This window comes from Listeria grayi (assembly GCF_900638015.1).
Lineage (GTDB): Bacteria > Bacillota > Bacilli > Lactobacillales > Listeriaceae > Listeria > Listeria grayi.
Genome location: NZ_LR134483.1, coordinates 2,565,001 through 2,680,343, shown reverse-complemented (window position 1 = coordinate 2,680,343; position 115,343 = coordinate 2,565,001). Strand labels below are relative to the sequence as shown.

The window sequence follows — 115,343 nt, the reverse complement described above, 5'->3', positions numbered from 1 at the left end:
TTGCTTGGATAGCGGCTGTATCTTTTCTAAGTTTTGACAGTTTCTCCTTATCAAAAGACTTCAGATAAGCTATAATATAACTACCAAGACAATGAGGAGAGTGACAAATGGCATATCAAGCATTGTATCGCGTTTTTCGCCCGCAAGCCTTTCAGGACATTGTCGGTCAATCTCATGTCACGAAAACGCTTCAGAACGCCATTGTTCAAAATAAGATCTCGCATGCTTATTTGTTTTCCGGTCCGCGCGGGACGGGGAAAACAAGTGCTGCGAAAGTTTTTGCCAAGGCGATCAATTGTGAACGCAGTACAGATGGAGAACCTTGCAACGAATGTGACACATGTAAAGGGATCACAGATGGATCAAACCCAGATGTTCTAGAGATCGATGCAGCCAGCAATAACGGTGTAGAGGAAATTCGGGATATCCGCGAAAAAGTAAAATACGCGCCAACGAATTCTAAATATAAAGTATACATTATTGATGAAGTCCACATGCTTTCCACGGGAGCGTTCAATGCGCTGTTAAAAACCTTGGAAGAGCCGCCGAAGCATGTTATTTTTATCTTAGCCACTACCGAGCCACACAAACTGCCGCTAACGATCATTTCACGTGTACAACGGTTTGACTTCAAACGGATTACCACCCAAGACATCACTGCCCATATGGCATCTATTTTAGACAGCGAGTCGATCCAATATGAAGACAAGGCACTGCAGATCATCGGACGCGCCGCAGAAGGCGGACTCCGAGATGCGCTAAGTCTACTGGATCAAGTTATTTCTTTCGGTTCCGAAGCAGTTGGTGTGGAGGATGCGCTCGAGATCACCGGGTCTGTCGCGCAGAATTTGCTTACAGATCTCGTGGAAGCTGTGATGGATAAAGATCCAAAACAAGCGATCTCAACATTGTCTTCTTTGCTTGCGGAAGGAAAAGACCCAGTACGTCTGGTAGAAGACTTATTAGTGTTCTTCCGTGATATTTTACTATATCAAAAGGCTCCTGGTTTGGATGAAGCTTTAGAACGTGCACTAGTAGATGATAGCTTTGAAGCATTAGCTAAAAAAGCAGATGCAGCGGTCATCTATCATTGCGTAAAAGTATTAAACGATACGCAGCAGCAGATGCGCTTTTCTAACCACCCAGGCATTTACGTAGAAGTGGCAATGGTACAAATGACGCAATCTGGTCAGTCAGAAGTAACACAGACTGCAGGTCCAGCAGCAGATGATGAGCAATTGCAGGAATTGCAAGCAAGCATGCGTAAAATGCAGTCAGAACTAGATCAGCTAAAACGACAATTGGCAAATGGTACTGTGCAAACAGCACCTCAAGAAGAAAAATCTCGGTCAGCAACGAAGAAAAAGCAGGCTATGAACAATGGGAAAGCTTTCAAAGCGCCGGTCGGAAAGATCAATCATGTTTTAAATGAGGCCAAAAAAGACAATCTGCAATTGATCCGCAGCTGCTGGAAAGAACTTTTAAGCATGCTGATGGCTTCTCAAGCAGCTTTGTTAAATGATGCAGAGCCAGTAGCTGCATCGGAAGATACATTTGTGTTAAAATTTAAGCACGAGATCCACTGCCAAATGGCAATGGAAAATAGTACATTCGTTGATAATGTGACGAATGGGATCTCTAGACTAACCAAAGCAAACTATCAATTTATCGGTATACCGGAAGATCAATGGATCGAAGTAAGAGAATCATATGTCAGCACTCATGATCTAGCAGAAAGCGGACAAGAAGAAACGCAGACTGAAAAACCGAAAGAACAAAAAGCAGCAGATCCATTTTTAGAAGAAGCAGCTAAATTAGTCGGTGAGGATTTACTCGAAATAAAAGAATAAAAAATGAAAGAGGAGATTTTATAATGCGTGGAATGGGAAATATGCAAGGTATGATGAAACAAATGCAAAAAATGCAGAAGGAAATGGCAAAAGCACAAGCAGATTTAGAGGTACAAGAATTTACTGGTACTGCTGGTGGCGGAATGGTGACTGTCCGTGTAACTGGTAAACGCGTTGTCCAAGATGTAACGATCAAAGAAGAAGTCGTTGATCCGGAAGATATCGAAATGTTACAAGACCTTGTATTAGCTGCTACAAATGATGCGCTGAAACAAGTAGAAGATATGACGGCGAAAACAATGGGTCGCTTCACTCAAGGTATGAATTTGCCAGGAATGTAAGTGCAAAATAAAATTTGATTTTCAAAAGGGCTCTAGGGAATCTGTCTTTAGAGTCCTTATTGTTTCACGTGAAACAGTAATTTGAGGAAAATGAAGGAGAGTAACAAGATGCATTATCCAGAGCCGATAACAAAACTAATGGATAGTTTTATGAAATTGCCAGGGATTGGTCCTAAATCGGCAGCAAGATTAGCTTTTTATGTGTTAGATATGAAAGAGGATGACGTATTAGGGTTTGCAAAAGCATTAGTAGATGCAAAGAGAAACCTAAGCTTTTGTTCCGTTTGCGGTCATATCACGGAACAAGACCCTTGTTATATCTGTGCAGATACTACGAGGGATCAACATGTGGTATGTGTGGTAGAAGAACCAAGAGATGTTATCGCGATGGAAAAAATGCGTGACTATCACGGACTTTACCATGTCCTTCACGGCACGATCTCGCCAATGGACGGAATCGGACCGGAAGATATCAATATTCCTGACTTGATCAAGCGTCTCCAAGATGATACGATCCAAGAAGTGATTTTAGCGACGAATCCAAATGTAGAAGGAGAAGCCACAGCCATGTATATTTCGCGACTTATCAAGCCGAGTGGTATCAAAGTAACCAGAATCGCCCATGGCCTGCCTGTTGGCGGAGATCTGGAATATGCAGATGAAGTGACGCTGTCGAAAGCATTGGAAGGAAGACGCGAACTATAAATGGAGGTGCTCTAGGCATGGAATCAAGAAAATATAAACATAGTAGCAGCAAACGCAAGCATAAGGTCGGAAAACTTCATAAAGCCTATGATAACTATTTATTAGAATTGATCAATGTGACGCAAGAAGATTGGCATCGCCGAAAAGTAATGCTGCGGAAAAGCTTTGAATATAGTCCAGAACTGGAATATGATGAGAAAAAAGCAGAAGCCAGATATTTATATCTATTTAAAGAAGCGCGTCACCGGAAAGTGAAGAATGACCATCAGCCTAGATAGAATAAAGAACGAGAAGACCTATTAAATAGATCTTCTCGTTCTTTATTTATAAAGTAAAGTTATAAAAATAAGGCATAAATATGAATAAAATTACTTATTAGCAAGAATTCGTTGCACATTTATTTAAACTTTAACAGTAAATATGATGTATTCTTATAAAAAACAATAAAATGAATTTGGAGGAGCATGAAAAATGATAGATGAAATTGAAAATCGCAAAAAAAATATAGCTTTATTAATAACCACAATGATATTTATGCTGACATTCGCTCTATTTCCCATGCCTAACTTTGGGGTAATGCTTTATGGTGGAAAAGAAGTGGGAATGTTACCGGTTCCTATCGCTGTCTTTCAAGGATTTATGGCATTATTATTTTTCTTGATTGCACGTTATCTATTGAAAGTCATTTTTGGATTTTCATGGAAAAAAATGAAGTATTTTTTAATTTTTGGTTGGCCTGCGTTATTGATAGCAATCTATAATGTTATCTTTATTAGTGACCACACGTTATTTAACTATAGTATTGGAACTGGTTTAGGAGGTTTGACGCTAGCTTTTGTTAGCGCATTATTTATTGGTTTTTTTGAAGAACTTATATTTAGGGGAGGACTTTTAAATAGCTTTTTAGTGTTATTCAACAAACATAAGAATGGACCATTACTAGCTATTTTGGTCTCAAGTGTTCTTTTTGGTATAGTCCATCTCATGAATTTTGGCTGGCAAGGATATTGGGATACAATAAATCAAGTTATTTCGGCTGTTCCTGCGGGTATTTTTTTCGCAGTTATCTACTATAAGACTAAAAATTTACTGATTCCTGTACTTCTCCATGCTATTATTGATACCACAGATATTTTCTTTAAATTATACATTGATGCGAGTGTCGGAATAATGCATGGATTAGATTGGACAACGGTAGCTTTCTCCAGTATTTTTTTGGTTGTATCTTGGTGGATGTGGAAGAGAGAGGATGTTTGATTCCATATTGTAACTCAAAAATGAATCGCATACATGCCATATTTAAGAGTGGCATGTATGCGATTCTTTTATTTACTCCACTCGATCGAACGGTAACTTGTTGGTGGTCCGAATAAGTGAGTGGTATATCCTTTCAGTGTTGGTTTTTGCAACGCAGCCGTTCCAGATTGATAAATCGGAGCGATACCAGCATCGTCGAGCAGTACTTTTTCTGCTTTCAACATTGCATTCCAGCGTTCTTCTGGCTTAGTTGCCAATGTTGTCGATGCTTCTTTAAGCAGTTTATCGTATTCTTTGTTGGAGTAGCTAGCACGGTTGTAGTTGTTATCTGTGATTTGGTTAGCTAGGAAGGTCATTGGATCTTGATAGTCAGGTCCCCATCTTGTTAGTTCTAATTGATATTTTTGATCTTGGTCAAGTTGTAGTCTCGATTTATAAGGAACAATTTTGATTTTGATCTTGATTCCTTTCAATGTGCTTTCGATTTGGTTTTGTAGGTACTCGGTCATTTTTTTGGAAAACTCTTGGTCATCGCCTAGAAGTTCGATTTGGAAAGTAGACTTACCAAGCTCTTTTTTCGCTTTTTCAAAATAGCTTTGTGCTTCTTTTTTGTTGTAAACAAGATGATCGCCGCTTTCTTTGCGGAAGTCTTCTTTTGTCTTGGGATTGAAGGTAAATTTAGCTGGAACGAATCCGTTGATCGGTGTTGAACCATTTCCTAATACGGTTGAAACAATTTCTTTTTTATCGACGGAAAGGGCGATCGCTTTACGCAAGTTTTCGTTTTGGAAATCCGTTTTTTTGCCATCTAATTTCTGGTTGAATTTCAGATAGTAGACAAAAGCTTCTAAAGCGGTTTTGTAATCTTTATCGGAATGTTTTTGTTTCGCATAGTCGCCGGAGAGGTTAGCGCGATCCAGTTTTCCTGTGTTGTACAAGTTAACGGCAGCACCTGGTTCTTTTACGACTTGAAGATTGATTTTATCGACTTTGATATTCTTTTTATCCCAGTAATTCGGATTCTTTTCATAAGACCAGCTTTTACTCGTATTTGTCCAATCTTTCATGACAAATGGTCCGTTATAGAGCATGTTCTTGCTGGAAGTTGCATATTTTTCGCCTTGTTTTTCAACATATTTTTCTTTTTGCGGATAGAATGTCGGGAATGTCAGCAAGGAATAGAAGTATGGTGTCGGCTTTTCAAGGGTTACTTTTAATGTGTTTTTGTCGACTGCTTCTACACCAAGTTCTTCCGGTTTCTTTTTGCCGTTGATGATATCCGTGCCATTTAATAAAATGCCGTCGAACAGTACGGAATATTCTGCAGCTGTTTTTGGATCAGCGACTTTGCGCCATGCATAAACGAAATCATCTGCTGTTACTGCAGAGCCATCAGACCATTTAGCGTTGTCACGCAGTTTGATCGTATATACTTTTTTGTCTTTACTGATTTCCGGAGCGGATGCTGCGACACCTGGTTTAGGTTGATCGTTGTCGTCCAAGTAGTAAAGACCTTCAAATACTTCATTTTGTGCTGTAAAACTTACACCATCTGTCCCTTTTTTGGAGTCCATTGTAGGAATCTCCGCGTTTTCCATTAAGTTAACAACTTTAGATTTGCTTTTTCCATCGGAAGCTGCGCCGGATTTGTTAGTGCTCCCACAAGCACTTAAGCCAACAATGCTAATAATCAACAAGATCGGTAATAGTAATTTTATTTTCATAATTCTCCCCCTCTTTATTATTTATCAGTTTATACTAAGTTTTCAGAAAAATAAAGTGTTTTCTGTATATTTGCTAAAATCTTATTTTATTCTGTACAAAGAAAATATTTTTTATTAAAATTTATGTAAAGATAACTTTACAAGGAGAGGCTTATGAAAGTTAAAAATAATGTAAAAAAATTACGGGAAGAAAAAGAGTTGTCACAGGTAGAATTAGCGGCAGAAATGGGAGTTTCTAGACAAACGATCCATGCGATCGAAAAAGAAAAATACAGTCCGAGTTTGGAATTAGCATTCAAACTGTCTGCTTTTTTTGAAAAGACAATCGAAATGATTTTTTATTTGGAAGAGGGGAAGAAATGAAATAGATGCTTTCAAGAGAATCGTTGTAACGCTCACTGCGATGTCGTATGCCTTTTTTAAAAAGCAAAAGTCGGAGATATACCAATGGAGCACGAGAGCATTGTTGCTGGTTTTTACAGCTTTTTTGTTGTGTTCTATATATGCAAAAAAAATAGCCCGCCTGTTGCTAGGCGGAGCTATTTTTTGGCAGACTTTATGATTTAACAATATGTTTTTTCTTAGATCGGGTAAAGAAGAGCAGTAGGATCATAAGCGCGATAAAAAGTAGTGCTACACCATAGATATTTCCATAACCGCTGAAAGCAGGCAGGACACCGAATATAACACTGCCGAGCAGCATTCCCATGTCGAATGAATTATAATAGGCAAAATTAGCGACATGAGCCATGTTGTGTGGAAAGAGTTTATTAAACCAAGATTGAATAAGTGGTGTGCAAGAACCAAATCCGAGCCCAAAGAATGCTGCACCGACATAAACGAAGAACTGTGTTTCTGTTGTAGTAAGCTGAACGAGAAGCAGACCTAAAAATAACGAGCAGCCAGCGGGTATTAAAACGAATCGCAAACTCTTGGCATCACTTAATCGTCCAACGAATAATTGAACCACAAAACCGAAGATGGCATTGATAACAAAAAAGAAGCTAAGATCTCCTAGGTGACGAGCTTGTTGGAATAAAGTTAAAAATCCAGTCAGTCCAGAATAGGGGATCGTGACAAGTAAAATGGTAATGATGGGAACGAGTAATTTTTTCCAAGAAAGTCTTTGATTAAGTAGTGGTACTTGGGATGAAGCTGAAACTGTCGAATCGGGAGCAACTTCTTTTGTTGCTGATACGCTTAATAGAATCGAAATAAGGGCAAAAACTCCAGCTATCTGACTTAAAGTTTGAAAGCTGAATGTACTTGATAAATGTAGCGATAGAAATGGACCGATTGCAAGTGCGAGCGTTACTCCAAAGTTGAAATAGCCAAAGCCCTCGCCTTTTTTCTGTTGTGGAAGCGCCTTACCGACGTAGTTGCCATTTAAAGTCGTCAAGACACCCCAACTCAGCCCATGTAAAAAGCGTATAAGCATTAAACTAAGTGGATCATGGACAAGGGAATAGAGGACAAAGACGATAATAAGTAAAAGCTGAGCTAAGCGATAGAGCCAAGCGTGCATTCTCGGGTTCATTTTTTTTAAAAAGTAAAAGCGCATCACGATCGCGCTCAAACTAACAGCTGCAGCTACTAGACCAATAGTTATGCCAGCGCCACCTGTTTCTTTGGCATATTTGGGTACAATGGGTAGCAACATTTGAAAACTCATAAAGAGGGTAAAACTCGACAGAACTAACATGATAAAGCGTCCTGTCCAAATATTTTCTGATTGAGTGGACATAAAATCCTTCTTTCTTTAGCTAGATTAAGTTCGTTTCAATTGAGTTTCTAGAAGTTGTATCACAGTCCGGCTGAATGTTGAGAACGAACTTTGATAAAAGTCATCTTCATACGATATTTGTGCGAATAGCCAGCCGAAAAATGTGGACATAAAAATTTCGGCATAGACTTCTGGTTGATCGCTATAGGCAGCAAAAAAAATAGAAAGATTAGTCTGAAATGGTTGTGCTGTGGTAAGTTTTCCCCGGATTTCAGGAAATATATCTGGGGATCGCAAACCGATCAAAAGCCGGATGTAGTCTTCGCTGATATACTCACAAAAAGATTGTGCCAAACGTGTTAGTTGGACATCAAGTGGTTCTGCAGTATGCGTCGTATCAATAGCTGAAAATTCAGGGAACCAAAGATGATGCTCTAAAGCATAAAGCACGATGTCTTTTTTTTTCTTAAAAGCACGAAACAAACTCATTTCACTGATTTTCGCCTCTTGGGCGATTCTTTTTGTTGTCGTTGCAGTGTAGCCTCTGCGGATGATCGATTCTTTTGTTGCTTCTAAAATAGACAAGATGAGAGCGTCTTTCACTATATTTCCTCCCTTGTTAGTGGTCACTAACATTTTATATCGAAAGATTCCCATTGTCAACGTAGGTACAATTTTTATATGAAAATAAGCTGTCAGTGTATAAATTCTTCTACACTAACAGCCTAGCTATTATTTCACTTCAATTGTTTTTAGATTTTGCTCGATAATCTCTGGTTTTTCATCCATTTGGATCTGAACAGCTGTTGCATAAGCTCCTTCTAATATTGGAGCATTGAAAAGAATGATTTTCTTATCAGATACTTCTTCCACTGTTTCGATATTCATTTTGGCACTTCCTAGATCATAGAAAGCATAAACTGTATCGGCTGCATTTTGTTCAAAAGCCGCATTGACTTTATCGAAACTAGTGCCGATATCACCATCGTCTGTGCCGCCTGAATAGGTGATCGGTACATCTTGGGCGACTTGTGCCAATATCTCTGCGATTCCTTTGGCAACATCGGCAGAGTGGGAGATGATAACAACGCCATAAGCTTTAGTCATCTAATCGACCTCCGTTTCTAACATTGTGTGGAAAAGAAGCGCCGAAGAGTAAGCGCCGGGGTCTAAGTGGCCGATCGAACGCTCTCCTAAGTAGCTTGCTCGTCCTTTAGTCGCTTTTATATCTTTGGTCTTTTGCAGTGCAGCTTCCACTACATCATCGCTTAGTTCGTCTTGATGTAAACTGTTCACGACTGGTTCCCAAACATCGAGCATGGTTTTTTCACCAGCGTGGGATTTGCCGCGTTTCTCGATACCTTCTTGACCGGCTTCAATGACTTTCGCTAAATCTTCCGGACTGATCGTATCGCCTTCGATCGCTTTGCTGATACTGAGAAAAGCAGTACCGTATAAAGGACCTGCAGCGCCGCCGACTTTGCTGACGAGCGTCATTCCAGCTGTTTTGAAAACGTCTTTTAACGAGTCTGGTTCTTTCTCCGCCAAAACCTTTTTCAATTCTGTGGCGCCTCTGGCCATGTTGAAGCCATGGTCGCCGTCTCCGATCGCTTGATCCAGATCACTTAGTAATTGTTTGTTTTCATTGATCTGGTCACAAAATTGGTTGAGCCAATTAATGGCCCATGTTTTATCGTATGCCATACTTTCTTCCTCCTTTCATTACCATGCAATCGTTGCAACAGGTAGATGGATCATGTCCAACCATTTTTCGTCTTCTAATTTTAAGATCGTGAGTGAGATACCAGCCATATCAAGTGAAGTCATATAGTCTCCGACAAGTGTCTCGGCAACTTCGACATGTGCATCTGCAAGTAGTTCATGTACATCGTTTGCAAAGATATATTGCTCCATTAATGGCGTAGCGCCCATACCATTTACGAGGACAACAACTTTATCGTCCGCTTTTAATTGATGTTCTTTTTGTAATTGGAAGTAGAGCTGTTTGGCAAGCTCTTTAGATGGCATGACTTTTTCGCGTTTAAAGCCTGGTTCGCCGTGAATGCCGATTCCGAGTTCGATTTCGTCGTCTTTCAATTCAAAACCGGGATGTCCGACTTCTGGTACAGTACAAGGGGATAATGCCACACCAAGTGTTTTAATGGCAGAAACGAGTTTTTTACCTAATGCTTCGAGATCTTCTAAAGCAGCACCGGCTTCTGCAGCGGCACCTAAAATTTTATGCACCAAAACAGTACCGGCCACGCCGCGGCGCCCGGTTGTAAAAGTGCTGTCTTCTACAGCGATATCATCGTCTACGATCACTTGAGCGACTTTGATATCGTCTGCATCTGCTAAATCTGCTGCCATATCGAAATTCATGACATCGCCTGTATAATTTTTTACGATCAATAAGACGCCTTTTCCTTGATCACTGGCTTTGATTGCTTCGTAAATTTGGTCTGGTGTGGGGGAAGTGAAAACGTCACCGCAAACGGCAGCTGAAAGCATTCCTTTACCGACATATCCGGCGTGGGCGGGTTCATGACCAGAACCGCCGCCGCTGACAAGTCCGACTTTACCGGGACGAGCTTCGTTGCGAGCTAGTACGCGGGTTCCTTCTATGCGGTGAATCAAATCAGGATGAGATTTTGCGAGACCTTCAATCATTTGTTCTACGACTTCCTCTGTTCCGTTGATGATTTTTTTCATGGAATACGACCTCCTTTTTAGTCCTTTGATATTTTCCCTGTTTAGCACAAACAAAACGTGATATTGTGTGTGCTAGGCTGGAGGAAGATGATACAATAGGAGGGAGGTGATACGAGTGGCGAACCAAAAAAATATTCCGTTGATGGAGCTTTTGGAAAGGCACATCGGCAAGCGGACAAAATCCTTTCATGTACCAGGACATAAGAATGGGTTGCTGTATTCGGAATGCTCAGATTCATTGTTTGCCTATGACTTGACGGAAATAAGCGGCCTTGATGATCTGCATGAGCCGCGCGGAGCGATCCTAGAGGCAGAGAATCTGCTGGCGGAGGCTTATCATGCCGGGAAGAGTTACTGGCTGGTAGGCGGGACGACAAGCGGTAACTTAGCTATGCTGTCTGCTACACTGCAGCGCGGCGATCAAGTAATCGTGGTTCGCGATGCTCACAAATCCATCTTGCATGGAATCGAGCTGGCAGGAGCGGTTCCGATTTTCCTAACACCGAAAGTCGATGAGAAGCTAGGAGTAGCAAGTGGTGTTGATTTGACGCAGTTGGAAACCGCCTTGAAAAAATATCCATCCTGCCGGGCATGCGTATTTACATATCCGAGCTATTACGGAACGACGTTTGACATTGGCGTGGCGATTCGGCTCGTCCATAAATATGGCAAGCTTGCACTCGTTGATGAGGCACATGGCGCGCATTTAGCAGCTAGTTCGCTGTTTCCAGAAAGCGCACTGGACTTGGGCGCTGATGTTGTTGTCCAATCTGCGCACAAGACACTTCCAGCTCTCACCATGGGTGCGTTCTTACATATCCATACAAATGCCCTTGAGCTCCAAAACAAGCTCGCATACTATCTCCAGCTCTTTCAAACGAGCAGTCCATCATATCTGGTAATGGCTTCGCTCGATAGAGCACGGCATTACTTAGCAAATTACAATGAGAATGACAGCGCAGCTTTTATGGAAATGAAAGAGATTTGGGTGGAGTGGCTGACGAAACAAGGTGTTACCTGTGTATTTCCAGATGATCCGCTGAAACTGGTCGTCCGTAAAACAGGATATAGCGGTTTTGAATTACAGCAAGCACTCGAAGAAAAAGGATACTTCACGGAATTAGCAGATGAACAGCAGGTTTTACTGATTCTTCCACTTCTTAAAACAGGAATGCGATTTTTACCCGAGGAAGATCTGCTGCTAGAGGAGCGAGAATCCGATTTACCCGCAAAAAAAGCCAACATCGAGAATTCTATAACGGAGCTTGCGTTAGATTACGCAGCTATGCAAGACCGAGAGGAAGAATGGCTGGCATTAAAAAACAGCGTCGGCCGTATCTCTGCTGAAACGATCGCTGTATACCCGCCTGGTATTCCTGCGGTCATGCGAGGGGAACGTCTTACCTCGGAAATCGTTCACCAGCTAGAGAGGAGCAAGCAACTTCATCGGCATGGTGGAAAGGCACTTGCTGACAATAAGATAAGCGTTTTTTGCGAATAGATTTGTGCTATAATCTGAATAAAGACATGAGTGGAAAGGAAAAGATTATGAGTGGATTTTTTATAACGCTAGAGGGACCGGATGGCTCTGGCAAAACAACTGTGGGGAATAAAATAGCAGAAAAACTGACTGCGGAGAATATCGCCTATATCAAAACGCGCGAACCAGGCGGCAGCCCGATCTCAGAAAAACTGCGCGAAGTGATCCTCGGCATCGGGAATGAGGCGATGGATCCGCGCACGGAAGTATTGCTGATCGCGGCAGCCCGAAGACAGCATGTTGTCGAAACGATCCGTCCGGCGCTAGCGGAAAATTTAGTAGTCTTATGCGATCGTTTTTTAGACAGTTCGCTAGCCTATCAAGCAGGAGGACGCAACCTAGATATGGATGAGGTTCTTGCAATCAATCATTATGCGGTGGAGGACACCATGCCGGACAGAACATATTACTTAGATGTTCCTGCCGAAGTAGGTCTGGAACGAATCGCTGCAAATAAAGGCCGGGAGATCAATCGACTAGATCAGGAAGATATCGTTTACCACCAACGTGTAGGAAGAGCGTATGCGGAAGTGATGAATCGTTTTCCCGAACGGTTTAAACGAATCGATGCCATGCAGTCACCAGGCGCTATTGCTGACGCGATCATAGCAGATTTGCTGACATGCCTTGGAAGAAAATGATTTTCGATTGCCGTAAAATTTAGTATAATAAGGCAAATGCTTAGAAATTGTATTTTTGGGGAAATATTTACGAAAGAAGGGACGTGAAAACGATGAAATTAATCTTTGCTATTGTCCAAGATCAAGATAGTAATCGTCTATCTGATGCACTGACAAAAGAGAACTTTGGGGCAACAAAACTGGCGACTACAGGTGGCTTTTTGCGATCAGGAAATACCACTTTTCTGATTGGGGTAGAAGATGAGCGGGTCGAGACAGCACTGGATATTATCCGCGAAAACTGTAAATCACGCGAACAAATGACCACACCTTCTGCTTCTCTAGGGGTTACCGTTGATACGTATGTACCATACCCGATCGAAGTCCAAGTAGGCGGGGCGACAGTTTTCGTTATGCCAGTCGATGGTTTCCACCATTTCTAATAATTAATGGATTAGTTGATTCATATAGTATGTCTAAAGGAAAAGCGAGGAGGGTAGCCTGCTCGCTTTTTTGATTTTTAAAGATAAAAAGAGGCAGCCAGTAAATGCTGGCTGCCGTTCTTTTATTTTAGTTTCAATTTCTGTCCGATATAAATGGCAGAAGAATGAAGTTTATTTAATTTTGATAGTTTATCGACGGTCGTTTTATTTTTTTGCGCAATACTCCACAGAGTATCGCCTTTTTTAACTGTATAGGTCTTCGCGCTGCTTGAACTGCTACTGGAAGCAGTGCTTGCTTTACTTGCAGTAGAAGATGTCGCTTTAGAAACTTTCAATTTTTGGCCGACATAAATGGTATCGGATTTTAGACTGTTCCATGATTTCAAGTTGGCCACGGTCACTTTATATTTTTTTGCGATCTTCGATAAGTTATCGCCGCTCACGACAGTATACGTTTTCGTTGTGGAAGCAGCTGGAGCAGCAGGTTTCGATGCTGCTGGTTTGGAAGCCGGTGCAGAAGCTGCTTTAGAAACTTTCAATTTTTGCCCGACATAAATGGTATCGGATTTTAGACTGTTCCATGATTTCAAGTTGGCCACGGTCACTTTATATTTTTTCGCGATCTTCGATAAGTTATCGCCGCTCACGACGGTATACGTTTTCGCTGTGGAAGTGCTAGGAGCAGTAGGCTTCGGTGCCGACGGTTTTGGAGCCGGAGTAGAAGTTGCTTTAGAAACTTTCAATTTTTGCCCGACATAAATGGTGTCGGATTTTAGATTGTTCCACGATTTCAAGTTGGCCACAGTAACCTTATATTTCGCTGCGATCTTCGATAAGTTATCGCCGCTCACGACGGTATAAGTGGTTGTCGTCGTATTATTCGCAGGAGGAGTAGGTGTTGGAGCTGGAGTTACAGTGCCTGCAGAAACTTTTAATACTTGGCCGACATAGATAGTATCGGATTTCAGACTATTCCAAGCTTTTAAGTTTGCTACAGTCACTTTATATTTTGTTGCGATTTTTGATAAATTATCGCCACTTACCACTTTGTAAGTTTTCGCATTATTATTGACATCAGCTGGTCTAGAAGGTGAGCCGCCTGTGTCGTAAGCAGTTAAACCATATTGTTCGATGATACTGTTGACTTTTATATTGTATTTCGTATCCGTTGCATAAGTACCTGTCAGAGCAGCAGTAGCATCTGCATATGTGGGAGCGACACTTTTCCATGTACCTTGATAATAAAGTGGGGCCCAGCTCGTACCGTTATGCAGGATGTTTGCATAATCTTGCAACGACGCTGCGACCGAAGGATATTTACGGAAATTGGCAGAAATTGTAGACATATTTCCGTTACCATCATCTTCCTGCGTTTTGACAGTCACAGATTGGCCGTTATAAGCTCCTTTTATCCCAAATAGATTATAATTGGGGGCTTTGCTCAGTGTGCTTGTTCCGTAGCCGCTTTCCAATATCGCTTGACCGATCATGACAGAAGCATACAAATCGTTTTTTGCCGCAATGTCTTTTGCCGCCGGTGCAATGCTATCGATAAAACTATATATAGTCTGATCCGTAACAGCGGCATCTACATTGGTAGAAGCAATAAGACTAGGTGCTGAAATGGAAGCAGCAACTGCTGAGATTCCTGCTAATGCAATACTCGTCTTTGTCATTTTTTTCTTCTTCAAACCCTTTTCCGCTAACAACTTTTCCGCGATCCGTACTTTCCGTGGTTTAAGCAAAAAATCACTCCTCAAACTTTACTAATAATATTAATTATTACACATTTTATGTGAAAAATCCACAAATCTTACGTATTTATCTCTGCTTGAACTGCACAAAGGGTTTTGATATACTTGGATAAGTAAGTACTTGCTTTAGGAAGGAGAACAGAAATGATTACCAACGAAAGCATTATGGATGCGACCCTCAAAATGATTGCAACGCACGGTATAAAAGGTGCGACGACGCGCCAATTAGCCGAAGCAGCACATATAAATGAAGCGACGATCTTTAAGAAATTTAAAAATAAAGAAAATCTGATCCATCAAACGTTGGAATTGCAGATCGAAACGATGAAAGCAGAAATAGATACGTTTTTTGAGCAAGATTTTGCAAATTATGACGTGTTTCTGCAGGAAGCAAGCCGCTATATTTTGACATTGTATCAGCAATACCGGGATTTTATGATTATTTCGGTCAAAGAAATGGGAAGTAAGGATATGGCGTTTATCGATCCATCAGCAGTGGAATACTTATACCAAAAGGTGGATGAAAAGATTGAAGGGCTTTTAGATGTGCAGACGGCTAAGGAAGATGCCGAAGCAGTATCGCTTATTTTGAACAGTGTGATTTTATTAGTGATGGTAGAAAAAGTAAAGAGTGACGTCCATGACCGGCCGCCATTGATCGATATCAACGCGGAAACGTTAACGGAAGTGTTGCGCCGGATTGTAAAAAAAGCATAAAAAACAATAATGGAGGAGGAGACGATGGTGAAACGAACTTTAAAATATTTGGGCATCTTTGCACTGGCAGTTTTTATGGTCGCATTGACTGCATGTGGAAACGAATCGAAAGCTCCGCGGGATAAGCAACAAGCGGACAATCGCATGGAAAGTAAGAATGATTTGAGCAAACAGAATTTGCAAGTTTCTTTTAAAGATGCGGTACAAGAATTCCAAAAGAAACATCCGGATACACCGATCACACAGTTTAAACTTGAACATGATGATGGCCGGTATATTTATAATATTGAGGGTAAAAAAGCTAGAACGGAATACGAAATGGAGATCGATGCAAAAAGTAAAGAAATTCTCCAAGATAACCAAGAGAAAGCCGATAAAGATGACAATTCCCGCTATAGCAAGGTTATCGACTTTGAAAAAATCATTACACCAAAAGAAGCTATGGCTGCTGCAGTAAAAGAAAAGAAAGGTGACGTATCAAGCTATGAGATCGATACTTCTTACGGAAAACCGATCTATAAAATCAATCTTCAAAGCGGTAATCAGGAACATGAGATCACCGTACAAGGAACAGATGGGAAAGTAATTCAAGTAGAACGAGATTGATCAAGAGAAAGACAGGTTTCGATGAATTCGAAGCCTGTCTTTTTTAATGTAGAACAAATCATGTTTGATAATTCGCGAGCATTTTTTGTAGTTTTTGTTTCAGCCGTAATTGAACTGCTGTCGGAGCGATCACTTGAAGATGCGCTCCAAAAGAAAGTAAATAACTGTCCAGCCATTCGCCGTCGCTGATGGAACAGGTGACAAGATAATGATCGTCATCAGTGGGATAAATATCTTCTTTAGAAAATTCTTCGAAAATACGGTAACTTAGCTGCGTATCCACTTTCAAAATCAGATCTACTTTATTCGTCGTACTTTCAAATTGCTGCTGCTTCGGCACTAAAGTAGTGTTTGGAGAGGTGAAAGTGTCAATTGTGACATTGTGCATGCGTGTCAGCTTGAACAGACGCCAATCTTCTCTTTCTATGGAATATCCTTTTAAATACCAAGCTCGATCTTTAAAAACAACTTGATAAGGATATACTTCCCGGGCAAGTTGTTCATTCTTAGAATTGAGATAATCAAAAGTAAGCATCTGGGACTGGAAAATCGCTTGTTTGATTATTGCCAATGTAGATTTTTGTTCGCGGCTGTTGCTCCAAGTGGAAGGATCGATCTCGATCCAAGAGATCGGTTTCTTTTGGAAGACAGCGGATAGTTTGTCCAAAGTATCTTGATCGCTCTGCTCGATCGAGGCAAAACTTTGCAGTGATGCAAGAATATCATTTTGTTCTTTTTCCGAGACCAGAGCACTATTCATTCGGAACTGAGGCAGCAAAGAGATCCCGCCGTTTCTGCCTTGACTGGCATAAATCGGGATACCGGCTTCCGAGAGATTCTCCATATAACGATACACGCTTCGAACCGAAACCTCTAGCTTATCCGCCAACTCTTTCGCAGATAATTTATCATTGCTCATCAAGAGATAGACCATTTTAAATAACCGATTGGATTTCATCACTTGCACCTCGCTTTGTTGGAATCTTTGAAAGTATACCATGATTTTATCACTATAAAAAGCAGACGTGTGGGCTCGTTTATAAAATAAGTGGAAGGGTAGAGATTAACATTGATAGCTTTTTCACAAAATTAATCAAAGAAAGAAGTGGGGCGAAATGCGTTATACGAATGGGAACTATGAAGCATTTGCACGCAGCAGGAAACCGGCAGGAGTGGAAGAGAAATCGGCGTATATCGTCGGGGGTGGACTGGCAGGCTTAGCAGCCGCAGCATTTTTGATTCGTGATGGACATATGCCGGGAAACCAGATCCGGATATTAGAGGAACTTCCTGTTGCAGGAGGATCGCTTGACGGGAAAGTAGTGGAGCATGAAGGATTGGTCACACGAGGCGGGCGCGAGATGGAAGCTCATTTTGAATGTCTCTGGGATCTGTTCCGATCGATTCCTTCGCTTGAAGTCGAAGATGCCTCAGTATTAGATGAATTTTACTGGCTCGACCTAGATGATCCAAACTCCTCCAATTGCCGGATGATCCACAACCGCGGCGAACGCGTACCTGATGACGGGAAATTCACACTTTCTAAAGATGCCCAAAAGGAGATTATCTCGCTTGTTATGGCAACCGAAGAAAAATTAGAAGGAAAACGAATTGAAGATGTATTCGGTGAAGCGTTTTTTGCTTCTAACTTCTGGCTGTATTGGTGCTCGATGTTTGCATTCGAAAAATGGCATTCTGCAATCGAGATGCGCCGCTATTTATTACGCTTCATCCACCACATTGAGGGCCTTCCTGATTTTACAGCGTTGAAGTTTACACGATATAACCAATACGAATCTTTAGTAAAACCGCTTTTGGCTTATTTGAAAAATCACGGCGTCTCCTTCCAGTACGATGTCCAAGTAAATGATATTACTGTAGAAGTTGCCGCAGAATCGAAAACCGCTCGTCGTTTGCTGATCACCAGAAACGGTCAGGGCGAAGAGATCCCGCTGACTGAAAAGGACTTGATATTTGTGACCAATGGCTCGATCACAGAAAGTTCTACTCAAGGAAATCATCATACGCCGGCGCCTATCTCGCACGATCTCGGTGGTAGCTGGACATTATGGAAAAATCTGGCTAAACAGTCACCAGAGTTTGGTCATCCGGAAGTTTTTTACGAAAATTTGCCGGAAGAAAGCTGGTTCGTGTCTGCCACGATCACATGGGAAAATGATGCGATCGCACCTTACATCGAACGCTTGACACAACGGAAACTACGAACTGGGAAAATCGTCAGTGGCGGTATCATCACGATCAAAGATTCTAATTGGCTTATGAGCTTTGCAACGCATCGACAACCTCACTTTAAGGAACAAAAGGATAATCAAACGGTCACTTGGGTGTACGGTTTGTTATCGAACACGCCGGGAAACTATATCAAAAAACCAATCGAAGCATGTAGCGGGGAAGAGATCGTCCAAGAGCTTCTATACCATTTAGGCGTTCCAGAAGTAGAGATCTCTCACATGGCGAACGAAGATTCCTGCAAGGTCGTTCCAGTTTACATGCCGTTTATCACTTCATACTTTATGCTACGCAAACAAGGCGACAGACCATTAGTCGTGCCGCATGGTTCGAAAAACTTAGCATTTATCGGCAATTTTGCGGAGACAGAACGGGATACGGTGTTTACAACCGAATATTCTGTCCGGACAGCGATGGAAGCCGTCTACCAATTATTAAACGTGGAGCGCGGCGTTCCAGAAGTATTTGCTTCTTCTTATGATATCCGCAAACTCACTAATGCTGCTTATTTCTTATCTGATCAGAAAAAATTGGTAGATATGGATCTTCCGTTTATTGAACGAAAAGTGATCGAACGCATGGCTAAGAAAAACAAGGATACGTTTATTGGTGAGATACTCAGGGATGCTAAATTGATTTAACAATAAAAACCGGACTCCGAATTTTTGGAATAGGAGCCCGGTTTTTTTATGTTTTTAAAAAATATTACATTTATGTTAAAATGGACCTTCAATAGAAGGGGTGAGGCTTAGTATATGTTGAAAGTAATCTCAAAACAAAGGTGGATCATTTTTGTAGCAGTTGTTTCGCTATCGTTGCTTTTGTCGGGCTGCACAAGTTCTAATAATAAAAATACGAGAAAAACGACTCATACTAAATCAAGCGAGATAGATAAAACCAAAAAAATCAGAGCGAAAAAAATAGCGGCAGCCAAATTTTCTGCTGCTCAATATGATTATGATCGGGCGATTGCTACTCTTAAAGAGCAAGGAGATCGGGGCAAAGTACTTGCGGATAAATGGGGAAAGGAAAAGGAAAAACTGGTGCATTGGAAGAAGCCAGATCAATTTCCACATCTCTTTTTCCACAGTTTGATAATAGATAGCCAAAAAGCATTCCATTCACAGAAGGCCAAGGGTTATAAAGAATATATGGTCACAAAAACGGAATTTGAGAAGTCATTGAAACAGCTATATGAGCGCGGCTATGTCTTAGTTCGATTAGATGAGATCATAAAAACCGAAAATGGGAATCTCCATTTTAAAGGTGTGCGTTTGCCAAAGGGGAAAAAACCGTTGATACTTTCGCAAGATGATGTAAGTTATTATACCTATATGAAAGGAGACGGCTTTGCTGATCGGCTTATCCGCACCAAAAATCATCAGATCAAGAATGTTTATATGGATGATCGTAAAAAAAAGATTGGCGATTATGATTTGATACCGATCGTGGATTCTTTTGTGAAAAAACATCCCGATTTTTCCTATCATGGTCAAAAAGGAACGATTGCGTTAACGGGATATAATGGCGTTCTCGGCTATCGGACTTCGCTCTCTGAGTATGGGAACAATCGAAAAACAAAGACAGCGATCCATGAAGCAAAAAAAGTAGCTGCTGAATTGAAACGTGAAGGCTGGGGATTCGCATCTCACAGTTGGGGCCATCTTAATATGACAACTTCTTCTGTTGCTGCAATCAAGCAAGACAACGAGAGATGGCAGCGGGAAGTGAAGCCGATAATCGGAAAAACAAATGTACTGATCTATCCATTTGGGGCAGACATCAATGACTGGCAGCCATATACGACGAAAAATCCGAAGTTTAACTATTTGAAAAAACAAGGTTTCCAGATATTCTGCAATGTTGATGCTACCCATTTCTCCTGGGGGCAAAAAGGGAAAGATTTTTACCGCAATGCGCGTATCAATGTCGACGGAATTAGGATGGCTTCAGATTTAGCTGGGAAAAATAAAGTGTTAGACCCTTTTTTTGATGTACGCAAGGTCTATGACAAAAAAGAGCGCAAAGGCAAAGAACCCGCTTAAAGCAGCGGGTTCTTTTTTAGTTCGGGATAATAAGCAGTTGTTCGATTTTATCATCTGCCAGTTTGAAAAGTAATGGTCCTGTGCCGTTGTAACCGTCGCCGGATACTTTTAACGTAACTTTCCACTCGTCCGGCTTCTCTTTAGCGAAAGTCACCAGATCGAAGTGTGCGTTTACGCCCATATTATCTGTACGGTTCCAATCAGCAGCGCCGCTTGGACCGTGGAATTTTCTGCCCCAATCATCTATCAGCGCAGTTGCTGTGAATAGGGAAAGGAAGCCTTGCGTATCTCCGACGTTCGTTGTAGCGATAAACTGCTGGATCGCCATAGGCAAGTCGTTGTTTACCATGAAAAAAACCTCCAATCAGTTATCTTGAATTATTGTCTTTAAAAAATCCGCTAGACCGATTCGATTTAAAAAGTCGATCCTGTTTTGGTCGGCGATATCAGACACTGCTTTCGAGCCGTCATCAGTGGGGTCGACATGCACGCGATAAGGGCGTTCGCCGGCAGGAAGAGAAATGATGCGAACGATCTCTGCAGCTACAGAGGAAGGATCGGCATCAGCGGGTTCTATTTCTGCTAGCTTCTTACCGATGTTTTCCATCAAATCTGGATATTTCGCATCGTATTCAGCCTGGATCTTTGTGTCAGCAGGATGACCGGAATTAGCAAAGTGATTGGTGCCCTTAGTGAAGGCGCCTGGGACGATGATCGAGGTCTCGATGCCAAATTGAGCAAGCTCTCCTGCATAAGATACAGCCAGTGAGTCCATGCCTGCTTTAGCAGCAAAGTAAGGGCTGAGAAATGGTGGTGTCCCGCCCTTTACGCTTGAGCTGGATACCCATAATATGAGCCCAGCTTGGCGCTTACGCATTCCCGGAAGAGCAGCACGGTTGACACGCTGAGTCGATAGGACATTCACATCATAAAGCTGAGCCAGTTGTTCAGGTGTGAAGGCTTCGGCAGCCCCTGAGACCATATGTCCTGCATTGTGGATAATAATGTCGATCTGGCCTCGTTCTTTTTCTACTTGCGCTATTGCATTATCGACGGAAGTTTGCGAAAGAACATCCATTTCTAATGCGGATATCTTAACACCACTTGTTTCAGCAAACACTTCTAGTTCTTTTACTTTGACCGCATTCCGCCCAGTAGTCTCCCGCATTCCAGCATAGACGATATGTCCTGCATTTGCCAGAGCGCGAGCAGTCAATGCGCCAAAACCGCTCGATGCCCCTGTGATCACGATTACTTGTTCCATTTGAATTTCCTTCTTTCATCTAATAATGTGTTTAAGCCATACCGCCATTTGCGAAAACAACTTGACCATTTACCCAGCGACCTGGACCCGCAAGAAAAGCAGTTACTTCTGCGATGTCTTCCGGCGTACCTAATCGTGCCATTGGATTGGCATTAGCGATGTTAGCGATCGTTTCTTCATCTTTGCCATCTAAGAATAACGGTGTAGCAGTGGGGCCAGGGGCTACTGCATTAACAGTAATATTCTTGCCGCGTAACTCTTTAGATGAGATTCTCGTCAATGTTTCTACAGCTGCTTTACTTGCTGCATATGCTGCGTAAGTCGGGAAATTAGTACGTGTTACAGAAGTAGAGAAATGAATGACTGCTCCGCCTTCACGAACACGTTTTGAGGCGATTTTTGCAATGACAAAAGCTCCGCGTGTATTGGTACGGTGAACTTGATCAAAGATATCCCAATCTAATTCTGCGACAGGACTTAAACGCATGATACCTGCTGTGTTGATAACGACATCAATACCGCCAAAAGCATGTTCCACTTCGTCGAATAATGTTGTCATTGCTACTTCTTCTGCGACATCTCCACCGAAGCTGATTGCTTCACCGCCGTTTGCAACGATCGTATTCACTAAATCGTCTGCCTTTGCTTTGTTACCAGAATAATGTACCGCAACTGCAAAATCTTCTGCTGCGAGCTTTTCTGCAACTGCCTTCCCGATACCACCAGAACCTCCAGTTACAATCGCTACTCGTTTATTCGTTACATTTGCCATTTGTGATCACTCCTTCAAATTTAGTTACAATTTATTAAATTAGTAACTTTTAATAGTATTATACACCATTAAGTTACTTTGTCAACGTTTTGTAACTTTTTTCTTAAAAAGTATGGTAGAATAGATGTATTAATAAGATGAGAGGTAAAAGATAATGGCAAAATTAACAGAAGAAAAAATTTTTTCGATGACGGAAAAAATCGTGTATGAAAAAGGTATGGAGAAAACAACGCTTTATGATGTTGCGAGAAACTTGGGCGTAACGCATGCCGCGCTTTATAAGCATTATCGTAATAAAGAAGACCTGTTTCAGAAATTGGCTCTACATTGGCTAGAAGAAACGTCTAGAGAACTATTTGAGTGGATAAGCCCCGTTACGAGTACGGGGAAGCAAGCGCTCCATGACTGGCTTTGGATATTAGCAAATACGAAAAAGAAACTTTATCACACAGATAAACGGATGTTCTTTTTGTATACAGATTATATAGAAAAAAATGGCGAATTAGTGGAAGATCACTTGCAGCACCTTGCTGAAAAGGCAGAGGAAGTGAGTGGATGGAAGGGAGAAGGGCAAGCGATCATTACCGCATTTATTTATTTTCATAATCCCTATTTCGCTAATAGATGGAGCAATGAGGAATATGAAGCATTGTTTGAAAAAGTATGGCGGCTCGTTTCGGAGGATAAAAAATAAATATAAAAAGCGCCCTGATCTTCTCAGGACGCTTTTTATATTTATTTACTGCGATAAAGGTCAACGATCTCTTTCGCCAAGTCTTTGAACGTGATGGCGTTCATCAAGTGGTCTTGCGCGTGAACAAGAAGTAAAGATACTTCTGTACGTTCACCACGCGCCTCCCCTTGGATCAATTTTGTTTGGGAGTGATGAGCTTCCAATAAGGACGCTTCTGCTTGAGCGATTCCTGCATCTGCTTGTTCAAAGTCGCCTTTTTTAGCTGCTTCGATAGCAAGCATGGCATCGCTTTTTGCATTTCCGCCAAAAACAATCAGACTCATGATCGTTTGTTCTAATTCTGTATTCATTCCAGACACTTCCTTACAAAGTTAAATCAAATTTATTCCACAGTTTCCGCTTGTGCTTCTGCTAAAACAGCTTCTTTTTCGCGACGAATTTCTTGAAGTTCTGCTACTTTTGCAAATGGAATATAAATCAATGTTGCGACTACTAGGTTGACTGCAGCTAAGATACCGCCTGCCCAGCTTTGTGTAGCAAGTACGCCACCGATGATTGGCGGAGTTGTCCATGGAACAAGGATCGTTGCTACTGGAACTAAGTGGATCGCAGTGGCAACATATGCGATCGAAACGATCACAAGTGGAGCTAAGATGTAAGGAATGAACATGATCGGGTTCAATACGATCGGCAGACCGAACATCATTGGTTCGTTAATGTTGAAAATACCAGGTGCTGCACTCAAGTTGGATACAGTACGGTAAGCTTTGTGACGACGAGCTACGATGAAGATAGCTAAGATCAATCCAAGAGTAGCCCCAGTTCCGCCGATGTTTACGAAAGCATCGAAGAAAGGTTTGTTTACGATATAAGGTGCTTCTTTACCAGCTGCGATTGCTGCTGCATTGGCAGTGATCGCAGGAGCATTGATCGTTTGCATGAATGGATCGATGATGTTTGCTCCGTGAAGACCGAAGAACCATAAGAATGCAGAGATAAATGCTAATAGTAAAGCTGCTGGATATGTGTTTGCAAGTCCCATGAATGGTTCTTGAACTAATTTGTAGAATTCGCCAACAAGGTCAGTAATACCAGCTGCGAAGAAGAATGTTGTGATCAATGCGAAAATCGAAACAGTGATCATTGCAGGGAATAATGCTGCGAATGAACGAGCAACTGCTGGTGGAACACCGTCAGGCATTTTAATGATCAATTTAGGATTGCCACTTAAACGAGTAAAGATTTCTGTAGAAATAAGAGCGATAATAAGTGCTAAGAATAGACCGCTTGAACCTAGTCCAGCTGAGTTCATGAAACCATCTTTGTTTGGCACAAGAGCACCGATCGCAAAGAATGAAGAAACAGAAACGACAGCAGCAGACAATGGATCTTTGTCATACGATTTTGCTAAGTTATACGCTACTGTGAAAGCAACGAATAATGCTAAGATAGCAAAAGTTCCGTTCCAAAGATTCCCGCCGAAAGATTTCCAATTCGCTTCCCCAAATAAGTTGTTCATGAAATTTTGATAGAAAGTGATTGGCAGGTTATTAATAAGTGTAGCGAAAGACCCTAAAATCATTAGCGGCATTGTTGCGATGAAACCATCACGAACTGCTACTAAGTGGCGTTGACCACCGATTTTGGATGCATACGGAATAAAATATTTTTCCATAAATGCGATAAAACCATTCATTTATAAAACTCCTTTTTCCCAAGAGGTGAAATGAACGACATTCCCTTTTTAAAATGATTTCATTTGCCTCTAGTTATTATTTATACAGCAACTGCTGCTGGATTGGTGATCGCCCAACATCAAAGCGATATTGCGCTTTCATTATTAATATATGCAAGTACCGTGCCAACTCTAAATGGCTGTTTAAAGCGCTTTATATTTACACAAATCGGCGCCTTTACTGTGTATTTTATTACACTGATAGGGGAACAGGTGTAATAAAATAAAAACTGCCACCCCAATTAAGGAGTGGCAGTTACGATTTTTTAGACAGTATATGGTATTTGCGTATGATATTTTTCTTTTATCCGGTAGATCAAAGACTTCCCTTTAGTAGTAAGTAAATAATAATGGCTGTTTTCTTCATAGATTTCCCAGATATAACCGTATTTCTTCAATAATATTAGTGTTTCGTTCAAGATCTCTTCCGGATAGTGTAGTTGGGAACCTAAAGATGATACGTTAGTAGAAATATGAAGCAAGTCATCATTATTGAAGCAGATCAATAACTGGAACCATTCATTTTTCGATAACATTGTTCTCCCCCTTTGTAGAGTGATGATAGCTTTATCTTGTAGAAAAAAGTATAGCATATCAAAAATCGGAAAAAAGAGAAATATCGTGAAAGGTGGTTTTTTTGTCTTAAACGGTGTTTCAAGATAAAATAGTATACAATTTAACATTATAAATTGTTAAAAATATAGGCAAATTTGTATTCCCAGCTGCATCTAGTATAATAGAAAGAGAGTGCGCCAAAGATAGAGAGAAAGGATGTGTCCATGATGGAATGGCAAGAACTACTGAATGATAAACGAAGAAGAGAGTCTACCGTAACACGCTCAAAAACAACAGATATCCGTAATGCCTTTGAAAATGATTACCAAAGGATCGTAATGAGTGCTTCGTTTCGGAGGCTACAAGATAAAGCGCAAATTTTCCCACTGGAAAAAAGCGATTTCGTACGGACAAGACTGACACACTCCATGGAAGTGGCGACAATTGCGAAATCGATGGGGAACATGGTGGCGCATAAAATAAAAGAAGACGAACTAGATCCGGATTTCACGAAAGAACAAGGGGAAAAAATTGCTGATGTATTAGCGTGTGCCGGTTTGCTCCATGACATGGGGAATCCGCCATTCGGTCATTTCGGTGAAGAAAGTATCCGCGAATGGTTTAAAGACAATCTAGCTAATTTGGAATATAACGGCAAACCGCTAAGCGAGATGCTGACGCAACAAATGCAACAGGATTTTTATCATTTCGAAGGGAATGCCCAAGTTTTACGCGTGATCTCGAAACTACACTATCTATTTGATGAATATGGTTTGAATCTGACGCATGCAACTTTAAATGCGATCATCAAATACCCGGTTTCTTCTTTAAATATCGACAAGCGCCGGACAAAGAGCAAAAAGTTGGGTTATTTCTATGCGGACGAAAATATTTTCCAAGAAGTATCTAAGGCGACTGGTGCAGGAGATAACCGCCATCCGCTTACTTTCCTATTAGAAGTAGCCGACGATATCGCCTATTTGAATGCAGATCTGGAAGACGGTGTCAAAAAAGGGATTGTATCGATCAATCAGATCTTGCGCTCGTTTGAGGCGTTCCCGGAACATAATAAAGTCACGGCAGCGTGCTACAGTGAGTTGAAAAAGAAAAATGATCGCTATCAAGGACAAGAAGAAAGCTTTATCGTCGGACAATGGCTGGCGTCTAATGTTCGTGGCCAGTTGATCAATCGCTCATTAGAAGTCTTTTATGAAAATTACAAAGCAATCATGGCTGGCGATTTTAATGATTCACTGCTCGACAGTTCAGAGGCGCAGCAATTAGTGCAGGTCCTTCAAGCATTATCGATCAATTATATTTACCGCGACCAAGGTGTGGTCGAATCTGAATTAGCTGGAAATGCGATCATTACGTCATTATTAGATAATTTCGTTCCTGCTGTTTTATATTATGATAGTCCTGTGGCCCATCTTCAATCGGTGAAGAACAATCGATTATTATCATTGATATCCGATAATTACAAAGGCTGTTATCGAAAACACGCGAAAGGGCAAGATGAAAGAATGAAACTGTATCTTCGCTTATTGCTAGTGACCGATTTTATTTGCGGGATGACCGATAGTTACGCAAAGGCGGTCTATCAATCGATTAATGGACTTGATTAAAAGAAGTGAAAGAGGGAGCAAAAAATGGGGAAAAGTAGTAAGTGGGGAATAATCGTGCTTTCTTTAGTAATAATCAGCATGACATTTCATACAGAAGCCGTTTATTCCAAAAGTAACCAGCCAAAAGTAGTTTTCAAAGATCGTTTTAATGACGGGAAATTGGATAAGAAGAATTGGAGTTATCTAGAGTCGACCTATTACAATCATGAAAAAGCTTATTATTCACCTAAAAATGTGAAAGAGAAAGAGGGTCACTTGATTTTTACAGCAGAACGAAATAAAAACAATCCCGATAAAAAACCATTTATCAGTGGCGCTGTTCAAAGTAAAAAAGCTTTTCGATATGGTAGAGTCGTGGCAAGAATGAAACTTCCGGTAGGACAAGGTTACTGGCCAGCATTTTGGTTGTTGCCGAAAAAAGATACGTACGGCACTTGGCCAGCATCTGGTGAGATAGATATTATGGAAGCAAGAGGGCAAGATAATAACCTCATCACAGGCACGCTGCATTTTGGTAAACCAGATTTGGAGAGCGAGAATGCTTCCACGTTTGTAGAGGCTAACAAAAGATTGAAGACGACATTTGGGAAATGGCACACTTATAGCGTTGAATGGTCGCCAAAAGCAATCAAATGGTTAGTAGATGGTAAGGTCTACCACACACAAACCAAGTGGTACAGTGCAAAACCAAATGGCAAAAAATATCCATCACCGGCACCATTCGATCAAAAATTCTATGTGATCATGAATCTCACAGTCGGTGGGGATTACGTCGATGATCAACTGCCCACGAAAAAATCAGGACAAATGCTGATCGACTATGTAAAAGTAACTAGCACATATAAACAATAAAATTTCAGAAGGCGCCTTGACATTTTAATGCAGTGGTGTTACGATATTCAAGGTGCCTCTACTAAAAGAGGACGAAAAACAAAACATGTTGTAAGGACGCTATTTCTTACAGCAATTTTCTTTTTCTAAAAAATGAACCACCTGGATGTGTGGGACTACTAAATGAAGAGAGGAGGAAACTGACTAATGCCTACAATTAACCAATTAGTTCGCAAACCGCGTCAATCTAAAGGAAAAAAATCTACATCACCTGCATTGAACAGAGGCTTTAACAGCTTCAAAAAAGAATTGACTACTGTTAATTCTCCACAAAAACGTGGTGTATGTACTCGTGTAGGTACTATGACTCCTAAAAAACCGAACTCCGCATTACGTAAGTATGCTCGTGTTCGTTTGAGTAATGGTATCGAAGTAACAGCTTACATTCCTGGGATCGGACACAACTTGCAAGAACACAGTGTTGTTCTTATTCGTGGTGGACGTGTAAAAGATTTACCAGGGGTACGTTATCACATCGTTCGTGGTGCTCTTGATACAGCTGGTGTTGAAAATAGAGGACAAGGCCGTTCTAAATACGGTACTAAAAAACCAAAAAAATAATAATTATCTAATTAAAGAAAGGAGGATATCTAATGCCTCGTAAAGGTCCTGTTGCTAAACGTGACGTGTTACCAGATCCGATTTATAATTCCAAATTGGTAACTCGTTTGATCAATAAAATGATGGTAGACGGAAAACGTGGAAAATCACAAGCTATCTTGTATGCTGCGTTTGATATCATTAAAGAAGAAACTGGAAATGATCCAATGGAAGTGTATGAACAAGCGCTTAAAAACATCATGCCAGTTCTTGAAGTAAAAGCTCGTCGTGTTGGTGGTGCAAACTATCAAGTTCCGATCGAAGTTCGTGCGGATCGTCGTACTACACTTGGATTGCGTTGGTTAGTTAACTACTCTCGTCTTCGTGGTGAAAAAACAATGGAACTTCGCCTAGCTCGTGAGATCATGGATGCAGCTAACAATACTGGTGCTTCTGTGAAGAAACGCGAAGATACACACAAAATGGCAGAAGCGAACAAAGCATTCGCTCACTACCGCTGGTAAGATTATTCGTAAACAAGGGCAATTCGTTGCCTAATAAGTTTGATGGAAGGAGAAAGACAACATGGCTAGAGAGTTCTCCTTAGAAAAGACTCGTAATATTGGTATTATGGCGCACATCGATGCGGGTAAAACTACTACTACGGAACGTATCCTTTTCTATACAGGGCGTATTCACAAAATTGGTGAAACCCATGAAGGTGCTTCTCAAATGGACTGGATGGAGCAAGAGCAAGAACGTGGTATCACAATCACTTCTGCTGCGACAACAGCCCAATGGAAAGGGTACCGCGTAAATATCATCGATACTCCAGGACACGTAGACTTCACAGTTGAAGTAGAACGTTCCCTTCGTGTACTTGATGGTGCAGTCGCAGTACTTGATGCACAATCGGGCGTGGAACCACAAACAGAAACAGTTTGGCGCCAAGCTACTACTTACGGGGTTCCCCGCGTAGTATTTGTCAACAAAATGGACAAAATCGGTGCAGATTTCTTGTACTCTGTTAAAACATTGCATGACCGTCTTGATGCTAATGCGCATCCAATTCAATTGCCGATCGGTGCCGAAGATGATTTTCAAGGTATCATCGACTTAATCGAAATGAACGCATTATATTATGAAGATGATCTAGGTAATGATCCGCATATCAAAGAGATTCCTGAGGATCTTAAAGATCTTGCAGATGAATATCATGGTAAACTAATCGAGGCTGTTGCAGAACTTGATGAAGAACTAATGATGAAATATCTGGAAGGTGAAGAAATTACGAAAGATGAACTCAAAGCAGCGATCCGTAAAGGAACACTTGCAGTTGAATTCTATCCAGTAGTATGTGGTACAGCATTCAAAAACAAAGGTGTACAACCAATGCTTGATGCTGTTCTAGATTACCTTCCAGCACCAACTGACGTACCTTCGATCAAAGGTGTTTTACCTGATGGTGAAGAAGCAGCACGTCACGCTGACGATAGCGAACCATTCTCTTCGTTAGCATTTAAAGTTATGACTGACCCTTATGTTGGCCGTCTAACTTTCTTCCGCGTTTATTCCGGTACTTTGAACTCCGGTTCTTACGTACAAAACTCTACAAAAGGTAAACGCGAACGTGTCGGACGTATCCTACAAATGCATGCTAACCACCGTGAGGAAATCGATATTGTTTATTCCGGTGATATCGCTGCAGCTGTTGGCTTGAAAGACACAACTACTGGGGACACGCTTTGTGATGAAAAAGATCAAATCATCTTAGAATCCATGGAATTCCCAGAACCAGTTATCTCTGTTGCGATCGAACCAAAATCTAAAGCTGACCAAGATAAGATGAGCCAAGCGCTTGCTAAACTTGCAGAAGAAGATCCAACGTTCCGTACCGAAACAAACACAGAAACTGGACAAACTATCATTTCTGGTATGGGTGAACTTCACCTTGATATCTTGGTAGACCGTATGAAACGTGAATTCCGCGTAGAAGCTAATGTTGGTAACCCACAAGTTTCTTACCGTGAAACGTTCCGTAAATCTGCTCAAGTTGAAGGTAAATTCGTTCGTCAATCTGGTGGTCGTGGTCAATACGGTCACGTTTGGATTGAATTCAGCCCTAACGAAGAAGGTAAAGGTTTTGAATTTGAAAACGCGATTGTCGGTGGTGTTGTTCCACGTGAATACATCCCAGCAGTTCAAGCGGGCCTTGAAGGTGCATTGGATAACGGTGTGCTTGCAGGATTCCCACTTATTGACATCAAAGCAAAACTTTATGATGGTTCTTACCATGATGTCGACTCCAACGAAATGGCATTTAAAGTTGCTGCCAGCATGGCACTACGTAATGCTGCTAAAAAATGTGATCCAGTTCTATTAGAACCGATCATGACTGTTGAAGTCGTTATCCCAGAAGAATATCTAGGAGATATCATGGGTAACATCACTAGCCGTCGTGGACGCGTAGAAGGTATGGAAGCTCGCGGCAACGCTCAAGTTGTTCACGCTTTTGTTCCACTTGCAAACATGTTCGGTTATGCGACAGACTTACGTTCTTCTACACAAGGTCGAGGCACTTATACAATGCAATTTGACCACTATGAAGAAACACCTAAGTCTATCTCAGAAGAAATTATCAAAGCAAATGGCGGCGGAAATAAAGAAGATTAATTGCTTTTTTCCCCCAGATGCAGTATAACTACAATATAAAGGTCTTTCGGACAAGATTACTTGTTTGAAATATAATTATAAACCCTTAAGGAGGATTCATTTAAAATGGCAAAAGCAAAATATGACCGTTCTAAACCCCATGTTAACGTTGGTACAATCGGACACGTTGACCATGGTAAAACTACTTTAACAGCTGCAATCACAACTGTACTATCTAAGAAAGGTTTTGCAGAAGCTTCTGCATATGACCAAATCGATGGTGCTCCAGAAGAACGTGAACGTGGTATTACAATCTCTACAGCTCACGTTGAGTACGAAACTGAAAACCGTCACTACGCACACGTAGACTGCCCAGGACACGCTGACTATGTTAAAAACATGATCACTGGTGCTGCACAAATGGACGGAGCTATCTTAGTAGTATCTGCTGCTGATGGCCCAATGCCACAAACTCGTGAACACATCTTGCTTTCTCGTAACGTAGGTGTTCCATACATCGTTGTATTCTTAAACAAATGCGACATGGTGGATGACGAAGAATTACTTGAATTAGTTGAAATGGAAGTTCGTGACTTACTTTCTGAATACGAATTCCCTGGTGATGACATTCCTGTAGTTAAAGGTTCTGCACTTAAAGCTCTTGAAGGCGAAGCAGAATGGGAAGAAAAAATCAACGAATTGATGGACGCTGTTGATTCTTACATCCCAACTCCAGAACGTGACCACGACAAACCATTCATGATGCCAGTTGAGGATGTATTCTCAATCACTGGTCGTGGAACAGTTGCAACTGGTCGTGTTGAACGTGGAACAATCAAAGTTGGTGACGAAGTAGACGTTATCGGTATCTCTGAAGAAAGCAAAAAAGTTGTTGTAACTGGAGTAGAAATGTTCCGTAAGTTACTTGACTATGCTGAAGCAGGCGATAACATCGGTGCACTTTTACGTGGTGTTGCACGTGAAGACATCCAACGTGGACAAGTACTTGCTAAACCAGGTTCGATCACTCCACACACTACTTTCAAAGCTGAAACTTATGTTTTAACTAAAGAAGAAGGTGGACGTCACACTCCATTCTTCAACAACTATCGTCCACAATTCTATTTCCGTACAACTGACGTAACAGGTATTGTTACTTTGCCAGAAGGTACTGAAATGGTTATGCCTGGTGATAACATTGAATTAGCTGTTGAATTGATCGCTCCAATCGCTATCGAAGACGGTACTCGTTTCTCCATCCGTGAAGGTGGACGTACTGTAGGTTCAGGCGTTGTAACTACAATCGATAAATAATCTCTTAAATATAAAGACCGATGAGGCATTCCCTCATCGGTCTTTTTTAATTAGCATTTAGGCATCTATTTCCTTTATAATAGAGAAAACGTATTCGCAAAAGGAGCAGTGAGAATGACAGATTTTAATTCGCAAGAAATGCAGCTCGCAGAAAAATTGCGTGATAATTACGATACCTTGAACAAGGCGAAAGTAACTTTTGTAGATAAGCGTATCAGATATCTGATCGCGCGTTTATTTATGAAGGAAGAAGCCGAATTGGATGTAGAGAAATTCGTGGCGATGAACCGATACTTAAAAGAAGAAACCGGTGTATTTACGACCCTCACAACGAATATACGAGCATCTTTAGCCGGGTTGTTGGTTGCAAGTGGAGAAGGAAGTCCGATAGCTGCCCAACGCCTAGTAAGCTTTTACAAACAGCTCATCGATGCTAAGTTTCAACGCACAGAATATACCTATTTTGCGGCGTACTTATTGTTGGAAAACAAGGAAGAAACCAGAGCTGTTATATGTAGAGCTCGTGAAATATACCTAGCATTAAAAGCAGATCATCCATTTCTGACTGGTGCTGAAGATATCACTACCAGCGTCATGCTGGCCCAATTGGATACCGATATGACAGTTCAGGAAATTGCTGAAGTAACCGAATATTACTATCAGGCTTTCGCAGACCTGAAGCTGCGCAAGAGCAACGGCCTTCAGTTTCTGGCGGCGACGGGTACATTGCTTTATGGCGAGAAGCAAAAAGCATATATCGAACAAGTCAAAAAAGTATTGGCAGCATTAGATAAAGAGCGTATTAAGATCACAGAACTGCATTATTCTGGTGTTGGTATCATGGCTTTTGCATTAGGAGAACAAAAACTTGATGGCAAGTTTCTTGCCAAATTGATTGAAGCATTAAAGAAACTGCCTGTACTGAGATTCAATCGAAAGTTTCAAACAGCAATCGCAATTAGCCTTTATATAGAAAATGAGATTGGTCATATGGATCAGCAACAAGTCGAGGGACTAATGGTCAATATGAATCTGCTGATCGCGATCGAACAGGCTGCTTTAGCGAGCGCGGCAGCGGCGAGCTCATCCGCTGCTTCGAGTGGTGGGGATTAGTAAAAGATGCTAGGGCCATAAAAATAATGAGAAAATCGCATGAGAACCATTTTGAGATGGTGATTTCATGCGTTTTTTTTGGCTGCTATCTGTTATTTTAGGCGGAAGATAATTTTATGCCTCCTTTTCTTTTTTATTAATGCTACATAAAGTTGACTAACCTAACTTTAAGTCATCTTATCACTAAGAAAGAAATTTAACATGCCGTGCACCAAAATAGCGAATTCTATTTCCGGAAGTAAAACATAGGACGCTATCACAATAGATTCACTTTACCTTTGTAACAATGCTTATAAATTGTTGCTCCTTTTTCGCCCATGTTTGCATCAACATTTTAATAAAAAGTTGAATTTTTTTGTTTGTTGATCTAAACGGAGTGTAACTTGCTTGAAATTCCTTTTTTATTTAATGGGATATGAGAATATAGTTATGCAAGAAAGATATGAGAAATTTATTGTATAAGGATGGGGGAAAGAAGATGCGCAAATGTTTTTGTTTACTTGTAATAGTTATTATTATTTTATCCATGCATAGGCCAATTATTCAAGCTTCAGCAAATACAGAAATTGGTAATTCTAAGCCCGTGACTTCAGAAGTAACGAAAGAAAAGCTTCCTGAGAAATTGCCAGAAAAAAATCAGCTAGATGCAGACGAGGATAAATCAAATAATCAAAATAAAGAATCCACTTCCAATATAAAAAAAAGCTTACTAAAAGAGGATGCGGATGAAGGAATAACCGCTAAAGCTGTTTCTCAGCTGGTGCCGCTAGGGTTTCTTTATAAAGATATGAATTTAAAAACGTTCGTAAAAGAGGTAAAAGATAGCTCTGGTAATGAAATCAGCAGCAATGATTACACCGTTACATTTGTAAAATCAACTAACATCAACAGGCTAGAGTTAAACGACATTAAAAATACAGGCGTTACTACTGTTTTAGTAACTCAATTATCTACCGAGAAGACGATTACCGTTAATGTGCCAACTCGAGTGGTGTGGGGGGAGGCTATATCTGTAGGAGGGATTCAAGTAATTGATACTAGTGATGATCAATACCCCGTTCGAACAGCTATCACATATACACTTAATCAGCACGATGGCAAAAAGTATCTAATCAGTAATTATGGAAATACACACAATACACAGAATGTGGCGGCACACAGCAGATTTCCGAGCACCTATTCGACGTTTACACAGTATAGGGTCACTGAAAATACTGATAAATTATTATCCACTTATAATAAATACGCGTACAGTTTTAAAGGGACTGAGCTTGTAAAAAAAGTTGTTCCTAGTTTTGCAAATAATACTGGAGAGCTAGAAGTGGAGAGTGGGGATGTAATCAGCGTATGGAGTGCAGAAAATGGTTCGAAAAATAAAAAATGGAATACCAGAAAGATAGGTTATCCAACTAAATTATCTCCCGAACTTGGTTATTTTCAAAATCTGAATTTAAAGACAGTCTATTATCAAATCGTAGACAATAAAATTGAGTATCTACAATACAATAATTTAAAAGCCTTAAGCATCACAGCAGAGCAGTATGACTCCCAAACTAGAGTGAATGAATTGGCAAAAAATATAAATACGGGTCTTTCAAACGTGAAAGTGAAAAAAGTCCTGACCTATCCTAGTACTAATACAGCAGGAACGAAAACAGGAAATGTTTTGGTTAGTGAAACATTAGTTAACGGAAAAGAAGCAAATTTTGAAGTTGCACTAACTGTAAATGTTAAAAAGATTGGTATTGAAAATCCATTATCTCCTAATCCAAATAGCCCCCTAACCCCTATGGATTCAAACTCTTCTTTAGATAATATATTGGGAATTACTTATATTTCAAACTTCCACTTTGGAACCCAAAAAATTACTGCTTCAGATAAAATATATAATGCTGCGCTAGACCAGCTAAAAGACAGTTCTGGAAAAGTAATAGAAACACCGGGTTTTTTGCAAATTGTCGATAAAAGGGAGAATCAAAACGGCTGGAAATTACAAGCTATGCAAGTTTCTCCCTTTACCAATTCAGGTCATAAACTGGAAGGGACAGAAATTTCATTGGAAAACCCTGTGTTTAATACATCAGGAACAGGAAAAAGACCTTCTACCATAGAAAAAATAACATTAACACCTGGAATTACATCTGAAATTGCTGTTGCAAAATCAGGCGAAGGGAAAGGAATCTGGTCTCTTCGATTCGGAAACACCTTGACACAAGCTAAAGAAAGTATCTCCCTTCAAATTCCAGGCACATCTCCTAAAGAACCAGGCACCTATAACACTCAGATACAATGGTCACTCGTTGATGCACCGTAATTTATTAAGGAAAGGAAGCTCAAATTGAAAAAATTAATATTTGCATTGTTTGTTGCCTTAGTCAGCATAGCCTTCCTCCATTCTAACCCTACCAAAGCTGCTCCAATGAACTTTTCGGTTGAAACAATTATGCCGACAAATCAGATAGATAAGACAAAAACGTATTTTGACTTAAAAATGAAGCCAAATCAAAATCAAAATCTAAAAGTGAAATTAAGAAATAACAAAGCTATGGACATCACTGTACAAATAAAGACAAATCCTGCAACTACTAATATTAATGGGATTATTGATTATGGTGTAACTCCTAGAAAAGCAGATAACACATTGAAGTATAAGTTTAATGAGTTAATGTATGTACCACATGAAGTTAAATTAAAAGCACATGAAACAAAAACAATCTCATTAAGTTTAAAGATGCCTAAAGAAAAGTATAAAGGTATTATTTTAGGAGGAATTCATTTTCAAGAAGCACAAAATAAAAAAACAGCTAAGGATGACGGAAATGTTGAAATTACCAATTCTTATGCGTACATTGTTGGAGTATCTTTAAAAGAAACAAATGACCGAGTTCAACCTAAACTACAACTAACTTCTGTGAAAGCTGGACAAGTAAATTATAAAAATGCCTTTTTGGCGAATATTCAAAATCCAAAAGCAAAAATTATGAAGCACTTAAAAATAGAGGGATATGTCTATCGCGCTAATAATCTGAAAAAGCCTCTTTACTCTAGAAAAGCTGAAAACCTACGAATGGCACCTAACTCAAATTTTGATTTCGCTATTCCTTTAAATGATCGAAATTTTAAAAAAGGCACCTATGTTTTTAAAGGAAAAGCAACAAATGAATTAGGGACATGGTATTTCAATAAAGAATTCAAAATTAAAGGGGGTGTTGAAAAACTTAATAAGTCATCTGTCGATCAAGTAAAAGATTCTACTTTCAATTGGTTATGGGTAGTAATCATCGTATGTCTATTGATAATCTTATTCCTTATTTTTCTTCTTATCAGACGGAAGAAGGAAGAGGATCAAGTAAATCAAAATGAATAAGTTCGTTACGTGGGTTTATAGATATATCCCGACTGTAAAAAATCTAACTTTTATAATTGAAATGGTAAAAATAAGGAAATTTCACCCTATTTTAAATTCAAACAAACATAAAGGAGAAGATATTATGAAAAAGAAATTAATGGCATTATGTGCTTTGTCATCCCTATTAGTGGCAAGCACAGGACAGGCAGTTTTTGCAGCAGATGGAGGACAAGTACAAACGAAAGGAGATATTACTTTTGAACAAGATACTAGCCCGGTAGATCCCCTAAATCCGATTAAACCGGATCCAAATAATCCAGTCAAGCCGGTAGATCCAGATGCTCCTAGTGGTACAGAAGGTCCACTAAGTATTGATTATGTATCTAATTTCCACTTCGGTAAACAAAAAATCTCATCGGAAGATAAAACATATTATGCTAAATTGGATGTATTAAAAGATAGCAACGGAAATTCTATCGAAGTTCCCAATTTTATACAAGTTACAGATAAGAGGGGGACAAATGCTGGTTGGAAAGTACAAGTGCGACAAGAACAGCAATTGACCAATACAAATAATAAAGAGCTAAAAGGCGCGAGCATCAGCATTAAAAATGGGGTCGTTAAAACAGCAGCCTCCAACAAAGCAAAAGCACCTTCTCAAGTTAGTCAAGAAATTAATTTGGTTCCTGGGGAGAACGGAGGAACAGGACCTTCGCAAGATGTTGTAGTTGCGAAACAAGATGAAGGGATGTCCACTTGGATCAACTCTTTTGGTACAGAAAGTAACGCAGATAAAAGCATTGCGCTAAAAGTACCTGGGGTATCAGCAAAAGAAAAAGAATCGACGTATACAACTAATTTAACTTGGATTTTAACAGATACTCCGGACTAACCTAGAAAAACCAATAAAAACAGACTCATTGCGAATGGGAATGAGTCTGTTTTTATATTCGGTTTCTTATGATAAAGATATATAGAGCGTAGCACGGAAATTGTCATTAATGATGGAAAAACTATAATTAATATTATTATAACGATTACAAATTTTTTTCAGGTTAGATAATCCTAAACCTCGTCCGGGACCTTTTGAACTTTTATTAGGCAACATTATTGCTTTTAGATCAATATTGTTTTGACTTTCAGCCAACGTATTTTGTATGATTATTTCCAAATTGGAGTCGGATCTAGTTGTTATTTTTATACTGATTTTAGGAATGTAAGACAGGGAAGCAGCTTCAATTGCATTATCTATCAGGATACTCAGTATTCGAATAGCATCAATGATATTAATGCCGATATTTGAAACGGGTTTATCAATAACTATGTTAAATTCAATACCCAGCTTTTCCATCTTTTCTATTTCAGAAACAAATAGTCCTTTAAGAGGAGTGGAATAAATTTTTTCAATATTTTTATAGGATTGGAAGGAGAGAGTCTTTTCAAAAGCCTCAACCTCATCGATAAGTAGAATAGCCTCCTCTATTTTATTATTCTTTATTAAATATCTGATAGAGGCGATAATATTATTTAAATCATGTTTGAATCCCAGAGAGTCCTCCACGCCTTTCTCGATTTTAGAAAAATTCATTTCATGGTTCAGCAGTTGCTGGTTTTGAATTTGAATTTTATACATCATATAGACGCTAAACAAAGAAAAAGAGATACAAAGAAGTGTTAAGAATAAAACAATCTGAAATTTTCCTGAAAATACCGGAAAGAGGTTTAAACTTAAAATCTCGACCAGTTCAAAAAATATAAAATAAAAAACACCAGATTTTATATTTTTCTTTTGCGTTGAGAAAAGCAATTGAAAAAAGTTGTATTTTTTTTCAATTTTGATAATAAGTCGAAACACGAGATAAATCAAAATGCCGTTAACAACATTCAAAGTGATTAGAAATAATGCGTAATTGACTTGGCTAATGAGAAATGTTGTAACAGTAGATATTGTCCATAAAGTTAAAGGGAGATAATGAGCTAAGACAGCAATTATACTAGTAGTAAAAAAGTTTCCTACGCGATGATATCCTATTATAGCTACATAAAGATAAATAAACATGAGAAGTATAGTACTTCCCCATCCCCAGCTTTTATTGAGTGCTAAAAGAATAATAATGTAGGAGAAATAAGAAATAGCAATGAGATTGAGAATAATATATTCTCTCTTGCTGAACATATTTATTTCTTTTAAAAAAAGTAGCATACAAAAAAAATAAATTATATACATGAAAGTGAATGAACCAATATACATGAAATACTTTCCTCCAAAATAATAATAATTTAGATCAATGCCTATAATTGGAACAATTCCCATTAAATAGTTCTAAATGTAAAGTAATAGATTTTTTGGGCCATATGTTGTTTAGATATAATTAAGTTAGGTAAGGTTAATTTGAGGATGCTATAAAAGAGAGAAAAATAGCGGTGCTTTTAATTAGAATTTGGAAAAAATACTTCTGTAGAAAGGTTGGACACATTAATAATATTACAAAAAGTTTGCTCCATTCCTATTCTACATCTCATTTTATCTCATAACTTAAAGAACCGCCTTTCGATAAGCTGTTCATAGAAACCATTTTTTGCTTACTTTATTGGCATCTGACTTATATTTATTTTAATTTTGTCAATAGTTTTAGGATTGAAATATAATATATCACTATTGATAAATTTGACACTACCGTCTTTTCGAACTACTTCAGTAATTTTACTTAAGTTAATTATATAGGATTTCAGATTAGTTAAAAAATTATCGTATTCTTGAAGTAACGTTTTGAAATGCGTTAACTTTTTGTTAATTATAAGGACGCTTCCTTCTTTAACGATTTGTACGGAATTTCTGTTATTCGGTACGGATTCTATATAAAGGATGTCCTCTATTTGAATAATGAATTCTTGAGACTTCGTAGAGACTTGGATTATTTTCTCAAAGTGATTTTGATTAGAAATTTCTTGGAAGATAGCTTTTATCGTATTTAATATCTGGTCCTCCAAAGAATCAAAATCTTCTTCATTTTTAATAATATACCCATAAGGCAATATTTGATCATTTATAATATCTAACATTTTATCTGTAAAACTTGTGATGAAAACAATATAGCAATTTTTAAATTTTGATCGCAGCAATTTGGCAATATCAATCCCTGTTAAATACTGCTTTAGATCTATATCTAGGAAAAATATATATGTTTTCGAAAAGCTAAAGTTCTCCATTTTTTGAGAAAAGTTTACTGGATTTTCTACCTGTTCAATATCAAAAATAAGATGGTAATTTTCTTGAAATGTTTTTATCGTATTGTAAATCTTCTTTTGATAAGAAATAGAGTCTTCTAGAATAAAAATAGTTGTTTCTATCATACTTTTTTTCATTATATATCCACCCTTTAATAAGATAGTTATAAATATATAATCTATTTTTTGCTGTGGGAGCATGTAGAAATAAAGTTGGATGACGACTTCGGACATAATTTATAAAATTTTGAAACGGAATAGAAAAGGACAAGTAAAAAGAGGAAATGTGTTATTCATGAAATGGAAAATGAAATAAGAAGTTCTTATTCTATTGACGCTTACCTTCTCTTTTTGACGCGGAAAGTCAATGACATAATAAGTTTCATGAATTTTAAGTATATGGAAGCGGACCGAATGGTTTGCTTTTTATGATGTGCTTCTTTTTCTTGGAAAGCATAGCTGTTTCGCTCCTTTCCGTGTGTCCTTATAAACGAGTTTTTGCTAACTAATGGGGGTAATTCCTCTTTCTTTTATCTGTAGTTAAATTTTTTACAATTATGTCCATAAACCATCCTAACATCTACCTAAAAAAAAGACAATTTTTTTAAAATTCAATAAACTATAACAAGAAATAATTGTTACAAAAATATGTATTATGTGTTTGTTTTTTTTCATTTTGTGAAAATTACAATCTTTTTTCTTATAAATTTTTAAGCTATCATTATTTCAAGGGGGCACTAAATCATGAGATACTCAGAATTTCAACAACATATGCAGAAAGATAACTTTATTTATAAATATATAATGGATTTTTGCAAATCAAAAAGAATAAAGTTGGAGAGAAAGCAAAAATTAATTTTAGATCAGAATAAAATTTATTTTTGTACAAAAGGGGTTTTGGAACTAATGCTGAGACATAGTAAAAAATCATCTTCTATCGTCCAAGCCAATCAAATTATCCAAGGAATACCTAGAGAAGGATGTTGTTACGAAATACGAGCGTTGACAAAAGTAGAGGTAGCAGTATATGAATCTGATGAATTATACGATTTTTTGGAGAATAGAAATCTATTATCGCATTATCTTTACTCTCATATATACATGGAAGAACAACGGAAATGTTTTTTTAATGAGTTATCGGGTCTCAAAGTTAAAGAGAGAGTGGAGAGGGTTATCCAAGAATTCAGCGATGGGAATAAAATACCTGAATGGTTCAGCGTGGAGTTAGTATCTAAAATGTGTAATTGCTCTTATAACAGCGCTTTGAAATATTCGAGTAAAAGACATAGTAGTTAATAGATAGTAAGACTTGATAGCTAAGGAGAAAAAGTAAATGAAAAAAATTTATTTTTTAATAGTACTTATCTTAGTAGGCGCAGCATTACAAGGGTGTGCTAAGGAAACTAAAGAAGCAAATGGGAAGGTCATTCAAGTGAAGGAGTCAGATACAATTATTTCTTTAATGGAAAAGCAAGATAATAAACCTTATTTTATTTACTTTGGAAGGCCATCTTGTAAGTCTTGTCAAAAGGCTCTTCCTAAATTGCAACGAATAGTTGCAGATGAGAGAAAAGAAGTTTACTACTACAATACTGATTTTTTTCGGAACAAAGCGGGGTTTAGCGATGTTCTAGCTAAATTAAACGTTACAAACGTCCCATATCTTGTGAAAGTAGTTAATGGGAAACCCACTAATTCAACGCTACTATTCAGTAAAAATGCCCAAATAAAATCGGTGCTTCAATAATTGAATTACTTAAAGGAGGGGTCTAAATTGAAGCATTAAGGAAATAAAGCATTGAAGACTATTACGATAATCAAAGGAGAAGTAAAATGAGAAAAATCATTGTTTCACTTGTGTTTTCTTTACTATTCTCAGTACTTGCACCTAATTTGGTGCAAGCAGACACTAAATTAAAAGAGAGTAAAGCATCAATGTCCAAACCAGTAATACTATCCATTACTCCGTCAACTAAGGACAAGTATTATAAAGTAACTGGATATACGACACCCAATACCAAAGTGTATTTTGCAGTATATGTGATGTATTGGACTCAGGGGACTGAGTTTGCAACGTCCGACGAGAATGGATATTTTTCCGGGGAGGCTTATGAATACAAAGATACTAGGAATATTTGTATTTCTAATTCAGAAGCTATAAATAGTGATCTAAGTAATTCAACATGTTCTCCAGGAGGAAATATACCATTAGAAGTTAATACACCTGTGATGAAAGATATATCAAATACAGATACAGTGGTAACAGGTACTGGTACGCCATATTCTACTGTAGTGTTGACGACAAGTTCTGCTGGTCAAATAGGAAAGGGCGTAGTAGATGGAAACGGCTCTTTTAGCATCACCATTCCTGTTCAAAAGGCCGGAACAGTTGTAACTTCTCAAGCTAACATCGGAGACACGAAAAGCGGTACGAGTTCAAAAACAGTAATAGGAGAGGAAAGTAAGACCCCAAAACCTATCGTAGATAAATTGTATGATACAGATACATTTTTGATGGGAATAGCAACACGTGATAGTACTATCACTGTCAAAGTAAATGGACAAGTGATTGGCACAGGAACGGTATACGCTACTAACACCTTCAAAATCTCGATTTCTACCCAAGCAGTTGGGACGAAAGTTGCTGTTACAAGTAAACAAAAAGATAAAGCGGAAAGTGATCCAGCCTACGTAATAGTAGAAAAAAAAGCTAATGAAAAGCCAGTCATTTCAGCTGCTGACAGAATAATCCAAGTAGGCGATACATTTAATCCGTTAAGCGGAGTAACTGCGACTGATGCAGAAGACGGTGATTTGACAAGCAAAATCAAAGTAACGGAGAATACAGTAAATACAGCAGTAGCTGGGACGTATAGCGTGACTTATAGTGTTACCGATTCCGATGGAAACACGGTGACGAAAACGATTAGTGTTATTGTCGTGAAGCCGAGCAATCACAAGCCGATGATTAATGCAAACGACGTGACGTTAAAAGTTGGAGATAGCTTCAATCCATTAAGTGGAGTGACTGCAACGGATATAGAAGACGGTGATTTAACTAGCAAGATAAAGGTAGAGGCTAATACAGTAAACACAGCACAAGCAGGCACCTATGCTGTCACTTACAGCGTCACCGACTCTGATGGAAATAGGACAGTTAAATCCATTATTGTCGTTGTGAAAAATAATAGTCAACCCACAATCTATGCCAATGACGTGGTTTTAAAAGTAGGTGACACCTTCGACCCATTGAGCGGAGTTAGCGCAATGGATGAAGAAGACGGTGATTTGACAAGTAAGATTTTAGTTACTGCCAATACTGTAAATACAGCTAAAGCAGGAACTTATGCTGTTATTTACGAGGTCACAGATTCTGATGGTAACACAGCAACCAAAATAATAAGTGTCATCGTAAAAGCAAAAAGTCAGCCGATCATCAACGCCAATGATGTGATTCTAAAAGTCGGGGATAGTTTCAATCCACTCAGCGGAGTAACCGCAATGGATGCGGAAGATGGTGATTTGACAAGTAAGATAGTAGTTATTGCAAATACAGTAAATACAGCAAAACCAGGAAACTATAGTGTCGTTTACAGTGTTACGAATTCTGATGGCAATACTGCTACAAAAGCAATTACTGTTACAGTGAAGAATAATAGCCAACCTATTATTAATGCTAATGATAAGACAATCAAAGTAGGAGATACCTTCAATCCACTCAGCGGAGTAACCGCAACAGATGAAGAAGACGGAGATTTGACAAGCAAAATCAAAGTAATCGTAAACACAGTAAATACAGCAGTAGCAGGAACATATACGGTAACGTACAGTGTGACCGATTCCGATGGCAATACAGCGACGAAAACGATCACTGTTACTGTAAAAACAAATAGTCAACCAGTAATCAATGCGAAAGACGTAGCGCTTAAAGTGGGGGATACTTTCAATCCACTTAGCGGAGTAACCGCAATGGATTTAGAAGATGGGGACTTGACGAGTAAAATTATAGTAACAGCGAATACAGTCAACACAATGCAAAAAGGAACTTATAGTGTGACCTATACAGTAATGGATTCTGATGGAAATATTACTACAAAAACGATCACCGTTACAGTGAAGAATAATAGCCAACCTACTATTAATGCAAATGATAAGACAATCAAAGTAGGAGATACCTTCAATCCACTCAGTGGAGTAACCGCAACAGATGCAGAAGACGGAGATTTGACAAGCAAAGTCAAAGTAACTGCAAACACAGTAAATACAGCAGTAGCAGGAACATATACGGTAACGTACAGTGTGACCGATTCCGATGGCAATACAGCGACGAAAACGATCACCGTTACAGTGAAAAATAATAGCCAACCTACTATTAATGCAAATGATAAGACAATCAAAGTAGGAGATACCTTCAATCCACTCAGTGGAGTAACCGCAACAGATGCAGAAGACGGAGATTTGACAAGCAAAGTCAAAGTAACTGCAAACACAGTAAATACAGCAGTAGCAGGAACATATACGGTAACGTACAGTGTGACCGATTCCGATGGCAATACTACTACAAAAACGATCACCGTTACAGTGAAAAATAATAGCCAACCTACTATTAATGCAAATGATAAGACAATCAAAGTAGGAGATACCTTCAATCCACTCAGTGGAGTAACCGCAACAGATGCAGAAGACGGAGATTTGACAAGCAAAGTCAAAGTAACTGCAAACACAGTAAATACAGCAGTAGCAGGAACATATACGGTAACGTACAGTGTGACCGATTCCGATGGAAATACGGTGACGAAAACAATCACGGTAAGCGTAGAAGCTAAAGAAGATTATTCTATCTCTGCCAATAAATATAATATAGACTCCTCTTCCTATCTAACGGGGACCGTTGGAGAAAGTGTTGCAAAAATAAGAGTTTATGTGAATGGTAAATTAATCAATATAGTCACACCAACTAACAACTCTTTTAAAGCGTATGTTCGTTCTTATGTAACTCATGTAACGGATGTAGTGAAAGTGGTATCGCTAGATAAAGAAGGTGGGGAAAGAGAAGAAGCATTAGTAGCTTTAACATACAACGACATTCTTCTTACAGTTGATGAATATGTTATTGGTGAAAGTGAAAGTGTAACTGGAACTATTGATAGTCGAGCTACTTCTGCGACTTTATATGATGCAGATACAAATACCGCTCTACGAAAAGTAAACGTTTCAGGAGGAACATATAAAATATCAGCAGTAGATTTAATCACTTCTGCAGCTAAGAATTATGTGGTGGTCGCAAAAGAAGGAACCACCGAACTAAAACGCATCACAGTTAAAGTAACAGAAGCAGATCCAACAAACTATACGCTGACCGCAGATGATTACCAAATAGGGGATACCTATATCAGCGGAACGTATGATAAAGCAGCAACAAAAGTCGTGCTATATGTAGATGGAAAAGCGGTGAAGAACAGTACGCTTGACCCAGCAACAATGACATACCGACTTCAAGCCAAAGGCTTCGTTACAAGCGCAACCCAAAAAGTAGAAATGGTAATGTCCAAAGGGAGCACCGAACTAAAACGCGTCACAGTTAAAGTAACAGAAGCAGATCCAACAAACTATACGCTGACCGCAGATGATTACCAAATAGGGGATACCTATATCAGCGGAACGTATGATAAAGCAGCAACAAAAGTCGTGCTATATGTAGATGGAAAAGCGGTGAAGAACAGTACGCTTGACCCAGCAACGATGACATACCGACTTCAAGCCAAAGGCTTCGTCACAAGCGCGACCCAAAAAGTAGAAATGGTAATGTCCAAAGGAAGCACCGAACTAAAACGCATCACAGTTAAAGTAACAGAAGAAAATCCAACAAGCTATACGTTGACCGCAGATGATTACCAAATAGGGGATACCTATATCAGCGGAACGTATGATAAAGCAGCAACAAAAGTCGTGCTATATGTAGATGGAAAAGCGGTGAAGAACAGTACGCTTGACCCAGCAACGATGACATACCGGCTTCAAGCCAAAGGCTTCGTCACAAGTGCGAATCAAAAAGTAGAAATGGTAATGTCCAAAGGAACCACCGAACTAAAACGCATCACAGTTAAAGTAACAGAAGCAGATCCAACAAACTATACGCTGACCGCAGATGATTACCAAATAGGGGATACCTATATCAGCGGAACGTATGATAAAGCAGCAACAAAAGTCGTGCTATATGTAGATGGAAAAGCGGTGAAGAACAGTACGCTTGACCCAGCAACGATGACATACCGGCTTCAAGCCAAAGGCTTCGTTACAAGCGCGACCCAAAAAGTAGAAATGGTAATGTCCAAAGGAAGCACCGAACTAAAACGCATCACAGTTAAAGTAACAGAAGAAAATCCAACAAGCTATACGTTGACCGCAGATGATTACCAAATAGGGGATACCTATATCAGCGGAACGTATGATAAAGCAGCAACAAAAGTCGTGCTATATGTAGATGGAAAAGCGGTGAAGAACAGTACGCTTGACCCAGCAACGATGACATACCGACTTCAAGCCAAAGGCTTCGTCACAAGTGCGAATCAAAAAGTAGAAATGGTAATGTCCAAAGGAAGCACCGAACTAAAACGCATCACAGTTAAAGTAACAGAAGAAAATCCAACAAGCTATACGTTGACCGCAGATGATTACCAAATAGGGGATACCTATATCAGCGGAACGTATGATAAAGCAGCAACAAAAGTCGTGCTATATGTAGATGGAAAAGCGGTGAAGAACAGTACGCTTGACCCAGCAACGATGACATACCGACTTCAAGCCAAAGGCTTCGTCACAAGTGCGAATCAAAAAGTAGAAATGGTAATGTCCAAAGGAAGCACCGAACTAAAACGCATCACAGTTAAAGTAACAGAAGCAGATCCAACAAACTATACGCTGACCGCAGATGATTACCAAATAGGGGATACCTATATCAGCGGAACGTATGATGCAGAAGCAACAAAAGTCGTGCTATATGTAGATGGAAAAGCGGTGAAGAACAGTACGCTTGACCCAGCAACGATGACATACCGACTTCAAGCCAAAGGTTTCGTCACAAGTGCGAATCAAAAAGTAGAAATGGTAATGTCCAAAGGCACCACCGAACTAAAACGCGTCACCGTTAAAGTGAGTAAGCAATATACGCTATCAGCAAATCCATATAAAGTCGGGGATACTTATCTAACGGGCACATATGATGCAGAAGCAACAAAAGTCGTTCTGTATGTGAATGGGGAAGCTGTTAAAAATGGTGCGATTGATTCGGAAGGGTTAACATACACAATTGCAGCAAAAAACTTTATTAAAGATAGTAACCAAAAAGTAGAGGTTGTTGAGTCACAAGGAACAACCATTTTAAAACGAATAGCGGTAGACATCTTGGAATGATGATGAAATGGTAGAGCCTGTCACGAGGCAACGCTCTACCATTTTTTAAAGAAAGGAAAACTGTTGATGAAAAAAGGACTTTTAGCTTTTATTTGTATTTTTCTATTCCTTATTTTAACTGCGTGTCATCAACATGCAGCTGAAAAGACTAATAAAGCTACAAAAAGAAAAAAAATCACGATAAACAATGAATTAAATCAAGAGAAAAAAACAGATAAATTCAAAATAAAACTGACGTCTGCTAAGCTCGTCGAAAATCCATGGAATCCGGATAATGGGCGGATGACATTAGAACTTGGTGTTTACGCCAAAAATAAAAGTAAAAGCAAACAAAACATCGGTACAGGTGATTTTCAAATTTATGATAAAAAAGGTAAAAAATATACATTTACGGGAAGCGAGAATAATTTTGGCGGGGAAGTAAAACCTGCTAAAACGATAAAAGGCAAAGGTTATTATTCGGTCCCCATCAATATGAGAGAAGCCGTAGTCATATATAAACCATTTCAGTCAACGGAACAACAGAAATGGAATATCAAAGTCACGCCATTAAAATCTAATGAATAAATTAAAGCCTAATAAGATCATGATGTATAGTTCTGTACACTCTTGGAAAGACGCCCGAATTTTTTTCAAAGAAGCAAAGTCTTTAGCAAAGCGCTATGAAGTCGATTTTTACGCGGTTGGAGATGAGAAAGAAGCAACGGAGCATGAATCAAGAAATTTAAAAATCAAACTTTTGTCTGCGCGAAAAAGGATATGCAGACCTCTTTTATGGAAATTACTTTTTCGAGAAATAAGAAACAGCGATGCGCAATATTACCATTTCCATGATCCAGAGCTATTACTATTATTGCCTTTTTTGAAACACACAAAGAAAAATGGAATTTTTATTTATGACATGCATGAAAATTTCCCGGCGGCAATCCTATCAAAAACATGGATACCTAAGTTGTTCCGCAAAACAATAGCCCAACTCGTAACAAGGATAGAATTATACTGTTTCCGCCACTTAGACGGAATTATATTTGCAGAAAGTTCCTATAAAACAAGTTATTCAACTATTCCTCCCCACATTAAGCAGGCAGATATATATAATTATCCACTTCATGTAGCGAAAACCAATCCAATAATAAAAAATACCGAAGATGTCAAATTTATTTATATTGGGAGAATCGCTGAAATACGTGGAGTATGGACTATGATCAATCTAATCCAACTACTACTAGCGAAAGGGAAAAAAGTATCGTTGCAGTTGATAGGTCCGTGCGAAGAAATGCTGTTAAAACGAATTCAAAAGTATTTGGAGGAAAAAATTTTAGGAGAATATATCACATATATTCCTTATGTCAAACATGACGAGGTATGGAAATTCTACAAAGAGGCCCAAATCGGTCTATGTTTGTTAGAGCCGGTTCCTAATTATTTGAACTCTATGGCAACAAAAAATTTTGAATATATGGCTGCTTCTTTACCGATGATTGTCTCTGATTTTCCAAGCTGGAAACACCTTATGGAGAAAAACAAATGTGGATATGCAGTAAACCCATCTAATATGGAAGAATTACAAAAACGAGCAGCGGATTTGATTGAAAATAAAAATAAGCGAGAATTCTTTGGCAAAAACGGTAGAAAAAGTTTTGAAGAAAAATATAACTGGGATGTAGAAGAACGTAAATTACTGAAGTTCTATAAAAATTTAGAAGGTTAAATGAGAGGTAAAGAATGAACACTGATTTAAATATGAAAAGTATTTTTAAAAAAATAAGCAAACGTTGGTATGTGTTAATCCTATTTGCTGTTCTATTCATGTCCGTTGTGTTTATTAGTAAAACATTTTTTCAACCAAAAGAATATAAATCTAGCGTAGAAATGCTTATGTTACCGAAGAAGCAGAAGGGAAATGAGGCTACGGATGCCACTATACGTTTAAATATCCAACTAATGAATACGTATATGAATGTAATGAAAAGCAATACAGTGTTAAATAAAGTAATAAAAGAGCTGAAATTAAAAGAATCAACTAACGAAATTAATAATAAATTAAAGTTAGCTACGGATGAAAATTCGCTTTCTATAAGGCTGACGTATTACGGGACATCTCCCGGGAACTCGAAAATTGTAGCAAATAAAATTTCTGAAATAACTAAGCATGAAATAAAATCATTGTTTCCAGATAACCAACTCATCATTTTAAACAAAGCGACTGATGGAGAAGAAATGATCTCTAAAATAGCATATGTGGTTGCAGGAATTGTGGGTTTATGGGCGGGGCTCCTTATGATATTTATTGAATTGTTGGCTCAGCGAGTAGTAAAAGACGAAAGTGATCTTGCTCGATTAGGCTTTCCGACTCTAGGTACAATTGCCTGTATGAAAGGTGAAGAAAATGACTGAAATAACTCCGTGGACAAATAAGAGAAAATCCTTAAATCAAATTGATTATTTAAATGCCAATAATTTTAGAGATTTACGAACCAATATTGAATATAAGTTGCAACATAAAAAAGAAAAAATCTTTGTCATTACTTCTTCTAATCAAGGAGAAGGGAAAAGTTATTGCGCCTTAAATACAGCACTTGCTTTTGCAGAAGCTAAGAAAACAGTCTTACTAGTGGATATGGATTTGCATCGTCCGCGTTTATCGAAACAGTTAGGCTTTATAAATAAGGGAGTAACAACTATTTATGAAGACGATCTTAACTATCAAGATTGTCTTATCTCTGTGGCAGAACGGGTTTCTTTTTTGGGAAGCGGTAATATTCCATTAAATTCTGCCGAAATTCTCACATCGGATGCAGTACGGAAAGCTATTTATGAAGCAGCTAAGCGCTTTGACATCATTATAATTGATAGTCCGCCGGCACGTTTATCACCAGATACTAAATTAATTATTTCCGAATTTAAAAACGTTTTATTTGTTGTTCGCGCAAACAAAACAAGAGATAAAGAAATCGACGAAGCATTTGCTAAATTAAAACTTATCAACCCTACGATACTTGGAACGGTATTGAATATGAAAAGAATTTCGCATAAAGATCGTATCAAATATGAATACAACTAGAAGTATATTATACAAGAAATGGCTGTATTACTTAGTTGTAATAACCATCGGACTTTTGGGTACGGTTAATATGTTTTTCTATGCCCTCGTTCCAATTTGGTTCGTATTGCTGATAGTATTCCAACTTAAACTTTCCGAATTACAAAACTACCTTTGGTGGATTATCGTTATTTCCATTTTTTTTGGCGCTTATCTTTCGATTCCTGGTCATGAAAGTTTTTATCTGTTCCGTTTCGTTTTGCCGGTTTATTTGGTTATATTTTTTATGAATAACAAAACAGATATAAAACGCTTTTGGACATATAGTTATTATTTGTTTTTACTTAGTGGATATTTACTCGCCAGTATTTGTTCGGTTTTTCTAGCAGATTCGAAAGTATTGGGAGTCCGATATTGTTACTTTATCTTTGAGATTGTATGCATGTTTTTCATTTGCTTCTATAATTTAAAGTCAAAAAAAACCATTTATCAATTTGCCAGACTCGCCACCTATATTTTTGTTTTGAATATAGTGATCGGCTTGATAGAAGTTAAAACAGGAATGCATATGAAATTATCGGCAGCAAAAGTTTACGTGACGACTACGATTGCAAATCAGCCTACAGGGTTCTTATATAATCCGAATGATTTCGCCCTTTTTTTGAATATTCTGTATCCTATAGTGATCTTAAATCTATATAAATTAAAAAAAAGATGGTTTGTAATCAGTTATTTAGTTCTCACGAGTGCGACAGCATATGTAATAATATCCACTTATTCTAGAATTGGAATGTTGTGCTTTGCCATAAGCGTTTTAGTGACTAGTAGTTATATTTTTCGGGAAAAATTGATCTACTTCTCAGTTACACTATTTCCGATCTGCTTGTTTAGTGCTATGTACTCGCCCTTGGGGAAACACTTAACAGATATTGTTTACTCCTCGTTTACGGATAAAGATACTTCAACATCTGCGAGAGAAAATTTATACAAATTATTATGGAAAATATGTAAAGATAGTCACTTTCTAGGCGTTGGAGCAGGGAACGTTCCTCCAAAACTGAACGCTTTAATCCTAGGTTATACAAGTGATAGTGATGCCTATACAACAGGGCATAACTTTTGGTTGGAGACATTAGCAAATATCGGCATTGTAGGATTTGTTTTTTTTATCGGTATCCTAGCATTGCTTTTATATCAAATTATTAAAAGGATAAGTACTAATCCTCCCATATATGGAATCGTTGCTTTATTAATCTGGCTTTCTTTCGTTGGGTCTACCATTGCTCTTAGTACAATATTAGAAAAAAGATTTTTGTGGTTTGTTTTAGCAGTAAGCATCACCATGATTCAGATGGATGTATTTTCAAAGGAGGAAAAGAATATTGCAAGACGTAGATAAAGTTAGTAAGCCAAAACGTACATTGATAATAGGTGGCGGCGAAGCGGGAAGCCTTTTAATTTATCACTTAAAAAGGCAAAAAAATACTGATTTTGATGTAATAGGAATTCTTGATGATGACAAACATAAGCAGAAAACGAATATTTTTGGTAGCCCGATTATTTCTAAGCTGGAATCATTAGAAGAAGTTGTGGAAAGAGAGCATATTGAACATATTATTTTAGCAATTCCTTCTTTAGATGCAAAAAAACGAATCAGACTTTTAAATAGATGTGCAAAACTAAAAATACAAACAGAGATTCTTCCAGATATTGATGCGGTTATACGGGGAAAGGAAGAACCCGTTGCACTTAAAACAATTGATTATGCTGATTTATTAGATAGAGGAGAAAATAAAATCAACTACAAAAAAATAAAACCACTTTTTTATGAAAAACGGATATTAATCAGTGGCGCTGGTGGATCAATTGGTTCGGAAATTGCTCGACAATTAGTCAAGTGTGAGCCGAAAGAGATTATCTTGCTGGGACATGGGGAAAACAGCATTTATGAAATTCAGCAATGCTTGAATGAAATGCATTTTCTTAACACAATTCCTGTTATTGCAGATATTCAAGATGAAAAGCGAATGCAAGAAGTATTCCTAAAATTTAAGCCGGAGATTGTATATCATGCCGCAGCGCATAAGCATGTTCCGCTAATGGAAGGAAATGTAAAAGAAGCAATCAAAAATAATATAATAGGTACAAAAAATATGGTAAACATATCGGCAGAAGCTAACGTTGAAAGATTTATCATGATTTCTACAGATAAAACGGTGGCGCCAACCTCAGTAATGGGAGCAACGAAAAAAGTTGCAGAGTGGATTGTTCAAAGTAAAAACAGAGAAGCTATCCGGACAATATATACAGTAGTTCGGTTTGGAAACGTACTGGGGAGTAGAGGTAGTGCTATTCCATTATTCTGGAAGCAAATCAAGGCCGGAAAAGAAGTCACGATAACCCATCCAGATATGGAGCGATATTTCATGACCATACCAGAGGCTAGTCAACTTGTCATTGAAGCAGGATTTCTTGCAAAGGGTAAAGAAATATTTATTTTAAAAATGGGAACGCCCCAAAAAATTATTGATATCGTCAATAAATTGATTATCTTAGCAGGAAAAAAAGCAGAAGATATTCCTATTAAATTTACGGGATTACGAAGTGGAGAGAAGATTAGCGAGGATTTATTTGAAAATAAAGAAAAAATGATGATTCATGATATTCATCCTAAGTTTTATTGTGGTGTTGCACAGGTTCCGAAGAATATAGAATATTTAGAGGAATGGCTAGAGCAGCTACTTGAACTACCTGACGAGAGAGCAAAAATAGAACTTCTAAAATTAACTAAAAATAATTTGATGCGTCCAAAGGAGTATATATAGAATGTTAAAAATTCCTAATACAGAAATAACAAAAGAATTATTCGAAAAAATAACAACGAAAGAAATGAAGATAGGCATAATGGGGCTCGGCTATGTGGGTCTTCCACTAGCCATGGAGTTCGCAGAGAAAGATTATTCAGTTATCGGTATAGATATAGATGCCGCAAAAGTAGATGATTTGAATGAGGGGAAATCGCACATTATAGATGTCTCTTTGGAAACAGTTTCAAAAGCAATTAATACTGGTACTTTTAAAGCGACTACAGATTTTTCACTTATTTCAGAATTAGATGCTATCAGTATTTGCGTGCCTACTCCGTTAAACAAAAATCAAGAGCCGGATACTAGTTATATGGAATATGCGGTTAGTGAACTTTTAAAATATATAAATAAACCAATTCTGATTGTCTTAGAAAGCACCACTTACCCTGGAACAACAAGAGAACTGTTCGCAAAAAGGTTTCAGGCAGCTGGGAAGCAATTAGATAAGGACTATTTTTTGTGTTTCTCACCTGAACGTGTAGACCCAGGTAATCTTGTCTATCAAACCAAACAAATCCCAAAAGTAGTGGGCGGAATAACTACAGCGTCATCGGCTATAGCAAAAAAACTCTACAGTACTATTTTGGATAAAGTTGTTGTAGTCAGCTCTCCGGAAACAGCGGAAATGAGTAAACTAATTGAGAATACTTTCAGAAGCATCAATATTGCGTTTATGAATGAGATGGCGCTTATGTGTGAACGGATGGGTTTAAACATTTGGGAGGCTATTGATGCAGCAGCCACAAAGCCCTTTGGTTTTATGCCTTTTTACCCAGGCCCAGGAGTTGGAGGACATTGTATTCCATTAGATCCTATGTATTTACATTGGAAAGGGAAACAAAATAAATTTTTCAATAGGTTTATTGAGATGGCACAAGAAATTAATATGAATATGCCTTATAAAGTCGTAGATAAGGTACAAGAAGCGGTGAATTATGCTGGCAAATCTTTGAAAAATGCAAAAGTTCTTTTAGTCGGAGCCTCTTATAAGGCTAACATCAACGATGTTAGGGAATCACCTACATTGGAAGTTTATCGGATATTGCAAGAAAAAGACGCAATTGTCAGTGTCCAAGATCCATTTGTGCCTTCTTTTGTAGATAGCTATAACCAAAGCGTTTCCGTCATTCAAGCGGTTGAAATTGATTATAGTGTATATGATTGTGTAGTAATTTTAACAAAACATAATAACATTGACTACGACTTAGTTTTAAAGGATAGCGAATTAATAGTAGATATGCGCTATGTTTGGAAAAATAAGTTTTCAGAAAAAATCTTTACAATCGGCGGGGAAGTCAGAGGTGATGAAAAGCTATGAGTAAAAAGATATTCTTATCCCCTCCAGATATGGGGGGAGAAGAACAACTTTATATAAAAGAAGCGTTTGATAAAAATTGGATTGCACCTGTAGGTTTTCATATCGATAATTTTGAACAGGAAATCACTAAGTATGTAGGATCCCGTTACGCTGTTGCAGTGTCTTCTGGAACGGCTGGGTTACATCTTGCACTGCTTGCTTTGGGAGTAAGAGCTGGAGATATTGTGTTTTGTCCGAGTTTTACATTTGTGGCGTCTGCCAATCCAATTTTGTATCAACGGGCTATACCGGTTTTAATTGATTCCGAGAATGAAACATGGAATATGTCTCCAAATGCATTAAAGATAGCATTAAAACAAGCTAATAAAGGAAATAAACTTCCAAAAGCGGTAATAGTGACACATATTTATGGGCAAAGTGCCAAAATAGGAGAAATAAAAAAAATATGTGATAGCTACCAAGTGCCTATTATAGAAGATGCTTGTGAATCGCTGGGGACCATTTATCAGGGAAGAGAAACCGGTACGATAGGAGAAATAGGGGTTTATTCATTTAATGGAAATAAAATAATTACGGCATCAAGCGGTGGCATGATCGTTACAAATCATAAAGAGTTAGCGGAGCAAATAAAGTATCTTTCTACTCAAGCTAAAGCAAATAAAAATTATTATCATCATGAAGCGGTAGGCTATAACTATCGAATGAGTAATATTCTTGCTGGAATAGGGAGAGCCCAATTAAAAACATTACCTCAAAAAATAAAAAAACGGAGACAAGTATTTCAATTATACCAGGAAGAATTCGCGGAAAATCCGGAAGTAATCCTAATGCCTCAGGATGAGAAGGGCACTAATTCCAATCGTTGGCTATCGGTTATTTTACTAAAACATCAAAATCCCAATGACTTAGTAACTTTTTTGGCTAAACATAATGTTGAAAGCAGGCGAGTGTGGAAACCAATGCATCGACAACCAATTTTGCAGGGACATAAGTATGTTCAATCAGGAGATGCTAGCATCTCAGACGAGCTATTTAACAAAGGGGTCTGTCTGCCATCTGGAAGTAATTTAACGGTAGAAGAGCAAGCATTTGTAATTAGATTAGTAAATGAATTTCTGAATAATAGAAGTGAAGTGCGAAAACAATGAAAATTTTATACATCCATCAATATTTTGCCACACGGGAAAGTGCTACTGGAACCAGATCATACGAATTTTCAAAAATATTACATGAAAAGGGCCATGATATAACCATTTTGACTGGTGATTCTAAAATTAAACAGCTGACAAAAAATAGTAAAAAAAGGCTGGTGGAGTTAACATACGAAGGGTTGAAAATCAAAGCAATTAAAAATAATTATGACAATAAGTTCCATAGATATCGTAGAATTTATTCTTTTCTTTCTTTTTTAATACAAGCAAGTTTTTTTCCGATCAAGAATAAAGATTATGATGTTATTTTTGCAACTTCCACACCTTTAACTATTGCTGTCCCAGCGTTGATATTATCAAAACGGGCAAAGATCCCATTTGTTTTTGAAGTACGCGATCTATGGCCAGAAGCTCCTTGTCAGTTAGGATACATTAAAAGTAAAATGGTTCTTTTTATTATGCGTAAATTAGAAAAATACACATATGAGCAATCTGCTCATGTAGTAGCATTGTCGCAAGGCATGGCGGAGGGCGTGTTAAAACACATAAAGGATCCTCGTAAAGTAACGATTATACCCAATAGCTCAGACCTGGATTTATTTGCTACAGAAGATGTAGCTATGACAGAAATGATACGTAAGAAATATGATATAGCTGAAAAATTTGTCCTCATTCATGGAGGGTCAATGGGGGTAATCAATGGTTTAGATTTCTTAGTTGAAGTCGCAAAAGAATTAAAAGATCAGGAAATAAATGATGTTGCGATTTTACTTACGGGGGATGGCCAAAAAAAGGGGGCATTGGAAGCAAAAGCTCAATCCTACCAACTAGAAAATATTTATTTTACAGGGATAATACCTAGAAAAGAAATGCCTAATTATCTTGCCGTCTCGCACCTTACTATGACCTCTGTAAAAAACAATCCGGTACTTGAAATGGCATCTCCTAATAAATTTTTTGATTCTTTAGCAGCTTCGAAACCCATCATTATTAATTGTGAAGGTTGGATGAAAACATTGATTGAAGAAGAACAATGTGGTTTTTACGTTGACCCGACGGATCCAAAAAGCATGGTGGAGTTATTAAAAAAATTAAAAAATAATCTACCGGAAATCAATAAGCTAGGAGAGAATGCAAGAAAACTAGCAGAAAAACAATTTGATCGCAGAGAACTGGCGGAAAAATTAGAAAAGACACTTAAAGGAGCAATCTCCCATCTATAAAGCGACAGAAAGAAGTGCAAAAGTAACGTGAAAATTTTATTCGTAGTGTCCTCGTTTCCGGCACTATCAGAAACATTTATTTTAAATCAAATAACTGGATTCATAGACGCAGGGCACGATGTATCAATTTTAGCTTTAAAAAAAGTGAAAACTAAAGCGCACCCGGATGTAGCCAACTATCAATTAATGAAGAAAGTTACATTTATTTCTATTCCGCAAAGTAAACTAAAACGTAGTTTACGAGCCATACAGAGTTTTCTTAAAATAGGCCTGAAGATGCCTAGGCAAACCATTAATCTATTAAATTCAAAAAAATATGGAAAATTCGTTTTGAGTTTAAGACCTTTATTGCTAGCCCCTTTTTTTCAACATAAGAATTCTTTTGATGGAATTGTTTCTCATTATGGTTCAAATGGGTTGATGCTGGATATTTTAAAGAAAGAAAAATGGATTAAATCATCTACGCCTATTTTTTCGTTTTTTCACGGAAATGATGTGACTGGTTTTGTGAAACGTTTTGGTGTAGGAATATACAAGCCACTCAGAGACTCTAGTATCCACTGCTTGCCCATCAGCAAGCAGTGGGAGTATCGTTTGCAGGAACTTCAAATCCACAATGAAAAAACAAGCGTCCATCACATGGGGGTAGATATTCGGAAGTTCCTAAGGGTTGTAGTTCAGCCTCCTAAAGATAACATTGAGTTATTGATTATTGGCCGTTTAACTGAAAAAAAAGGTATCGATATTGCCATTAAAGCAGTATATATACTACGGAAAGTAGGGTTGAATTGTAAGTTAACAATTGTAGGAGATGGCGAGCTGAAACGAGAATTGCAGGAACTAGTTTCTGAATTGCGTTTGGGAGAGAGCGTGTTTTTTTCTGGCTGGTTAGATCAATCTCATATACAAGTTATTATTAGAGAGGCCGATATTATTATTCAGCCCAGTAAAACAGCAACTAATGGAGATCAAGAAGGTATACCGGTATCATTAATGGAAGCTTTAGCGAGTGGGAAATTAGTTATTTCCACTTGGCATAGCGGTATACCGGAATTAATACAAGATAATTATAATGGTTGGCTCGTGCAAGAGGGAGATGAAAAAGGACTTGCGCATATAATTCACAAAGTAATAACACTTCCGTTGGAGGAGAAGAAAAAAATCTCAAAAAATGCAAGGTTGACGATTGCAAGAGATTTTAATATCGACCTACTAAATCAACAGCTGATCAGGCGAATTGAGTGTGCTAATGAAAAGTAAAAGAGGGAAAAAGCTAATTTTTTTCTCACTGGGTCCCGTTGTCGGTGCCGCCGTTAGCTTTATAACCATTCCAATTACTACTTTTTTTATTTCGCCAGCTGAATACGGAAAAGCTAGCATGTTTTTGCTTGTTCAAACTATTATCACGACATTTTTATATTTTGGCTTGGATCAAGCATATACGCGTGAATATTATGAACAAAAGGATAGGAAAAATTTAATACAAAATGCAATGGTTCTGCCTTTTTTGTCAGCGACGATAGCTTCATTAGTTTTGCTGACTGAGGCACATCAAATCTCGAAATGGTTGCTTCATGACGAAAACGAAATATTGCCTGTTATGTTGCTCTGTATTAATACGTATTCCCTTATTTTTGAAAGATTTTTCTTATTATCAATACGCATGGAAGAAAAAGCACTATGCTATTCGATATATACGATTTTTATTCGATTAGCTGTCTTGATAGTGATACTCGTCATCATGCTTGCGGGTGTTCGGAACTATTTAGTAATTGTCAATGGAACGCTAATTGGTCAAATTTTGGCGGACCTTTTTATTATCATTGCATGTAGACAATTACTGAGTATTAAGAATTTCAGGTTAGATATAAACCTAATCAGAAAATTATGCGCGTTTGGATTACCGATATTTATCGCCTTTTTTATTGAAACAATTTTTAATATAACGGATCGATTTATGTTGAATGTTTTTTCTAACTACAAAGAAATCGGGTTGTATACGACGGCTCTGAAAATTGCGAGCTTGCTGAAAATCGTTCAGACTAGTTTTACGAGTTTTTGGATACCGACAGCATATCGTTGGCATAATGAAAATAGATCGATAAGCCAATTCCAATTAGTAAGCGATAGTATCACATTTTTGTTCTGTTTTTTATTTATTATCCTATTATTAATGAAAAATATATTTCGAGTTTTTTTTACAAACGACTATCAAGAAATAATCTATATTTTTCCATTTCTTTGTTTTCTACCCATGCTCTATACAATCAGTGAAACAACTACATTGGGAATAGTCTTTAGCAGAAAAACAAGTTTAAATATATATGTATCAGTAGCAGCATTATGTGTGAATTTCTTTTTAGCTTTCGTTCTCATTCCACAGTGGGGAGCAAGAGGTGCGTCAGTGGGGTTAGGCCTCTCTTATCTGGCATACTATCTCATGCGCACGTCATTATCGAACCGTTATTGGGAAGGATTAAAAGTGAAACATCAACTAATTATGATGAGTATCGTATTTGCGTTAGCTTTTTATAATACCTTTTTTAGCGCCTATAGTTTCCTGATCAATACAGTTGGCTTGCTTTTACTTTTCTTAGGCAATAGGGGTTTATTGAAAAAAATACAACCGTTTATAGAGAACTTCATTCATAAAAAAAGGAGAGGGTAACATGTTTTTTAATTTCACAAAAAGGGCTTTTGATATTTTTTTTGCGCTGGTGGCTCTGATTATATTGTCGATTCCTATGCTTATCATTAGCATACTGGTTTATAGAAAAATAGATAAGCAGATTTTATTTAGACAAATACGCGTAGGGAAGAATGAACGGAAATTTTTGATCTATAAATTTAAAACAATGAGCGATGAAAGGGATTATAATGGGAAATTGCTACCAGACGAAAAACGAATGCCTCGTTTTGGCAAATTAATCAGGAAGCTAAGCTTAGATGAATTACCACAACTAATTAATATTTTAAAAGGAGATATGAGTTTTATAGGTCCAAGACCGTTACTTGAGTGTTATTTGTTGCGTTATACAGAAGAACAAAGAATTAGACACGATGTGCTCCCAGGTTTAACTGGTTGGGCTCAAATAAATGGTAGAAATAATATTACATGGGAAGAAAAGTTCGCCCTCGATATTTATTATATTAAAAATAGATCGATGTATTTAGATATGAAAATTTTGGTTAGAACGATTTTCCAAGTATTGTTATGTAAAGATATTTCTCGATATGGGCACGCGACTACTACGGAGTTCTTAGGTGGAGAATCAAAATAATTTGGGGAAAGTAGTTAGTTATTTACCACTTTTGCCGGGTTTCCAAAAGCTTTCTGGTGGGATTCAATGTTCTTCGTCACAACGCTTCCCGCTCCGACAACTACATCATCTCCCACAACGATTTGAGGAATTAATACGCTAGATGCACCAATTAAAGTGGAGTAGCCGACTTTGCATCCTCCAGTAAGCGTAGAACTGGGAGCGATATGGACATAATCATTAATCACACAGTCATGCTCTATTACAGCATTGGTGTTTATAATGGTGTGTGCTCCAATATAAGCCCCATGTTGAATGATAGCGCCAGGCATGATGATGCAGCCTGGACTTAAATGTATACCTGGATCTATTACAGCAGTGGGATGTTTAAGTGTAGCAAATTTGTGAGGGTCACAGTTTAATTGTTCTACAATTTGTTTTCTTAAATGGTTATCTCCCACTGCAATAAAGAAATATGTAGTTTTATCAGTGAGCTGGGAGCTACTTCTATCAATATTTTTATAAAGAATATTGTTTTTTTGAAAAGGGGTTTTGTATTTCTGATCCCAAATTTCGGTAATTACATAATCAGAAAAGTTATTAACTATACTTTGAATTACCTTGCTATGTCCACCGTCAGCAATTAGTATTAAATTTTTCATAAAAACCCCCTGCTTTCTATAATCTAGATTGTAAATCCATATAATATAGTATCACGGATCCCATTATTTTTGAACCGCAATATAAATCAGCAACGTAAGTGAGGACGACTATCGTACTTTAGGTTAAAAAACGTATCACTCGTTTAGTTGTCAGATAAATGAAAGGAGTATGAAATATGAAAAAAATAATAAGTAGTATTTTGATTCTTATTGCTATCACAGTGGTAAATCTTAATTTGGTCTCAGCTTCTATGCAGGAAAAAGGAACTGTCACAACCGCCATTCCAAATGATACGAAAAATACTGTGACGAAGGTATCCAAAAATAGGGAGGTGCTATTTCAGAAGGCTAACGGGTTAAAAAATAAAACTTTAAAAAGCAATAGTTTTGATCTAGCTTTTTCATCAAAATACAACCAAATTATTTCAAGTGGGAATATTGACTTAACAATTAGTTTGGCTGCAGACTCCAATGTATTAACCGATTCCATGCTTCAGATTTCTATTCCAAAAGAAATCGTTGCAAATGTGGGACAGATACAACACCTAATCGATGACGGTAGTCAGATTTTTACATTTGCTAATCCAGCTTATAGTATTTCACTAGATGGATCGTCGTACATATTAAATATTAAGGTGGATACTTCTGTTAACAATGGAGCTGCATGGGGAGGAAGCTTTCATCTAAACTTTGATGCTCCTAAAATGAAAGCTTCAACTAATATCAATCCAGAGCAAACTTTTCGAGTTTCTTATCAAGGTAAAGAAAAAAGTATTATTTTACCAATAAAAACTGCTGAAACTGGAGAATCGGTGTTATTTGAAAAATGGTCGAAGTTCAGTATTGATAATTCTGACGGACTCTATCTATTAGATAGTAAACGCCCTCGTTATAATATCTATCATCTGGCAGTTAACATAAACAAGAATGCGCTCCTTCATCATGTAGTGGTAAGCGATGAACTGCCACAGGGATTGGAAATAAACGATAGCTCCTCTCCTACAGGTGGGATAAGCGGCACCGATACGGCAAGCATAGGCGGGGTAAGAATCATAAAATTATACGAAGATGGTACGCGAAAATACGTTACGGGACAGTATAAAAATAACATTGATGTTAGTTCAGATTTGAAGTCGTTCAATGTCTCCTTAGGAACGGTTAATCCATCCGATCAATTTCTCGTTGAATATAGTGTAGTAGTTACGGAGGAGCTCCCTATTTATGTCAATGTTTCTCATTTAGTTTCAGATGAAGTAAATAGAACTTCTCAGAATACTGCCAAGTTAAAAGAAGGTATTGGTTCGAATGAATATTTGACTAAAGAGGTTGACAAAACAATTATAGCAGCTGACGAAAAAAAACTAACGTATACCTTTCATCTGACTTCACCAAAAGTGGTGTTGAAAAAAGGAACAATTTTCAAAGATACATTGGATAGCCGACTCAGATTTTTAGCGGTACAAGCTGATGCAGATGGTCTCTTTAAAGTCAAAAATAATAACGGTAAGCTTACAATTACTTTGACAAAGGATTTTCAAAAGGGCGATTCCCAAGACCTCACTTTCACCGTATCTCCCAAAGGATTAGCAATTGGCGATACGGTGAACAATATTGGATTGCTGGAAATACTCGGGAATTTTTATACAACCAATAAAGTAACGACTAAAAAAATAGACGGAAGAATACGTATAAAAAAAGTTGATCCTGAGGGGAAAGTACTTGCAAATGCAAGTTTTGAGATTAAAAATGATTTTGGAGAAGTTGTTGCATCGATTAAAACCAACAAAAAAGGTGTTGGTTTGACGAAAGGCTTACTTCCTGGAAAGTATACAATCATTGAAACCAAAGCACCACCAGGATATCTACGAAATACAACTGCGCAAAACATTATCATCACTGAAAACAGCTTAAAGCCATTGGAAATAGTAATGATAAATAAACCAATTCTTGGTTCCGTTGAACTTATAAAAAAAGATGCCGCTGCCGCTTCAAAAAAATTGAAAGGAGCTGAATTCAAGCTCCTTTCTAAAGATGGAAAGACGTTAAAACCTCAGCTGCTTACCGATAAAGAAGGTAAAATAATCGTGCGAGATCTATTACCGGGTGAGTATATCTTTAAAGAAACCAAAGCGCCGAAGGGTTATTTATTATCAAAAGTGCCTCTTGCCTTTACAATCGAAAGCAATCAAACAAAAACTATAAAACTGATAGCACTAAATAAGAAAATTAAAAAAAAGGTTGATAAAGCGAAGCCAGATATACTATTACCCAAAAACAATCATGTCCCGCCTAAGAAACTTAAACAGACAAAAACAGAAAAGTCGGAAAATAAGAAGTCGCGAGCGCTTAATATAATTAAATTACCTAATACTGGAGATGGTTCTCATTGTATCTATGTGTTGTTAATAAGTGGTATTTGTTTAGTAACTCTAGGAGCATATATGCTTAAAAAAGCAGCCCAAAAACCTAAAAGTTAGAATACTAGGGATTGGAAAAAATTAGTGGAATATGTGTAGTGCATTTTTTGATCCCGAGAAAAAGGACCTAGCGTATCTTTAAGTAACACCAAAAAGCAAGTTTATTTTAAATACAACATAGAAATATGGTGATTTTTCGAACTTTTCTTTTAGGGGTGAAAAATAAATGAATTTAGTGTGCTTTTATCATTTAAGAGGTGATTCTTTTACGTATATGAGAATCAGACAAAAAGGGCTTATTATGAAAAAATAGTTATGTAATCGATAGTTAAGGATTTCTATTTTAGGAGTATGTCTTGCCGTTGCAACCTGTTGAGCCAAAAATCAAATCAACATATCAAGCGGATCCGCCAAGACTAAAAAAAATAACTAAGATCGTGATGCTGAAGCAAAAAGTAAAACAACAATCGGTTTTAAAAAAGCAGTATCCTTTGTCACTTTCAAATTCATTTGAATGCGACAAAGGATGCTTTTTAATTATGAAAAAGATATAGCCTAAATGAACATAGCTGATAATAAAGAATCGAGATTTTTCGCAGAAGCTGATTTTTATTCATTTGTCCCGCTTCAAAACGTTTGTTGTAATCGTAAGCATTTGTTTGCGATAAGTGCCAGGCGGTAATTTGTTGATTTCGTTGATAGCTTTTTTTGTGTACTTATCGGCTAGTTCAAACGCTTGTTCAATCCCGTTATATTGACGGATTAGCGTTGCTAGTTGTTCTAAATCAGCTTCCGTCATTGCCTCTTTTTTGATTAAGAGAGGTAAAAATACATCGCGGTGTTGCTGCAAAGCATAAATTAAAGGCAACGAGTAGTTTCCTTGCTTCACATCGCTTAATACTGGCTTTCCCAATCCGTCATTCGTGCTCGTATAATCCAAAATGTCATCAATGATTTGAAAGGCCATTCCAATAAAATGACCGGCATTTTTCGCATGGTAAAGTAGTTTTCGTGAAGCCTTGCTAGCAGCGGCGCCAGAGTAACAACTCAATGCAAATAATTGTGCCGTTTTACCGGAAATCCTTTTCAAGTAGTCCTTTAGGGTGACGTTAGTATGATAAAGATCTTTCATCTGATTCAGTTCGCCCATTAATATTTTTTCGATATTCTTGCTGTTAAAATCAATATTTTCAACAGAATCGGCATGTGCGGAGAGAATCTTGAAACAGACGCAGAATAGATAGTCGCCGGTATAAACAGCGTATTTCCGTCCGAATTTGGAATGGATCGTCGGCACACCGCGGCGCATGTCTGCATCATCGATCACATCATCGTGGATAAGCGTCGCCATGTGCAGGACCTCGAGGGCGCTTGCAACGGCAATCGATCGATCCGCATTATATTCTGGCCCGGCTTGAGCAGTCAGCAATACAAAGGCAGGGCGTAAAAGTTTTCCGCCGGAGTGGATCATAGCATTGATATTTTCAGCGACATTTTTATCGCGGATCTTGATATTTTTTTCGATCGTAACTAAAACTTCTTTTAAATCTTTCTGAAGTTCAGGATAGTTATTCCACATGGCATTGATTTGCATAGCGAAACTCCTTTGATTAGTGTTCTCTATTTTCTTTCGCAAGGAAAAAAACTTGCAATGTTTTTACGTTTTTTAATAAATAATTAGCAGCGATCCCAACAGCGATCCCAGAAAGAATGCCGATGAAAGACAAAACTGGTAAATAAAGCATCACATTCCAAGATTTGGCTAAAAAGCTGGCTACTAAAAGCTGCCCGACGTTATGAAGTATGCCCCCGGTTGTGCTGACACCAATAATACTGATGCGTTTTGGCCCCAATTGTTTCACGAGAAACATTCCGAGCAGACTGATGATTGCTCCACTGGCACTGTATAAGAATGTGGAGATCGTGCCGCCAAGCAAGGTTGCCAGTACTAATCGGATCGCCACTATGATAAATGTATCTTTGAAGGATAATGTGTATAAAGAAATGCAGGTGATAATATTCGATAACCCCAACTTCGCTCCAGGAGCAAAGGCAAAGGGGAAAGGAATTGCTCGTTCTAAGAGGCCGATAACCACCGCTTGAGCAGCTAGCAAGGCAATGTAAACGAGTCGTTTATTCTTCGTCATCTGTGATCCAACCCATCTTATTCGTTCATTTCCTTTATTGTAAATGATATTTCGCTAAATAGACAGTATTTAAGTAAAAAAAGGGAGCAGTCCCATTCGTTTATGAATAGACAAATGGACTGCTCCAGCTTTATTTGATAGGTTATTTATCTCGATAAATCGATTTAGGTTTACCGTACCACCATTTGCCGAGACCTTTTTGGATCCAAGGAACAACCCAGAAGTCAAAGCCGAATGTACGTCCGGCACCGTTCAACATTGCGATGGAAGCAGGTAATGCCCAGAATTTATCCCAGCCAAGCATTGCGCTGAAAGTAAACATTACTAGGAAGCCAGCACTTCCGATACTTGCTAACCATGTGAACAGGCCAGCTAAGATCGCAAGACCGATCGCAAGTTCGATGAATGGAACTACTTTTTGCATGAACAATGCAACGTCAAGGTTTGGCATCAATAATTGCATGATCCATTTAAACCAGCCAGGCATATGTTGTAAGATCGGAACAGTAACATTTTGAGCAGCTTCTCCGGCTTTATCACCGGCTGCTTGACTTGCACCAGAAGTAGCTGCAGTTTGCAACCAGTCAAATGGCATCTTAGAAGTTGTTGCTGTCAGCCAAGAATCCTTACCAATACCGTTGAAAAGACGTCCTAAGTGAGAGAAGTTGACTTTATCCCAAGTACTTTCACCATAAATTTTCGACAATGCTTCATCGATCCAGAACCAGCCAAGGTAAACACGTAGTGGTAATACCCAGATAACGTTTCCATAGCGAGAAGTCCAACCGCGGAAAATATTGCGGCCATCTTTGATGTGGAAGAATTCGTGCATGATGTATTGCCACATGTAGTAGCCGCTGCGAATGCCAAAGAAGTAATATAGATTGACCATGTGTTTCATGAAAATCGCGAACCAGCCAGATAAATGCATGCTGCCTAAGTGAGCAACACCATATTTAGCACCGATCGAGACCATAACACCATGATATTTACCATTGTAAGGTTCTTTTTCTGTTCCGCTGATTTCGGAAATGATGCTTTTCGCAGCAGTCATCCCAGTTTGTTCAGCAGCTTCAACGATTTGTGGAGTTGGTTTGCCTTCATTTTCTTCAAAGTAAGCTAAGTCACCAACTACATAAACGTCTTTCAAACCATCTGCTTCCATAAATTCGTTTACTTTCAAACGACCAGCACGAGCAGATTCCATGCCGTATTCTTCTGTATCGGAGTTAGCTTTTACGCCGGCAGTCCAAATCAATGTATGAGTTGGAAGCTCTTGTCCGGATTTCAAGATGATGCGGTCCGATTTAACTTCAACGATCGGAGCGCTTTTAAGAATTTTGATTCCTTTTTTGACCATGTAGCGTTCTGCTTTATCAGCATCACGACGGTCTAGCATGTTTAGGATCGTTGGTACAGCTTCGACAACAGACAATTCGATTTCGTTTGGATCGATCTTGTTATCTTTTGCTAAACGAGTTTTCCATTCCAGCAATTCGCCGACCATTTCGATTCCAGTAAAGCCGGAACCACAGACTACAAAGCTAAGCATTGCTTTTCGCTTAGCAACATCTTGGATGCGAGAAGCTGCAGTAACAGTATCTTCTATATGTTTGCGTAGTTTAACAGCGTCTTCCCAAGACCATAATGTAAAGCCGTGTTCTGCAACGCCGGGAGTACCAAAGTCATTTGGCTCGCCACCCATACCTAAAATAAGATAATCAAATGGATAAGTGCCGTGTTCGGTAGTGACGATTTTTTTGTCGTGATCGACATTAGTTACATTATCAGTAACTAAATTTACTTTTGTACGATTGAATAATCGGCGCAGGTCGTATTGAACTGCAGTTGGTTCCACCCGTGCAGCCGCTACTTCATGTAATTCGGTCATCATGGTGTGATAAGAATGTCTATCGATCAATGTGATCGTTACATCTTTATCTTTTTTGTATTTCTTTGCTAATTTCTTAGCTGCATGAACACCTGCATATCCCGCCCCTATTAAAACGATATTCTTTTCAGGCATATGCTCTCTCAACTCCTTGTATTTTTTTTCACAAAAGCTATTATGAAAAATATAAATAAGACTATTAATCTACCATAGTGTAACAGATTGAGAGCGCTTATGTCTAGTCAATTTGAGGGCAAATAGTGCATTTTATAAAAAAATAGTTCTTTGTATGAAAAGTGGCAAAATTCATAGACCAAAAGTATCAGTTTTTACTAAGTTATAAAGCTGTTTTTGTATCATTTTTAACATTTAACTACATATTTCCCGAAATACTATTCATTTTTTAGAAAATTTATTCAATTCCGTTTTTTGATTTAGTATAGACAAACCGCCTAAAGGGTGCTATTATTTGGTTGTGAAAGAGTGTTGGGTTCTAAAAATTAATGTGCATAACGTCACATAATAAAAAATTAAAGGTGGGAACTTTTATGAAAGTGAAAAAAATTGCAATGGGTGTAACTGCTGTGTTAGCTTCCAGTATGTTATTAGTAGCTTGTGGAAACAATGATAGCGGTAGCAAAGATAAAAGCAAGTCAGATTCAAAACAAACTGCAACAGTTAGCAAAGATGCTAAGAAAGACGGTACACTTACAGACGGCACTTATAAATTAGAAGAAAAAAATTATGATCATGATTATCGTGTTTCCTTCGATATTAAAGTAAAAGACGGTAAGATCACAGAATCCAACTACGATTACTTAAATAAAGATGGCAAGAAAAAATCCGAAGATGCTGGTTATGAAAAAGCAATGAAAGCTAAATCCGGTGTTGGTCCAAAAGAATATATCAAACAATTAAATGACTCTTTAGTAAAAGAACAAGCAGCAAGCAAAGTAGAAGCAGTAAGTGGAGCAACTCATTCTTCTGACGCTTTCGCTAATTATGCAAACCAATTGATCCAAGCAGCACAACGCGGCGATACTTCAACAATCGAAATCGACAATGGTGCTAAATTGAAAGACGGTAAATACAGCTTGGAAGAAAAAAATTACGCACATAACTATCGCGTAGTCTTCAACATCGAAGTAAAAGATGGCAAAATCGCAACTTCTGATTATAACTATGTAACAAAAGACGGCAAGAAAAAATCCGAAGATGCTGACTATGAAAAAGCAATGAAATCTAAAACAGGTGTGGGTCCGAAAGAATACATCCCTACTTTAAACAAAGAACTTGAAAAGAAACAATCTGCTGACGTAGATACTGTATCTGGTGCAACAGAATCTTCTAAAGCTTTCCAATTATATGCAGATCAATTGATCAATGCAGCTCAAAAAGGCGACACAAAGAAAATCGAAGTTTATAATTTCGTAGAAGCAGAATAAGAATTACCATTATTAGCAAGTAAGCGACTAATCCTGCATTGCAAGATTAGTCGCTATTTTTATGAGCAATTATAGGGTTATATGGTATAGTATTTCTAGTGAGGTCATATTGAAAGGTGCAATGATAATGAAAAAATGGACATGGCTGCTTGTTTTTATTCTGCTGATCGGCAGTTTAGCTGCATGCGGCGGACCAAAAAAAGAAGTTTCTAAAAAACAGGATCAAAAGGAAACGTTGCCGCTTAGCAAAAAAGATTTTCTTATGGGCACAGTAGTTTCTCTGAAGATCTATAATGCTGGAAAACAAGATGCGATGGATGCGTCTTACAAGAAAATTCGAGAATTAGCGGCGGAGATCACTACAAATGATGACGGTAAAAATTCTGAGATCGATAAAATCAATGCTAATTCCGGGAAAAAACCTGTCAAAGTAACAAAAAATATGTTCTTCTTGATTGAAAGAGCTATTTTCTACAGCAAGAATTCTGATGGCGGCTTTGATTTGGCGATCGGACCACTTACTAATTTGTGGCGGATCGGCTTTCCAGATGCACGCAAACCAAGCCAAGCAGAGATCGATAATCGTTTGCCATTGGTAAATTATAAAGATGTGCAGCTGAATGAAGCGAACCAAACCGTTTATTTGAAGCGAAAAGGTATGGCGCTTGATCTGGGAGCCATCGCTAAGGGGTATATCGCGGATGAAGTAGCGAAAGTGATGAAAGCTCACGGCGTCAATTCAGCGATCGTAGACCTCGGTGGTAATATTTTCGTTATCGGTCACAATCCTGACGGAAAAAAATGGAACGTCGGTATCCAAGATCCATTTTCGCCGCGTGGAAGTATTATCGGCAAGCTGGAGACGGAAGAAATGTCGATCGTTACTTCTGGTATCTATGAACGTCATTTAGAAGTGGATGGAAAAGACTACCATCATTTGTTAGATCCGAAAACGGGCTATCCGTTTGATAACAATATCGCCGGTGTTTCGATCATTTCGAAAAAATCGATCGATGGAGACGGCTTGTCCACCGCGACTTTTTCTAAAGGGATCCAAGGCGGATTAGAATATTTGAAACAATTCAAAGGAGTGGAAGCAGTCTTTGTCAGCCGCGACAAGAAGGTATACATCACTCCAGGATTGAAAGGTAAGTTTGAATTGGTCAATACAGACGATTTTAAAATGGGAAATTAAGAATGTAGGGGAGGAAAGGGCGTATGTCGTTATTAACGTTCCTTGATCTAGTTGAGATCAGAACTAAAATTGCCAGTGTGTTTCCTTTTATGATTGGGATATTGTATGTTGTCTTTCATTATCACGTCTTTGAGCCGCTGCAAACGATCACTTTTTTTGCGTCGATGTTCATTTTTGATTTAACAACGACCGCGATCAATAATTATATGGACTATCGAAAGGCTACCGACAAGCATGAGTTTGACTATCGGAAGTCGAAAAATGTGATCGGTCAAAGGGAAATTCCGGAAAAAACGGTTATTATTACCATTTTTGGCCTGTTTCTAACTGCAACTTTGTTGGGAGTTTGGCTTGTATTTCAAACAGATCTACTGGTATTACTGATTGGTTTTATTTGTTTTTGTATCGGGATCTTATACACATCTGGTCCTGTACCGCTTTCCAGAATGCCGCTTGGGGAAATTTTCTCCGGAGTAACGATGGGGTTCGGTATCTTTTTCTTAGCGATTTATGTCAATGCGAGCGATGCTGGAATCGCAAGTTTAGTGTGGCAAGGTGCTTGGGTGACGCTGGAGGTCAATCTGCTGGAAATCATCCGGATCGGCGTTGTATCGTTGCCGTTGATATTTACGATCGCAAATATCATGTTGGCGAATAATCTATGTGATTTAGAAGAAGATATCCGCAACAATCGCTTTACACTGCCGTATTATATAGGAAGAAAAGCAGGCGTGATTTTATTTAATACGTTATATTATGCTTCATTTGCTGCTATTATAGTAGGAGTATTGTTAAACTATTTACACCCAATCATGTTGCTAAGCATATTAGCGGCGTATCCTGTGTATCGAAACTTAAAATTGTTTAATAAGGAGCAAGTGAAAGCAAAAACATTTGCCATTTGTATCAAGAATTTTTTGGTGGTCAACATAACGATTACAGTGCTGATGCTTGCGAGTGTCATTATTCAAAGTTTTAATTGATGGAAAGGAAGTGGTCTCATGATCGATAAGCTGATTTTAGGAAGATATGTACCGGGGGATTCGTTTCTTCATCGACTCGACCCGCGTGCCAAGCTGGTAATGGGACTGCTTTATATTGGGATCTTGTTTTTGGTAGATAATTGGATCACGACTTTTTTGATTATCTTTTTCACTTTCTTGGTAGTTGTGTTGACACGAATAAAAGTCAACGTGTTTATTAAAGGGATACGTCCGCTGATTTGGCTGATCCTCTTCACGGTTGTGATGCAGCTACTGTTTACCGGTGGCGGTGAAGTCTATTTCCAATGGGGAGCCATTACGATCTCCTCGTTCGGGATCGCTAACGGAGCGCTAGTGTTTCTGCGTTTCACACTGCTGATCGTCATGTCGACGGTAGTGACGCTGACAACGAAACCGATGGACTTAGCGGATGCGATCTCTTACTTGTTGAAACCATTCTCCTATTTGCGTATGCCGGTGCAGGATATTGCGCTTATGCTTACGGTTTCGATGCGTTTTATCCCGACATTGATGGAGGAAACAGATAAGATCATGAAAGCTCAGCGTGCCCGTGGGGTGGATTTCGGGGAAGGAAACATCTTCGAGCAGATGAAAAAGATCGTGCCGGTGTTTATCCCGCTATTCGTTAGTTCATTCAACCGAGCCGAGGATCTTGCCAATGCTATGGAAGTAAGAGGTTATGAGGGCGATGCCAAGCGGACGCGGTTTAGATTGCTCCATTGGCATGGCATTGATGCGATCGCATTCTTGGTATTTATTGCGGTCACCGTATTTTTATGGCTATTGTGACAATCAAAAAACAGCTGATCCTTTATGGAGGACAGCTGTTTTTTTGACTATTAAGGGACTTGCAGTTGGATGTTATACTGGTAGCGATTGCCAGGATAGAAAAATTCGGTATATTCTATAAGGCGGTCTTCTTGATCTCGTGTAACACGCTGTACATGCAACAAGGGGCTGTTCTCATCTACATGCAGATGGGCTGCCAGTGTTTTGTCAGCGACCATTGATTCGATCGTTTCTTGTGCTTTTGTTACGATGTAGCCTTTTTCTTGAAAAAGTTTATACAAAGAAGCATCTGGAGCAGCTAACTCTTCTGCCGCTAAAGGCAGAAAAGAAGGACAGTAGACACGCTGGAAGCTGATGGGAACATCATCGATCCACCGCAGACGCTCATGGCGGCTTACTAATGCACCTTTCGGCAGGTCGAGCTTTGAACAAACCATTGTGTCTGCAGGCAGATCGTTGTCGAAGGAGAGCAGTGCAGAATGGAGCGAGCGGTTGTTGTTCTCTTCGGAAAAACTAAGCAGCGTCTGCAGTTGCAGAGATTCTTTTTGGCTAAGCACAATGGTTCCAACCCCATGGATACGCTTGATATAGCCTTCATCGACTAATAGCTGGAGAGAATGGCGGATCGTGATCCGACTGACGTTGTAGTGCTTTTGCAGATCAGGTTCAGCAGGAAATAACGATCCGACGGGATATTTGCCGGAAATGATATCTTGCTTGAGATGATTATAAACAGTTACGTATTTAATGTTGTTGCCCTTCATGTTTTTTCACCACATTTGCTAATGAATTTGCTAATTTTTCTATTTGAAAATCGTTGGCATGCTGAATCGTATCAAATAAAGCAATAAACGCTGAATCGTTTACATTTGTAAATGCGCCAACCATCGAGCCCACGATCGTTGCGATAGTATCTGTGTCATACCCGATGTTTACAGCATCGATAACGGCTTGGAGTGGGTTTTCTTTATTGAGTGCGATAATACCGAAGGCGCACGGAACGGCTTCAGAAATATGCAGACCGCTACCGACGATCTCGGCTAAGTTTTTCAGCTTTTCTTCTTTTGTGCCAACACCTGTAATGATAGTATACGCTAATTGTATGCGTTTCACAACACTGGGACCGGCAACTTCTCGAGAGAGCTTTTTCGCTTTTTCCTCACCGCGGATCGCGCCATAAAGTCCAGCACTCAGCGCCTGATCGACTGTAGAATTTTCTGCTAGTGAAGCGCTTGTAGCTGCTGCAACTGCACATGCTCCTGAAATAGCGAGTGAGTTATCATGGGTGACTTGTGTGATGAGAATAGCATCGTTGATGGCAGCTTCTATATCGTTTGGATGCAAAATTCCGGCGGGAGCAATTTTCATCGCGGCGCCATTCGTAGCTTTGGAAGCATAATCAACGGTCACAGCTCCAGGTAGCGGCTTCATTTTGGATTCTGGATCTTTATACATCGCCACAGCACTTCTCGTGGTTGGACCGGCAAACCGATCAAAATACCAAGAAACATTTGACCAATCCAAAATCGCTTGGATTACTGTCTCTGTATCGATCTTCCCATCATTTTTCAAAATCGCGTGCGAAAGGAAATAGATTTGAGAAAAATCATCAGTCACTTGTCCGGCATCGTTGCCTAAAGCAAAAGCTGTTTTCCCTGGTTTTTTTAAATCTGTCAAGGGTCCTCCAAAATGTGTGCGGATCTGGTCGAAAGATAAGTTCTCCGTGGCGGCTCCCATTGCATCCCCAATGGCAGCTAGTCCTAGTGTTCCTTTTATTTTTGTCTCTAAATTCATTTTCTTCATCCTTTCGTAATTCATTTATTGATTCATTTCTGCTTCTGGATCTTTGACTCCGAAAAGGAGAGTGAAAGCTAGCCCGCCGACAAACGAGATAACGAGGCCGACGATATATGCCCAAAGAGTCGGACCGGCAAAAGCAGGGATGGTGGTAAGTCCGCCAAATACGAAAGCGTTTCCAATGACGTGGAAAATACCCATAAATGCTCCACCGATAGCTGCACCTAAACATCCCGCCACAAGCGGGCTTTTAAATTTAACGCCTAAACCATAAATGGCTGGCTCCACGATTCCCGAAAGAAACACGGATGTGATGGCTGTTAGGGAAAAGTTTTTCAATTTCCGATTACGTGATTTAAGGAAAATCGCAAATGCGGCGCCGGCCATGCCAAAGTTAGCATTAGCTGCATACGCGATGAAGGCAGAGTGTCCGGTTTTAGCAACTTCGGGAATAACGACCATGGTATTTGGTGCCCAATGGACGCCGAATAGAATCAGGATATTCCAGATCCCGCCAACTACTGCTCCTGTGATAACTTGATTGATATTGGAAAGCCAGCCCACGCCATTCGCGATACCGATGCTTAGATAGTTGCCTAATGGTCCGAAAATGCCGGCTGCGACTGGTACAAGGACAAAGAGCAGGACGGTTGGAATGACGATCATATGCAAGCTGTTTGGTATTTTTTTCTTCATAAATAATTCCATTTTAGACTGTAGCCATGTAGTTAGAATCGCAGGGATTATTTGACTTGTATAATTAAAAACTGGGATCGCGATACCTAAAAACGTAATGGTATTGCCGCCGTCGCCTTTTACTAATCCAATAAAATCAGGCATGATCAAAGCCCCCATTATGGCCATTGCAATATAAGGACTGGTTGCAAAGCGCTTAGCAGAAGTAACTGCGATCAATAAAGGCAAGAAATAAAAGACCGATGTTGCGGCTAGCGTCAATAGCACATTTGTTGAGCTTTCAGTAGGTAGCCATCCGATCTCATTGGCTAAAATTGTAAAACCTCGTAGTAGACCGGCTCCAGCAAGTAAAGGGAGTAAAGGTGAAAATATACTTACTACTAATGCGACAAAACCGTTAAACCAGCTGCGCTTTTCACTTGGAACTTCCGATGTTTCTGTTTCTGCTTTTTGAGAAGTAGCATCATCTGCTTGCCACACTTTCATAAAAGCATCATACACTTCTCCCACATTAGTACCAATAATGATTTGCAGACCTGCTTCTTTATTCACGACACCTGTAACGCCATCTAAAGCATCGATTTCAGCTGTCTTGACTAACGCTCGGTCTTTTAAAACCGGTCGCAATCTGGTAGCGCAATGGGTAACAGAGATAATATTATCGGGTCCTCCCATCAAAACGAGTAATTGTCGAGATAGATTTTCTAATGAAGGCATCTAACATTCTCCTTTCTTAATTGGGTATGACATCAAGACGTCATAACGTCTTGATGAGTTCATTATAACGGACATATTCAAAAATGTAAACGGTAACATTTAAAAATTTTGTTTCTTAGGGAAAAGGATACATGTATGAAGCGAAAACAAGAGTGATCCAAACGCGAAAAAAACCCCTATCTGTCGAGACAAGATAGGGGTTTTCATTTTTTAATGTTCTAAAGATACGTGCAGATTTTTATCACTTTCTTCTATTAAGGTTGGCTCTTCTTCTGTGCTAGTTGTCTTGAAATGTTCGATTTCTTGTAGCAGATTTTCTGCTAAGGCAGAAAGGCTTTCAGCCGCTTGTGCAACTTCTTCTGTGGAAGCGACTTGCTCTTCAGCAGATTCAGCGATCTGCTTATTATGTTTTTGTGATTCTTCAGCTGCAGCTGTTATTTGCTGCATAATGCTGGATACATCAGAAGCATTATCGCTTACTTCTGTGATCAAGTTGTTCATACCGGTAAGGTCAGTAGCGATCAAATCAGAGGACTGCTGCAATTCTTTGAAGTTTTCGGCTGTTTTATTTACAGCACTGTAACCGTCAGATACGGAAACTTGGATATTTTGGAAAGTTTTCAGTGATTGCTCGATCTCTTTTACGATTTCTTTGATCAGCACTTCGATATTTTTAGAAGAGGCACTTGATTGTTCTGCTAATTTACGTACTTCTTCAGCAACAACACTGAATCCTTTACCAGATTCGCCAGCTCTAGCAGCTTCGATCGCTGCGTTTAAAGCAAGTAAATTCGTTTGATCGGAAATTTGGTTGATTGTCTGTAAGATGGTTTGGATCTCTTCGGATTTCGTAGCCAGCCCGTGAACGACGGCATCTGCTTCTTTTACGGAAACATCGATATTATTCATTTGCGAAACAGTACGTTCTACTAATACATTTCCTTCACGTGCTTTCTCATTAGATGTCTGTGAAGTGGCTAGGAGCATCGTAGAACTGTCAGAAGCCATTTTCAGCCAGCTGCTGACTTCGGCTAGACGATCGGCGTTTTCCTTGATGGATACAACGGCGGAGTTGGATTGGGAAGATAATCCTTCTAATGACTGAGTGATCTCTGTTGTGGCATTGCTTGTTTCTTCCGCGCTGGCCGTTAATTCCTCAGATGATGTGGAAATGGCTTGAGTCGATGTATTGATTGAGTGGATCAGTGTTTTCAAGGAAGATGTCATCGTATTGAAAGCTTGACCGAGAGCGCCGATCTCATCGTTACGACGAACGGTTACTTGTTCTGTCAAATCTCCTTCGCTGATCTTTTCAGCAGCATCAACAATCGTTTTTAAACGGCGGATGATCATTCGAGTAATGAACCAGATGATCACGCTACCGATAATAAGAGAAACTACGGCAACAAGTAATGTGCGCCATATAATAGGTAAAGTTTGATCGAGGATCTCTTTTTCGCTGAATGTACCGGCGATCTTCCAACCAGTTACTGGGTCTGTTTGGTAGAAGACGCGTTGTTTATCCGAACCGTTCCCGACAGTGAATTCACCATTTGCTTCTTTTTGATCCATGATCGCTTTGGTGATCTTGTTTTTGGAACCGGACTTCCAATTTTTGCTGGCAATCACACTGCCGTCTTTTGCTAGTGCAACAGCAGAACCATGTTGGCCGATTTTAACTTCTTTAACAGTATCGATCAGGCGGGATAAGTTGATGTCTAATCCTACGACACCTGATTCATCGCTGGCTTTTTGTGCGATCGTAAGAGTCATTTCGGTTGTAGAAGCAGAAATGTAAGGCGCAGTTAAAATAGGTTTGTCGCCGTTATCTGCAATAGCTTCTTTATACCAATCTCTGGTTGTTGGATCATATCCGTCTGGCATCTTTGTTTCCGGTTGTTGGATGAATTTACCGTTCTCTTTTCCATAATAGATATTTTGGATATCAGGAATAGTCAATGTATAATTGCTCAATACCGCATCTGTTTCGCTTTTCTTTGCATTTGCCGAAACGCTGGTTTGGTTTGCTAGATAATGTACTACATCGATTTTTTGGCTAATACTCTCATCTATTAGACTAGATAAACTATTTACATTAGATGTTGCACTATTGCTTACGTTATTTACCAGGTCTCGCTTGGCGCTTAGGAAGTTGATTACTCCTACAACAGCAAGTGCTATCGCTAAAACGATAATAAAAGAGGGTAATAAGATCTGTAATATCGATTTTCTCCGTTTTTTCATTAAAAATGCCTCCTGTTTTTTAGAAAAATAAAAAATATAAACCTGTCATCATCAGGTGTCCGAATATTACTTTACCATATTTTTTAAAAAAATAATATATTTAATTAAAAAATTATCCTAAAGACCTATTTCCAGTTTCTTCTATATATATAAAACAATTTGGGCAGTGATAAATAAATTTCAAAAAATTGGTTGTCATCGAAGGGGGAAGCGTGTATAATAGATAAAGTGCAAATGGACAGGTTTAGTCTGCCCATTTTGCCAAACCCGTTCCCCTATCATGTGGAAACGGGATGTGATGAAGTGGAAGGTTGCTGACACGCCCGGCCGCTTTGCCATGGCAAGGGCACTCAGGTAATTTCCATGGAGAATGTCTATTTTAAAAGTAGGCGAAAAGGAGGGAAAATAATGGCAAAACAAAAAATTCGTATTCGTTTAAAAGCATATGATCACCGTATCTTGGATCAATCTGCTGAGAAAATCGTAGAAACTGCGAAACGTTCTGGTGCTTCTGTATCTGGTCCGATCCCGCTTCCAACAGAGAAATCTGTTTATACGATCTTACGTGCGGTCCACAAATATAAAGATTCGCGTGAGCAGTTTGAAATGCGTACTCACAAACGTTTAATCGATATTGTTAACCCAACACCACAAACAGTTGATAGCCTAATGCGCTTAGACTTACCAAGCGGTGTAGATATCGAAATCAAATTATAATCTTAAAAAATTCAATTAATAGGAGGTGTCAACATGACCAAAGGAATCTTAGGTAGAAAAGTAGGGATGACACAAGTTTTCACAGAAAACGGCGAACTTATTCCAGTAACAGTGATCGAAGCTGCGGAAAACGTAGTACTTCAAAAGAAAACTGTCGATACAGACGGCTATGAAGCTGTTCAAATCGGTTTTGAGAATAAACGCGAAAAATTGTCTAACAAACCCGAAAAAGGTCATGTAGTAAAAGCCAATACTACTCCTAAGCGCTTCATTCGCGAAATTCGCGATGTTAACTTAGACGAGTATGAGATTGGTGCAGAAGTAAAAGTAGATGTATTCGCTGAAGGAGACATCGTTGACGCGACAGGAATTTCGAAAGGTAAAGGTTTCCAAGGTGTTATTAAACGCCACGGACAATCCCGCGGGCCTATGGCTCACGGTTCTCGTTACCATCGTCGTCCTGGTTCAATGGGTCCTGTAGCACCTAACCGTGTTTTCAAAAATAAACTTCTTCCAGGTCGTATGGGTGGAGAACAAGTTACTATCCAAAACCTTGAAATCGTAAAAGTAGACGTAGACAAGAACATCCTTTTAGTAAAAGGAAACGTTCCTGGTGCGAAAAAATCATTAGTTCAAATTAAAACTGCTGTAAAAGCAAAATAATTTATAAGAAAGGAGGACTAACGAATGCCAAAATTAAGTTTACTTAAACAAGATGGAACAAGTGCTGGCGAAATTACATTAAATGACGCAGTATTTGGTATCGAACCAAATGAAAAAGTGGTTGTTGATGTGATTTTGAGCCAACGTGCTTCTCTTCGTCAAGGGACGCATAAAGTAAAAAATCGTTCAGAAGTACGCGGTGGTGGACGTAAACCATGGCGTCAAAAAGGTACTGGACGTGCTCGTCAAGGGTCTATCCGCTCCCCGCAATGGCGTGGCGGTGGTGTTGTCTTCGGACCGACTCCACGTAGCTATGCTTACAAATTGCCTAGAAAAGTTCGTCGTTTAGCGATCAAATCTGCGCTTTCTTCTAAAGTAAAAGAAGAAAACCTATTGGTACTTGAAAACTTAGCTTTCGATGCACCAAAAACAAAAGATTTTGCAGCTTTTCTTAAAAACATTTCTGTAGATACAAAAGCACTTGTTGTAGTTGCTGGCGAAAGTGATAATGTTGAATTATCCGCACGTAACTTACAAGGCATTACAGTTATTCCGGCTGAAAGTATCTCGGTACTAGAAGTTGCTAGTCATGACAAATTGATCATTACTAAAGCAGCTGTCGAAAAAGTAGAGGAGGTGCTTGCATAATGGATGCACGCGACATCATTAAGCGCCCAGTTGTTACTGAGGAATCTACAAGTATTCTTGATGACAAGAAATACACATTTGAAGTAGATACTCGCGCAACAAAAACTCAAGTCAAATATGCCGTTGAAGAAATCTTCGACGTTAAAGTTTCTAAAGTAAACATTATGAACTATAAAGGTAAATTCAAACGTATGGGTCGTCATGCCGGCTACACAAACAAACGCCGTAAAGCAATTGTTTCTGTTACAGCTGACAGCAAAGAAATCCAATTTTTTGAAGTTTAATACCTTAAATAAAATCTAAAGAGGAGGGAAAACAATGGCGATCAAAAAATATAAACCTACCTCCAACGGACGTCGGCACATGACAAGTTCTGATTTCGCTGAGATTACTACAAGTACTCCAGAAAAATCATTACTTCGTCCCCTGCCAAAGAAAGCTGGACGTAATAACCAAGGTAAGTTAACTGTTCGTCATCACGGCGGTGGCCATAAACGCCAATACCGCGTGATTGATTTTAAACGTAATAAAGATGGTGTTCCAGGACGCGTTGCTACGATCGAATATGATCCAAACCGTTCTGCTAATATCGCTTTGATCAACTATGCAGATGGAGAAAAACGCTACATCATTGCAGCAAAAGGTTTGCAAGTTGGCCAAACAATCTATTCAGGAGCTGAAGCTGACATTAAAGTTGGTAATGCTTTAGAATTGAAAGATATTCCAGTGGGTACTGTTATCCACAATATCGAATTAAAACCTGGTAAAGGCGGACAACTAGTACGTTCTGCTGGAACAAGTGCTCAAGTACTTGGTAAAGAAGGCAAATATGTATTAATCCGTTTGAACTCTGGCGAAGTTCGCATGATCCTTGCTACTTGCCGCGCAACAATCGGTCAAGTTGGTAACGAACAACACGAACTGATCAACGTTGGTAAAGCTGGACGTTCCCGTTGGTTAGGCAAACGCCCAACTGTACGTGGTTCTGTTATGAACCCTAACGATCACCCACACGGTGGTGGTGAAGGTAAAGCTCCTATCGGACGTAAATCTCCAATGTCACCATGGGGCAAACCAACTCTTGGTTACAAAACTCGTAAGAAAAACAACAACACTGACAAATTTATCGTACGTCGTCGTAAGAATAAATAATCAGTTTTTGGAAGTAATAACAATGTTAGCAGGAAAGTGGGAACGATTCGTTCCTGTCTTCCTGACTATGCGAAGGGAGGCTCTCTCATGGGTCGTAGCTTGAAAAAAGGACCATTTGTCGATGACCACTTGATGAAAAAAGTGGAAGCAGCTAATGAAAGTGATAAAAAACAAGTAATTAAAACATGGTCTCGTCGTTCCACAATTTTCCCAGTATTTGTTGGTCAAACAATTGCTGTATATGATGGTCGTAAGCATGTACCAGTTTATGTACAAGAAGACATGGTAGGACATAAATTAGGTGAATTTGCGCCAACTCGTACTTATCGCGGTCACGCAGGTGACGATAAGAAAACAAGACGCTAATTTGAGAGGAGGATATCTTTAATGGCAAGTGAAGTTACAAGCGCAAAATCCGTTGCAAAAACGGTACGTATTGCTCCTCGTAAAGCTAGAATCGTTATCGATTTGATCCGAGGCAAGCAAATCGGCGAAGCAATTGCTATCTTGAAATATACACCAAGAGCAGCTTCTCCAATCATTGAAAAAGTTTTAAAATCCGCTATTGCTAACGCAGAGCATAATTATGATTTAGACGTTAACAGCTTAGTCGTGTCCGAAGCATTTGTAGACGAAGGTCCTACACTTAAACGCTTCCGCCCACGTGCTAAAGGTAGCGCTAGTCCAATTAACAAACGTACGAGCCACATCACAGTTGTGGTATCAGAAGTGAAGGAGGGGTAACGTTGGGTCAAAAAGTACATCCAATAGGTATGCGTATTGGTATTATCCGCGATTGGGATTCCAAATGGTACGCTGAAAAAGATTATGCAGATTTCCTGCATGAAGATCTACGTATTCGTGATCATATTACTAAACGCTTAGCTGATGCTTCTGTTTCTCGTGTTGAAATCGAACGTGCTGCTAACCGTGTAAATATTACAATTCATACTGCTAAACCAGGAATGGTTATTGGTAAAGGTGGATCTGAAGTCGAAGCACTTCGTAAAAACCTTAACGACTTAACTGGCAAACGCGTCCACATCAACATCGTTGAAATCAAACGTGCTGATCTTGATGCGAAATTAGTAGCAGAAAACATTGCAAGACAATTGGAAGGTCGTGTATCTTTCCGTCGTGCACAAAAACAAGCTATTCAACGTACAATGCGCGCTGGTGCTAAAGGTATCAAAACGCAAGTATCTGGTCGTCTTGGCGGAGCTGATATTGCTCGTGCTGAACATTATAGCGAAGGAACAGTTCCTCTTCATACATTGCGTGCCGACATCGATTACGCATGGGAAGAAGCTGACACAACTTATGGTAAACTAGGTGTTAAAGTCTGGATCTACCGTGGTGAAGTCCTTCCTACGAAGAAAAATAATGTGGAAGGAGGAAAATAATAATGTTAGTTCCTAAACGTGTAAAATACCGTCGTGAGTTCCGTGGAAACATGCGTGGACGTGCTAAAGGTGGTACTGAAGTAGCATTTGGTGAATATGGTCTTCAAGCAGTAGATGCTTCTTGGATCACTAACCGTCAAATCGAAGCTGCTCGTATCGCAATGACTCGTTACATGAAACGTGGCGGTAAAGTTTGGATTAAAATTTTCCCTCATAAATCTTACACATCTAAACCAATTGGTGTTCGGATGGGTAAAGGTAAAGGTGCCCCAGAAGGATGGGTAAGCCCAGTAAAACGTGGCAAGATTATGTTTGAAATTGCAGGTGTTCCTGAAGATGTAGCCCGCGAGGCACTTCGTTTAGCAGCACATAAACTGCCGGTCAAAACTAAGATCGTTAAACGTGAAGAAATTGGTGGTGAAGCAAATGAAAGCAACTGATATTCGTGAATTATCCACTACCGAAATCCAAGACCAAGAAAGAGCTTTGAAAGAAGAGCTTTTTAACTTGCGCTTTCAATTGGCTACAGGACAATTAGAGAACACTGCGAGGATTCGTGAAGTGAGAAAAGCAATTGCCCGTATGAAGACTATTGTAAGAGAAAGAGAACTTGCTTAAATAGAAAATCGTAAGGAGGTTTAATACATGGCTGAACGTAACCAACGTAAAGTGTATACAGGTCGTGTTGTTTCTGACAAGATGGATAAAACTATCACTGTTGTCGTTGAAACATACAAAAAGCATGGTTTGTACGGTAAACGTGTGAAATATTCTAAAAAATTCAAAGCACATGATGAGAACAACACTGCTAAAATCGGCGATATCGTTCGTATTTCTGAAACTCGTCCGTTATCTGCAACAAAACATTTCCGTCTATTGGAAGTAGTAGAAGAAGCAGTAGTTATCTAAGTTGAAATAAAAAATTGAAAATCATATAGAGATTTTCTACCTGTTATTCTGGAAGGAGGGTATTCCTAATGATCCAACAAGAAACTCGTATGAAAGTCGCTGACAACTCTGGCGCGCGTGAGGTACTAACTATTAAAGTACTAGGCGGTTCAGGTCGTAAAACAGCTAACATTGGTGATGTTGTTGTATGTACTGTTAAACAAGCAACACCAGGTGGCGTTGTCAAAAAAGGCGATGTTGTAAAAGCGGTTATCGTTCGTACTAAAAGTGGAGCGCGTCGCACAGATGGTTCTTACATCAAGTTTGATGAAAATGCTTGTGTCATTATCCGTGATGATAAAAGTCCTCGTGGAACACGTATTTTTGGACCTGTTGCTCGTGAGCTTCGTGAAAACAACTTTATGAAAATTGTTTCTTTAGCTCCAGAAGTTCTTTAATATCAAGTTCCAAAACTAAGGAGGTGCCAATACCGATGCATATTAAAAAAGGTGATAAAGTTCAAGTTATTACTGGTAAAGATAAAGGCAAATCCGGTGCAGTACTCGCTGCATTTCCAAAGAAAGACCGTGTAATTGTTGAAGGAATCAACATGATCAAAAAACATGCGAAACCTTCCAACGTGAATCCACAAGGTGGAATCTTAAACGTTGAAGCACCAATTCACGTTTCTAACGTAATGCTTATCGATCCTAAATCTGGAGAACCCACACGCGTGAGTTACCAAGTGAAGGATGACAAGAAAGTGCGAGTTGCTAAAAAATCCGGTGAAGTTTTAGATAAATAAAATAGTCTAGCGGAAGGAGGGAATATCACATGAATCGCCTTAAAGATAAATATCTTAAGGAAATTGTTCCTGAATTAATGAACAAATTTAACTACAACTCCGTAATGGAGGTTCCAAAAATCGAAAAAATCGTGATCAACACTGGTGTTGGTGACGCAACTGCAAACGCGAAAGTGCTTGATAGCGCAGTTGAAGAATTAGCTCTTATTACTGGTCAAAAACCAGTCGTAACGAAAGCAAAGAAATCCATCGCAGGATTCCGTCTACGTGAGGGAATGCCTATCGGCGCGAAAGTAACTCTTCGTGGTGAACGTATGTATGATTTCTTAGATAAATTAATTTCTGTATCACTTCCACGTGTACGTGACTTCCGTGGTGTTTCTAAAAAAGCATTTGACGGTCGCGGTAACTACACTCTAGGTGTTAGAGAACAACTAATTTTCCCTGAAATTGATTACGATCAAGTATCTAAAGTACGCGGCATGGACGTAGTAATCGTTACAACTGCCAACAGTGATGAAGAATCTCGTGAGTTATTGACTCATATCGGGATACCATTTCAAAAGTAATCTAATAATGAATTAGGGAGGCGAAAACGTGGCTAAAAAATCAATGGTTGCGAAACAAAAACGCACACCGAAGCATGCAGTTCAAGCATACACTCGTTGTGAACGCTGTGGTCGTCCACATTCCGTTATTCGCAAATTTAAATTATGCCGTATTTGTTTCCGTGAACTTGCCTATAAAGGACAAATTCCCGGCGTGAAAAAAGCAAGCTGGTAAACAATAAGAGTAAGGAAGGAGGATATTATACATGGTGATGACAGATCCAGTTGCAGATTTTCTAACTCGCATTCGTAATGCGAACATGGTTAAACATGATAGATTAGAACTTCCTGCATCCAAAATCAAAAAAGAAATCGCAGAAATCTTGAAACGTGAAGGTTTCGTACGCGATGTTGAATATGTAGAAGATGACAAGCAAGGAGTTATCCGTGTTTTCTTGAAATATGGAGCTTCTGGCGAACGTGTAATCACTGGTTTAAAGAGAATCAGCAAACCAGGACTACGTGTATACGCTAAATCAAGCGAGATTCCTAAAGTACTTAACGGCTTAGGTATTGCGATCGTATCTACTTCCCAAGGTGTTTTAACTGACAAAGAAGCCCGCGCTAAACAAGTCGGTGGCGAAGTACTAGCATACGTTTGGTAAGAAGAATTAAATCATAAGGAGGTGCAGACATGTCCCGTATTGGTAAAAAGACAATTGTCATTCCTGAAGGTGTAACAGTTACACTTGATGGTTCAACTGCTACAGTAAAAGGCCCTAAAGGTCAACTTGTAAAAGAATTTAACCCTGACATTAAAATTGATATCGAAGGCAATGAAATCAACGTTTCTCGCCCAAGTGATCATAAAACACATCGTTCTCTTCACGGAACGACTCGTGCGATCTTAAATAACATGGTCGTAGGTGTTTCCGAAGGTTACGAAAAAACATTAGAATTGATCGGTGTTGGTTACCGTGCTCAAAAACAAGGAAACAAACTTGTTCTTAACGTAGGTTACTCTCATCCAGTAGAATTTGAAGCTCCAGAAGGCGTTGAAATTGATGTTCCTGCAAATACGAAAGTAATTGTTAAAGGATACAACAAAGAACACGTTGGAGAACTAGCTGCTAATATTCGTGCTACTCGTCCTCCTGAACCTTATAAAGGTAAAGGGATCCGTTACGAAGGCGAATATGTACGCCGCAAAGAAGGTAAAACTGGTAAATAATGCCGCGTAGGCAATCTTGAGAAGAGGTGAGTTAAGTGATTACCAAAATCGACAAAAATAAAGTCCGTAAAAGAAGACATGCACGTGTCCGTTCTAAGATTACTGGAACAGAATCTCGTCCACGCTTGAACGTATTCCGTTCTAACAAAAACATTTACGCGCAAGTTATCGACGACGTAAATGGCGTGACACTTGCAAGTGCATCTAATCTAGATAAAGAATTTGGCTCTAGCGAATCGAAAGTTGACGCAGCTAGCAAAGTTGGCGCATTAGTTGCGAAACGTGCTGCTGATAAAGGCATTACTTCTGTTACTTTTGACCGTGGAGGCTATTTATATCATGGCCGAGTGAAAGCTTTGGCTGAAGCTGCTCGTGAAAATGGTTTAGAATTTTAATAAGAAGGAGGGACATTTTACATGCCTGAGCAAATTGATGGTAACAAATTAGATTTAGAAGAACGCGTAGTAACAATCAATCGTGTTGCTAAAGTAGTAAAAGGTGGACGTCGTTTCCGTTTTACAGCACTAGTTGTTGTTGGCGATAAAAACGGTCATGTAGGATTTGGTACTGGTAAAGCACAAGAAGTTCCAGATGCTATTCGTAAAGCAGTTGATGATGCTAAGAAAAACATGATTTTCGTTCCTACTGTAAACACTACTATTCCTCATACTGTAGTCGGCAATTTTGGTGGCGGAGAAATTCTTCTTAAACCTGCAAGCGCCGGTTCTGGAGTAACTGCTGGTGGTCCAGTACGTGCGGTCCTAGAACTTGCTGGTGTTGCTGATGTATCTTCCAAATCGCTTGGATCTAATACACCAATCAACATGGTACGTGCTACAATCGATGGAATCAAACAACTTAAAAATGCTGCTGACGTTGCAAAACTTCGCGGTAAAACAGTTGAAGAATTGTTAGGATAAGGAGGCAATATTAATGGCGAAATTAGAAATCACTCTAAAACGTAGCTTAATTGGACGCCCCGAATCCCAACGGAAAACTGTTCAGGCCCTAGGTCTTGGCAAAACTAATTCCGTAGTAGTGAAGGAAGATAATGCTGCAATTCGCGGTATGATCACAAAAGTCAGTCACTTAGTGGACGTCAAAGAAGTTTAAGCTATCGAATAAAGATAAAACAGGTAATTCATTTTGTAATAGGAGGAGGTGCTTGACATGAAACTACACGAACTTAAACCTTCTGAGGGATCTCGCAAGGAACGCAATCGTGTTGGTCGTGGTACAGGCTCTGGTAACGGTAAAACTTCCGGTCGCGGACATAAAGGGCAAAAAGCTCGTTCCGGCGGTGGTGTACGTTTAGGCTTTGAAGGTGGACAACTTCCACTTTTCCGTCGTCTTCCAAAACGTGGATTCACAAATATCAACCGCAAAGAATATGCAGTTGTTAATGTTGGGACTTTAAACCGTTTTGAAGATGGTACAGAAGTAACACCAGAATTGTTAATTGAAACTGGTGTGATCAGCAATGCAAAATCTGGTATCAAAGTATTATCAGAAGGAAAAATTGAGAAGAAATTAACTGTTAAGGCTAACAAATTCTCAGCAGCGGCTAAAGAAGCAATCGAAGCTGCTGGTGGACAAACTGAGGTGATCTAATGTTTCAAACGTTAGTGAATTTCTTCAGAGTAGCAGACATCAGAAAAAAAATCTTCTTCACTTTAGCAATGCTATTGATTTTTAGAATCGGAACATTCATCCCAGTTCCTGGGATCAATGCTTCGGCACTGCAACAACAAATGCAAGGCGGCATCCTAGGTTTCCTAAATACCTTTAATGGCGGGGCACTGAAAAACTTTTCTGTGCTTGCCATGGGTGTAATGCCCTACATTACCTCATCCATCATCGTGCAACTTTTGCAGATGGATGTTGTTCCAAAACTTGCAGAATGGGCGAAGCAAGGTGAAATGGGTCGTAAAAAACTCAATCAGCTTACTCGCTATCTAACGATCATTTTAGGACTAGTTGAAGCATTCGGTATGGCATTCGGCTTTAACCAATTTACAGGAGCAGGTCTGATCGAAAATCCGACTTTTGCTACTTATCTTGTTATCGCGGTAGTGCTTACTGCGGGCACCATGTTCCTAATGTGGTTAGGGGAACAGATCACAGTAAAAGGTATCGGTAATGGGGTTTCCATTATCATCTTCGCTGGTATCGTTTCTCGTATCCCTGACGGAGCTCGTCAATTGTTCGTTCAACGCATCGAAGGAGCAAATGATCAACTATTCTTACGTCTTTTAGAATTGGCAGGTATTGCGGTCGCAATCATTGCGATTGTTGTAGTCGTAATCTACTTCCAACAAGCTAACCGTAAGATCCCGATTCAATATTCTAAACGTGTAGCTGGCGCGAAACAAGGAGGAGCACAAGCAACTCACTTACCACTCAAGTTGAACTCTGCTGGTGTTATTCCAGTTATCTTTGCAAGTGCCTTTATTATTACGCCGCAAACGATCATCTCATTCTTTGCTGCTAATAATACAAGCAATACGATCAAGATATTGAAAGATGTTTTTGATTATACAAAACCAATCGGTATGATTCTTTATGTGGTCCTTATTGTGGCATTCACTTATTTCTATGCATTTATTCAAGTAAATCCGGAAAAAGTAGCAGATAACCTTAAAAAACAAGGTGGTTACATTCCAAGTAAACGTCCTGGCAGAGAAACACAAGCCTACTTGACTTCTGTTCTTTACAGATTGACATTTATTGGAGCTATTTTCTTAGCAGTTGTTGCTGTACTTCCTACGATCGGTTCGGTCGCTTTTGGTCTTCCACAAGCACTTGCCATCGGTGGTACAAGTCTTCTGATCGTTATCGGTGTAGCACTAGATACAACGAAACAATTAGAAGGACAATTAGTTAAACGGAATTATCGAGGATTCATCAAATAACTCGCATACTTGTTAGTCTTTGCTAGCAAGTATCGCGCGTAAATAAGGGGCGAGTCAGTTGAAGCTAGTATTGATGGGATTGCCCGGAGCAGGTAAGGGTACACAAGCGGAACAGATCGTAAGCAAATACAATATCCCGCATATTTCTACAGGAGATATGTTCCGTGCAGCAATAAAAAATGGTACAGCATTAGGACTTAAAGCGAAATCTTTTATGGATGAAGGTAATTTAGTTCCTGATGAAGTCACAAATGGTATCGTTCGTGAACGTCTAGCTGAACCAGACGCAAAAGATGGTTTCTTGCTTGACGGCTTTCCGCGCACAGTGGAGCAAGCTGAAGAACTTGAAGCGATCTTAAGCGAATTAGGTACTGAATTAGATGCGGTAATCAACATTGAAGTCGAAAAAGACGTTTTGATCAAACGGCTTACCGGCCGCTGGATCTGCCCGACTTGTGGCAGAACATACCACGAACTTTATAATCCGCCAAAAACGGCTGGAGTTTGTGATGATGACGGCAGTAAGTTGTATCAACGTGAAGATGATAAGAAAGAAACAGTTGAAAATCGCTTGAATGTTAATTTAAAACAAACACAACCGCTGCTTGATTTTTACACAGAAAAAGGTAAACTCGCAAGCGTAAATGGGGAACAAGAGATCCAATCTGTTTTCCAAGACGTAGATAAGATTCTTACTTCTTTCTAAGGAGAAGCGGTGTTGTTAGAAACTACCAAATTCCGTACGTGCAAATTTCAAAACTTTGTAGTATAATGGATAATTGGCAGTGGAATAAAGGCATCTAAGCAAATCATGATGAACGAGAGAACCATTTGATGATCATCCGAATGACTATGGTAATTACCTTAAACTGCTTTTAGGAGCAGGTTTTCGAATTTACGGATTTCACTTCACAGGTTGTCTATAAAAAACCGAAATTAAATACTCGCTAGGAGTATGTCTTTTGGTGTGTTTTACGTTTTTTCATGTAAGAGTATTATTACACTGAATTAATAAGGCCTGAAGAAACGAGTCCAAGTAAACTTACGAAGGAGGTAACAAACATATGGCTAAAGAGGATGTTATTGAAGTCGAAGGTGTTGTTCAAGAAACTCTGCCTAACGCGATGTTTCAAGTGGAACTCGAAAATGGTCACAAAGTACTAGCTACAGTCTCTGGTAAAATCAGAATGCATTACATTCGTATCTTGCCCGGGGATAAAGTGACAGTCGAGCTTTCTCCATACGATTTGACGCGCGGAAGAATTACCTATCGTTTTAAATAATTTGCACTCCGAAATTGAATTTATATACCGGTCTGGTTCGCCAGCTTGATTTATCGGTTTATAGAGACACTTTCTCTACTAAACAAGGAGGTATATTTTTATGAAAGTAAGACCATCAGTAAAACCGATCTGCGAAAAATGTAAAGTTATTCGCCGTAAAGGTAAAGTTATGGTAATTTGTGAAAACCCTAAACACAAACAAAAACAAGGATAATAAGAAGGAGGTGCTCTAACCAATGGCACGTATTGCAGGTGTGGACGTTCCACGTGAAAAACGTATCGTTATCTCTTTGACTTACATCTACGGTATCGGTAAAACTACTGCGGAAAAAGTTCTTGCAGAAGCAGGCGTTTCCCCAGAAACTCGTACTCGTGATCTAACTGAAGAGGAATTAGGTAAAATTCGTGAAATCTTAGACACTATCAAAGTAGAAGGTGACCTTCGTCGTGAAGTAAACCTAAACATCAAACGTCTAATGGAAATCGGTTCTTACCGCGGAATTCGTCACCGTCGCGGACTTCCCGTTCGTGGACAAAATACAAAAAACAATGCTCGTACTCGTAAAGGTCCTTCCAAAACGGTTGCAGGCAAGAAGAAATAATTAAGTAAAGGAGGTAGTAAGAATGGCTCGTAAAACGAATACTCGTAAACGTCGTGTGAAAAAGAATATCGAAGCAGGTATTGCTCACATCCGTTCTACATTTAACAATACGATCGTAATGATCACTGATGTACATGGTAATGCTTTGGCATGGTCTAGTGCAGGTGCTTTAGGATTTAAAGGTTCTAAAAAATCTACTCCTTTCGCAGCTCAAATGGCAGCTGAAAGTGCAGCTAAATCAGCTCAAGAACATGGCATTAAAACTCTTGAAGTAACAGTAAAAGGTCCTGGTGCAGGTCGCGAGGCTGCTATCCGTGCGCTTCAAGCTGCAGGTATCGAAGTTACTGCTATTAAAGATGTAACTCCTGTTCCTCACAATGGTTGTCGCCCTCCAAAACGTCGTCGTGTATAAAAACCAAAGTCGTATTGGATTGCAAAAGTTATACAAGGTTCGTAAAAAGAATCAAGAAAAAGACGTTTTGAAGGAGGTTAATTTGAATGATCGAAATTGAAAAACCAAAAATTGAAACGATTGAGATCAGCGATGATGCCAAGTACGGAAAATTTGTTGTAGAACCACTTGAGCGTGGATATGGTACAACTTTGGGTAACTCCTTACGTCGTATTCTATTATCTTCACTTCCCGGAGCTGCAGTTACCTCTATACAAATCGATGGAGCTCTTCATGAATTCTCCGTTATTGATGGTGTAGTGGAAGATGTAACAACGATGATTTTAAATATCAAGAAATTGGCACTTAAAATCTATTCTGATGATGAAAAAACATTGGAAATCGATGTTCAAGGCCCTGGCGTTGTAACTGCTGGTGATATTAATTACGACAGTGATGTTGAAATTTTAAATCCAGACTTACACATTGCAACATTAAGCGACAATGCAAAATTCCATGTTCGTCTTAATGCAACTCGTGGTCGTGGATATACCCCAGCTGATTTAAATAAACACGAAAACATGCCAATCGGTGTATTACCAGTTGACTCCATTTTCTCCCCAGTAATTCGCGTGAATTATCAAGTTGAAAATACTCGTGTTGGACAATCAACAAATTATGATAAATTAAGCTTTGATGTTTTGACTGATGGAAGTATCAGCCCAGAAGAAGCTGTTTCTCTAGGAGCAAAAATTCTTTCTGAGCATTTGAGTATCTTCGTCAACTTAACAGATGAAGCCCAAAAAGCAGAAATCATGATTGAAAAAGAAGAAAGCCATAAAGAAAAAGTACTGGAAATGACAATTGAAGAATTAGATCTTTCTGTTCGTTCTTACAATTGCTTGAAACGTGCTGGAATCAATACAGTTCAAGAACTAGCTGACAAATCCGAAGATGATATGATGAAAGTTCGTAACTTAGGACGTAAATCATTGGAAGAAGTAAAAGTGAAACTTGCTGATTTAGGCTTATCTCTTAGAAACGAAAACTAACTGAAGGAGGGAAATAGACAATGGGTTACAGAAAATTAGGCCGTACTAGCTCACAACGTAAAGCATTGCTACGTGATCTTGCAACGGATTTAATCGTACACGAACGCATCGAAACAACTGAAGCTCGTGCGAAAGAAGTACGTAAAGTTGTTGAAAAAATGATTACTTCTGGTAAAAAAGGTGACTTGCATTCTCGTCGTCAAGTTGAAGCTTTTATCCGTCACGAAGTAGTTGATGTTGTTCAAGTAGACGTGAAAGGTAAAGATGGTTCTACTGTGAAGAAAAACCGTCCAGTTTACGCACTACAAAAATTATTTGATGACGTAGCTCCTCGCTATGCAGAACGTCAAGGCGGATATACTCGTATCTTGAAAAAAGGACCTCGTCGCGGCGACGGTGCACCTGTAGTAATCATCGAATTAGTTAAATAAGCAATACCATGTTAAAGCAAGTGGAGTGTCATGATATGTGTTTCAACCGAAACGCACTGTCTAGCTCTGTGCGTCTCTCCCTCTCTTCCAGAGGGTGAGGGGCGCAGGCTTTTTTGTTTGGGCTCTTCGAAGCAAAGCAAGTTAGAGCCCAAATATATATACGAACAAAGTGAGTATATAATCCCCAAAAGGCTCTTCGGATCCCCCACAAGAAAAGCTGAAGAGGCTTTTTTAGTGTAGCGTGAAAAAATCATAAATGGACACAAAAAGCAAAGCAAGTTAGAGCCCAAATATATATACGAACAAAGTGAGTATATAATCCCCAAAAGGCTCTTCGGATCCCCCACAAGAAAAGCTGAAGAGGCTTTTTTTAGTGTAGCGTGAAAAAATCATAAATGGACACAAAAAGCAAAGCAAGTTAGAGCCCAAATATATATACGAACAAAGTGAGTATATAATCCCTAAAAGGCTCTTCGGATCCCCCGCAAGAAAAGCTGAAGAAACTTTTTAATGTAGCGTGAAAAAAATCATAAATGGACACAAAAAGCAAAGTGAGTATATAATCCCTAAAAGGCTCTTCGGATCCCCCACAAGAAAAGCTGAAGAAGCTTTTTAGTGTAGCGTGAAAAAATCATAAATGAACACAAAAAGCAAAGCGAGTTAGAGCCCAAATATATATACGAACAAAGTGAGTATATAATCCCCAAAAGGCTCTTCGGATCCACCACAAGAAAAACTGAAGAAACTTTTTAATGTAGCGTGAAAAAATCATAAATTGGACACAAAAAAGCAAAATGAGTATATAATCCCTCTCCGAAATAACCACAAAACAAATCTACCCAACCACTCCCCAACATATATCCACAAAAAAACACGCCTGCCCCGCAAGCGCGTTCTCACTCGATTTTTTCCAACACAACATCCTGTACATTTTGAATATAATGGATCAATTGATGCTCATCCATATTCATCTTCGCCTTGAGTGTCACTGAAGCTCGATAAAACCCCGTATTCTCGAAGTTCTCCTGCGTCACCTCATAAGATCCCAAATGATAACCGCTCAAATGAATATACTCCATAATATCCGTCAGTTTATCTTTTTTCGTCGTCGTATAAACTAACCGCATGGACCGAAAACCAATTGATTTAAATAAATATCCCAATCCTTCCAACCCAATAAGTGTCAAAACAGTTGCGCCGATCCCTAAAATATACATACCCGAACCAACGGCCAGTCCGATTCCTGCAGCAGCCCATAACCCAGCCGCGGTTGTCAAACCACGAACAAATTGCTTTTGGATAATGATCGTACCGGCGCCGATAAATCCAATTCCGCTTACGACTTGCGCGGCTACCCGGCTAGGATCAAATGCCACTTTTTCCATGGACATGATCTGTTGGAATCCATATTGGGAAACGATCATGATCAGGGCGCTTCCGAGCGAAACAAGGAAATGCGTCCGAAACCCAGCTTCCTTTGCTCGAATTTCCCGATCAAGTCCGATAACAGCTCCGAGTACTCCTGCAACAGTGATTCTAAGTAAAAAATCAAGCCACATCATCTTCGCTCCCTTTCAATTTCTTATCCTTGTCTTTTTCCCTCAAGCCACTGCTCTTAAACAGCTCTTTGATAATAAGCTTTTGCTAGAATCTGCGCTTTATACTATAATAAGCATTATGTAAGAAAGTATGGAAAGAAAGAGGTGCGCCTCCGTGTCAGAAGAATTTTTGCGTTTAGAGAACGTTTATTATAAATATGATGAAGAAGAAGCCTACGCGGTAGAAGATGTTTCTTTTTCTGTGGAAAAAGGAGAATGGCTGGCGCTAGTCGGACATAATGGTTCAGGGAAATCCAGTATCGCTAAGCTACTTAACGGACTGCTCTTTCCTGAAAAAGGACTGATCAAAGTCGGGAATTTCGTTTTGTCCGAAAATAACATCTGGAGCATCCGTAAACTGATCGGTATGGTATTCCAAAATCCCGATAACCAATTTGTCGGGGCTACGGTGCAAGATGATGTCGCTTTTGGGCTTGAAAACCAGGCTGTACCTCATGATGAAATGGTGGAACGGGTGAACAGTGCCTTGAACGAAGTCGGCATGCAGATGTATGCAACGCATGAACCGGCGCGTCTGTCTGGCGGGCAAAAGCAGCGTGTCGCAATTGCAGGTGTGATCGCACTTAGCCCCGCAGTTATTATCTTAGATGAAGCAACTTCGATGTTAGATCCGCAAGGGCGAGAAGAAGTCATGGAAACGATCCGACTGCTACGAGAACGCAATCAGATCACCGTTATTTCGATTACACACGATCTGGATGAGGTCTTGTTTGCGGATCGAGTGATCGTGATGAACGATGGACATATTCATCAAACCGGGACGCCAAAAGAAGTTTTCCAAGACACAGCGGAAATGAAAAAAATCGGGCTTGGTGTGCCATTTATTATCCAGCTGCAGGAAAAATTAGCGGCATTGGGAGTAGAAAAAGAAGAAGTCGTATTGTCAGAGGGAGAGTTGATGGAGCAGTTATGGAAATAAAACTAGAAGAATTAGGGTATTGCTACCAAAAAAACAGCCCTTTTGAAACAAGAGCGCTTCAAGACGTCAACGTTACATTTCCATCCGGCAGCTATGTGGCAGTAGTCGGCCATACCGGATCTGGGAAATCTACATTGCTACAACATCTGAATGCGCTATTGATGCCAACAGAAGGGCGGATCACGATCGGAGAACAAGTTATTGAAGCCGGCGGGAAGTATAAAAAGCTTCGTGATCTCAGGAAAAAAGTCGGGATCGTTTTCCAATTTCCGGAAGCACAGCTCTTTGAAGAAACAGTAGAGAAAGATATCTGCTTCGGCCCGGTCAATTTTGGTGTGCCGATAGAAGAAGCAAAGGTCCGTGCTCGCACGGCGATCAAAGAAGTAGGATTATCAGAATCGATCTTGGAACGCTCTCCGTTTGAACTCTCAGGCGGGCAAATGCGCCGCGTGGCGATTGCCGGGGTCCTTGCGATGGAACCGGAAGTGCTCGTTTTAGATGAACCGACAGCGGGGCTTGATCCCCAGGGACGCGAAGAGATCATGAACATGTTCTATCGGCTACACCAAGAAAAAGGGCTGACCACGATCCTAGTGACCCACAGCATGGAAGATGCAGCGCGTTATGCGGAAACCCTGGTTTTGATGAAAAACGGCACCGTAGAAAGAATTGGTTCAGCCAGAGAATTGTTTACGGAAGCGATGCAGAATCCTGAATTAGCGCTTCCACTTCCCGACGTAGTCAAATTCCAAGTGAACTTTGAAAGAAAATTCAAATGCCGGCTGGAAAAAACCTGTCTAACGATCGATGAATTAGCAGCAGCGATCCAGCATCAGCTGGAAGGCGGTATGAAACATGATGGATAAAATGATACTCGGTAGATATATCCCGAGTAATTCTTGGCTCCACTTAGCTGATCCAAGAGCCAAATTAACATCTGTAATGGCGTTTATTATTATCGTCTTCTTTGCCAACAACTGGCTGACATATGGTTTTCTTTTTCTTTTCGTACTAAGCTTAGTTGTGCTTTCCAAAGTACCAGTTATTTTCTTTTTAAAAGGGCTTCAGCCGATTTTCTTTCTGATCACCCTGACCTTATTACTGCAATTATTTTTTACGCAAGGCGGGCACACGCTCGTTTCCTTTGGATTTATTCATATCACGACATTAGGGCTTAAAAATGGGATCATGATTTTCTGTCGCTTTGTTTTGATCGTACTCATGACCACGATCTTGACACTTACGACCAACCCGATCCAGCTTACTGACGGACTGGAAAAAATATTGGCGCCTTTCCGCGTCGTACGTCTGCCTGTCCATGAACTGGCATTGATGCTTAGTATCTCGCTACGATTCATTCCGACATTGATGGATGAAACAGAAAAAATAAGCAAAGCGCAAAAAGCAAGAGGTGTCGATTTTACTTCCGGGAGTATCAAAGAACGCATCAAAGCGATCATCCCGTTATTAGTTCCCCTGTTCATCAGTGCTTTTAAACGGGCGGAAGACCTGGCCATCGCAATGGAAGCGCGCGGTTATCATGGTGGTCACGGGAGAACCAGGTATCGGCAGTTGCGCTGGCAATGGGGAGATACTTGGCTGATGATCTCGCTAGGAGTATTGCTAGCCCTGTTGTTAGTTTTTAGAAGTTAGGAGAGTTTGCAGGAAATGCCAAGATATAAAGTGATTTTAGCTTATGATGGTAGCGGTTTTTCCGGCTATCAAGTACAACCGCACAAGCGCACCGTACAAAGCGAATTAGAAGAAGCGCTGCTCAAGATGCATAAAGGGGAATTTGTGCGTGTGACGGCCTCAGGAAGGACGGATACGGGCGTTCATGCAGCAGGCCAAGTCATTCACTTCGATTCGCCGCTCCAGATACCTAATGAAAAATTCCAGCGGGCCTTACAGCGGATGACGCCATTTGATATCGGCATCCATTCTGTCGAGCAAGTGCCGGATGACTTTCATGCCAGATACGGCACAGTGGGGAAAGAATACCGTTATGTTATTAAAAACAGCACCGATTACGACCCGTTTTCACGCAATTTTGCCCTACATTATCCCTATCCGCTATCGATAGAGAAAATGCAGGAAGCAAGCCAGACCCTTATCGGCGAGCATGATTTCACCAGTTTCTGCTCCGCCCGCACCGAGCAAGACTCGAAGGTGCGAACCATCTATTCGATCGAGTTTCGCAAGGAAAAAGAAACGATCACGATCTGCTATCGTGGCGACGGCTTTTTATATAACATGGTGAGGATCTTGACAGGCGCACTATTGGATATCGGACAAGGGCGCATGACGGCTGAGACGCTTGAAAAAGCACTGCAGGCAAAAGACAGAACCAAACTACCAAGCGTGACCGCACCAGCACAGGGATTGTATTTATGGGAAGTGGCTTATAAATAAAAAAGGTGGGTATTAACATGAAACGATTTTTGATCCGATCAGGAATATCACCATTAGACTTATTCGATGCACCGACGATCATCGCTAGAGATGCGATCGGTAGCAATGTAGGGAACTTACTTTATGCCTACAGCATTTACCGTAATTTATGGACGGAAGACACGGAGATCATTCCAGATTATTATCGGATCGATCCAGATGACGCCGACCACATCAATGAAACCTACGACGGTTATCTTATTCCGTTGGCAGATGCCTTTCGGGAAACCTTCCGCCGTCAGCTGAAACAGTATACTAAACTGATCAAACGGCTGAAAATCCCCGTTTACATCATCGGTGTGGGTCTGCGTGCACCCTATGAACCTGACCTCAAAGCGGGATTCCCTTTCGATACAGACGTAAAGAACTTCGTTAAAGCAGTTTTAGAAAAAACTGGTCAAATCGGTCTACGCGGCGAGATCACTTCTGCGTACTTGACACAATTAGGTTTCCAAGCGGGAGTCGACCATCAAGTCATTGGCTGCCCATCCATGTATACCTTTGGGAAAAACCTGACGATCAAAGACATTACGCTGAACGAGCACACGAAGATCTTTACCAACCTTGCCCCGATTGCTCCGCAGCTAGTCGTCGATTTCATGCGACATGGTCTGCAGAATTATTCTGATGTCACTTTTATCCCACAAGATATTGACGAATTGACGCTCACATACAGCGGAGGTACCTATTTAAACGGTCCTTCATTAGGCAAAGAACTGCGAAATTATCCAAACAATTTGGAAAGCCCAGAATACAGATCAGGGAAAGTTCGGTTCTTTTTGAGCGCGCCGAGTTGGATAAAGGCAATGAAAATGGCAGATCTCAGCATCGGAACAAGACTGCATGGCAATGTGGCCGCAGCAATCGCCGGAACACCGGGTATCATTTTTCCAGCTGATGCCAGAATGCGCGAACTTTCGGAATTTCATGGTCTAACGACTTATCAAGCCGATGCGATCGATGAAAACACCACACTGAGCGATATCTTGGAACAAGTAGACATACATAGCCCGGAACGCAAACAAGCAGCGAATTTTGCGAACTTCGAGGCCTTTCTGGATAAAAATCAACTTTCACATATCGACTTTGATTCCACAGAACCAGCACCACTAGACAAAAAGCTGGAAAGCGTTCAGCTTTTACCGCCAGTAGAACCGCTAGTGAATTGCGAGAAACAAGAGATCTTACAGCGCCTGGAAGCCAATTATCCAGCTTTGAAGGCTCGAAATAAAACGATCCAGGATCGTAGTGCCAAAACAACGAAACAGCTTCGCAAGGCAAAGAACGAGCTGCAGACGCAAAAGACAGAATGGGAATCCGAAAAAGTAGAGCTAGAAGCGAAACTGCTACGCGCTAAACAAGTAAATCAACGACTGAAAGCAAAATTGACTGCCAAAAATAAAAAAATCCGCAACCAACGAGTGACATTGAACCGGCGCTCCGTCAAACTTGCGCTTCGGATCGCGGATCAATTTAGAAAATAAATTTTCGGATTGATATTGACTTTTCACGCTGTAAATTGTATTATGGACTATGGTATTGTTTGCCCCACAATAAGCCCCGGAAGGTTGTTGTGTTAAACAATAAAAATGAAAATAAATAGTTTTTTCGGGAATCGGAACATTTCCGGGAGCTAATTTTGTAAAAATATTAGGAGGGTAACTCATGCGTACAACTTATATGGCGAAACCCGGCGAAGTAGAACGTAAATGGTACGTGATCGACGCTGAAGGTGTTTCTTTAGGACGTTTGTCCAGCGAAGTAGCTTCAATTCTTCGTGGCAAAATCAAACCACAATTTACTCCAAATGTTGACACTGGAGACTTTGTAATTGTAATCAATGCTGGTAAGGTAGGTCTTACTGGTAAAAAAGCGACAGATAAAATCTATTACCGTCACTCTCAATATCCAGGCGGTCTGAAATCCCGTACAGCAGGCGAAATGCGTACAAACAACCCAGAAAAATTGATCGAGCTATCTGTAAAAGGTATGCTTCCAAAAAACTCACTAGGACGCGCACAATTCAAAAAATTACACGTATACGGCGGTTCCGAGCACGAACATGCAGCTCAACAACCAGAAGTATATCAATTACGCGGTTAATTCATTTAAATAAGGAGGAATTCTAAGTGGCTCAAGTACAATATTACGGAACAGGTCGTCGTAAAAGCTCAGTAGCTCGTGTACGTCTAGTACCAGGCGACGGCAAAGTTGTTATCAATAATAGAGACTGGGAAGATTACATCCCATTCGCAGCACTACGCGAAGTAATCAAACAACCTTTAGTAGCAACAGATGCTTTAGGAAAATATGACGTATTAGTAAACGTTCATGGTGGAGGCTACACTGGTCAAGCCGGTGCTATCCGTCACGGCGTGGCACGTGCACTATTACTTGTATCACCTGAGTACCGCCCAGCACTTAAATCTGCTGGCTTGCTAACTCGTGACCCTCGTATGAAAGAACGTAAAAAATACGGTCTTAAAGCGGCTCGTCGCGCACCTCAGTTCTCGAAACGTTAATCAAAATATTGTTATATCAACGATTCAACCAATTTTTTGGTGTTGTTTGGTGTTAATTAGTATGATAAATCATTTAATAGATTTAAAGCATCAGCATCTTGCTGGTGTTTTTTTCTGGCATTAATTCAAGGTAATAATTTTGAGTAGTTAAAATTGAATTATGCCCAAGCCTTCTAGAGATATAATCAATTATGATTTACCGTTTGATGTTGGTGAGTATGAGTTTCCCAAAGCAATAACTGAAAAATATAGTGAATTAAGTGAATACTTTGAATATCCAAGAGAAATTATAAAAGTGATCGCTGAAAATCTAGATTCTGAAATTAATATTATTGAATTAGACAGTGATGTTTCAGGAAGTGATGAAGAAAAATTAGGTTATGCATTAGTTGATATGGGGTATTTTGAAATACCTGATAATCTGATTAATTATATTAATTGGCGGATTTTATAATGAACTTAGCCAGTTGCTAAAATAAAAAAACGCATCGCAAAATTTCATGTATTATTGAAGTTCCAACACTATCAATAAGGATGAAATCACGATGACGCAAATTGAGAATACCACAGAATCACTCAAAGGAAAACACCTTACTTATAAGGAACGTGTACAAATTGAAATACTTCGTTCGTTGGACAAGCCAATGTCCGGCAACAAAATTGCTGAGAAACTTGGTCGTGCCCGCCAAACCATTCACACAGAAATTAAGGATGGCACCATTCGCCAGATTCGTAAACAAAAGTAAAATGACAAAGTCTATGAGTATGAATACTATGTCTACTCCGCTGATGCTGGACAAGGTGCGTATGACAAGGCTCGCTTAAACTCCATTAAGCAACCTAAATGGATCTGTGCCCCAAAGTTCATGGCTTATGCTGACCACCAGATGAAACAGGAGAAACATTCCCCTGATGTGGTGGTAGGTCGCGCCAAGAAGATGGAACTTTTTCCAGATGAGGGCATTCCTGGTACAACAATGTTGTACAACTATATTGAACAAGGGTTCATGGAAACCAAAAACATTGACCTACATCTAAAAGTGCGACGGAAAACCAGTACGCCAAGAAGCTGCAAGAATAAGGCTCTACTTGGTGAACTGATTGAAAAACGACCCGATGTAGTAGACAGTCGAGAAGAATTTGGCCACTGGGAAATCGACACTGTAGCTGGCTTGAGGTCGGATAAGGACCACGCACTATTGACTTTGACTGAACGCAAGACAAGATACGAAGTCGTCATTAAAATTGATGGCAAAGCATCAAACCCAGTAAATTAAGCCTTGTCAGCTCCACGAGAAGCCGCTGGAACTAATTTTGAACTTCTCTTTAAGACGATTACTTCGGATAACGGCACCGAGTTTTCCGGCATCACTAATCTCTTGGAGGGCGTCATGACCTCAGTGTACTTCACTCACCCATACTCCTCTTGGGAACGTGGAACCAATGAAAATCATAACGGTATGATTCGTCGATTCATTCCAAAACGAACACGGATGGAAAATGTGTCTCTAGCGACTGTACGGCGTGTTCAGGACTGGATGAATACTTTGCCAAGAAAAATTTTAGGGTACGCCACTCCTCGTGAGTGCTTACTTGAAGAAATGTCGAAACTTGCACTGACTGCCGCATGAGCTTGACAACGAGCCTCCTTAGGCATGGTGGTCTTGGGGCAGTTCTTTGGCGCTAATTCCAGAACTTCTGCCCAATCTGCTATGCGCAGTACCATGCCCCAGCTCATTATCAAGCACATGCTAGATAGTGCTTAGAATAGAATAACTAGTGAATTTCAATAAGTGGCTAAGTTCTACTTGAAATTTGCAAATTATATTGATTATGAAGAAATCGGAAAAGATTATATTAAGAATGGTAATGGTGAGTTGATAGATCATTACTATATTGAGTATAATTAAGAACTGGTAAACTAACAGTTCTTTTCCCGACAACAACGAAAGAAAGTGGTATTTTTATGTTATAATGATGAAGAATATAGCAAAAAAGGAAGGTGAAAAATATGTTTGATTCAGAAATGGAGCTTGTAAACTCTTTTGTAGATAATTATAGTTCTTTTGACGGAAAAGTTATCGTTAAAGAGATGCCAATTAGGTTTGGAAACATAGATGTCGTTAGCATAAAAAATATTTATTTACCGTTTTCTGATAAACAAACTATAATTTTATCGAAACCTTCAAATTCACTAGTCTTTACAAAGATAAAAAATAATAGACCGATTGAGAAAAAAACTTTATATATGACGCTCGGACTAAGTGAATCTACATTAGAGAATGCTTTGCATGAACTACTAGCAGGTGATTTAATTAAAAAAAATATTAATAACCAATACACAAGAGCAGTAGAGTTTGTTTTTCCAAAAACTATAATTTATGGGTATGAAGCTAAGCTAACAGACTTTAATAAAGCTTTTTATCAAGCTAAAGGTAATAAGAGCTACGTTGATTATAGTTATTTAGTATTTCCAATGAAAAGGGCACAGAGTATCCAAAAAAATAAAATTAATTTAATAGAAAAAAATGGTATTGGGTTAATAGGTGTGGAAAAAAATAAATCAGTTCAATTAGTAAAACCACTGAAATTAAATAAAATAAAAAATCACATTCGCTTGTTAAATTTAACGAAAGCATCCGTTCTAGGAACTGATAAGTTTTTAAAAGGAGAAGATAGTTCATATGAATTTTGCTGATGTAATAAAGAACGCTATGGATGAAATTGGATTGGACGAAAATTATCAGATAAAAAGCAACCCAAGGAGAGGCCAATCACGAACTTTTACTATACTAAATTCTGAAGAAAAGCCAATCTATATAATAAAATTTTTTAATTATTTGGATAAATTGATGGAAGATATTGGTTTAGTAAATATAAAAAAATATAAAACTCTTGATGAATTAATAGATAACCTTGATGAAATTGAATCAATCCAGTATCAAAGTGAGACAATTGTTGAACGAATCTTATTTCATAGAAAATGTTTTAATAGGTATGTTAATGCATGTGCAATAGAATCTTTAGATTGTTTTCCTAGTTTATACTATCATGAAAAAGAGATTTATATGGAGGAATCTTTCTTTGGATTTTTAATTGAAGATTTTGTTGATGGTGAAACTTTAGAAAAAGTAATAGAGAAGATAGATGTGGAAAGCAGACTTAAATATACAGTAGATTTTATTTTTCAGCTAGCAGAAATTATTAGTAAATTGAAGACACATGGAATTGTACATAGAGATATATCTCCAGATAATATAATGTGTATGAATGGAAAGTACATTGTAATAGATCCAGGCATAATAAAAATGGATGATGAGAACCAAGCTACCCAATCAATGATGAGAATGGGTAAGTTGCTTTATATGTCTCCAGAACAATATTTTGGAAATTCTAAGAATGCGACTTTTAAAAGTGACTTATATGCTGTGGGAATAATAGCGTTAGAAATAATATTAGGCTTTAACCCACTAGAGACTATAATGATTACGTGCAATAATCGAACAGCGCCTCATGAAGAAGTATTAAAAAAATATAGTAGAGAATATGAAGATGATTACTACAGAATTGTGGAAGAAACTGATTCAAACGAACAAATTTGGCGAATTATATATAAGTTAATTCAAATTGAAGATAGAAATAGATTTGAATCTGTAGATGCGTTCATAGATTCAATGAAAAGTATTGAAGGAGGTTTGTAAAATAAATGACAAAGCTAATTGCTCAACATGGTCCTGCTAAAGGTAGAAAGATAGATGACGGCATAACAAACAGTAATCTGAATGGGGTTGTTTTTTCTTTGAATGATGAATCTCTAGATTCAGTGGAAGAATATGTGAATAGAAGTTCGGTTGTTAGTAGAGATAATTCTTTTTTAGACCCGCAATTTTATTATTCTACTTATGATTCTACAATTTTAAAAAAATTAGAAGATATTCCTGTATTTCCATCTAATGTGGCAAGACGTGATTGGCGTAGAAAAAATGAAAATATTTTAAGCTTTTTAGATTTTCATGCTGAAAGTAGCAACAGAATTTCTAATATGTTGATAGCTCCAGGATTTCATATAGAAGCAATAGACTGGCGGTTTGATTATTCCATAGATATATATAACTATTGTGTTGAAAATTTTGAGTCTAATAGTTACGCATTATCATTACTATTACAAACTTCTTTTTTTGCAAGTAAAGAAAATGTTAAGGAATTAATTGATGAAGTAAATGATCAATGCGAGGTTAAAGATTATATTTACTTAACGCTATGTCATGAGACTAATAGTGATAGTAACTATGAAGAAATTGATGCTAATTGGTTAGCAAATATTTTGAATGCTGTATATCAATTACAAAATTTGGGTTTTAAAATGATTGTTGGTTATAGCTTTATGAATTCAATTCTATTTTCTATGTTGAATTGTGAGTATGTTGCATCGGGTTGGTTCAATACCTTGAGAAAATTTCAAAAGAGTAGGTTTGATTTAACTTCTTCTTTTGGAAGAAGAAAAAAAAGATATACCAGTATCCCATTGTTAAGTAATATTATGTTAGATGATATGTATCGAATGTTAGAATATGAACATCTAGATATTGATGAACTTTTGAGTCACACAGAAGTTGATGAGTATATTGCTAATGAAGACCAAGAGTCAGTATCCTTTGTGGACTTAGAACATCAGTATTGGGAAAGTTTAACTATTTTATTTGATGAATTTTCAAATATAGGCGATATATCAAGCAGAATAGAATTGATGATAAATAAAATTAAACATGCTAGTGCTTTGTATCGGAGTGCTATTGATTTTTTAGATGAAGAAGAAAATACGGTTGCTGCTAATCGACTGAAATCATCTTCTAAGCACCTATCAACATGGCTTAGTGCGATAGAAATTTTTAAAAATATAGCGGCGATTGTTTAATTTTGAAATTTGACTAGTCTATTTTATGGTGTTAATAGGTGTTAATATTATCCAAACTAATGAATTTTTATCATCGAATAAGTATTTTTAAATTTCGTAAGCATTGATATAAAAGGATTAATAGGTGTTGAGTATTCTTTGTTGCGGAGTAGGGAATTTCAAAACGTTAATCATTCGATTATAGTTGAAATATTGCTAAACACCTTCTCGTTTGAGAGGGTGTTTTTGTTTTTAATATAAAAGGCGCTTTGTACGTTATTAACGTCTGCTTTTTACATCCGCTTTACCGATGCTAATCATAGTCTAAAAATCCTCGCTTTCCTCTTGCAAGATTTGCTATACTATTCATATATAAATAAAGGAGATGACACCATGTTTTTAAGCAACAAACAAGCCGCACATGCGGTAGCAACGGGAATGAAACAAGCACTACAGAAGCTGGAGATGACTCGAAATCCAGCGGCAGATACAAAAACAACTGTGAAAGGAAATAAAATCAGTCAACTGCTAGCGAAAAAAGAGACGCATTTCGTCACCAATTTTCAGCGAGCAATGGAAGCAGATATAGCCAATATCCGTCACGTCGCGAATGAGTTTGAAGCAATGGATTTAGGACTTGGGAAATTATACAACAAGAAAAGCTAGGAGGTTACATCATGGAAGAACTAGAGCTAATCAACATGCAGCTGCTGAATCTTGCGGAGGAACAAGATTCAATAGCGACCGAATATCGTCGTAATACAAACGCACGCGCAGCATTGGACGAGCATCTCGTTCAGCGAAATCGGCTTTTTAAGGAACTAAGCGAAACATTTCCGCAAGGGGAAATGCGAATAGTTGTGGGCGAAATCAATCATGAGACTCGCCGTTATCAGCAACAACTACAAGATGAACTATTAGAAAGCGAACACCAGCTGAAAAGAGAAAAATGCACGCTAGAAGCGCGAGAAACAGAACTGTATGATCGCCGTCGCAAAGCAGCGGAGGAAACAAAATGAGCATTAATATGTTTCTCCCAGACGCTAAATCACAAGCAGAAGCCATTCAAGAGTTGTGTCAGACCCATATCGAAGGCTTTGAAGCGGTCAAACGAGCGATCGTGCAATTTATCGCGACACCGGAATTAAAAGGCGTAACCTATGATTCGGCGAAAAAATATTTCAGCGAAACGTATCTGCCACTCGCAAACGGCATAATCCTTGCGGCAGAAGCCCTGCAGCGTGCCGCTAAGCAATTTCCACAAAAATACATATCGGAAGTCGACAGCAATAGCCTGCAAGAAGCAAAACTTCGCATGCAAATACAGCGACTGGAACAGCTAGCGCGTTTTGCGGAAGACATGGATGATATGGCAAAAAGCACACCACTTAGTCCGCTTTTTGAGAAGCTAGCCGACTCTTATCGGCAACAAAAACAGAAAATCCATGAGAAGTTAGAAAAGTTGATGGTCTTTAACGGTACGTGCTTATTGATTTTTATTGAAGCGGAACAACTCTTTACCTCCGTAGAAGCAGGATTGAGAGAAGTTTCTGGTGGAAAAGGATTTCACGCTTCCACCAAGTCTTTCAGTACAATGGGGATGAAAATGGGCTGGGCAGCACCGATCGAGAAGGCGCAGAAGGCCAAGGATAAGCGGTTAGAAAAAGAAGCTTTGAAACAATATGAAACAATGTCAGTCCCAAATGTTCCAGCGGGGATGAATCGCGGATTTGAAACAAATCCGGATGGGACGCTCGATATTCAGGGGACATTAGACCTAGCAGAAGCGAACAGGCAACTTGTGATGGAAGGGAATACAGGAGATATTGTTGATTTGGTTGATCCGACGCAGGATGTTTTGCGGTTTTTCACGGGGAGAGATCCGCTTACGGATGTCAAGCTTTCTAAGACGGAGCGTGGGATGGCGTTGTTGTTTCTGTTTCCGTTTACGAAGGCGGGGAAGACATTTAAGTTTGCGTTTCGTGGGGTGGAGGATGTTGAGAGGTTAGGGAAGTTTGGGAAGACAGCTAGTAAATTTAGTTTTGACATCAAGGATATAGATACTTTCAAAAATGTAGAGCTCAAAACAGTTGAAAATTATCTTGATAAGAACTTGAAGGAGTATACAAAAGCGCCCTTGAAAAAGGGAAGTGGGGTAAGATATTTTGATGGAAAAGGAAATTCTTGGCAATTAAATTATGGCTATAAAAATGCCACAGATACTATTCATAGTGGGGCATACTTGAAAACCACAATTAACGGAAAAATAATACGGGTGTCATTAAAAATGACAAATATAAAGGAGTAGAGATAAGGTGAAAAAGAAGGATTTGATAGAGTTCCTACAGTCAGCCATAGAAGAAGATGCAATTGTTTCGAGAATATATATGTTATTTCATTTAGATTATAATTATCCAATAGAGGAGTTAAACGATTTAATAACCTATGGTGTAAATAACAATTATTTTATCATATCTAATGTAGCGAATCCTAAACAAACTTATAAAGAAGTAAACTGGGAAAAAGATAATTCGTATCAAGAAATTATAATGAAAAACGAAGAAAAATATATTCCGTACCTTTTTTCTGAAGATGTACACATACCGGAAGAATTCAAGCTTTTTTTATAGTTATAATTTTAAGCGTGAACGGCTATTTATTGAGAAAGCACAGGAGAAGCGTATAGCGAAAGAAGCGCTCAGACAATAATTCCGAATGTTCCAGCAGGGATGAATCATGTTCCAGAGGGGAATGTATATCCAAGAAAGAAGTGAAGCGATACTATGAATTTAGAAGAATTACTTACGGAATTTAAGTACAAAGGTTTTAAACGTGAAAGGGATAAGCGCCATTTTCTAAAAGAATTTGCAGCTATTCAAGATGACATGGACGCAAAGCTTAATGGAAAATACGAAGTTTTAAATTTGATTACTTTATAGAGAGGGAGTTCTGATTAAAAAGATAGTATTAGTTCCTTTCGGAGATCAATAAAATAAAACCCGCCTTTTTTAAGAAGGACGGGTTTTATTGAAGCATTCTTATTTAGCAAACAAATACCGATGATGATAAGAAAGGAATTCTTCTTCTAAATCCTCTCTATCATAAGCCAATTTTTTATTATGAAAGAAGTTTTCCTCGTCAATATGCTTAATCAACTTTGTCTTCGGATCAATGCTTATCGCGCCAAAGTCAAACTCAACGTGATGATTAGGACAAACCAAAATAATGTTTTCTTTAACATCAGGCCCCTGATGAGCGCCTCCAAGCTTTCTTAAATGATGACCTTCTGAATAAGTTGCTCCTCGCGGAAGGGTTATTTTATGACCACATATCTGGCACTTATTATCATATTGAATTTTAAGAGTTCTAATTATACGTGTATTCCTAATAATTCGTTCTATCGTTGTCGTTACTCTAGTGGTTTCTTCTTCAAATGAAGATACTACCATTTCTGTATCTCCAGGGCGTGAAGTAGTTATTCCGTCATTATCGTATTCGGCAAATGCGGTTGCAATTGAAAGGTCTAAAAATTGCTCAATCCAATTGAAAAGTTTCTCTGGTAAGGCAGCCAAATATTTTTGTGCAGGTTTCAAAACTCCTTTTTCGTTGAAGAAAGAATGCCAAGGTCCGTTATCTTTTATTTGTTGCTCATAACTATCCAAGAATTCTTGGACAAATGGCTTGGTATGTAATTCTTGATAATGAGTAAGCGTTATTCGATAGTAAAAATCATGATCCGCCCATTTCCCAGGGATAGTAGGTTCAATATCTACTACCCTTACAGTTTCTCCTACGAGAGAGAACCCCCAAAATTTATGATTTATATTCTCTTTTTCCTTTACTGAATGGATAATAATATCCCCGGGTTTGGGGGTGTTCATTATTTTCCAACTATTTTCTTTGGGGCTCCATAATACTTCACCCAATTCCCATCCTTCTCCACCGTGAATAGGATTTGTCAATTCTACAAAATAATTCATTATTTTCCCGCCTTATATAATGTTTTTAATAAACCTTTCTCAAATTACAGTACTTTAAAGTATATAACAACATATTGCGATATAATTAAATTTATCTACTTAAATTGTATATAAAAATAGAATTCTATACAATAAAAATCTACCCTATAGAACCGCTCTTCTTAAAAAGGTGGACATACTATTATTGTTCACATCTTCACAACTAAATCCCAACATTGTACACCCCCCACCCCACATATTGTGATGAAAGCGTATACATTTCTGTAAAAATACCTTGTATAATAAAACCAACAGGAGGGATAATATGTATTTGGATGAAAGAAGCGACCGGCTTTTACAAGAGCTTCTTCGTTCGCCAAATATCACAAATGCGAAACTACAGGAAAAATTTGGTCTTACGAGAAGACAGGTGGAATACAGTATCCAAAAAATCAATAATTGGTTGGAGGAGCAAACGTATCCGACGATTGGCAGATCTGCAAGTGGTCTTTTTAGTATTTCCCCTGAATTGTTTCAGTTGATTTCTGATAAAGAATATCAGCAGGCCGATTTTTATATTCCTTCTGAAAATGAGCGTGCGAGCATGATTATTTTGATGCTGATGACGATGACTGAAGAGCTTTCACTGAATCATTTTATTTCAGAATTGGAGGTGAGCAAGAATACGGTGCTCAGTGATTTGAAACTGGCACAATCAATTATTGACGGGGATAATTTGCAAATCAGATATACGCGACTACATGGTTATCTGATTGAGGGAGATGAATGGAATAAGCGCTCAGCAATGATAACGGCGGCGGAGCGGATCATGGAAAGCTATGGTGGGGAAACTTACTTGAAACGGTTGATGCATGTAGAACTCGCGGAGATCCAGAAGCTTCGGGGACAGTTGGAAGAGGTAGAGAAGCATTTGAATCTGCACTTTATCGACAGCAAAATGAAGATTCTTCCTTATATCCTACAAGCGATCTTCCGGAGAATCGAGCAGAAGCAAACGATCGTGACGCCTTTTATGATCGATTATGATGAACTATCGGATACGAAGGAATATGAAGCGGTCGAGATCTTGATCGAAGACAGACCGGCGATTTCAAAGGAAGAACGTATCTATATCGCTTTGCAGCTCCTAACGACGAATATCCTTCCGAAGCAACATTTAAAAATGGAAGAGATGCCGCAGTTGAAGCAGGCGATCGAGCAGGTCATCAGTAACTTCGAGAAAAAAGCGGTTGTTCAATTGATCAATAAAGAATCGCTGATCGAGCGGTTATTTGCTCACATCAAACCGGCTTATTACCGCATCAAATATGCGCTCACCACGGATTACCGATTTTTAGACAAGATCGATCAGGAATATCAGACGATCCACTATATCGTCAAACAATCTTTAACTCCTTTAGAGGCCTTTATTGGGGCAAAAGTACCGGAGAACGAAGCGGTTTTTATCACGCTCTTTATCGGAGGGCACCTCATCGATTCTGCCAGTAATATCACCAAGAAATTGCGGGCGGTGGTTGTTTGTCCAAACGGTCTTTCGATCTCTAAGCTGATGGAAAAGAATATGCGGGGCTTGTTTCCTGAAATTTATTTCTATCCGGCGATGTCGATCCGGGAATTTGAACAGACAGAAGTTGCTTATGACATTGTTTTCACGGCAACGCCACTTGCTACGGACAAAAAGCTGTTTCTTGTCAATGCGATGATGGACGAGGCGGAAAAAATGGAATTAAGAAGGCGCGTGCTGCGGGCTGTTTATATGATCAATGAACAGAGTTTCAGTGCAGAGGCGCTGATGAAGACGATCGGCAAATATGCCGATATCAAAAATGCTGAGAAGTTAGAGCGTGCGGTACAGGAATTTTTGTTTCCGCATAAAGAAGAGCCTGCTTTTTCAGCAGATGAGAAATTGCCGCTGGCGAAGCTGCTGCCACAAGATAGGATCATTTTAATGGATAAGGTGGCGAGCTGGTGCGAGGCGATCACCATAGCTGCTGCTCCGCTTTTAGCAGATGGCTCGATTACGGAGAGTTATGTAGAGGAAATGCACAGGCAGTACCCGAACCCCAATTGGAACATCATTTTGCGAAAGAAAATCGCGATTCCGCACGCCGAGATCGACAAGGGCGCAAGGAAACTGGGAATGAGTATGTTGTGTTTACGAGAAGGACTACCTCTTGAAGACGGGAGCGAACTTCATTGCATGGTTGTGATTGCTGCAATCGACAAAAATGCCCATTTCACAGGGCTACTCGAATTAATGGAACTAGCTGGAAACGAAGAAAAGATGAATGTTATCAAAGAAGCAATTGATAAAGAGACGATCTTCAATCTGATCAAGGGCTAGTGAAGAAAAAAGAATGATGACTGCAGGAGGTATCATGAATGGAATTAACAACATTTATTAAACCAGAGATGATGTGGTTAAAAGTAGAAGAAAACGACCGAGATGCTATTTTCCGCTTAGTGGCGGGAGAAGGGGAAAGGCTAGGGTTTGTACACGATCACTTTTTGACAAAACTGAAGGGAAGAGAAGAAGAATTTCCGACAGGGCTTCAGTTGGATGGCTATGGTGTAGCGATCCCGCATACAGATCCGGATTGTGTGATCGAACAATTTATTGCGGTATTAACAACAGATTCCGCTATTCCGTTTCAGTCGATGGAAAGCAAAGAAAAAGAAGTAGGCGTAAATGTCATCTTCGTTCTAGGGCTTAACGAGCCGCACAGTCAGCTGGAAGCATTGCAGACATTGATGGCGATCATCCAAGACAAAGCGAATATGAAACGGATCGTCGAGGCAGAAACGAAAGAAGAAGTACTAGGATTATTAAAAGTATTGGCCCAAAAATAAGGAGGAATTTCAAATGAGTAAATATAAAATTTTGGTAGCGTGTGGCGCAGGTATTGCAACTTCTACGGTGGTAACAGATAAAGTAGAACGATTAGTGAAAGAGCATAATATCGATGCGGAGGTTCAACAAATCAAGATCGCCGAAGCAAGTTCATTGCAAGAAGGGGCGGATTTGATCGTTTCCACGACGATTTTGCCGACAACCTATAAAATTCCGGCAATTATCGCGACAAGTTATATCACGGGTATGGGCATGGAAGAATTAGATGAAGAAATCTTATCGCATTTACAATAACTAATAGATAAATATAAATAAGAGAAGTGGGGGAAGTGGAAGTGAGTAAATTATACGATGGAGTACAGTATGTCCTCAATTTAGGTCCGACAGTTATTTTACCGATCGCGATCTTTATCATCGCACTGATATTCAGAGTGCAAGTTAAGAAAGCGGTACGTTCCGCGATTACGATCGGGATCGGCTTTGTAGGTATCAACCTTGTCATCAGTGTACTTTCTGACAACTTAGGTCCAGCCGCACAACAAATGGTTAAAAATTTCGGTCTGCATTTGACAATCATCGATGCAGGTTGGCCAGCTGCAGCTGCAGCATCATTTGCATCACCGGTAGCAGCGATCTTGATTCCTGTCTGTTTAGTGGTCAACTTGATTTTGATTTTCTTCAAAGTAACGAAAACACTCGATATCGATATTTGGAATTACTGGCACTTTATTGCAGCCGGAGCAACTGGTTATATCGTAACTGGCGGCAACTGGTGGTTCGCGATCCTTTGTGCGATCATCTATGAAGTATTCGTGCTTTTGATGGCGGACAGAACGCAAGGCATGGTAGAAAATTTCTATGGCTTGAAAGGTATTTCCTTACCAACCGGTTCCACAGCAGCATTCGGGTTTATTGGTATCCCGATCGGCTGGTTGATTGCAAGGATCCCTGGTATTCGTAACATCCACGTCGATCCAGAAACGATCCAAAAACGCTTTGGTATTTTCGGGGAGCCAATGATGATGGGGCTTATCCTCGGTATTATCATCGGTATCCTAGCTGGATATGATCCAGGCGAAATTTTCAAATTAGGTATTTCGATGGCCTCCGTAATGTTCTTGATGCCGCGGATGGTAAAAATCTTGATGGAAGGCTTGATCCCGATTTCCGAATCTGCTCGTGATTTCATGAAATCACGCTTCAAAAACCGGGAGTTGTACATTGGACTAGATGCAGCACTTTCTATCGGACATCCTGCCAACATTTCTACAGGTCTTTTATTAGTACCGATCACTTTGTTCCTAGCAATCATTATCCCAGGAAATAAAGTTTTGCCGTTCGGTGACTTGGCAACGATTCCATTCTATGTTTCCTTCGTAGTTGCGAATCGAAAAGGTAACATCCTGCATTCGGTTCTTGCTGGTACAGTAGTTATCGCATTAGCACTGTTGATGGCAACCGATTATGGTCCTGTTCATACACAAATGATGGAAGGCATCTATAAACTTCCAAAAGGTGCTACAGAAGTAAGTACGCTCGATATGGGTGGTAACTTCTTCAACTGGGTCATCTTGAAATTCTCCCAACTTTGGGCAGCGATCTTTTAATAAATAGAGGAGATGAAGAACTTTGCGAGCAGCTGTACTTTACGAAAATAATCAGATAAAAGCAGAAGACATAGCTGAAACGCCTTGTGGGGCTGATGAAGTACGAGTAGAAGTAAAAGCCGCGGGAATATGTGGTTCTGATATCCATAAAATGCAGACTAGGTGGAAATATCCACTCCCTGCTGTGATGGGACATGAGTTTGCTGGTGAAATAACCGAAACCGGAAGCAATGTGAAAAGTGTGAAAGTAGGCGATCGTGTTGCTGGGATTCCTTTTGAACCTTGTGGCGAGTGCACGTATTGCAAGTCTGGCGAATATTCGCTCTGTGATAATTACAAAATGATCGGCTCGCATTTCCACGGCGCTTTTGCAGAAAATGTCGTTTTAAAAGAAGCGAACGTGATTCCGATTCGTGATCTGGATTACGAAGAAGGCGCAATGATCGAACCATTGGCCGTTTCTATGCACGGTGTCCTTGGCATCGAACCACGTATCGGTGACCGTGTGGCGGTGTTCGGCGTCGGAACGATCGGCATCTTAGTGATTGAATGCTTGAAACTTGCAGGCGTCAAAGAAATCGTGGCAATCGACATCAAACCTGAAAAACTCCAAGAAGCAGCAGATTTTGGCTGCAGCCATACAATAAATGGCGCAGAAGAAGACGTTTATGCCAGATTGATGGAAATCACAGACGGAGCAGGTGTCGACATTGCGATGGAGTGCGCAGGTTCCCCGATTACGCAAGAACAATGTCTGCTCGTCACAAAGAAAAAAGGCAAAATCGGCTTCTTAGGAATAGCCTATCGTGATTTGCTTTTACATGAACAAGCTATTGAGAATATTTTCCGACGTGAAATCACCTTGAAAGGCTTTTGGAATTCGTATTCTGCACCTTTTCCCGGTGAAGCATGGCAAAAGGCGATCGAATTCGTAGAACAAGGCCAAATCAAACTCAAACCGCTTATTTCCCATCGTTACGCCATTGAAGAAACGAAAGAAGCGTTTGATATGGTACTGTCCCGTACGGAAAACTACAATAAGGTAATGATTTTACCAGAGAAGGGAGTTCATTAGATTGAAAGCAGTAGTAAAGCAAGAACCAGGCTACGATAAAATGGATCTACTCGATGTGGAAGAACCGGAAGTATCGGGGGACTTAGTGAAAATAAAAGTAGCTTTTACAGGGATTTGCGGATCGGATATCCATACATTCAAAGGCGAGTATAAGAATCCGAAAACCCCGGTAACCCTTGGTCACGAGTTTTCAGGAGAGGTGATCGAAGTTGGCCCAGAAGTAACGAAATTCTTAGTCGGCGATCGCGTTACCAGCGAAACAACTTTTGAAACATGTGGTGAATGTATCTATTGTCAGGAAAAAGACTATAACCTCTGCGCCCACCGGAAAGGCATCGGCACACAAGTAAATGGTAGCTTTGCCCCTTATGTCGTTTCCAGAGAAGAAAGCTGTCACCACTTACCAGAAAACGTCACTTTCCAAGCGGCCGCTTTAACAGAACCACTAGCATGTTGTGTCCATGCTGCTTTGGAAAAAACAACGGTCACCAGTGAAGACACGGTACTTATTTTCGGCCCAGGACCAATTGGTCTATTGTTGGCGCAAGTTGTGAAAGCACAAGGAGCCACCGTCATCTTAGCGGGAATCACGAAAGATAAACCTAGATTAACATTAGGAAAAGAGTTAGGCATGGATTATATCGTTGATACACAAGCAGAGGACCTCTCAGCGGTCATTATGAAGGTGACGAACGGTTATGGTGCTGATAAAGTATTTGATTGCTCTGGAGCTGTTCCTGCGGTTAATGAAGGACTGGCACTTACGAAGAAAAAAGGCACCTTCGTCCAAGTCGGACTTTTTGCCGAACAAAAAAACAAGATCGATGAAGAAGCTATCATCCAGCGCGAAATCGAATACATCGGCAGCAGATCACAAAAACCAAGCTCATGGGAAAAAGCCCTGGACCTATTGGCACAAGGAGCTATCGATGCGGATAAGATGATCACAAAGATCTACCCGTTAGAGGATTGGCGAGATGCGTTCGAAACAGTAATGGCAGGAAATGATATCAAGGTGCTAGTTCAATCTTAGTGAGAGGATGATAACAAGATGTTTATTCATTTAAAAAAGGACAATGCAAGCAAAACGAAGTTGGCAGGCCGCGTATTTGCAAACATTATCCTCTCACGCAAGGCAAATAGTATCGCCCTGCAAAAATAGTATACCACGGAAATGAAGATAGAAGAAAGGTGGCATCTACATGAAGATGCCATCTTTTTTTAACTTGAAAAGGGAACGTTTGTTCGTTATAATGATTTCAGAGAGGAAGTAGTGCTATGGAATATCAAGATCGAGGTATGCTAAAGTATCAAGGATTCATCTTATCAGAACACCACGATGCACTCGAAAACAACGTCGAAAAACAAACGAATATCCGTCAAAGATTAACAAACGCCTTT

At 39.2% G+C, this 115,343-nt stretch carries 123 protein-coding genes and 2 pseudogenes (1 of these 125 running past the window's edge); 98 read left to right on the top strand and 27 right to left on the bottom strand.

What is annotated here, in order from left to right; genetic code table 11:
• Positions 1-107 precede the first annotated feature (107 nt).
• The 5 genes from dnaX (at position 108) to EL241_RS13210 (ending at position 4,153) form a co-directional block, all read left to right on the top strand.
• Complete coding sequence (gene dnaX / locus EL241_RS13230) at positions 108-1,850, top strand: DNA polymerase III subunit gamma/tau (RefSeq protein ID WP_036105387.1); 1,743 nt, start codon at positions 108-110, stop codon at positions 1,848-1,850.
• A 23-nt stretch (positions 1,851-1,873) separates the two neighbouring features.
• Positions 1,874-2,191 carry a YbaB/EbfC family nucleoid-associated protein gene (locus EL241_RS13225; RefSeq protein WP_036105389.1) on the top strand — a complete coding sequence of 106 codons (318 nt, stop codon included), beginning with the start codon at positions 1,874-1,876 and terminating at the stop codon, positions 2,189-2,191.
• A 108-nt stretch (positions 2,192-2,299) separates the two neighbouring features.
• On the top strand, positions 2,300-2,896 hold the full coding sequence (gene recR, locus EL241_RS13220) for a recombination mediator RecR (RefSeq protein ID WP_036105391.1): 597 nt from the start codon (positions 2,300-2,302) through the stop codon (positions 2,894-2,896).
• Between the two features lie 17 nt (positions 2,897-2,913).
• A complete protein-coding gene (locus EL241_RS13215) occupies positions 2,914-3,174 on the top strand; it encodes a YaaL family protein (protein ID WP_036105393.1) in 261 nt (86 codons plus the stop codon).
• A gap of 193 nt (positions 3,175-3,367) precedes the next feature.
• Positions 3,368-4,153 (top strand): CPBP family intramembrane glutamic endopeptidase, encoded by a 786-nt coding sequence (locus EL241_RS13210; protein WP_052009134.1) that lies wholly within the window; start codon positions 3,368-3,370, stop codon positions 4,151-4,153.
• Between the two features lie 68 nt (positions 4,154-4,221).
• On the opposite strand, the gene EL241_RS13205 is transcribed toward EL241_RS13210, so the two are convergent.
• Positions 4,222-5,877, bottom strand: coding sequence for a peptide ABC transporter substrate-binding protein (locus EL241_RS13205; RefSeq protein ID WP_036105395.1), 1,656 nt, complete (start codon positions 5,875-5,877; stop codon positions 4,222-4,224).
• A 153-nt stretch (positions 5,878-6,030) separates the two neighbouring features.
• Here EL241_RS13205 and EL241_RS13200 point away from each other — a divergent pair, with 153 nt between their 5' ends.
• Complete coding sequence (locus EL241_RS13200) at positions 6,031-6,240, top strand: helix-turn-helix transcriptional regulator (RefSeq protein ID WP_126320662.1); 210 nt, start codon at positions 6,031-6,033, stop codon at positions 6,238-6,240.
• 193 nt (positions 6,241-6,433) lie between these two features.
• Here the strand turns inward: EL241_RS13200 and EL241_RS13195 are convergent, their stop codons facing one another.
• From EL241_RS13195 to dhaK, 5 genes are all read right to left on the bottom strand, one after another.
• Complete coding sequence (locus EL241_RS13195; protein ID WP_126320661.1) at positions 6,434-7,621, bottom strand: MFS transporter; 1,188 nt, start codon at positions 7,619-7,621, stop codon at positions 6,434-6,436.
• A 24-nt stretch (positions 7,622-7,645) separates the two neighbouring features.
• Positions 7,646-8,203, bottom strand: a complete 558-nt coding sequence (locus EL241_RS13190; protein WP_170166169.1) for a TetR/AcrR family transcriptional regulator — start codon at positions 8,201-8,203, stop codon at positions 7,646-7,648.
• A gap of 129 nt (positions 8,204-8,332) precedes the next feature.
• Positions 8,333-8,707 carry a dihydroxyacetone kinase phosphoryl donor subunit DhaM gene (dhaM, locus tag EL241_RS13185; RefSeq protein WP_003756944.1) on the bottom strand — a complete coding sequence of 125 codons (375 nt, stop codon included), beginning with the start codon at positions 8,705-8,707 and terminating at the stop codon, positions 8,333-8,335.
• Complete coding sequence (gene dhaL / locus EL241_RS13180; protein WP_003756946.1) at positions 8,708-9,304, bottom strand: dihydroxyacetone kinase subunit DhaL; 597 nt, start codon at positions 9,302-9,304, stop codon at positions 8,708-8,710. It lies immediately after the preceding gene.
• Positions 9,305-9,322: 18 nt separating this feature from the next.
• Positions 9,323-10,312: a dihydroxyacetone kinase subunit DhaK gene (gene dhaK, locus EL241_RS13175; protein WP_003756949.1), complete on the bottom strand. Its 990-nt coding sequence runs from the start codon at positions 10,310-10,312 to the stop codon at positions 9,323-9,325.
• A gap of 115 nt (positions 10,313-10,427) precedes the next feature.
• Between dhaK and EL241_RS13170 the strand changes: the two genes are divergently transcribed.
• The 3 genes from EL241_RS13170 to EL241_RS13160 all read left to right on the top strand — a co-directional run bounded on the left by EL241_RS13170 (position 10,428) and on the right by EL241_RS13160 (position 12,915).
• On the top strand, positions 10,428-11,813 hold the full coding sequence (locus tag EL241_RS13170; protein ID WP_126320659.1) for an aminotransferase class I/II-fold pyridoxal phosphate-dependent enzyme: 1,386 nt from the start codon (positions 10,428-10,430) through the stop codon (positions 11,811-11,813).
• A gap of 47 nt (positions 11,814-11,860) precedes the next feature.
• Positions 11,861-12,493, top strand: coding sequence for a dTMP kinase (gene tmk / locus EL241_RS13165; protein WP_036105408.1), 633 nt, complete (start codon positions 11,861-11,863; stop codon positions 12,491-12,493).
• Between the two features lie 92 nt (positions 12,494-12,585).
• Positions 12,586-12,915 carry a cyclic di-AMP receptor DarA gene (locus tag EL241_RS13160; RefSeq protein ID WP_036105415.1) on the top strand — a complete coding sequence of 110 codons (330 nt, stop codon included), beginning with the start codon at positions 12,586-12,588 and terminating at the stop codon, positions 12,913-12,915.
• A gap of 122 nt (positions 12,916-13,037) precedes the next feature.
• On the opposite strand, the gene EL241_RS13155 is transcribed toward EL241_RS13160, so the two are convergent.
• The gene (locus EL241_RS13155) at positions 13,038-14,660 is read right to left on the bottom strand and encodes a muramidase family protein (protein WP_170166168.1); all 1,623 of its coding nucleotides are present in this window, start codon (positions 14,658-14,660) and stop codon (positions 13,038-13,040) included.
• A 153-nt stretch (positions 14,661-14,813) separates the two neighbouring features.
• On the opposite strand from EL241_RS13155, the gene EL241_RS13150 reads away from it, so the two are divergent.
• Positions 14,814-15,386 (top strand): TetR/AcrR family transcriptional regulator, encoded by a 573-nt coding sequence (locus EL241_RS13150; protein WP_003756960.1) that lies wholly within the window; start codon positions 14,814-14,816, stop codon positions 15,384-15,386.
• A gap of 27 nt (positions 15,387-15,413) precedes the next feature.
• Positions 15,414-15,992 (top strand): PepSY domain-containing protein, encoded by a 579-nt coding sequence (locus EL241_RS13145; RefSeq protein WP_159099840.1) that lies wholly within the window; start codon positions 15,414-15,416, stop codon positions 15,990-15,992.
• A gap of 58 nt (positions 15,993-16,050) precedes the next feature.
• Here EL241_RS13145 and EL241_RS13140 read toward each other — a convergent pair whose 3' ends face one another.
• Positions 16,051-16,950, bottom strand: coding sequence for a helix-turn-helix transcriptional regulator (locus EL241_RS13140; protein WP_036105421.1), 900 nt, complete (start codon positions 16,948-16,950; stop codon positions 16,051-16,053).
• A 157-nt stretch (positions 16,951-17,107) separates the two neighbouring features.
• Between EL241_RS13140 and EL241_RS13135 the strand changes: the two genes are divergently transcribed.
• Both EL241_RS13135 and EL241_RS13130 read left to right on the top strand, forming a co-directional pair.
• On the top strand, positions 17,108-18,883 hold the full coding sequence (locus tag EL241_RS13135) for an oleate hydratase (protein WP_036105424.1): 1,776 nt from the start codon (positions 17,108-17,110) through the stop codon (positions 18,881-18,883).
• Positions 18,884-18,997: 114 nt separating this feature from the next.
• Positions 18,998-20,287 carry a polysaccharide deacetylase family protein gene (locus EL241_RS13130; protein WP_126320657.1) on the top strand — a complete coding sequence of 430 codons (1,290 nt, stop codon included), beginning with the start codon at positions 18,998-19,000 and terminating at the stop codon, positions 20,285-20,287.
• 16 nt (positions 20,288-20,303) lie between these two features.
• Here the strand turns inward: EL241_RS13130 and EL241_RS13125 are convergent, their stop codons facing one another.
• From EL241_RS13125 to EL241_RS13115, 3 genes are read right to left on the bottom strand one after another with little or no spacing between them, the layout of a single operon-like run.
• The gene (locus tag EL241_RS13125; protein ID WP_036105428.1) at positions 20,304-20,636 is read right to left on the bottom strand and encodes a nuclear transport factor 2 family protein; all 333 of its coding nucleotides are present in this window, start codon (positions 20,634-20,636) and stop codon (positions 20,304-20,306) included.
• A gap of 15 nt (positions 20,637-20,651) precedes the next feature.
• The gene (locus EL241_RS13120) at positions 20,652-21,551 is read right to left on the bottom strand and encodes an SDR family oxidoreductase (RefSeq protein ID WP_126320656.1); all 900 of its coding nucleotides are present in this window, start codon (positions 21,549-21,551) and stop codon (positions 20,652-20,654) included.
• A 31-nt stretch (positions 21,552-21,582) separates the two neighbouring features.
• Positions 21,583-22,323: an SDR family oxidoreductase gene (locus EL241_RS13115; protein ID WP_036105431.1), complete on the bottom strand. Its 741-nt coding sequence runs from the start codon at positions 22,321-22,323 to the stop codon at positions 21,583-21,585.
• A 154-nt stretch (positions 22,324-22,477) separates the two neighbouring features.
• Between EL241_RS13115 and EL241_RS13110 the strand changes: the two genes are divergently transcribed.
• Positions 22,478-23,017: a TetR/AcrR family transcriptional regulator gene (locus EL241_RS13110; protein WP_003756979.1), complete on the top strand. Its 540-nt coding sequence runs from the start codon at positions 22,478-22,480 to the stop codon at positions 23,015-23,017.
• 41 nt (positions 23,018-23,058) lie between these two features.
• Here EL241_RS13110 and EL241_RS13105 read toward each other — a convergent pair whose 3' ends face one another.
• From EL241_RS13105 to EL241_RS13095, 3 genes are all read right to left on the bottom strand, one after another.
• Positions 23,059-23,367: a PTS sugar transporter subunit IIA gene (locus tag EL241_RS13105; RefSeq protein ID WP_003756981.1), complete on the bottom strand. Its 309-nt coding sequence runs from the start codon at positions 23,365-23,367 to the stop codon at positions 23,059-23,061.
• Between the two features lie 32 nt (positions 23,368-23,399).
• The gene (locus EL241_RS13100) at positions 23,400-24,713 is read right to left on the bottom strand and encodes a PTS sugar transporter subunit IIC (RefSeq protein ID WP_003756983.1); all 1,314 of its coding nucleotides are present in this window, start codon (positions 24,711-24,713) and stop codon (positions 23,400-23,402) included.
• 305 nt (positions 24,714-25,018) lie between these two features.
• Positions 25,019-25,288, bottom strand: coding sequence for a hypothetical protein (locus EL241_RS13095; RefSeq protein WP_036105434.1), 270 nt, complete (start codon positions 25,286-25,288; stop codon positions 25,019-25,021).
• 246 nt (positions 25,289-25,534) lie between these two features.
• On the opposite strand from EL241_RS13095, the gene EL241_RS13090 reads away from it, so the two are divergent.
• The 10 genes from EL241_RS13090 to EL241_RS13045 all read left to right on the top strand — a co-directional run bounded on the left by EL241_RS13090 (position 25,535) and on the right by EL241_RS13045 (position 37,683).
• The gene (locus EL241_RS13090) at positions 25,535-26,932 is read left to right on the top strand and encodes a deoxyguanosinetriphosphate triphosphohydrolase (protein ID WP_036105437.1); all 1,398 of its coding nucleotides are present in this window, start codon (positions 25,535-25,537) and stop codon (positions 26,930-26,932) included.
• Between the two features lie 24 nt (positions 26,933-26,956).
• On the top strand, positions 26,957-27,784 hold the full coding sequence (locus EL241_RS13085) for a glycoside hydrolase family 16 protein (RefSeq protein ID WP_003756992.1): 828 nt from the start codon (positions 26,957-26,959) through the stop codon (positions 27,782-27,784).
• Between the two features lie 186 nt (positions 27,785-27,970).
• A complete protein-coding gene (rpsL, locus tag EL241_RS13080; protein WP_003756993.1) occupies positions 27,971-28,384 on the top strand; it encodes a 30S ribosomal protein S12 in 414 nt (137 codons plus the stop codon).
• Between the two features lie 32 nt (positions 28,385-28,416).
• Entirely contained in the window at positions 28,417-28,887 is a 471-nt protein-coding gene (rpsG, locus tag EL241_RS13075; RefSeq protein WP_003756995.1) for a 30S ribosomal protein S7, read from the top strand.
• Positions 28,888-28,948: 61 nt separating this feature from the next.
• The gene (fusA, locus tag EL241_RS13070; protein WP_003756996.1) at positions 28,949-31,036 is read left to right on the top strand and encodes an elongation factor G; all 2,088 of its coding nucleotides are present in this window, start codon (positions 28,949-28,951) and stop codon (positions 31,034-31,036) included.
• Between the two features lie 105 nt (positions 31,037-31,141).
• Positions 31,142-32,329, top strand: coding sequence for an elongation factor Tu (tuf, locus tag EL241_RS13065; protein WP_036105441.1), 1,188 nt, complete (start codon positions 31,142-31,144; stop codon positions 32,327-32,329).
• A 114-nt stretch (positions 32,330-32,443) separates the two neighbouring features.
• The gene (locus EL241_RS13060; protein WP_036105444.1) at positions 32,444-33,442 is read left to right on the top strand and encodes a DUF4003 family protein; all 999 of its coding nucleotides are present in this window, start codon (positions 32,444-32,446) and stop codon (positions 33,440-33,442) included.
• 478 nt (positions 33,443-33,920) lie between these two features.
• The gene (locus EL241_RS13055) at positions 33,921-35,756 is read left to right on the top strand and encodes a WxL domain-containing protein (protein WP_170166167.1); all 1,836 of its coding nucleotides are present in this window, start codon (positions 33,921-33,923) and stop codon (positions 35,754-35,756) included.
• A gap of 24 nt (positions 35,757-35,780) precedes the next feature.
• Entirely contained in the window at positions 35,781-36,809 is a 1,029-nt protein-coding gene (locus EL241_RS13050; protein ID WP_036105457.1) for a WxLIP family cell surface protein, read from the top strand.
• Between the two features lie 124 nt (positions 36,810-36,933).
• Positions 36,934-37,683 carry a WxL domain-containing protein gene (locus EL241_RS13045; protein WP_036105460.1) on the top strand — a complete coding sequence of 250 codons (750 nt, stop codon included), beginning with the start codon at positions 36,934-36,936 and terminating at the stop codon, positions 37,681-37,683.
• Positions 37,684-37,749: 66 nt separating this feature from the next.
• Here the strand turns inward: EL241_RS13045 and EL241_RS13040 are convergent, their stop codons facing one another.
• Both EL241_RS13040 and EL241_RS13035 read right to left on the bottom strand, forming a co-directional pair.
• Complete coding sequence (locus EL241_RS13040) at positions 37,750-39,042, bottom strand: GHKL domain-containing protein (protein WP_170166166.1); 1,293 nt, start codon at positions 39,040-39,042, stop codon at positions 37,750-37,752.
• A gap of 332 nt (positions 39,043-39,374) precedes the next feature.
• Entirely contained in the window at positions 39,375-40,157 is a 783-nt protein-coding gene (locus EL241_RS13035; protein WP_036105465.1) for a LytR/AlgR family response regulator transcription factor, read from the bottom strand.
• A 606-nt stretch (positions 40,158-40,763) separates the two neighbouring features.
• Here EL241_RS13035 and EL241_RS13030 point away from each other — a divergent pair.
• The 15 genes from EL241_RS13030 (at position 40,764) to EL241_RS12960 (ending at position 60,315) form a co-directional block, all read left to right on the top strand.
• Positions 40,764-41,315, top strand: coding sequence for a hypothetical protein (locus EL241_RS13030; protein ID WP_036105468.1), 552 nt, complete (start codon positions 40,764-40,766; stop codon positions 41,313-41,315).
• A 37-nt stretch (positions 41,316-41,352) separates the two neighbouring features.
• A complete protein-coding gene (locus EL241_RS13025) occupies positions 41,353-41,766 on the top strand; it encodes a thioredoxin family protein (protein WP_036105470.1) in 414 nt (137 codons plus the stop codon).
• An 86-nt stretch (positions 41,767-41,852) separates the two neighbouring features.
• The gene (locus tag EL241_RS13020; protein ID WP_126320653.1) at positions 41,853-47,432 is read left to right on the top strand and encodes an immunoglobulin-like domain-containing protein; all 5,580 of its coding nucleotides are present in this window, start codon (positions 41,853-41,855) and stop codon (positions 47,430-47,432) included.
• Positions 47,433-47,498: 66 nt separating this feature from the next.
• On the top strand, positions 47,499-47,999 hold the full coding sequence (locus EL241_RS13015) for a DUF4352 domain-containing protein (RefSeq protein WP_126320652.1): 501 nt from the start codon (positions 47,499-47,501) through the stop codon (positions 47,997-47,999).
• A complete protein-coding gene (locus tag EL241_RS13010; RefSeq protein WP_126320651.1) occupies positions 47,992-49,143 on the top strand; it encodes a glycosyltransferase in 1,152 nt (383 codons plus the stop codon). The genes EL241_RS13015 and EL241_RS13010 overlap by 8 nt, the downstream gene beginning before the upstream one ends.
• Positions 49,144-49,157: 14 nt before the next feature.
• Complete coding sequence (locus EL241_RS13005; protein WP_036107703.1) at positions 49,158-49,829, top strand: YveK family protein; 672 nt, start codon at positions 49,158-49,160, stop codon at positions 49,827-49,829.
• Entirely contained in the window at positions 49,822-50,496 is a 675-nt protein-coding gene (locus EL241_RS13000) for a CpsD/CapB family tyrosine-protein kinase (RefSeq protein ID WP_126320650.1), read from the top strand. The genes EL241_RS13005 and EL241_RS13000 overlap by 8 nt, the downstream gene beginning before the upstream one ends.
• Positions 50,483-51,874: an O-antigen ligase family protein gene (locus EL241_RS12995; RefSeq protein WP_126320649.1), complete on the top strand. Its 1,392-nt coding sequence runs from the start codon at positions 50,483-50,485 to the stop codon at positions 51,872-51,874. Before EL241_RS13000 ends, EL241_RS12995 begins: the two co-directional genes overlap by 14 nt.
• The gene (locus tag EL241_RS12990) at positions 51,858-53,300 is read left to right on the top strand and encodes a polysaccharide biosynthesis protein (RefSeq protein ID WP_170166165.1); all 1,443 of its coding nucleotides are present in this window, start codon (positions 51,858-51,860) and stop codon (positions 53,298-53,300) included. Before EL241_RS12995 ends, EL241_RS12990 begins: the two co-directional genes overlap by 17 nt.
• 1 nt (position 53,301) lies before the next feature.
• The gene (locus EL241_RS12985; RefSeq protein ID WP_036107694.1) at positions 53,302-54,660 is read left to right on the top strand and encodes a nucleotide sugar dehydrogenase; all 1,359 of its coding nucleotides are present in this window, start codon (positions 53,302-53,304) and stop codon (positions 54,658-54,660) included.
• A complete protein-coding gene (locus tag EL241_RS12980; RefSeq protein WP_126320647.1) occupies positions 54,657-55,808 on the top strand; it encodes an aminotransferase class I/II-fold pyridoxal phosphate-dependent enzyme in 1,152 nt (383 codons plus the stop codon). Before EL241_RS12985 ends, EL241_RS12980 begins: the two co-directional genes overlap by 4 nt.
• Positions 55,805-57,034, top strand: a complete 1,230-nt coding sequence (locus EL241_RS12975; protein WP_126320646.1) for a glycosyltransferase family 4 protein — start codon at positions 55,805-55,807, stop codon at positions 57,032-57,034. The genes EL241_RS12980 and EL241_RS12975 overlap by 4 nt, the downstream gene beginning before the upstream one ends.
• A 27-nt stretch (positions 57,035-57,061) precedes the next feature.
• Entirely contained in the window at positions 57,062-58,294 is a 1,233-nt protein-coding gene (locus tag EL241_RS12970) for a glycosyltransferase (RefSeq protein WP_036107687.1), read from the top strand.
• Positions 58,284-59,702: a lipopolysaccharide biosynthesis protein gene (locus EL241_RS12965; protein WP_126320645.1), complete on the top strand. Its 1,419-nt coding sequence runs from the start codon at positions 58,284-58,286 to the stop codon at positions 59,700-59,702. Before EL241_RS12970 ends, EL241_RS12965 begins: the two co-directional genes overlap by 11 nt.
• Before the next feature lies 1 nt (position 59,703).
• The gene (locus EL241_RS12960) at positions 59,704-60,315 is read left to right on the top strand and encodes a sugar transferase (RefSeq protein WP_036107684.1); all 612 of its coding nucleotides are present in this window, start codon (positions 59,704-59,706) and stop codon (positions 60,313-60,315) included.
• 14 nt (positions 60,316-60,329) lie between these two features.
• On the opposite strand, the gene EL241_RS12955 is transcribed toward EL241_RS12960, so the two are convergent.
• On the bottom strand, positions 60,330-60,956 hold the full coding sequence (locus EL241_RS12955; protein ID WP_036107682.1) for an acetyltransferase: 627 nt from the start codon (positions 60,954-60,956) through the stop codon (positions 60,330-60,332).
• 176 nt (positions 60,957-61,132) lie between these two features.
• Here EL241_RS12955 and EL241_RS12950 point away from each other — a divergent pair, with 176 nt between their 5' ends.
• Positions 61,133-63,433, top strand: a complete 2,301-nt coding sequence (locus EL241_RS12950; protein WP_126320644.1) for an MSCRAMM family protein — start codon at positions 61,133-61,135, stop codon at positions 63,431-63,433.
• A gap of 553 nt (positions 63,434-63,986) precedes the next feature.
• Here the strand turns inward: EL241_RS12950 and EL241_RS12945 are convergent.
• From EL241_RS12945 to EL241_RS12935, 3 genes are all read right to left on the bottom strand, one after another.
• Positions 63,987-64,967, bottom strand: coding sequence for a polyprenyl synthetase family protein (locus EL241_RS12945; protein ID WP_126320643.1), 981 nt, complete (start codon positions 64,965-64,967; stop codon positions 63,987-63,989).
• A gap of 16 nt (positions 64,968-64,983) precedes the next feature.
• Complete coding sequence (gene eetB / locus EL241_RS12940; protein ID WP_003757000.1) at positions 64,984-65,520, bottom strand: flavinylation system FAD exporter subunit EetB; 537 nt, start codon at positions 65,518-65,520, stop codon at positions 64,984-64,986.
• A 142-nt stretch (positions 65,521-65,662) separates the two neighbouring features.
• The gene (locus EL241_RS12935) at positions 65,663-67,546 is read right to left on the bottom strand and encodes an FAD-dependent oxidoreductase (protein WP_003757001.1); all 1,884 of its coding nucleotides are present in this window, start codon (positions 67,544-67,546) and stop codon (positions 65,663-65,665) included.
• A gap of 413 nt (positions 67,547-67,959) precedes the next feature.
• Between EL241_RS12935 and pplA the strand changes: the two genes are divergently transcribed.
• The 4 genes from pplA to fmnA all read left to right on the top strand — a co-directional run bounded on the left by pplA (position 67,960) and on the right by fmnA (position 71,844).
• On the top strand, positions 67,960-68,856 hold the full coding sequence (gene pplA, locus EL241_RS12930) for an extracellular electron transfer flavoprotein PplA (protein WP_036107670.1): 897 nt from the start codon (positions 67,960-67,962) through the stop codon (positions 68,854-68,856).
• A gap of 127 nt (positions 68,857-68,983) precedes the next feature.
• Positions 68,984-70,051, top strand: coding sequence for an FAD:protein FMN transferase (locus EL241_RS12925; protein WP_036107667.1), 1,068 nt, complete (start codon positions 68,984-68,986; stop codon positions 70,049-70,051).
• A gap of 23 nt (positions 70,052-70,074) precedes the next feature.
• A complete protein-coding gene (menA, locus tag EL241_RS12920) occupies positions 70,075-71,034 on the top strand; it encodes a 1,4-dihydroxy-2-naphthoate polyprenyltransferase (RefSeq protein WP_126320642.1) in 960 nt (319 codons plus the stop codon).
• 18 nt (positions 71,035-71,052) lie between these two features.
• Complete coding sequence (gene fmnA, locus EL241_RS12915) at positions 71,053-71,844, top strand: FAD export ECF transporter transmembrane subunit FmnA (RefSeq protein ID WP_036107665.1); 792 nt, start codon at positions 71,053-71,055, stop codon at positions 71,842-71,844.
• Positions 71,845-71,894: 50 nt separating this feature from the next.
• Here the strand turns inward: fmnA and EL241_RS12910 are convergent, their stop codons facing one another.
• The 5 genes and pseudogenes from EL241_RS12910 to EL241_RS13960 form a co-directional block, all read right to left on the bottom strand.
• On the bottom strand, positions 71,895-72,608 hold the full coding sequence (locus tag EL241_RS12910; RefSeq protein ID WP_126320641.1) for a GntR family transcriptional regulator: 714 nt from the start codon (positions 72,606-72,608) through the stop codon (positions 71,895-71,897).
• On the bottom strand, positions 72,589-73,638 hold the full coding sequence (locus EL241_RS12905) for an ADP-ribosylglycohydrolase family protein (protein WP_036107660.1): 1,050 nt from the start codon (positions 73,636-73,638) through the stop codon (positions 72,589-72,591). The genes EL241_RS12910 and EL241_RS12905 overlap by 20 nt, the downstream gene beginning before the upstream one ends.
• Positions 73,639-73,662: 24 nt before the next feature.
• Positions 73,663-75,054 (bottom strand): PTS transporter subunit EIIC, encoded by a 1,392-nt coding sequence (locus EL241_RS12900; protein ID WP_036107657.1) that lies wholly within the window; start codon positions 75,052-75,054, stop codon positions 73,663-73,665.
• A gap of 210 nt (positions 75,055-75,264) precedes the next feature.
• A complete protein-coding gene (locus EL241_RS13965) occupies positions 75,265-76,281 on the bottom strand; it encodes a methyl-accepting chemotaxis protein (protein ID WP_376701036.1) in 1,017 nt (338 codons plus the stop codon).
• Positions 76,276-77,298, bottom strand: a pseudogene (locus tag EL241_RS13960) (HAMP domain-containing protein); the annotation flags it as partial. The pseudogene EL241_RS13960 and the gene EL241_RS13965, both read right to left, overlap by 6 nt.
• A gap of 408 nt (positions 77,299-77,706) precedes the next feature.
• Here EL241_RS13960 and rpsJ point away from each other — a divergent pair.
• From rpsJ to rplQ, 29 genes are all read left to right on the top strand, one after another.
• Entirely contained in the window at positions 77,707-78,015 is a 309-nt protein-coding gene (rpsJ, locus tag EL241_RS12890; RefSeq protein WP_025729837.1) for a 30S ribosomal protein S10, read from the top strand.
• Between the two features lie 33 nt (positions 78,016-78,048).
• On the top strand, positions 78,049-78,678 hold the full coding sequence (rplC, locus tag EL241_RS12885; protein WP_003757011.1) for a 50S ribosomal protein L3: 630 nt from the start codon (positions 78,049-78,051) through the stop codon (positions 78,676-78,678).
• Positions 78,679-78,702: 24 nt separating this feature from the next.
• Positions 78,703-79,326 (top strand): 50S ribosomal protein L4, encoded by a 624-nt coding sequence (gene rplD / locus EL241_RS12880; RefSeq protein WP_003757013.1) that lies wholly within the window; start codon positions 78,703-78,705, stop codon positions 79,324-79,326.
• On the top strand, positions 79,326-79,610 hold the full coding sequence (rplW, locus tag EL241_RS12875) for a 50S ribosomal protein L23 (RefSeq protein ID WP_003757015.1): 285 nt from the start codon (positions 79,326-79,328) through the stop codon (positions 79,608-79,610). Before rplD ends, rplW begins: the two co-directional genes overlap by 1 nt.
• 34 nt (positions 79,611-79,644) lie before the next feature.
• Positions 79,645-80,478 carry a 50S ribosomal protein L2 gene (rplB, locus tag EL241_RS12870; protein WP_003757017.1) on the top strand — a complete coding sequence of 278 codons (834 nt, stop codon included), beginning with the start codon at positions 79,645-79,647 and terminating at the stop codon, positions 80,476-80,478.
• 87 nt (positions 80,479-80,565) lie between these two features.
• Positions 80,566-80,844 (top strand): 30S ribosomal protein S19, encoded by a 279-nt coding sequence (gene rpsS, locus EL241_RS12865; RefSeq protein ID WP_003757018.1) that lies wholly within the window; start codon positions 80,566-80,568, stop codon positions 80,842-80,844.
• 21 nt (positions 80,845-80,865) lie between these two features.
• Positions 80,866-81,222 (top strand): 50S ribosomal protein L22, encoded by a 357-nt coding sequence (gene rplV, locus EL241_RS12860; RefSeq protein ID WP_003757020.1) that lies wholly within the window; start codon positions 80,866-80,868, stop codon positions 81,220-81,222.
• Between the two features lie 2 nt (positions 81,223-81,224).
• A complete protein-coding gene (gene rpsC, locus EL241_RS12855) occupies positions 81,225-81,881 on the top strand; it encodes a 30S ribosomal protein S3 (RefSeq protein WP_003757022.1) in 657 nt (218 codons plus the stop codon).
• Positions 81,882-81,883: 2 nt separating this feature from the next.
• Positions 81,884-82,321: a 50S ribosomal protein L16 gene (gene rplP, locus EL241_RS12850; RefSeq protein ID WP_003757024.1), complete on the top strand. Its 438-nt coding sequence runs from the start codon at positions 81,884-81,886 to the stop codon at positions 82,319-82,321.
• Positions 82,308-82,499, top strand: coding sequence for a 50S ribosomal protein L29 (rpmC, locus tag EL241_RS12845; protein WP_003757025.1), 192 nt, complete (start codon positions 82,308-82,310; stop codon positions 82,497-82,499). The genes rplP and rpmC overlap by 14 nt, the downstream gene beginning before the upstream one ends.
• A 27-nt stretch (positions 82,500-82,526) precedes the next feature.
• Positions 82,527-82,790, top strand: a complete 264-nt coding sequence (gene rpsQ / locus EL241_RS12840; RefSeq protein WP_003757027.1) for a 30S ribosomal protein S17 — start codon at positions 82,527-82,529, stop codon at positions 82,788-82,790.
• A gap of 68 nt (positions 82,791-82,858) precedes the next feature.
• Complete coding sequence (gene rplN / locus EL241_RS12835) at positions 82,859-83,227, top strand: 50S ribosomal protein L14 (RefSeq protein WP_003757029.1); 369 nt, start codon at positions 82,859-82,861, stop codon at positions 83,225-83,227.
• A gap of 35 nt (positions 83,228-83,262) precedes the next feature.
• Positions 83,263-83,574 (top strand): 50S ribosomal protein L24, encoded by a 312-nt coding sequence (gene rplX / locus EL241_RS12830; protein WP_003757033.1) that lies wholly within the window; start codon positions 83,263-83,265, stop codon positions 83,572-83,574.
• 29 nt (positions 83,575-83,603) lie between these two features.
• A complete protein-coding gene (gene rplE, locus EL241_RS12825; RefSeq protein WP_003757034.1) occupies positions 83,604-84,143 on the top strand; it encodes a 50S ribosomal protein L5 in 540 nt (179 codons plus the stop codon).
• A 28-nt stretch (positions 84,144-84,171) separates the two neighbouring features.
• A complete protein-coding gene (locus EL241_RS12820) occupies positions 84,172-84,357 on the top strand; it encodes a type Z 30S ribosomal protein S14 (protein WP_003757036.1) in 186 nt (61 codons plus the stop codon).
• Positions 84,358-84,388: 31 nt separating this feature from the next.
• The gene (gene rpsH / locus EL241_RS12815) at positions 84,389-84,787 is read left to right on the top strand and encodes a 30S ribosomal protein S8 (RefSeq protein ID WP_003757039.1); all 399 of its coding nucleotides are present in this window, start codon (positions 84,389-84,391) and stop codon (positions 84,785-84,787) included.
• Positions 84,788-84,816: 29 nt separating this feature from the next.
• Positions 84,817-85,353, top strand: coding sequence for a 50S ribosomal protein L6 (gene rplF, locus EL241_RS12810; protein WP_003757041.1), 537 nt, complete (start codon positions 84,817-84,819; stop codon positions 85,351-85,353).
• Positions 85,354-85,388: 35 nt separating this feature from the next.
• Complete coding sequence (rplR, locus tag EL241_RS12805; RefSeq protein WP_003757043.1) at positions 85,389-85,748, top strand: 50S ribosomal protein L18; 360 nt, start codon at positions 85,389-85,391, stop codon at positions 85,746-85,748.
• A gap of 21 nt (positions 85,749-85,769) precedes the next feature.
• Positions 85,770-86,273 carry a 30S ribosomal protein S5 gene (rpsE, locus tag EL241_RS12800; RefSeq protein ID WP_003757045.1) on the top strand — a complete coding sequence of 168 codons (504 nt, stop codon included), beginning with the start codon at positions 85,770-85,772 and terminating at the stop codon, positions 86,271-86,273.
• 13 nt (positions 86,274-86,286) lie between these two features.
• On the top strand, positions 86,287-86,466 hold the full coding sequence (gene rpmD, locus EL241_RS12795) for a 50S ribosomal protein L30 (protein ID WP_003757047.1): 180 nt from the start codon (positions 86,287-86,289) through the stop codon (positions 86,464-86,466).
• Positions 86,467-86,523: 57 nt separating this feature from the next.
• The gene (gene rplO / locus EL241_RS12790) at positions 86,524-86,964 is read left to right on the top strand and encodes a 50S ribosomal protein L15 (protein WP_003757049.1); all 441 of its coding nucleotides are present in this window, start codon (positions 86,524-86,526) and stop codon (positions 86,962-86,964) included.
• A complete protein-coding gene (gene secY, locus EL241_RS12785; protein WP_003757050.1) occupies positions 86,964-88,265 on the top strand; it encodes a preprotein translocase subunit SecY in 1,302 nt (433 codons plus the stop codon). The genes rplO and secY overlap by 1 nt, the downstream gene beginning before the upstream one ends.
• A 58-nt stretch (positions 88,266-88,323) precedes the next feature.
• Positions 88,324-88,971, top strand: a complete 648-nt coding sequence (locus EL241_RS12780; protein ID WP_003757052.1) for an adenylate kinase — start codon at positions 88,324-88,326, stop codon at positions 88,969-88,971.
• A 358-nt stretch (positions 88,972-89,329) separates the two neighbouring features.
• Positions 89,330-89,548, top strand: coding sequence for a translation initiation factor IF-1 (infA, locus tag EL241_RS12770; RefSeq protein WP_003757054.1), 219 nt, complete (start codon positions 89,330-89,332; stop codon positions 89,546-89,548).
• Between the two features lie 100 nt (positions 89,549-89,648).
• Entirely contained in the window at positions 89,649-89,762 is a 114-nt protein-coding gene (gene rpmJ, locus EL241_RS12765; protein WP_003156543.1) for a 50S ribosomal protein L36, read from the top strand.
• Between the two features lie 22 nt (positions 89,763-89,784).
• Positions 89,785-90,150, top strand: a complete 366-nt coding sequence (gene rpsM, locus EL241_RS12760; protein ID WP_003757056.1) for a 30S ribosomal protein S13 — start codon at positions 89,785-89,787, stop codon at positions 90,148-90,150.
• Between the two features lie 22 nt (positions 90,151-90,172).
• Positions 90,173-90,562 (top strand): 30S ribosomal protein S11, encoded by a 390-nt coding sequence (gene rpsK, locus EL241_RS12755; RefSeq protein ID WP_003757059.1) that lies wholly within the window; start codon positions 90,173-90,175, stop codon positions 90,560-90,562.
• Between the two features lie 86 nt (positions 90,563-90,648).
• Complete coding sequence (locus EL241_RS12750) at positions 90,649-91,593, top strand: DNA-directed RNA polymerase subunit alpha (protein ID WP_003757063.1); 945 nt, start codon at positions 90,649-90,651, stop codon at positions 91,591-91,593.
• A 20-nt stretch (positions 91,594-91,613) separates the two neighbouring features.
• Positions 91,614-92,024, top strand: coding sequence for a 50S ribosomal protein L17 (gene rplQ / locus EL241_RS12745; RefSeq protein ID WP_003757065.1), 411 nt, complete (start codon positions 91,614-91,616; stop codon positions 92,022-92,024).
• Positions 92,025-92,920: 896 nt separating this feature from the next.
• Here rplQ and EL241_RS12740 read toward each other — a convergent pair.
• Positions 92,921-93,583: an MgtC/SapB family protein gene (locus EL241_RS12740; protein WP_170166181.1), complete on the bottom strand. Its 663-nt coding sequence runs from the start codon at positions 93,581-93,583 to the stop codon at positions 92,921-92,923.
• Between the two features lie 154 nt (positions 93,584-93,737).
• On the opposite strand from EL241_RS12740, the gene EL241_RS12735 reads away from it, so the two are divergent.
• The 18 genes and pseudogenes from EL241_RS12735 (at position 93,738) to EL241_RS13710 (ending at position 107,368) form a co-directional block, all read left to right on the top strand.
• Positions 93,738-94,562 (top strand): energy-coupling factor ABC transporter ATP-binding protein, encoded by an 825-nt coding sequence (locus tag EL241_RS12735; protein ID WP_036108119.1) that lies wholly within the window; start codon positions 93,738-93,740, stop codon positions 94,560-94,562.
• Positions 94,553-95,428 (top strand): energy-coupling factor ABC transporter ATP-binding protein, encoded by an 876-nt coding sequence (locus tag EL241_RS12730; RefSeq protein ID WP_003757072.1) that lies wholly within the window; start codon positions 94,553-94,555, stop codon positions 95,426-95,428. Before EL241_RS12735 ends, EL241_RS12730 begins: the two co-directional genes overlap by 10 nt.
• The gene (locus EL241_RS12725) at positions 95,418-96,215 is read left to right on the top strand and encodes an energy-coupling factor transporter transmembrane component T family protein (protein ID WP_003757074.1); all 798 of its coding nucleotides are present in this window, start codon (positions 95,418-95,420) and stop codon (positions 96,213-96,215) included. Before EL241_RS12730 ends, EL241_RS12725 begins: the two co-directional genes overlap by 11 nt.
• Positions 96,216-96,230: 15 nt before the next feature.
• A complete protein-coding gene (gene truA / locus EL241_RS12720) occupies positions 96,231-96,974 on the top strand; it encodes a tRNA pseudouridine(38-40) synthase TruA (RefSeq protein WP_036108116.1) in 744 nt (247 codons plus the stop codon).
• 17 nt (positions 96,975-96,991) lie between these two features.
• Entirely contained in the window at positions 96,992-98,497 is a 1,506-nt protein-coding gene (locus EL241_RS12715; RefSeq protein ID WP_036108113.1) for a polysaccharide pyruvyl transferase family protein, read from the top strand.
• A 181-nt stretch (positions 98,498-98,678) separates the two neighbouring features.
• Positions 98,679-99,116 carry a 50S ribosomal protein L13 gene (gene rplM / locus EL241_RS12710; protein ID WP_003757082.1) on the top strand — a complete coding sequence of 146 codons (438 nt, stop codon included), beginning with the start codon at positions 98,679-98,681 and terminating at the stop codon, positions 99,114-99,116.
• Positions 99,117-99,142: 26 nt separating this feature from the next.
• The gene (gene rpsI / locus EL241_RS12705; RefSeq protein WP_003757084.1) at positions 99,143-99,535 is read left to right on the top strand and encodes a 30S ribosomal protein S9; all 393 of its coding nucleotides are present in this window, start codon (positions 99,143-99,145) and stop codon (positions 99,533-99,535) included.
• Positions 99,536-99,695: 160 nt separating this feature from the next.
• The gene (locus EL241_RS12695) at positions 99,696-99,989 is read left to right on the top strand and encodes a hypothetical protein (RefSeq protein WP_052009292.1); all 294 of its coding nucleotides are present in this window, start codon (positions 99,696-99,698) and stop codon (positions 99,987-99,989) included.
• 91 nt (positions 99,990-100,080) lie between these two features.
• Positions 100,081-100,281, top strand: coding sequence for a helix-turn-helix domain-containing protein (locus EL241_RS13870; RefSeq protein WP_232020834.1), 201 nt, complete (start codon positions 100,081-100,083; stop codon positions 100,279-100,281).
• Positions 100,282-100,365: 84 nt separating this feature from the next.
• Positions 100,366-101,166: pseudogene (locus EL241_RS12690) on the top strand (IS30 family transposase).
• A gap of 380 nt (positions 101,167-101,546) precedes the next feature.
• Positions 101,547-102,233, top strand: a complete 687-nt coding sequence (locus EL241_RS12685; RefSeq protein WP_126320640.1) for a hypothetical protein — start codon at positions 101,547-101,549, stop codon at positions 102,231-102,233.
• Positions 102,220-103,236 (top strand): protein kinase domain-containing protein, encoded by a 1,017-nt coding sequence (locus EL241_RS12680; protein ID WP_036108106.1) that lies wholly within the window; start codon positions 102,220-102,222, stop codon positions 103,234-103,236. The genes EL241_RS12685 and EL241_RS12680 overlap by 14 nt, the downstream gene beginning before the upstream one ends.
• 5 nt (positions 103,237-103,241) lie before the next feature.
• Positions 103,242-104,450 (top strand): hypothetical protein, encoded by a 1,209-nt coding sequence (locus EL241_RS12675; RefSeq protein WP_036108103.1) that lies wholly within the window; start codon positions 103,242-103,244, stop codon positions 104,448-104,450.
• 372 nt (positions 104,451-104,822) lie between these two features.
• The gene (locus tag EL241_RS12670; protein WP_036108099.1) at positions 104,823-105,095 is read left to right on the top strand and encodes a TIGR04197 family type VII secretion effector; all 273 of its coding nucleotides are present in this window, start codon (positions 104,823-104,825) and stop codon (positions 105,093-105,095) included.
• 11 nt (positions 105,096-105,106) lie between these two features.
• Positions 105,107-105,448 carry a DUF3958 family protein gene (locus tag EL241_RS12665; protein ID WP_036108093.1) on the top strand — a complete coding sequence of 114 codons (342 nt, stop codon included), beginning with the start codon at positions 105,107-105,109 and terminating at the stop codon, positions 105,446-105,448.
• A complete protein-coding gene (locus EL241_RS12660) occupies positions 105,445-106,737 on the top strand; it encodes a T7SS effector LXG polymorphic toxin (protein ID WP_052009291.1) in 1,293 nt (430 codons plus the stop codon). The genes EL241_RS12665 and EL241_RS12660 overlap by 4 nt, the downstream gene beginning before the upstream one ends.
• Before the next feature lie 7 nt (positions 106,738-106,744).
• A complete protein-coding gene (locus tag EL241_RS12655) occupies positions 106,745-107,059 on the top strand; it encodes a hypothetical protein (protein ID WP_126320639.1) in 315 nt (104 codons plus the stop codon).
• Positions 107,060-107,212: 153 nt separating this feature from the next.
• Positions 107,213-107,368 (top strand): hypothetical protein, encoded by a 156-nt coding sequence (locus tag EL241_RS13710; RefSeq protein WP_159099869.1) that lies wholly within the window; start codon positions 107,213-107,215, stop codon positions 107,366-107,368.
• Between the two features lie 99 nt (positions 107,369-107,467).
• On the opposite strand, the gene EL241_RS12650 is transcribed toward EL241_RS13710, so the two are convergent.
• Entirely contained in the window at positions 107,468-108,409 is a 942-nt protein-coding gene (locus EL241_RS12650) for an HNH endonuclease (protein WP_052009290.1), read from the bottom strand.
• Between the two features lie 304 nt (positions 108,410-108,713).
• Between EL241_RS12650 and EL241_RS12645 the strand changes: the two genes are divergently transcribed.
• The 7 genes from EL241_RS12645 to EL241_RS12615 form a co-directional block, all read left to right on the top strand.
• Positions 108,714-110,753, top strand: coding sequence for a BglG family transcription antiterminator (locus EL241_RS12645; protein WP_036108089.1), 2,040 nt, complete (start codon positions 108,714-108,716; stop codon positions 110,751-110,753).
• Between the two features lie 38 nt (positions 110,754-110,791).
• A complete protein-coding gene (locus tag EL241_RS12640) occupies positions 110,792-111,259 on the top strand; it encodes a PTS sugar transporter subunit IIA (RefSeq protein WP_036108086.1) in 468 nt (155 codons plus the stop codon).
• A gap of 13 nt (positions 111,260-111,272) precedes the next feature.
• Positions 111,273-111,554: a PTS sugar transporter subunit IIB gene (locus EL241_RS12635; RefSeq protein WP_003757123.1), complete on the top strand. Its 282-nt coding sequence runs from the start codon at positions 111,273-111,275 to the stop codon at positions 111,552-111,554.
• A 41-nt stretch (positions 111,555-111,595) separates the two neighbouring features.
• Positions 111,596-112,867, top strand: coding sequence for a PTS galactitol transporter subunit IIC (locus tag EL241_RS12630; protein ID WP_036108082.1), 1,272 nt, complete (start codon positions 111,596-111,598; stop codon positions 112,865-112,867).
• Between the two features lie 22 nt (positions 112,868-112,889).
• Positions 112,890-113,942, top strand: a complete 1,053-nt coding sequence (locus EL241_RS12625; protein ID WP_003757127.1) for a galactitol-1-phosphate 5-dehydrogenase — start codon at positions 112,890-112,892, stop codon at positions 113,940-113,942.
• Between the two features lies 1 nt (position 113,943).
• On the top strand, positions 113,944-114,975 hold the full coding sequence (locus EL241_RS12620) for a zinc-binding dehydrogenase (RefSeq protein ID WP_003757130.1): 1,032 nt from the start codon (positions 113,944-113,946) through the stop codon (positions 114,973-114,975).
• 245 nt (positions 114,976-115,220) lie between these two features.
• Positions 115,221-115,343 carry the beginning of a hypothetical protein gene (locus EL241_RS12615; RefSeq protein ID WP_126320638.1) on the top strand. It continues 168 nt past the right edge of the window, so 123 of the gene's 291 nt are visible here — the first part of the coding sequence; the start codon lies at positions 115,221-115,223; the stop codon falls past the right edge of the window.

Bases quoted from the DNA above. Each gene is read 5' to 3' on its own strand.
- dnaX (WP_036105387.1), top strand. From the start codon at position 108: ATGGCATATCAAGCATTGTATCGCGTTTTTCGCCCGCAAGCCTTTCAG.
- EL241_RS13225 (WP_036105389.1), top strand. From the start codon at position 1,874: ATGCGTGGAATGGGAAATATGCAAGGTATGATGAAACAAATGCAAAAA.
- recR (WP_036105391.1), top strand. From the start codon at position 2,300: ATGCATTATCCAGAGCCGATAACAAAACTAATGGATAGTTTTATGAAA.
- EL241_RS13215 (WP_036105393.1), top strand. From the start codon at position 2,914: ATGGAATCAAGAAAATATAAACATAGTAGCAGCAAACGCAAGCATAAG.
- EL241_RS13210 (WP_052009134.1), top strand. From the start codon at position 3,368: ATGATAGATGAAATTGAAAATCGCAAAAAAAATATAGCTTTATTAATA.
- EL241_RS13205 (WP_036105395.1), bottom strand. From the start codon at position 5,877: ATGAAAATAAAATTACTATTACCGATCTTGTTGATTATTAGCATTGTT.
- EL241_RS13200 (WP_126320662.1), top strand. From the start codon at position 6,031: ATGAAAGTTAAAAATAATGTAAAAAAATTACGGGAAGAAAAAGAGTTG.
- EL241_RS13195 (WP_126320661.1), bottom strand. From the start codon at position 7,621: ATGTCCACTCAATCAGAAAATATTTGGACAGGACGCTTTATCATGTTA.
- dhaM (WP_003756944.1), bottom strand. From the start codon at position 8,707: ATGACTAAAGCTTATGGCGTTGTTATCATCTCCCACTCTGCCGATGTT.
- dhaL (WP_003756946.1), bottom strand. From the start codon at position 9,304: ATGGCATACGATAAAACATGGGCCATTAATTGGCTCAACCAATTTTGT.
- dhaK (WP_003756949.1), bottom strand. From the start codon at position 10,312: ATGAAAAAAATCATCAACGGAACAGAGGAAGTCGTAGAACAAATGATT.
- tmk (WP_036105408.1), top strand. From the start codon at position 11,861: ATGAGTGGATTTTTTATAACGCTAGAGGGACCGGATGGCTCTGGCAAA.
- EL241_RS13160 (WP_036105415.1), top strand. From the start codon at position 12,586: ATGAAATTAATCTTTGCTATTGTCCAAGATCAAGATAGTAATCGTCTA.
- EL241_RS13150 (WP_003756960.1), top strand. From the start codon at position 14,814: ATGATTACCAACGAAAGCATTATGGATGCGACCCTCAAAATGATTGCA.
- EL241_RS13140 (WP_036105421.1), bottom strand. From the start codon at position 16,950: ATGAAATCCAATCGGTTATTTAAAATGGTCTATCTCTTGATGAGCAAT.
- EL241_RS13135 (WP_036105424.1), top strand. From the start codon at position 17,108: ATGCGTTATACGAATGGGAACTATGAAGCATTTGCACGCAGCAGGAAA.
- EL241_RS13130 (WP_126320657.1), top strand. From the start codon at position 18,998: ATGTTGAAAGTAATCTCAAAACAAAGGTGGATCATTTTTGTAGCAGTT.
- EL241_RS13125 (WP_036105428.1), bottom strand. From the start codon at position 20,636: ATGGTAAACAACGACTTGCCTATGGCGATCCAGCAGTTTATCGCTACA.
- EL241_RS13120 (WP_126320656.1), bottom strand. From the start codon at position 21,551: ATGGAACAAGTAATCGTGATCACAGGGGCATCGAGCGGTTTTGGCGCA.
- EL241_RS13115 (WP_036105431.1), bottom strand. From the start codon at position 22,323: ATGGCAAATGTAACGAATAAACGAGTAGCGATTGTAACTGGAGGTTCT.
- EL241_RS13110 (WP_003756979.1), top strand. From the start codon at position 22,478: ATGGCAAAATTAACAGAAGAAAAAATTTTTTCGATGACGGAAAAAATC.
- EL241_RS13105 (WP_003756981.1), bottom strand. From the start codon at position 23,367: ATGAATACAGAATTAGAACAAACGATCATGAGTCTGATTGTTTTTGGC.
- EL241_RS13100 (WP_003756983.1), bottom strand. From the start codon at position 24,713: ATGAATGGTTTTATCGCATTTATGGAAAAATATTTTATTCCGTATGCA.
- EL241_RS13095 (WP_036105434.1), bottom strand. From the start codon at position 25,288: ATGTTATCGAAAAATGAATGGTTCCAGTTATTGATCTGCTTCAATAAT.
- EL241_RS13090 (WP_036105437.1), top strand. From the start codon at position 25,535: ATGGAATGGCAAGAACTACTGAATGATAAACGAAGAAGAGAGTCTACC.
- EL241_RS13085 (WP_003756992.1), top strand. From the start codon at position 26,957: ATGGGGAAAAGTAGTAAGTGGGGAATAATCGTGCTTTCTTTAGTAATA.
- rpsL (WP_003756993.1), top strand. From the start codon at position 27,971: ATGCCTACAATTAACCAATTAGTTCGCAAACCGCGTCAATCTAAAGGA.
- rpsG (WP_003756995.1), top strand. From the start codon at position 28,417: ATGCCTCGTAAAGGTCCTGTTGCTAAACGTGACGTGTTACCAGATCCG.
- fusA (WP_003756996.1), top strand. From the start codon at position 28,949: ATGGCTAGAGAGTTCTCCTTAGAAAAGACTCGTAATATTGGTATTATG.
- tuf (WP_036105441.1), top strand. From the start codon at position 31,142: ATGGCAAAAGCAAAATATGACCGTTCTAAACCCCATGTTAACGTTGGT.
- EL241_RS13060 (WP_036105444.1), top strand. From the start codon at position 32,444: ATGACAGATTTTAATTCGCAAGAAATGCAGCTCGCAGAAAAATTGCGT.
- EL241_RS13055 (WP_170166167.1), top strand. From the start codon at position 33,921: ATGCGCAAATGTTTTTGTTTACTTGTAATAGTTATTATTATTTTATCC.
- EL241_RS13045 (WP_036105460.1), top strand. From the start codon at position 36,934: ATGAAAAAGAAATTAATGGCATTATGTGCTTTGTCATCCCTATTAGTG.
- EL241_RS13040 (WP_170166166.1), bottom strand. From the start codon at position 39,042: ATGTATATTGGTTCATTCACTTTCATGTATATAATTTATTTTTTTTGT.
- EL241_RS13035 (WP_036105465.1), bottom strand. From the start codon at position 40,157: ATGAAAAAAAGTATGATAGAAACAACTATTTTTATTCTAGAAGACTCT.
- EL241_RS13030 (WP_036105468.1), top strand. From the start codon at position 40,764: ATGAGATACTCAGAATTTCAACAACATATGCAGAAAGATAACTTTATT.
- EL241_RS13025 (WP_036105470.1), top strand. From the start codon at position 41,353: ATGAAAAAAATTTATTTTTTAATAGTACTTATCTTAGTAGGCGCAGCA.
- EL241_RS13020 (WP_126320653.1), top strand. From the start codon at position 41,853: ATGAGAAAAATCATTGTTTCACTTGTGTTTTCTTTACTATTCTCAGTA.
- EL241_RS13015 (WP_126320652.1), top strand. From the start codon at position 47,499: ATGAAAAAAGGACTTTTAGCTTTTATTTGTATTTTTCTATTCCTTATT.
- EL241_RS13010 (WP_126320651.1), top strand. From the start codon at position 47,992: ATGAATAAATTAAAGCCTAATAAGATCATGATGTATAGTTCTGTACAC.
- EL241_RS13005 (WP_036107703.1), top strand. From the start codon at position 49,158: ATGAACACTGATTTAAATATGAAAAGTATTTTTAAAAAAATAAGCAAA.
- EL241_RS13000 (WP_126320650.1), top strand. From the start codon at position 49,822: ATGACTGAAATAACTCCGTGGACAAATAAGAGAAAATCCTTAAATCAA.
- EL241_RS12995 (WP_126320649.1), top strand. From the start codon at position 50,483: ATGAATACAACTAGAAGTATATTATACAAGAAATGGCTGTATTACTTA.
- EL241_RS12985 (WP_036107694.1), top strand. From the start codon at position 53,302: ATGTTAAAAATTCCTAATACAGAAATAACAAAAGAATTATTCGAAAAA.
- EL241_RS12980 (WP_126320647.1), top strand. From the start codon at position 54,657: ATGAGTAAAAAGATATTCTTATCCCCTCCAGATATGGGGGGAGAAGAA.
- EL241_RS12975 (WP_126320646.1), top strand. From the start codon at position 55,805: ATGAAAATTTTATACATCCATCAATATTTTGCCACACGGGAAAGTGCT.
- EL241_RS12965 (WP_126320645.1), top strand. From the start codon at position 58,284: ATGAAAAGTAAAAGAGGGAAAAAGCTAATTTTTTTCTCACTGGGTCCC.
- EL241_RS12960 (WP_036107684.1), top strand. From the start codon at position 59,704: ATGTTTTTTAATTTCACAAAAAGGGCTTTTGATATTTTTTTTGCGCTG.
- EL241_RS12955 (WP_036107682.1), bottom strand. From the start codon at position 60,956: ATGAAAAATTTAATACTAATTGCTGACGGTGGACATAGCAAGGTAATT.
- EL241_RS12950 (WP_126320644.1), top strand. From the start codon at position 61,133: ATGAAAAAAATAATAAGTAGTATTTTGATTCTTATTGCTATCACAGTG.
- EL241_RS12945 (WP_126320643.1), bottom strand. From the start codon at position 64,967: ATGCAAATCAATGCCATGTGGAATAACTATCCTGAACTTCAGAAAGAT.
- eetB (WP_003757000.1), bottom strand. From the start codon at position 65,520: ATGACGAAGAATAAACGACTCGTTTACATTGCCTTGCTAGCTGCTCAA.
- EL241_RS12935 (WP_003757001.1), bottom strand. From the start codon at position 67,546: ATGCCTGAAAAGAATATCGTTTTAATAGGGGCGGGATATGCAGGTGTT.
- pplA (WP_036107670.1), top strand. From the start codon at position 67,960: ATGAAAGTGAAAAAAATTGCAATGGGTGTAACTGCTGTGTTAGCTTCC.
- EL241_RS12925 (WP_036107667.1), top strand. From the start codon at position 68,984: ATGAAAAAATGGACATGGCTGCTTGTTTTTATTCTGCTGATCGGCAGT.
- menA (WP_126320642.1), top strand. From the start codon at position 70,075: ATGTCGTTATTAACGTTCCTTGATCTAGTTGAGATCAGAACTAAAATT.
- fmnA (WP_036107665.1), top strand. From the start codon at position 71,053: ATGATCGATAAGCTGATTTTAGGAAGATATGTACCGGGGGATTCGTTT.
- EL241_RS12910 (WP_126320641.1), bottom strand. From the start codon at position 72,608: ATGAAGGGCAACAACATTAAATACGTAACTGTTTATAATCATCTCAAG.
- EL241_RS12905 (WP_036107660.1), bottom strand. From the start codon at position 73,638: ATGAATTTAGAGACAAAAATAAAAGGAACACTAGGACTAGCTGCCATT.
- EL241_RS12900 (WP_036107657.1), bottom strand. From the start codon at position 75,054: ATGCCTTCATTAGAAAATCTATCTCGACAATTACTCGTTTTGATGGGA.
- EL241_RS13965 (WP_376701036.1), bottom strand. From the start codon at position 76,281: ATGACATCTTCCTTGAAAACACTGATCCACTCAATCAATACATCGACT.
- rpsJ (WP_025729837.1), top strand. From the start codon at position 77,707: ATGGCAAAACAAAAAATTCGTATTCGTTTAAAAGCATATGATCACCGT.
- rplC (WP_003757011.1), top strand. From the start codon at position 78,049: ATGACCAAAGGAATCTTAGGTAGAAAAGTAGGGATGACACAAGTTTTC.
- rplD (WP_003757013.1), top strand. From the start codon at position 78,703: ATGCCAAAATTAAGTTTACTTAAACAAGATGGAACAAGTGCTGGCGAA.
- rplW (WP_003757015.1), top strand. From the start codon at position 79,326: ATGGATGCACGCGACATCATTAAGCGCCCAGTTGTTACTGAGGAATCT.
- rplB (WP_003757017.1), top strand. From the start codon at position 79,645: ATGGCGATCAAAAAATATAAACCTACCTCCAACGGACGTCGGCACATG.
- rpsS (WP_003757018.1), top strand. From the start codon at position 80,566: ATGGGTCGTAGCTTGAAAAAAGGACCATTTGTCGATGACCACTTGATG.
- rplV (WP_003757020.1), top strand. From the start codon at position 80,866: ATGGCAAGTGAAGTTACAAGCGCAAAATCCGTTGCAAAAACGGTACGT.
- rplP (WP_003757024.1), top strand. From the start codon at position 81,884: ATGTTAGTTCCTAAACGTGTAAAATACCGTCGTGAGTTCCGTGGAAAC.
- rpmC (WP_003757025.1), top strand. From the start codon at position 82,308: ATGAAAGCAACTGATATTCGTGAATTATCCACTACCGAAATCCAAGAC.
- rpsQ (WP_003757027.1), top strand. From the start codon at position 82,527: ATGGCTGAACGTAACCAACGTAAAGTGTATACAGGTCGTGTTGTTTCT.
- rplN (WP_003757029.1), top strand. From the start codon at position 82,859: ATGATCCAACAAGAAACTCGTATGAAAGTCGCTGACAACTCTGGCGCG.
- rplX (WP_003757033.1), top strand. From the start codon at position 83,263: ATGCATATTAAAAAAGGTGATAAAGTTCAAGTTATTACTGGTAAAGAT.
- rplE (WP_003757034.1), top strand. From the start codon at position 83,604: ATGAATCGCCTTAAAGATAAATATCTTAAGGAAATTGTTCCTGAATTA.
- rpsH (WP_003757039.1), top strand. From the start codon at position 84,389: ATGGTGATGACAGATCCAGTTGCAGATTTTCTAACTCGCATTCGTAAT.
- rplF (WP_003757041.1), top strand. From the start codon at position 84,817: ATGTCCCGTATTGGTAAAAAGACAATTGTCATTCCTGAAGGTGTAACA.
- rpsE (WP_003757045.1), top strand. From the start codon at position 85,770: ATGCCTGAGCAAATTGATGGTAACAAATTAGATTTAGAAGAACGCGTA.
- rpmD (WP_003757047.1), top strand. From the start codon at position 86,287: ATGGCGAAATTAGAAATCACTCTAAAACGTAGCTTAATTGGACGCCCC.
- rplO (WP_003757049.1), top strand. From the start codon at position 86,524: ATGAAACTACACGAACTTAAACCTTCTGAGGGATCTCGCAAGGAACGC.
- secY (WP_003757050.1), top strand. From the start codon at position 86,964: ATGTTTCAAACGTTAGTGAATTTCTTCAGAGTAGCAGACATCAGAAAA.
- infA (WP_003757054.1), top strand. From the start codon at position 89,330: ATGGCTAAAGAGGATGTTATTGAAGTCGAAGGTGTTGTTCAAGAAACT.
- rpmJ (WP_003156543.1), top strand. From the start codon at position 89,649: ATGAAAGTAAGACCATCAGTAAAACCGATCTGCGAAAAATGTAAAGTT.
- rpsM (WP_003757056.1), top strand. From the start codon at position 89,785: ATGGCACGTATTGCAGGTGTGGACGTTCCACGTGAAAAACGTATCGTT.
- rpsK (WP_003757059.1), top strand. From the start codon at position 90,173: ATGGCTCGTAAAACGAATACTCGTAAACGTCGTGTGAAAAAGAATATC.
- EL241_RS12750 (WP_003757063.1), top strand. From the start codon at position 90,649: ATGATCGAAATTGAAAAACCAAAAATTGAAACGATTGAGATCAGCGAT.
- rplQ (WP_003757065.1), top strand. From the start codon at position 91,614: ATGGGTTACAGAAAATTAGGCCGTACTAGCTCACAACGTAAAGCATTG.
- EL241_RS12740 (WP_170166181.1), bottom strand. From the start codon at position 93,583: ATGTGGCTTGATTTTTTACTTAGAATCACTGTTGCAGGAGTACTCGGA.
- EL241_RS12730 (WP_003757072.1), top strand. From the start codon at position 94,553: ATGGAAATAAAACTAGAAGAATTAGGGTATTGCTACCAAAAAAACAGC.
- EL241_RS12725 (WP_003757074.1), top strand. From the start codon at position 95,418: ATGATGGATAAAATGATACTCGGTAGATATATCCCGAGTAATTCTTGG.
- truA (WP_036108116.1), top strand. From the start codon at position 96,231: ATGCCAAGATATAAAGTGATTTTAGCTTATGATGGTAGCGGTTTTTCC.
- EL241_RS12715 (WP_036108113.1), top strand. From the start codon at position 96,992: ATGAAACGATTTTTGATCCGATCAGGAATATCACCATTAGACTTATTC.
- rplM (WP_003757082.1), top strand. From the start codon at position 98,679: ATGCGTACAACTTATATGGCGAAACCCGGCGAAGTAGAACGTAAATGG.
- EL241_RS12695 (WP_052009292.1), top strand. From the start codon at position 99,696: ATGCCCAAGCCTTCTAGAGATATAATCAATTATGATTTACCGTTTGAT.
- EL241_RS13870 (WP_232020834.1), top strand. From the start codon at position 100,081: ATGACGCAAATTGAGAATACCACAGAATCACTCAAAGGAAAACACCTT.
- EL241_RS12685 (WP_126320640.1), top strand. From the start codon at position 101,547: ATGTTTGATTCAGAAATGGAGCTTGTAAACTCTTTTGTAGATAATTAT.
- EL241_RS12680 (WP_036108106.1), top strand. From the start codon at position 102,220: ATGAATTTTGCTGATGTAATAAAGAACGCTATGGATGAAATTGGATTG.
- EL241_RS12675 (WP_036108103.1), top strand. From the start codon at position 103,242: ATGACAAAGCTAATTGCTCAACATGGTCCTGCTAAAGGTAGAAAGATA.
- EL241_RS12670 (WP_036108099.1), top strand. From the start codon at position 104,823: ATGTTTTTAAGCAACAAACAAGCCGCACATGCGGTAGCAACGGGAATG.
- EL241_RS12665 (WP_036108093.1), top strand. From the start codon at position 105,107: ATGGAAGAACTAGAGCTAATCAACATGCAGCTGCTGAATCTTGCGGAG.
- EL241_RS12660 (WP_052009291.1), top strand. From the start codon at position 105,445: ATGAGCATTAATATGTTTCTCCCAGACGCTAAATCACAAGCAGAAGCC.
- EL241_RS13710 (WP_159099869.1), top strand. From the start codon at position 107,213: ATGAATTTAGAAGAATTACTTACGGAATTTAAGTACAAAGGTTTTAAA.
- EL241_RS12650 (WP_052009290.1), bottom strand. From the start codon at position 108,409: ATGAATTATTTTGTAGAATTGACAAATCCTATTCACGGTGGAGAAGGA.
- EL241_RS12645 (WP_036108089.1), top strand. From the start codon at position 108,714: ATGTATTTGGATGAAAGAAGCGACCGGCTTTTACAAGAGCTTCTTCGT.
- EL241_RS12640 (WP_036108086.1), top strand. From the start codon at position 110,792: ATGGAATTAACAACATTTATTAAACCAGAGATGATGTGGTTAAAAGTA.
- EL241_RS12635 (WP_003757123.1), top strand. From the start codon at position 111,273: ATGAGTAAATATAAAATTTTGGTAGCGTGTGGCGCAGGTATTGCAACT.